This is a genomic window from Algibacter sp. Ld11, assembly GCF_045066735.1.
Taxonomy (GTDB): Bacteria; Bacteroidota; Bacteroidia; order Flavobacteriales; family Flavobacteriaceae; genus Algibacter.
Window position 1 is genome coordinate 1 of sequence record NZ_JBISHH010000002.1, and the last position, 115343, is coordinate 115343.

Genomic DNA, 115343 nt, shown 5'->3' on the forward strand with positions numbered 1-115343 from the left:
AAATGTAATGAATTCGTTTATATTAAGCATAAAAAAACGGTTTAGAGTGAACTAAACCGTTTGTTTTGAATCGATTAAATGTTGTAGCGAGAATGGGGCACGATCCCATGACCTCCGAGTTATGAATTTAGAGCAATACATATAATATTAATATTAATACCTTTAAAATCAATTATTTAATGCCTTTTTAAATTTATTTGATATCAAATGTATGCAATTGATATCAAGGAATGTTTTAGCTATGTTTTAGCAGCGTTTAATTATTTAAGAATTGTATTTTTATTTTATACCCAAATAGTTATGTCATCAATAACCCCATTTTTAGTTAAAAGACCAAATTCGAAAAATCTTCATCCTATAACTATAAGAATTATTAAGGATAGGAAACCTGTATATATTTATTTGGGACAAGCTATTAAATTGAATCAATGGGATTCTAAGAATTGTCGTGTAAAAAATTCACATCCCGATTATTTAGAAATTAATCAACTTATCATCACCAAATTATCCAAAGCTAATAAGAGTTTGCTTAATGCTGAAATTAAAGAAGATAATTTATCTTCTAAATACATAAAGAGAAAAATTATTTCGAAAGTAGAAGATGATTTCTTCATTGTTGCGCAGTATTATTTACAGCTTATAAAAGATAGAAAACAATTTCACCAATTTGACATAGAATTTAAGCGCATCGAAATTTTTAGGGAGTTTATAAAAAAGAAAAGTCTTAATTTTAATGAGTTAAATTTTGAACTTTTGAAGCAGTTCGAGAGTTATTTGTTAAACAATAGAAAACTAGTAGCAAGGACAGTTGCAAATTACATGATAACATTAAGAACTATTTTTAATTTAGGAATAACTAAATCTGCAATCAATATTCAGTTTTATCCCTTTGGAAAAGGGAAATATCAAATTAGATTTCCAGAAACTAGAAAGGTAGGGTTGAATATTGATGAAATCAGAATTCTTGAAAACATAATTGGGCTTTCAAATGCGCAACAGTATGCTTTAAATGTTTGGTTAATTAGTTTCTATTTTGCTGGTATAAGGGTTAGTGATGTGTTGAAATTGAAATGGAAGGATTTTTTAGATGATCGATTACATTATAGAATGGGGAAGAATAGTAAATTAGTCTCATTAAAGATACCCGATAAAGTATTGAATATTTTAAATAAACTTGATAGGGATACTAACTCAATATATTTATTTAAAGAATTTGAAGACGTTAATGTGGCAGACGAAAAATTAATAAGAACTAGGATAAAAACAGCAACAAGGAATTTTAATAGAAGATTAGAGATAGTTGCAGAAAAAGCTGGAATAGATAAAAAAATTAGTATGCATATTGCACGTCATAGTTTTGGAAACATTTCTGGAGATAAAATTCCTATTCAACTGTTACAAAAATTATATAGACATTCTTCCGTGACAACTACTATAATGTATCAGTCAAACTTTGTTCAAAAAGATACCGATGAGGCATTAGATAAGGTTATTAATTTTTAAAGTTCTACTAAAGCATTTTCTAAAAGACTCCAGAGAATGAAGAATAAACCAGTTTTTTTAAGGTTCCATACTGTTTATGGATTTTCATAAATTTTACTCACCAAATTACACTCCATTTCCTAATTTACAATTGATTAAATAAAAATATATAAATTTTATTTAATTTGGGCAATTGAAGTTTCAAAACCCATTTTTTCAAAAAGTACAGAAATTAGTCTTTTATTGCTTAAAAGGATAAGATAATTAATTACAATAAATTTATCTATGTCCTTTTAAAGAGGTTCTTTTTTTGTTGTTCCAGATGTTAGCTTGAACTTATACCTTCTGTTATATTAACTTTATTTAATGGTAATATAGTATTAAATGTCAAATTGATTGTAGTTGTGTATTTAAAAAAAACTATTCCACAGGATAGAGCAGGATACAGAATCATTACAATAATCGTAAAATTGTTATCATATTTGTAATGGCATAGCACTTCTACTATGCAATAGCCATATATACTAAAACAAAACTATAACATGTTAAAACTAAAACTCAAAATGAAACAAAAATTTAAAAGACAATGTCCTGTCTTTGGGTTTGTGCTAATGCTTGCTCTGGTGCTTTCCAGTTTAACGGGCTTTAAAGTTCAAGCTCAAGAAAGGATTTCTGGTGTCGTTAAGGATGGTAGTGGTATACCTTTACCAGGTGTAAGTGTCATTCAAAAAGGAGCCAGTCGTGGGGCTTCAACAGATTTTGACGGGGAGTACTCATTTGAATTAACAACAGGAGATAAAACCTTAGTGTTTTCTTACATAGGTTTTAAAACCATTGAAATTCCTGTAAATGGAAAAAAAATTATTGATGTAATTCTAGAAGAAGATATAGCAAGTCTAGATGAAGTAGTGGTAGTTGGGTACGGCACTCAAAAAAAAGAGAGTGTTGTAGGAGCTATTACTCAAGTAAAAGGAGCAGATTTAATGCAAAGGGCAGCAGGTATAACTAATGTTGAAGAGGCATTGCAAGGTAATTTACCAGGTGTAACTGCAATAGAAGGTAGTGGAGCTCCTGGCGAGGATAACGTACGAATATTTATTCGAGGACTAAGTTCATGGAATGGTGATGGAGGTCCTCTTATTTTGGTAGATGGTGTTAAGCGGTCAATGACAGATATCGATATGAATGATATTGAAAACTTATCTGTACTTAAAGATGCTTCTGCTACGGCTGTTTTTGGTGTAGAAGGTGCAAATGGTGTAATATTAATTACCACTAAGAGGGGGAAACCAGGAAAAGCAGAATTGTCTCTAAATTTTAATACAACCGTTAAAATGGTATCGCAATTACCAGAGAAATTAGATTCTTATAATGCGATAACACAAGCAAATAGCTCAATTCTTAGAGAATTATCTGTTGCACCAAACTCATGGGGAGATTATACGCCATTGGCTATTCTTGATAAATACCGTAACCCTGCTTCTCTTGAAGAAAGTTATATTTACCCTAATGTGAATTGGGAGGATGAGTTATTGAAAGATTTTGCCCAAGATTATCGAGTTAATTTATCTGTTCGTGGTGGTAATAAAACCGCTAAGTATTTCGGTAGTTTAGCTTATCAAACAGTAAGTGATATTTTTGATGGAGGAAAGTACGATAATGGACGAGGAAATTTAGGCGAGTTTAGATACGATAGATTTAACTTTAGAAGTAATATTGATTTTAATATTACAAGCACTACAGAGTTATCTGTTAATCTTTCTGGTTTTTTAGGGGTTAGAGAAAATCCAACTAGTGTGAGTAACGTTACAAATGGAATTTATCAAATAGCTCCAAACTTATATACACCTGTATATCCAGATGGTTTTTATGGGCAATCTATAAATTCAGCTTTTATCTTTAATAATCCTATTGTTGCTTTGTCGGCTTCGGGGTATGATACTTATAGAAACTTCCAAGTAAATACAGATTTTATACTAAAGCAAAAATTAGACTTTATAGCTGAAGGCCTGTCTTTCAAAGGGCGATTTTCTCTGGATAATAATATGAGAAGTAAGCAATCTTTAAATGATGGAGGTGTACAATATAGATTTTATGATGGTGATAGTGAGCAGTTTAATATTCCAGATGTTGATGGTAGTCGATTTGATTATGTTCAAGATCCTTGGACTTTAGGCACCTCAGGTGTTGAGAATAGTCAAAGAGAAAGAAGTTTAGTTTATGATTTTTCTTTAAATTATGATACCGTTTTTGGAGAGAAACATAATTTTACTGCGCTGTTTTTAATGAGAAGACAAGAAACTGCAAAAGGCAGTGTTTTTCCAAGATACCGAGAAGATTGGGTAGGAAGGGTAACTTATAATTACGATTCAAGGTACTTTATAGATATTAATGGAGCTTACAATGGGTCTGAAAAATTTGGTCCAGAATTTCGTTTTGACCTCTTTCCTTCTTTAGCTTTAGGTTGGACGCCTTCAAATGAAGCTTTTTTAGAGAATGCCGATTGGTTAAATAAACTTAAATTTAGAGGGTCTTACGGTCTTGTTGGAGATGATAATTCTTCAAATAGGTTTGGATATATTACCCAATGGGCAAATGGAGGCCCTGTATATGGTTCTGCATTTTTAGTGCCAAGTTCATATCAAGGTACAGCAGGACGATCGCCTTACACATTTTATAGAGAAGATTTAGTGGGTAATCCAAACCTTCAGTGGGAAACAGCGGTTAAATATAACATAGGAGCTGAGTTCTCTATATTTGATGGTTTGTTGACTGGTGAGTTTGATTATTTTGCGGAAAATCGTGATAATATTGTAGTTCTAGGGAGTGACCTTAGTGTACCAGATTTCTATGGTGCAACGCCTCCAGATCTTAATACCGGTGAAGTTGAGGTAAGAGGTTTTGAGCTTGTTCTTGGTGCCAATCATACCTTCGAAAGCGGGTTAAATCTATTTGGTAATTTTAATTATACCCAAGCGGTAGATAAAGTGATATCAAGAGACGACCCGTTGTTTAGACCTGATTATCAAAGGTTTGCTGGTTATCCTATTGGGCAATCAAGAACAGCCATTCCTGCAGGGATTTTAACCAACTGGGATGATGTATATATGTCAACACCAGTAATAAACAATCAGAACGTAACACGTGTAGGGTATTATGACGTTGTTGATTTTGATGGAGATGGTATTTATAATTCTAATTTTGATAATGCACCGTTTGGTTATCCATCACAACCGCAAAGAAACTGGAGTGCTACTCTAGGGGCTAGATATAAAGGGTGGAGTCTTTCGGCACAGTTGTATGGTACTCAAAATACTTCTAGACAATTTAGTAATAATACCTTTACGCAACAAACACCATTGATTTATACGCACGATTTAGATTATTGGACCGTAGATACGCCCAATAATACAGATACACAACCTGCATGGTCAGCAAATGGAGCTACCAATCCTAGAGATTCTTGGTTGGATGGTTCATTAACAAGGCTTAAAGCAGTTTCTTTAACTTATGATATACCTAGTGAGTTTTGTGAAAAAATTGGGCTGAAGAAACTTCAAGTTTTTGCGAACGGTAACGATCTGTACTTATGGTCTAATATGCCTGATGATAGAGAATTTAATACGTCTAGCGATGCACAGTCTAGAGGAGATTATCCTACCCTTAAAAGATTCAACTTTGGTTTTAATATGAATTTTTAAAAAAAAGAAATAATGAAAAACTATAAAATAAATTTATTAATAATCCTAGGATTCGCATTATCGTATTCATGTGAGGATTATTTAGATCAAGCACCAGAGTCAGTCATAGATGAAGAAGAAGTTTTTTCAAGCTTTAAAAATACTCAAGGTTTCGTTGAAGAAATGTATGCCTCAGTAGTATCTTATGAAACGCAAACACATACTTTTCAAGATTTTCTTTTGGGTGATGATGGGCATGTTAATCGAGAACAAAAAATAAGTGGTGATATTGATGCAGGAAACTTCAATGCTGTGATATCTGATAATTTTGCTTACTTTAATAATCACCAAGGAGCAGACTATGGTTCAACAGGAACCAATTCAGCCAATGTTGATAATATTAATGCTTTTAATAGACAAAGACCTGGATTATATGATGGTAGCTTACGCGGTATTCGTAAAGCTAATATTGTCATTGAGAGTATTGATTTAATGGTAAATGCAAGTCAAGAAGAAAAAGACGTAATTCTAGGACAGGCTTATTTTTTTAGAGCATTTTTCCATAATGAGATTATGAAATTCTGGGGACGTTATCCATACATTGATAGAGTTTTAATAGATGATTTTGAAATACCACGTCCAGAAACCTATAAAGAAGTAGCTTTACTTGCAAATGAAGATTATAAAAGAGCTATTGAGTTATTACCTGTAAATTGGGATAACGAGAATTATGGACAATTAACTTTAGGAGAAAATAAGGGTAGGCTAACCAAAGGAACAGCTTATGCTTTTCAAGGTAAAAACTTACTTTTAGCAGCAAGCCCTTTAATGTTTGGAAATAACGGAAGCGTTAATACGTATCAATATGACACAGAGTTATGTGATATGGCTGTTGATGCTTTTGCTGGGATTCTTAAATTAGCTGACCAAGGACGCTATGGATTAGCTTCTTGGGAAGATTATGATGAGGTGTTTTGGAAAACAGCAACACCTAACGCATGGCCAGGAGGTACAGAATATGTGTTTTCTGCAGGAGGAGGTAATCAACAACAAGTAGAAAGATTTATGACATCGGGAGTAAATAGAGACATACATGGTAGCGTTTCGGAAAGTATCTCACCTACTCATAATTATATTCATAACAATTTTGGAATGTCTAATGGACTTTCTATCGAGGATGATCTTAGTGGCGCATACGGAACCCCATTATTTGACCCTACTAAGCCTTTTGAAAATCGTGATCCACGTTTTTATAGATGGCATATTATCGATGGTGAGGAGGTAGCACCAAAAGCAACAGGGGCAAACGCACAACACAGATTTGCACAACTTTGGTATGAAAATACAGGTGATGCAGGTATACACCGTAGAACAATTTTTGATAATAAAAAATCTACAACAGGCTATATGTGGACCAAATTTTATCCTAAAGTAGATGGTGAGTATCATAGTAAATGGAATAATATTATAGGTCAATATTCTGGTATGCGTATGCACATGAGACTAACAGATGTTTATTTAATGTATGCAGAAGCATTACATGCATCTAAGGGAGCAACTACAGCACCGGCGTCTTATGGCTTAACTGCCGAGGCAGCTATTAATTTATTTCGTGATCGCGCCGGTATTCCTAATGTGCATCCTAGTATAGTTGCAGATAATAACAAGTTTATGGATGAACTTAGAAGAGAAAGAGCTGTAGAGTTAAGTTATGAAGCTCATAGGTGGGTAGATATTCGCCGATGGGGAATAGCACATTTAGATAAATACAAGAGAAAATTAGCATTAGATTTTCCAGAAGACAGATCTAGTTTTACAGAGAGACTTCTTGTCGAAAGAATTTGTGAGTTCCCACAACACTATTGGTTACCGTTTGAAGCTAAACAAACGCAAATTTATGAGGGCTTCCCTCAAAATCCAGGTTGGTAGTCATGTACAAATTCGTTTTAATTAATATAAAGAAAAAAATGAAGATAAATAAATTATATAGGTTGTTTACTCTAGCTTGCTTAATGTTATTTGGCTTAAGTAATGTTACAATGGCCCAAACAAAGAGTACCGATGTAAAAGCAACTGTGGTAGATGAGCAAGGTAGCCCTTTAAGCGGAGCTGCTGTTTTTAGCTCAAGTGGAGATAAAGCAACTTCGGATGCTAATGGACAGTTTCAAATTCCATTGCTTAGTGATGAATCTGTTGTAATTGAAAAAAAAGGATACGAGTCAGAACTTGTTGATATGTCTGATTTAGCAGGTACTATTACCTTGGTGAAATCTCCTTTTCTCGCTTCTGAAGATGACGAAATTAAGATGGGAGTAGCCACAAAAGTTCGTCGTGATATTGTAGGAGCAGTATCATCAATAAACACAAGAGATCGTTTAACTTACGACAACACGCAATGGGTAAGAGATTACATTAATGGTTTAACACCAGGAGTAAGAGGTTCTGATAATATTAGAGGTATTGGTAGTGCTATTTTTGTTATTGATGGTGTTATTGGGCGTGATCCTGATATTTTAAATATGGAGGAGGTTGAGCAGATAACGGTTCTTAAAGACGCTAATTCTGTGGCATTATATGGTAGTCAAGGAAGAAATGGAGTTATTGTTATCAATACCAAACGCGGTCAAGTTAATAAAAAAGAAATTAATGTGAATATAAGAACTGGAATAAAAGCACCTAGGGCTTTGCCAAACTATTTGAGTTCTGCTGCATATATGACACTTTTTAATGAAGCTCGGAATAATGATGGGTTAGATGATCTTTTTGATCCAGCAGAGATACTAGAATTTAGATCTGGATCTAATGCATACAAATATCCAGATGTAGACCTGTATTCAAATGAATTTGTGCAACCCTTTATAAATTCTACAAGTATTATTTCTGAGTTTTCCGGTGGAAATGAAAAAAATCAGTATTATGTTAATGTAGGATGGACTAGTGAAGATGCTTGGGTTGATATAAATGATGATATCAATGCAGGAACTAATAGGTTTAACGTAAGAGGTAATATCGATTTTAAAATAAATGATTGGATTACTAGTAGTCTAGATGGAATTGCTATTATTAGCACAACTAAATCTTCAAGAGCTGATTTATTGAGTGAGGGTACTACTTTTAAGCCTAATACCTATTCACCATTTATACCTGTTGATCTCGTAGATATTAGTGACTCAACGGTTGCTGGTCAGTTACAAGCGGCGCGTAAGTTTAATGGTTTTCTGTTAGGATCGACACAACAGTTTGGTACAGATGCACCTATAGCACTTGCTGTTGCCGGTGGTTATAGAAATACGGTGTTTCGTTCTACGCAGTTTAACAATACAATTAATTTTGACTTAAACAGAATAACGAAAGGTTTAACGGCTAAAACTTATTTGAGTTTTGATTTTTATGATTCTTATAATTTATCCATAAATAATCAATATAAAACATATGCACCAGGTTGGGAAGGCGATAGAGTCACTAATTTTGGTATTAATAATGATGATCCACTTAACCCTTTTGCAGATAATTCTGGTATTTTTGGTGAAGACCTAAAAGATCAAACTGAAAATGTTAGTACTAATGGTTTTGTATCTCGATTTGGTATTTATGGACTAGTTAATTATGAAACCAGTTTTGCAAAAGACCATGCTTTAAGTACTACTTTATTAGGATATTATAATTCACAAAAGACAAATGATGTAATTCAAACGGATGTTGATGCTCATTTAGGATTTCAAGTAGCTTATAATTTTAAAAAGAAACTGTTTTTTGATTTTAGTGGAACCTACGTTAATTCCCTAAAACTAGCGGAAGGTAATAGAGGTGGTTTATCACCAACTTCTGGTGTTGCTTATATTTTAAGTGAAGAACCGTTTTTAAAGGATAGTAAATTTTTTAACTACCTTAAATTAAAGGCTTCAGGAGGTATCATAAAGTCCGATCAAGGTATTGATGGTTATTACTTATATGATTCAAACTATTCTGAAGGAAACAATTTTACTTGGGCAGATACAAATGCTAACCGCAGACAAAATATTTCACAAGGACAAAATCTAAATTTAGGTTTTGAAGAACGTATAGACTTAAATATTGGTTTTGAAAGTTATGTAATGAATTCACTTTGGTTAGAATTTAATTATTTTAAAACCGAACTAGATAAACAAGTAGATTTTTTAGATGCCCAATACCCATCTTATTATGATACATTTAGGCCTTATAATAATTTTAATAAAAATGAATATACTGGTTTTGAAATTGGAATGAATTATAATAAAACCTATAATGATTTTTCTATGGGAATTGGTGCCAATGTTTTATACAGCCAAACTAAAGCCTTAAAACGTTCTGAATTAAATGAGTTTGACTATCAAAACAGAGTTGGGAGAGAACTATCTTCAATTTTTGGATTAGTAGATCAAGGTTTTTATGCGGAATCTGATTTTGATACAGATGGTAATTTAAATGCAGGTCAACCTGTTCCAAATTTCGGAAATGTACAACCTGGAGATATAAAATATCAGGATCAAAATGGAGATAATATTATTGACAATAATGACAGAATTGAAATCGGACAGTCTAGTAGCCCTTGGAGCTATGGTGTAAACCTAAACCTAAAGTATAAAGCATTTAATTTATACATACTAGGTACAGGGCAAACAGGAGCAGATGGTAATAAGTTAAGTAGTACTTATAATAATTACTATAGTGTTAATGGTGATGTTAAATATTCTGAAGTTACTTTAGGGCGTTGGACACCAGAAACGGCAGATACTGCAACGTTTCCAAGGTTGTCATCACAAAATAACTCTAATAACTTTCAAACATCTTCATTTTGGTTGTTCGACACGAGTTATTTTACTATCAACCGTGCGCAATTTACCTATGAATTCAATGATAATTTAACTAACAAACTTGGTATGGAAGATTTGAGTTTAAATTTACAAGGAACTAACCTCTTGGAAATAGCAAAAAACAAAGATATTCGCCAATTAAGAATTGGTTCTTCACCACTAACTAGGTCTTTTACTCTAGGTGTGAGAGCGTCATTTTAATATAATTAGAAAATTAAGATAAATAAAATGAAAAATTTAATAAAATATATATTAATTATGCTGGTATTTACTGGTATGATTGCCTGTGATACTCTGGAACCAATTGACGAAAACAGGTTAGATTTTGATTTTGTTAGCACGAATCCCGATGCAGCAGAAGGAATATTATTAAATGGATATTCTAACTTAGTTAATCAATATTCATTTTCTGAAGCAGCTACAGATGACGCTGTAAATAATATTTTGGATAATAACTACAAGAGAATGGCTCTTGGCGAGTTAAACGCACAATTTAATCCTGCATCCCGTTGGAATAATTTTGAGCGCGTATTCTGGGCAAACAGATTTCTAGAAATTGTTGACGCTCAAGAAATGCAATGGAGTATAGATACCTTAACTAACCAAATGTTTAATATGCGTTTGAAAGGAGAAGCACTTGCACTTAGAGCATTACACCATTTTTATGTACTACAAGCACATGCTGGAGTAGGCGAATCTGGTGAGTTACTAGGTATTCCATACTTTACTGAATTTGTTGAGTCTGACGGTGATTTTAATATACCGCGTTTATCATTTGAAGCTTCTGTACAGGCTATTATGAAAGATTTTGATGAAGCGTTAGGTTTATTGCCAACAGATTATGGATTAAGTGAAGGAAATGTAGACCCATGGTACTCAAATTTAGAAAATTTTGATTACAATAAGTATCAAGTAGTAAATGATAACTTTTTTGATTTACGAATTTCAGGAAGAATTGTAAAAGCACTAAAAGCTCGTTTGGCACTCTTTGCTGCTAGTCCATCATTTTTAAATGATCAAAGCTATTATAACATGGCGGCAAATAATGCCTCCGAAATTTTAAACACAATTGGTGGTGTTGCAGGTTTAGAGCCAACAGGTGTTGAGTTTTATGCATCAGATGATAATATCGTTAGTAGTGAAATGTTATGGCGTGGTTCAATAGGAGGTAATAGTACAACTTATGAGGAAAGAATGTTTCCACCTTCAGTTAATGGAAGGGGAGAGATTAATCCAACACATAACTTTGTTATGGCATTCCCTATGCAAGACGGATACCCTGCAACTGAGGCCAATGGTTTCGACCCGCAAAACCCTTATGCTAATAGAGACCCTAGACTAGAAAAGTATGTGGTTGTTAATGGCGCATCTTATGGTGGAGGAATAATTAATACCGGTGTTGGTGGCGGAAATGATAGATTAGATTCTATTCCTCAGCAATCAACAACTACGGGATATTACCTCAAAAAATTATTACATCCAGATGTTAGAATTAATAACGATGGAACAAAATCAGGGAAACGACATGCTGACGTGTATTTTAGGTACACTGAATTATTTTTAATATTAGCAGAGTCTGCTAATGAAATTGGTGGTCCAGATTATCAGGTTAATGGAATTACCGCTCGAGATGTAATTGCAGGAATACGTAATAGAGCCGGAATTGTTTCACCAGATAATTACTTGGCATCTATTACAAGTCAAGAGGATATGAGAGAACTTATTAGAAATGAACGTCGTATAGAACTTAGTTTTGAAGGACACAGGTTTTGGGATCTTAGAAGATGGGGATTACCCTTAAATGAAGCGGCCAAGGGGTACTTTTATAATGGCAGTAATTATGTAGAGTTACCGTCTGTTGAAATTAGAAATTATCAACCGTTTGCTACTTATATGCCAATTCCAAATGCTGAAACGATAAAATTTTCAGAACTTGAGCAGAACAATGGATGGTAGTATAATTGTTTACCATAAAAGAATTAAAAAATATTAGACATGAAAATAAAATTAGTAATAATACTGGCTATTGCATTTAGTTTAATGGCTTGTGAGAATCAAGAAAATGAATTTGACGATTTTGGTTCAACTTCAGTATATTTTCCATTTCAAACCCCTGTAAGAACACTAATTCAGGGTAAGTACGATTTAGGTTTTAATGATAACGATAATAATGGTCGATTCGAAATCGGAGTTATTATGTCGGGAGTTTATAATAATAATAAAAACCGTATAGTACATTTTGAGATGGCTCCCGAACTAATAGATGCAAGTCTATTGGCTGGGGTAGATTCAGTAAACGTCAAAGTATTACCGTCTTCTTATTATACAATTGAGCAAGAAAGTCCTGTAACAATTCCTTCAGGTTCTACAAAAGGGGTTATCCCGGTGCAACTTACAGATGCATTTTTTGATGACCCACAATCATTTGCAGAATTTGAGGAAGTGCATTATGTAATTCCATTAAGAATTACAGATTATGAGGAATTAGATTCGCTTCTAACAGGGGTGCCAGCTGTAGATAATCCTATTAAAATACGAGAAACAGATTGGGAAACACAACCTAAAGATTATACACTTTTTGGTATTAAGTTTATGAACAAATATCAAGGTGTCTATTTAAGACGCGGTGAGGATGCAGCTTCAGGGACTAACGAATCGGTAACAGTTTTTGAAAATGGTGATCCCACAGTAACAGCTTCAGAGGACATTGAAGGCTCTACAGTTTATAGAGCAGATAATGTTGTGCAAGATGAATTACTGCCAGTATCAACTGCAGGAAGGACAAGCGCAATTACTAATATTAGTGTTAGAAGGCCAGGTATTGCTACCAATAACAAGTTGTCTTTATTATTGACATTTAACGATAATGAAGAAATTATCATTACTAATGCTGATCCATCTAGTACTGTTACTGTATCAGGTACAGGGCAATTTGTAGAAAATGGCGATGAATGGGGCGGAGAAAGTCGAGACGTAATTTACTTAGATTATGAATACAGAGAAACAGAGGTTGAAGTTACAGAAAGCCGTTTTTTTGGTAGTTTAGTTTCAACAACAACATCAACATTTGATTTATTGCATACAGTTAAAGATACTTTGGTAATAAGAGACCGAGACGTAAAATTTGAAGAGTTTACTGTAGAATTAAAAGAAACGCCTTAATTAGTATAGCTTAAACTATATGAGTCAAAAAATAGCGGAGAGCATAATATGCCTTCGCTATTTTTTTTATTTAAAAAAAATTCCATCTACTTTAACGGCAATAAATAATTTTCAGGATACAGCAGGACGGTTTGTTATTTAAAACACCTTAAATTTATACTATTACAATACTATATTAATTTTGGGTAGATTTATTATATAAATAAGAAATTGACAGTCATAAATAAGATAAATATATAAAATATGAAATATATGTTTAAAAGATTTTGAGTTAGTTAGGTATGATCTCCATTTGGAATTAAGTTTTAAAGTGGAGTTTCTTTTTATTTATCCGTAATTTTATTATTTACCATCATAAATTTTTTGAATGAAACTATGAACACAATCACAACTAAACTGCTATTAGTTATTGCATGTTGTATTATAACTTCATGTATTAAGAAAGAAGAACAAACACCTTGGATAGATTTAATTCAAGGTAATTCATTAGAAGGCTGGACAATTTTGGGAGGTGAGGCGAGCTATAACGTTAATGATGGCGTTATTATTGGAACGACCAAGGCTAACACACCAAATACATTTTTAACTACAAATGAGAAATACGGGGATTTTATATTTGAAATTGAATATAAAGTAGATCCAACTATGAATTCTGGAATCCAAATAAGAAGTAATAGTTTACCTTATTATCGAGATGGTATGGTACATGGTTACCAAATAGAGATAGACCCATCGAAGAGAGCTTGGAGTGGTGGTATTTATGATGAAAAAAGACGTAAATGGTTAAACCCATTAGATAAAAATACTGAAGCACAAGCCGCATTTAAGCAAAATGAATGGAATCATTATCGTGTTGAGGCAATTGGTGATACTATTAAAACTTGGATTAATAAGGTGCCAGCAGCCTATTTAATAGATGATAAAACGGCCTCTGGTTTTATTGGATTACAAGTGCATTCAATAGGTAATAATAAGGAAAAACTTGGAAAACAAGTTATGTGGAAAAACGCTAAAATATTAACTGAAGATTTGGCAAAATACTCCAATAAATCACCTTTAGAACCTATAGAAACAAAAAACATGCTTACGTTTCAAGAAAAGAAAGATGGTTGGAAAATGCTATGGGATGGCAAAACCACAAAAGGCTGGAGAGGAGCCAAATTAGATAAATTTCCTGAGTCTGGTTGGGTTATTGAAAACGGAGAACTTATTGTTTTAGCTACAGGAGGAGAAGAGTCTACAGCTGGTGGAGACATAGTAACAACTCAGGATTATAGCAACTTTGAGTTACAAGCAGATTTTAAACTAACTCCTGGCTCCAACAGCGGTATCAAATATTATGTAGATACCGAGCTAAATAAAGGTCCTGGATCATCTATTGGCTTAGAGTATCAAATTCTAGATGATGCGCTTCATCCCGATGCTAAAAGAGGTTCGCATGAAGGTAGTAGAACGGTTTGCTCTTTATATGATTTAATTCAGGCAGACACCAAGAAGCCCTTAAAACCAATTGGAGAATGGAATACGGCATATATTAAATCGATAGATAATCATGTTGAACATTGGGTAAATGATGTTAAGGTTTTGGAGTATGAACGCGGAAGTAAAGCATTTTTAAAACTAGTTTCAGAAAGTAAATATGCCAAATGGCCAAATTTTGGTTTATTAGATAAGGGGCAAATTCTATTACAAGATCATGGCGATAGAGTAGCTTTTAGAAATATTAAAATTAAAGTGCCACAAAAAAAGAAAAATTAAAATGGGAAATAACCGAAGAGATTTTATAAAAAAAACAACCGTAGCGGCATTAGGAGCAAGTTTAACAGGTACAGCTAATGCTATGTCGGCAAGTAGCTATAAAAATATAATTGGTGCTAACGATCGTATTAATGTAGCAATAGCAGGATTAGGGCGTAGACTACAGGCCTTTAAGCAGCCTATTGCATTAAAAAAAAGTAATGCAAAATTATTATATCTATGCGATGTCATGGAAAGTCAACGCTTAAAAGCTTTAGACGGTTTTAAAGAGCATATAAACTACAATCCGAAGTTAGAAAATGATATTAGAAAAGTATTGGACGATAAAAATGTAGATGTACTTATAAACGCTACACCAGACCATTGGCATACTCCAGGTTCTATTTTGGCAATGAAAGCCGGTAAGCACGTCTATGTGGAGAAACCTTGTAGCCATAATATGTATGAAAACGAACAATTAGTTAAAGCGGCAAAGCACCATAACAAAATCGTTCAAATGGGGAATCAGCAACGTTCATCAGGGCATACTATTGAAATTATGAAAGAAATTCATAATGGCGTGATAGGAAAGCCTTATAAGGCAGTGGCCTTCTATAATAATGGGCGTGGTCAAGTACCATTACAGAAAAGTGCTCCAATACCTAATGGTTTAGATTGGGATTTGTGGCAAGGACCTGCACCAAGGAGAAAGTATACTTCTGAAACGTGGGATTATAACTGGCATTGGTATGGTTGGGAATATGGAACGGCCGAGGCAGGAAACAACGCAACACACGAATTAGATGTTGCGCGTTGGGCTTTACAAGTCGATTTTCCAAAACATGTATATGTTGAAGCAGAAAAGAGACACTTTGTAAACGATGGTTGGGAAATGTATGATGATATGGAGGCTACCTTTAAATTTGCCGATAATAAAGTCATTAAATGGGATGGTAAATCCAGAAATAGTTATAGCACCTATGGAGGTGGACGAGGAACTATTATCTATGGTACCGAAGGATCCGTATTCATTAATAGAGGTAAATATATGTTATACGATCGCAGAGGAAAACTAGTTAGAGAATACAGTTCGTCATCAAAAGAAGCTGGAACCGCACTTGGTGGTGGTGGAGACACATCAACAAAACATGTTCAAAACCTTTTTAATACTATAAGAGGAACATCAAAACTAACAGCACCTATTGATGATGCGAGTAAAAGTATGGCTATGGTACATTACGCAAATATTGCTTATAGAATTAATAAAGGTTATGATATAGACGATAAAACCGGAATGATGTACAATAGAGACGCCATGAAGCTGTGGTCTAGAACTTATGAACCCGGTTGGGAGCCAACCATTTAATAATAGCAATTTGTTTAAAACCTCAAATGCCAATTGGTGTACGAGGTTTTTTATTTTGAATCAGGATTATGTGAAAAATATTAACTAAATTTTCACATATTATCTCAGGACACAGCAGGATAGCTTCCTGTTATGAATCCTTTAATTTTAAAGACTCCAAGTTTGGTGTAAAAACCCACTCATTTAAGTTAAATAATTAAGTAATCCATATATGTTTAAAAGTAGTATTTTATTAGTCCTATTAAGTGTAATTGGTGGTTTAAAAATAACCAATGCACAACAAAAAAATAATAGTGAAAAGCCAAATATCATCTTCATTTTAACAGACGATCAGCGTTTTGATGCTATTGGTTATGTAGGAAATAAATATGTTCAAACACCACAAATGGACGATTTAGCAAAATCGGGAACCTACTTTAATACAGCAATAGTTACAACCCCTATTTGTGCAGCAAGTAGAGCTAGTATTTTAACAGGGCTTCAAGAACGTGCTCACAATTATAACTTTCAAACTGGTAATATCCGTGATGAGTATATGGCTAGTTCATACCCAACGGTTTTAAAAAATAATGGATACTATACAGGGTTTTATGGTAAATATGGTGTAAGATATAATGATCTTGACAAACAATTTGATGAATACGAATCATACGATAGAAATAATAGGTATAAAGACAGAAGAGGGTATTACTATAAAACCATAGATAATGATACCGTGCATTTAACACGTTATACAGGGCAACAAGCCATAGATTTTATAGACAAAAACGCCAAAAATGAAAAACCTTTTTGTTTATCATTAAGCTTTAGTGCACCACATGCGCACGATGGAGCGCCAGAACAATATTTCTGGCAAAACACTACAGATAATTTATTGACAGATACAACCATTCCTGAGCCAGAATTAGGAGACGATAAATATTTTAATGCTCAACCTAAAATTGTTAGAGATGGGTTTAATTGGTTACGTTGGACATGGCGTTATGATACTCCAGAAAAATACCAACATAGTTTAAAAGGTTATTACAGAATGATTTCTGGAATAGACTTAGAAATAGCTAAAATCCGTAAAAAATTACAAGAAAAAGGTCTAGAAAAGAATACAGTAATTATAGTCATGGGAGATAATGGGTATTTCTTAGGCGAACGTAAACTAGCTGGTAAATGGCTTATGTACGAGAACTCTATTCGGGTACCATTAATTGTTTTCGATCCAAGAGTTAATAAGCATCAAGATGTTGATGATATGGTGTTAAATATTGATGTACCCCAAACTATTGTTGATTTAGCTGGCGTAAAAGCCCCAGATACTTGGCAAGGAAAAAGTTTATTGCCAATTGTAAAGCAAGAGGCTACTACTATAGCAAGAGATACTATTTTAATAGAACATATTTGGAATTTTAGTGAAATACCTCCAAGTGAAGGCGTGCGAACGGAAGAATGGAAATATTTTAGATATGTAAACGATAAATCTATAGAAGAACTTTACAATTTAAAGAAGGACCCTAAAGAGGTTAAAAATTTAATTGGGAAGAAAAAATACAAAGAAGTAGCAGAAAAACTTCGTGCTAAGCTTGATGCTTTAATAAAAGAAAAAAGTAATGCCTACAGAGAAGCACCATCAGATTTAACAGTTGAATTAATTAGAGAACCAAGCGAAGATGTTAAAATTTTCGATTTAAAGCCAGAATTTGGTTGGACGGTACCATTAGGATCTAAATTTCAAAGCGCTTATCAAATTTTGGTAGCTTCAAATGAAAAAGATATCAATAATAATAACGGGAATATTTGGGATAGTGGAGAAGTACGTTCTTTAGAATCAACAAATGTAGAATATAAAGGAACGCCGCTTCAAGTAGCACAGACGTACTATTGGAAAGTAAGAATTTGGGATGAAGAAAATAGATTAGTCGATTATTCTGAATCGCAAAAGTTTACAACAGGAAAAAGCGATAGCTACATCATTTCAACCGAAAATAAATTTGTAACAACTAAAGTGAAGCCAACAATTTTTGAAAAAAGGGGTAGCTCTTACTTTATAGATTTTGGTAAAGCAGCCTTCGCAACCATGGACTTTACATACCATGCCAAAACATCACATACACTTACCGTTAGAGTAGGAGAAATGGTCGATGATAAAGGGAATGTTAACCGGACACCACCAAAGAAAAGTAATATTCGTTACCAAGAACTAAAAGTTAACGTAACGCCTGGGCAAACTAAATATCAAATAAAGGTTCAAACAGACGAAAGAAATACAAGACCAAATAAAGCAATACCATTACCAGATGGATTTCCTCCACTTGTACCGTTTAGATATGCAGAAATTGAGGGCGCTCAAGAATCTATATCCGCAGAAAATGTGGAACAATTGGCCTTTCATACCTATTGGGATGAGCAAGCTAGTAGTTTTAACAGTAATGATAATATCTTAAATCAAGTTTGGGATTTATGTAAATACTCAATAAAAGCCACAACCTTTAACGGTTTATATGTTGATGGTGATAGAGAGCGCATACCTTACGAGGCCGATGCGTATTTAAATCAATTAAGTCATTATACAACCGATAGAGAGTTTGCTATTGCAAGAAGAACTATTGAGTATTTTATGAAACAGCCTACGTGGCCTACAGAATGGCAACAGCACGTGCCTTTGTTAATACATGCCGATTTTATGTATACAGGCAATACAGAGTTAGTAGAACGTTATTATGAGGCGCTTAAACATAAATCGTTATATGAATTGTCTAACGACGATGGTTTAATTACATCTACTAAAGTTGATGCCGCCTTTATGAAAAAATTAGGTTTTCCTGATGGCTATAAAAAGCCATTAACAGATATTGTTGATTGGCCAGGAGCCAATTTTAACGGCAGTAAAACTAAAGGAGAACGCGATGGGTTTGTTTTTAAACCTTACAGCACGGTAATTAACGCGTTCTTTTATGAGAATATGAAAATAATGGCAGAGTTTGCTAAAATCTTAGGTAAAACTCAAGAAGCTTTAGATTTTGAGTACAGAGCAGCAAAAGCTAAAAAAGCAGTAAACGAACAAATGTTTGATGCTACACGTGGTGTATATGTAGATGGTATTGGAACGGATCATGCTTCGTTGCACGCTAATATGATGCCTCTAGCATTCGGATTAGTGCCAGAAGAACATTATGAATCTGTTGTTAACTATGTAAAATCAAGAGGATTGGCTTGTAGTGTTTATGGGGCACAATTTTTAATGGATGGTTTATACAATGCTGGCGAAGCAGATTATGCCTTAGATTTATTAACTGATACTTCCGATAGAAGTTGGTATAATATGATTAAAATAGGTTCAACTATTACTTTAGAAGCTTGGGATAACAAGTATAAAAATAATTTAGATTGGAATCACGCTTGGGGAGCAGTACCTGCAAATGTTATTCCACGTGGATTATGGGGTATTAAACCAAAAACACCAGGGTTTGGTATAGCTACCATAAAACCTCAAATGAGTAAATTAAAATCGAGCACCATAGAAGTTCCAACGGTTAGAGGTACTATAACAGGAAAATACAAGTACAATGGCGCAAGATTACAAACTTACGAAATTGAGATACCTGGAAACATGGTAGCCGAATTTTCTTTAAACGACTTAGATGGTAAAGATTTAATACATAATGGAAAAAAAGTGCCTTCTGCTTTCGAAAGCATTCGCTTGTCTCCTGGTAAACATACTATCCAACTTAAGATTAATTCATTTTAGGTTTAAAAAAAAAAGCAAACGTTTTGTGGATATCTAAAAAGAAGCAAAAAAGAATTGGATACGGTTCTGTAACATAATATGCTAATAGAAAATCTATTAAGTTTTCTTAAAAATGATAAACAAAAGTGTTAATTGGGGAATTATAGGCTGCGGCGATGTTGCAGAAGTTAAAAGTGGGCCTGCATTTTATAAAGTTGATAACTCTAATTTAGTTGGAGTTATGCGCAGAAATAAAGATAAAGTTCAAGATTTTGCTAAAAGACATGGAGTTAGTAACTGGACCACCAATGCCACTAGTTTAATAGAAAACCAAGACATAAATGCCGTATATATAGCTACACCACCTTCATCACATCTAGAATATGCGCTTCAATGCATAAAAGCAGGAAAAAATGTGTATCTAGAGAAACCCATGGTACTTAATAGCCACGAAGCTGATGTACTTTTAAGTGCAGTTAAAAGCAGTAATACTAAAGTAACAGTTGCACATTATCGAAGAGCATTACCAGTATTTTTAAAAGTAAAATACTTATTAGATTCTAATTTAATTGGTAAGATATCTTCTGCCAAAATTGTTATAAAACAAAAAGAAAATGCCAGTTTAATTGCTAAGTCTGATGAAAATTGGAGAACGAATCCAAAAATTTCAGGAGGTGGATATTTTCACGATATAGCGCCACATCAAATCGATTTAATGTGTTATTATTTTGGCGAAGTGAGCGAGATAACTAAAGATGACCTTAAAGATGATTTAGATTCTAATCAAGAAGTAAGTGGCAGTCTACTTTTTAAAAACGACGTAAGATTTACTGGTTCATGGAACTTTAATGCTTCCGAAGAAAAAGATAATTGTACTATTTATGGAGAAAAGGGAACTATTTCTTTTTCCTTTTATGGCGATGAAATTATTTTAACTAAGGATGGTAAAAAGGAGCAATTTCTTTTTACAAACCCAAAACATGTTCAGCAACCCATGATAAAAAAAACCGTCAGTTATTTTTTAGGCAAGAGCCAAAATCCATGTACTGTAAACGAAGCTGCAATTGTAACTCAAATTATGGATGTATTTTCTGAAAGTAAATTAAAAACTAAGCAATAGAAACAATAAGATAAATTTTAAACAAGAGGATGAAAAAATTAATATTTACATTTTTAATTACAGCAATAACGGTGCTTTTTCCTTATCAGGATATAAAAGCGCAGTCAAAAGACTATAAGGATGCTTCATTATCCATAGAAGAAAGAGTAGAAGCACTGTTACCCAAACTTTCATTAGAAGAAAAGGTAGCGCAAATGCGTATTTTTCATGCTAATATAGGTGTGAAACATGATGAAAAAGGAAAGCTACAACTTTCTAATAAGGTTATTAAAAAATTAAAACTTGGTATTGCGGGAATTAAAAACCCTGCCGAACATGTTGATGCAGTAACCGCTGCTAAATTAAATAACGAACTTCAAAAATATATTATAGAAAACAACCGTTGGGGAATTCCTGCGCTTTTTGTAACAGAGTCTTATAACGGTGTCGATGCAGAAGGCTGTACCAAATTTGGAAGACCTATCGCATCAGCAGCTTCATTTAACCCAGAATTGGTTCAAAAACAATGGGATATTGTAGGTAGAGAAGCTCGATTAAGAGGGATGCATATGTGCCATTCGCCGGAGGCCGATTTGGTTCGCGATCCACGTTTCGGGCGTATGTCTGAAGCTTTTGGTGAAGATACTTACCTTACCACTCAAATGGTAACCAGTGCTGTAAAAGGTGTTCAAGGTAATTACGAAGGTTTAGGAAATGGTACGCATATTGGAGCCGTTGCCAAACACTTTGCAGGTTATGGTCAAGTACTAGGTGGTTCAAATTTTGCAGCTATCGAAATTTCCCCGAGAACACTTATAGACGAGGTTTATCCTCCGTTTGAAGCAGCCGTAAAGGATGCTAAAACTTTGGGTATTATGGCCTCTCATGGCGATTTAAACGGTATTGCCAGTCATGGAAATCCGGAATTATTAACAGGTGTATTAAGAGACCAATGGGGCTTTAATGGTTATGTAGTTTCAGATTCTAATGATATTGCACGTTTGTTTTATTTTATGAATGTTGCCGAATCTCCTGAAGCGGCAGCTCAAATGGGGTTAGAGGCAGGAATAGATATCGATTTATATGCCGAAGATTCTTATGCTTACTTACCTGAAATGGTAAAGAAAAACCCAGAACTTGAAAAGTTAATCGACCGTTCCGTAAGACGTGTATTAAGAACCAAATTCATTTTAGGTTTATTTGATAATCCTTATATAGATCTTAAAGAAACTAAAAAAGGAGTACGTTCAAAATCGTCTTTAGAATTAGCTAGAACATCAGATTTAGAATCCATAATTCTTCTCAAAAATCAAAATAACACCTTACCTTTAAACAAAAGTAAGTCTACAAAAATAGCTTTGTTAGGGCCATTAGTAAAAGAAAACACAAAAGCATTGTTCGAGTCGGTTACAGGAAATAGTATAACGTATGTAGCAGAAAAGGGTTTTCATTTAACCGATGAAACAGGTGGAGCTCCTAAATTATTAGAAAGAGACAAAAATGCAATTGATAAATTGGTAAATACGGCAAAAAGTGCCGATTTAAGTATTTTATTTTTGGGAGGCGATGAGTTTACTTCAAAGGAAGCATTTTTTACGCATGCTTTGGGAGATAGAGCTACTATTGATCCTGTAGGTCCTCAGGACGAACTCATTGAAAAAATTAAAGCACTTGGTAAACCTGTAATTGTGGTTTTAAAACACCGTAGAACCTTATCTATAAATACAATAGCAGAACAAGCCGATGCTATTTTGGATACTTGGGATTTAAGTGAATTTGGAGACCAATCTACCGCTAAAATTATTTTTGGAGAAGTATCTCCTTCAGGAAAATTACCAGTTACCGTGCCAAGATCTATTGGGCAAATACCGTTTCATTACAGTATGAAAGAGATTAATTATAAAAAAGGATACTTGTTCTTAGAAGATGGTCCAATTTATCCTTTTGGTTACGGTTTAAGTTATGCTAATTTTAAATATTCAGATATTAAAATATCCAATACAGAACTAACACCAAATACTGAAATTGAGGTTAGTGTTAAGGTAACTAATACTGGGGCTGTTAAGGCTAAAGAAGTTGTTCAAATGTATATTAAGGATGAAATAGGTTCGGTAACCAGACCAGATAAAGAACTTAAAGGTTTTGAAAAGATAGAATTAAATCCAGGCGAAAACAAAACAGTTACTTTTAAAATCACCCCAAAAATGCTTGAATTTACAGGTCTTAAAATGAAAAAAGTATTAGAGCCAGGAGATTATACCGTGAAAGTAGGAACCTCTTCTCAAGAGTATTTGGAAACAACATTCAAACTAAAAAAATAGACAAATGAACAAACCCGTATTACACCTTTTAGTGTTTTTAACGCTTTTTAGCTGTTCTGTTTCTCAAAAAACAGTTGCTCAACAAGCTTTAGATAATTCAGAAATTAAAGTCTCTATGATAAAAGCTTTAGAGTGGCAAGAAGCGCACCCTATATTTGCCATTGCTCCTACCGATTGGACAGCTGGTGCCTATTATACAGGTGTTGCTAGAGCACATAAAGCTACAAAAGATATGATGTATATGGCAGCCTTAAAAAATCAAGGCTATTGGAATAATTGGCAAACCTATAAACGATTATATCATGCTGATGACGTGGCTATTTCGTATAGCTATCTTTATATTGATGGTAACGGAGGTCGTAAGAATTTTGTTGATCTGGAGCCTACAAAAAAGTTTTTAGATGCGCATTTATATGAGGACCATCGTTGGAAATCAGGAACAGATAAAAGTAAAGAAGGAAGAACTATTTTATGGTGGTGGTGCGATGCTTTATTTATGGCGCCTCCTGTACTTAATTTATATGCAAAACATACTAATCAACCTAAGTATTTAGACGATATGCATAAGTTTTATATGCAAACATATAACCAATTGTATGATGAAGAAGAGCGCTTATTTGCAAGAGATATGCGTTTTGTTTGGGAAGGAAACGATAAGGATACAAAAGAACCTAATGGAAAAAAAGTGTTCTGGTCTAGAGGTAACGGATGGGTAATTGCAGGTTTAGCATTAATTTTAGATGATTTACCAAAAGATTTTAAACATCGTCCTTTTTATGAAAACCTTTACAAAGATATGGCTTCTAGAATATTAGAGCTTCAACCAGAAGATGGCTTATGGAGAACAAGTTTATTATGCCCAGAAAGCTACAACCACGGTGAAGTTAGCGGAAGCGGCTTTTATACATTTGCTCTTGCTTGGGGTATTAATAACGGATTTATAGATAAGAAACATACTCCGGCAGTTAAAAAAGCTTGGAATGCCATTGCAAAATGTCAGCATGAAGATGGTCGTGTAGGATGGGTGCAAAACATTGGAGCTTTCCCAGAACCAGCATCTGCAGATTCTTGGCAAAATTTTGGGACAGGAGCCTTTTTAATGGCAGGTAGCGAGGTTTTAAAATTAAAGTAAAAAATAGATATTTTGGGCGTTACCCCGCTTTTTTGCGGGGTCGGGCTTTACGTTCCAAGTCCTCGCACTTCCTTCGTCAGGCTTTGGGCTTTCCTCTACAATCCCTAACGCAGGCTAGTTTGCTAACTTACTTTTAGTACTAAATATCAAGGTTTTTTTAAGGGCTTTCATTATATGTAAAATAAGCTGTTTTCTTTCAATTTAAACCGTAAACAAGTTAAAAAACACACAAATGAAATTATTTAAACTATTAGTACTAATTTGTTTAGGCATTACAAGTTGCCAAAATAAAAATAAGAAAACTAAAAAAGAAGTCGCAACTAATTTAGAGTTTTCAAATAGGCCAAATATACTTTGGCTAGTAACCGAAGATATGGGAGCCTATATTCCACCATTTGGTGATTCTACGGTGGTAACTCCTAACTTAAGTAAATTAGCAAGTCAAGGTGTAATATATCCAAATCTTTATTCAACTTCTGGAGTTTGTGCACCAAGTCGGGCTGCCATAGCAACAGGAATGTACCCTTCCAGTATTGGTGCGAACCATATGCGTACCAATTCTTATAATGACGAAATAGGCGTGCCAAAATATGAAGCCGTACCACCTGCAGAAGTTAAAATGATAAGTGAGTTACTACGTATGCAAGGTTACTATTGCTCTAATAATTATAAAGAAGATTATCAATTTAAAGCTCCCAAAACAGCATGGGATGAAAGTAGTCCTTACGCACATTGGAGAGATAGAGCGGCAAATCAGCCATTTTTTTCAGTATTTAATTTTACAGAAACCCATGAGTCGGGATTGTTTGAGCCTTACGGATTTAGAGAAATAGAAGCAAGACATTACCACTCGGGAGACCGAAACTATAAATGGAAAAATTTTGGAGCTTCGCATGCCAAAAATAGGATGGCAGAAGAAGATACGCCTGTGCACCTTTCAAAAGATACAGACTTTAATATTCCACCATATTTGCTAGACACCGAAGCAACACGTCGCGATATGTGGAAATTGTACAATAATATTGGAGAAATGGATCGTCAAGTGGGCGCTGTTTTAAAACAATTAGAAGATGATGGTTTATTAGAAAATACCATTATCTTTTTCTATGGAGACCACGGCGGGCCATTACCAAGAGAAAAACGATTAATTTACGATTCGGGTTTAAACACGCCTTTAATTATTCGTTTTCCAAAAAGCATGAAAGCAGGAACAAAAGACAATCAGTTAATTAGTTTTGTCGATTTTGCTCCAACTTTACTATCTCTAATTGGAGAAGCACCTCAGTCTTATATGCAAGGGCAGTCATTTTTAGGAGAATACAAAGCAGACAAGCGAGAATATATTTATGGAGCAGCCGACAGATTCGACGGGTTTACCGACGCTATTAGAGCTGTAAGAGATAAGCGATATAAGTATATTCGAAATTACAGGCCAAAGCAAGGCTATTATTTACCAGTCGCTTACCGAGAGAAGATACCAAGCATGCAAGAGTTATTAAGGCTAAAAGGAGAGGGAGAATTAAATGCTAATCAAATGCAATGGTTTCGAGAATCTAAACCAAAAGAAGAGCTTTTCGATTGTATAGCCGATCCTTTTGAGTTAAATAATCTTGCCTATACCCCTGAATATAAAGACAAACTAATTGAGTTAAGCTCAGAAATGGACAGATGGCTAACCGAAATTGGAGACACCCCAAACCTTAACGAAAGAAAACTAGTAGACCGTCTATGGGCAGGTAGCGATAGCCAGCCTAAAACAGCCATTCCAGATATCATTTCTGAAAATGGAAAAGTGAAAATAACTTGTGAAACAGAAGGTGCTTCAATAGCTTATAAGGTTGTCGCTAAGAGCGAAAAGACTCCATTGTCATGGAACATATATAAAAGCCCTATCGAGCTGCCAGAAGGAGCTAAACTAATGGTGCAATCACATCGTTTAGGGTTTTTGCCAAGTAAAACCGTTACGTTTAATTAGGGAGTGTTTGTTTTCTTTTTATTATAAGCTATATAATTTGAGTTTTTTTGTTTGAAAGCGAATAAACAAGCAACAAAAAATCTTATCAACATCTGTATTCTTACTAATTTACTTCAAAATATAGTGTCAATTAAATTATATTTCAATTTCAGTAATATAGGGTAAAATAACATTTATTTAGAAAAAAATAATTATAACAAAATTAGGGGTAAATAGATATGTAAAAAGAGCTAAATGAGTCGGTGTTTGAATTAATTAGGTTTAAAAGCTTAATGGAATAAATATAAAATGCTGTATAAAAATACACCTTGAAAAATTAAACTAATTTAGTTTTTCAAGGTGTTACTTATAAATTCTTTAATGAATCTATGTTTCTTTTAAAATGTAAATTACTTTATATAAAGAATATTAAGTGTTTTTAGGATAAGATAAAACTCAACTTATTTTTCAACTATTTCATGCGCAGTGTTAGCCCATCTAATTTGCGCTCTTCCACCTTTAACTCTGTAGGCACCATATCTAATTTTCGATTGCGTCCCTCTTTCAGGATCAGGAATATTCCAATTAAATGCTTCACCACCAATTATAGCATTACAATAGTGTATTTTTTTTGTGGAATCGGTAGGGTCTGCTTTAAAACCAACTTCTAGGTCAAAAGAAGTTATTTCATTTTTATTAACTCTTTTTAGTAACACGACTTCTCTACCACTTCCAGATCCACCACGTTCTAGTATACGTTCGGCATAAATATCGAAAGCAACTTGCTTGTCTGCATTTATACCTGTACCATATACTGGCTTAGCTAAATACAGACAAATTGCTGGGTCAGGAGAACCACCACCACCAGTATGTTGCCCTTTGGCTTGTGAAATGTATGTTCCACTTTGGCTATCAGAATCAGCATCGCCTACTTCAAGAATTCTAAATTCTCCTGTAAATTTAACAAGTGATCCTACGTTAGAATTAGCAATAGGTAATGAGCGTTCTATTCTAGGCTGTAAGGTACCTGCTGTATCCCAATGGTTAGACCCATCCGTTATATTATATACTCCCCAAGTAGTGCCATCAATAATGCTTTCTGAGTAATCGGAATAGCAACTTCTATCATCAACCTCACCTACATTATTAGGGTTTGGTATATCAACATTTCTGGTGCTGTTGTTTTCGAATTCACCAGAAGCTGGACAAGCTAAATCTGTACTTGTATCTTCATCAGCAGCTACAACAGTCGGGTCTGTATCTGGGGCAGTTTCAGGAACTGGGGTTTTATAAATCAATATATCTTCAGAGTATCCTAGTCCGTCTTTGGTGCATGAAAAGAATGTAACAAAAATAATTAATGCACTTAGTGATACTAATTTGTAAGTAAAGTTTGGTTTTTTCATAATGTATAATGGTATTTTATTGTAAAATTATTTTATGTTACTAATATTTTCATCCTGTACTGTCCTGTTTAAAAATATTCCTTTTTTTTAATTTTTGAGTGAATATCTAAAAATGCGTAAAATTGAATAGGTTTTTAAATATTATTAACATGATACAGCAGGATGGATTCTCAATGAAAATGTGGTTTTTTTAAGAAATTAAACCCTAATAATAATGCGTCAACTTTTAACCGTTTTTATCATATTTATAATTTTGAGTTGCCAATCAAAGACAAATGAAGGCATGCAGGATTCACCCAAATTAAGTCTGGATGAATTATCAGAAAACTTCAAATCTCCATCAATCGATTATTACCCAGAAACATGGTTTCACCTTAACGGAAATAATATTTCTAAAGTAGGTTTAACCCTAGATTTAGAGGCTATAAAATCTGCGGGTTTGCAAGGCATACATTTGTTTAATAAAGCTGGAAGATTATATCCTGATGTAAAACCAATTAAAATTCTATCGCCCGAATGGGAAGATATGATTCGTCATGCAGCAGATGAGTCGAAGCGCTTAGGTTTAAAATTCACCATGCAGAATTGCCCAGGTTGGTCTATGACAGGTGGGCCATGGGTACCAGCCGAAGAAGCACAACGCGAAGTTGTAGAGTCAGTTTACAGGGTTTCAGGTGGAAAAACTTTTAATGAAACTCTAAAATTAGATAGTCTTTACAAAACACCCGACTACAATTATAAAGATATTCAAGTATTGGCTTTTCCAACTCCAGAAGGGGATGATTTAGATCTCTTTAATCCTTCAAAAATTGAAACAAATAATAATATTGTTCCATGGAAAGATATCTTTAATCCTAATTCAAAAATTATAGTTACTCGGAAAACAACACGACTAAATAAGGCTTTAAAAGATTATAGAGCAACAGGTATTTCAAAAGTAAAAAATAAAAATACTTGGGTAAAAACGAACTTTGATAACCTAGTAACATTGCGCACAATTACCTTTCCGCAATCGCGCCACATGATTATGGGTACAGAATATCCAAAAATGGATATAAATATTAAGGTAGAAGCACTACTTGATAATCAATTAAAAGAAATTACAACAGTGCATTTACCAGATGCTAATTGGAATGATAGACGGAAACATGTAACGCTAGCTATTCCAGAAACAACATCAAATACCTTTGTTTTTACCTTTGGAGGTGAACATACCATGGCCCCAGAATTTATTCGTTTAAGTTCAAAACCCAAGCTACACAATCATGAGGCAAAAGCGGCTAAAGTATTAAGACGTCTTGAAAAAGAAGTACAATATGATTATGCTGAAAATACTATAATTCCATTCGATAAAATTATCAACCTTTCAGACAAAATGAATCTTGAAGGTAAATTAACTTGGGATGTACCTGAGGGCAATTGGACAGTTGTACGTTTTGGTCATATTAATATGCGATTAACCAATAAACCAGCAGTACCTGAAGCTACAGGTTGGGAATCGAGTAAATTAGATAAAGTGGCCATAGAAAACCATTTAAGAAATGGTATGATTGGAAATTTAATAAAACCTGGCGGTCCAATTGGCGACGGTAAGTTGCACGGTTTGTTAATTGATAGTTGGGAAAGTCACGTGCCTACATGGACAATGAATTCCGAAGATATGTTTACTGAATTTGAAACTCGAAGAGGCTATAGTATGAAAACCTATCTACCTGCTACTATGGGTTATATTGTTGAAAGCCCAGAAGTAACCACTAAATTTTTGAGAGATTTAAGGCATACCATGGATGAAGTATTTATTGATAATTTCTTCAAGCATTTTGCAACTGTAGCCCATGATATGGGGGCCGAAGTGTATACTGAAGGTGCAGGAGGTGAAGTATTACCAATAGACCCTATGCGCTATTATGGGGTTAGCGATATTCCAATGACAGAGTTTTGGTACCCTAGAGCACCATCAAATCAAAACGAATATGCAAAACCAATTTATAATGCAGCATCGACGGTGCATTTATATAATAAACCGGTATTAGCTGCAGAAGCTTGTACTCAGGTTGGTGTAAAATGGAACGAGCATCCATTTTCTGTTAAATATTTAATCGATTATAATTTTGCTAAAGGCGTGAATCATTTAGTGTTTCATACGTTTTCGCATACGCCTCAAACAAATGTTTATCCAGGCTCTAGCTTTGGTGGCAATATTGGTTTTCCGCTAGTGCGTCAGCAAACCTGGTGGAAATACATGAAAGATTGGACTGATTATTTGGCGAGAAACCAATACGTTTTGCAACAAGGCGAATATGTGGCAGATGTGCTAAGGTATTATGGAGATCATTATGAGCGCCCGCCGTTCGATTTAGATTATTTTCCAAAAGGATACAGATTCGATTATTTGAATGCTGAAATATTACAAGAAAAATTAAGTGTAAAAAATGGTAAACTTCATGTGCAAAATGGAGGCGACTATAGAATTATAACATTAAGAGATTCTGAAAGTATGTTATTATCCACAGCTAAAAAACTAAAAGAATTGGTCTTTAATGGCGCTGTGATTTTGGGAGATAAACCAATAGATTCACCAAGTTTAATGGATGATGAAAAGGATTTGGAAGCACTAAAAACTATTTCAGATGAATTGTGGGGCACTTCAAAAAGTGGTGTAAAACAAGTTGGTAAAGGGAAAGTATATTGGGGAAAAACATTAGATGCTGTTTTACAAGAAGAAAGAATTACCCAAGATGTAATCGTTCCTGAAGGATTAGAAATTAATTGGATTCATAGAAAAACAGATGATGCTGATATTTATTTTGTGGCTTCTAAAGAAGAAAACCCAGTTGATGTGTCTTTAAGTTTTAGAGTCAATAATGTTTCGCCTCAAATTTGGGATGCATTTACTGGAGAACAACAGGAGGTTAAGATTTGGAGTAGAGAACATAATAGAACAAATGTGGGGTTATCATTACCATCAAGCGGTAGTGCCATTATTGTGTTTTCAAAAAGCGATAAACAATCTTACGCTTCAAAAATAGTGCATAATAATGTCGTGATTTTGAATTCTGAAAGCGGTTGGTATAACATTTATAATTCTGAAAATTATCCAAAACTGTCTTGGAAAGGCAACAAATTTATTGCTTCTAGTTCTGGAGAATATAGTTTTTACAAGAATGGAAAAGTAATTACAAAAGTTATTTCTATTGAAGAAAAATCACTTCAAAATGATTGGAAATTATCTTTTGATGTAGGTTGGGACACACCAGAATCTATTACCATTTCAGAATTAAAATCATTAACTAAACTATCAAATGATGCTGTAAAGCATTATTCTGGAACAACTACTTATTCAAAAAAAATTAATATAGATGAGTTGGTAACTCAAACAGTTTTGAATTTGGGAGAAGTATCCAACATTGCAGAACTTTGGTGTAATGGAAAAAAAGTAGGCGTAAAATGGGCTCCTCCTTTTGAGTTTGATATTTCTGAATTTGCAATAAAAGGTGAAAATAATCTTGAAATTAAAGTCACTAACACTTGGCGAAATCAACTCATTTTTGATAATCAAAGATCAAAAAATCAAAAGAAAACATGGACTACAAGTCCGCCAAAAAAGGATGAAACTGAATTAGAAAATTCAGGTCTAATTGGACCGGTAGTTTTAAAAAACTATAAATAGTTTAAAAATTAACTATATTAAAAAACTATAGTATTTGACGTTAATTAACTATTCGCAGCTTTATCCTTGTGTTGCATTTAAGGTTTTAAGATTATGTTTAAAATCTTCAATAATAAGAGGTTTAGTAGTTAAAGTCCGGTTTCTTTTGGGCAACTCATTGAATTGATACCAAAAAATACTGTTAGTATTAAAATTTGTTGATTTAAACGAGATAACAGTTATTTTATACAAAAGACAGGATAGGTCAGGATACTTATAAAGTAAACTCATAGTATTTTTATTAAGTGATTTTTATAAAAAAATAAATTTTACTACGAAACTAAAAATAACTATGAAAAAAATTACTTATAAATCCTTATTATTTCTCGTCTTGATATTATGCTCACATGGCATAACAGCGCAAGACGCTCCACCTTCTGATGACATTTTTAGATTCAGAAATGTGGAAACAGGACAATTCTTAACAGATACAGGAACGAGTGCAACGGCAGTTACCATGACAGCTGGTGATTCGGAAAACTCACGTTTTACCTTTGTGGAAAGTGGTGCATTTTATAATATTGATAGTGAAGTTTTAGGAATACTACGTGCTCCTGGCAGTGGTGGTCCAGGAGGAGCTTATGTAGTTGTTAGTACAACAAAAGCCTCGCCAGCAACGGATGGTGATAAAGTATGGACAATACAGCATAACCTAACAGATGATACATACAGATTTCAATCAGGAACAAGTGGGCGATTTATGTATCATGATGCAAATGGAACTGTAACACATGTTGTAGTTTCAGATACAGATGATAGAAGTAATTGGGAACTTGTACCTTTTGTAGAAGTTCCGGTAGAGATAGCACCAGATGAAGATACAAGTTCAGATCTAACTTGTCCAGCTTCTGGTGAATTCGAAAACAATAGTACAAGAAATGTAGATATATCAAACCCTGTTAACGTTGGAACTGCTGATGACAGAAGTTGCTATTCAGATTATTCAGAAAGTACCGTTTATGGAAAAACTTGGGGCGTTTATAACATTACTGATGGTTCTAATCATTGGGATGGAGCAACGTTGCAACCAAGAATAGAGCGTTCTTTATCAAGATCAGGAGAAACTGGTGTTGGGAGTTTTGCAAGATTCACAGGGGTTGTTAGAATACTAGAAGTGGGCGATGGAGGTTCTTTTGGCCAAAATGGAACTTATTTAGCACAAGCTAAAGGGAAACATTCAGGAGGTGGAGGCTCTAATGATCCTGCTATTTGTCTATATAGAGCACATCCTGTTTATGGTGAAGGTATTAATGCAGACAAGCAAGTGGCGTTTGATATTTACGCCGAGCGTATCTTAGAACGTGGAGGAGAAGGCAGCGGAAGAGAAGTTGTTTTTCTAAAGCGAGTTAATAAAAATGAAGAAGTTGATTTTGAGTTAGAGGTAGGTTTTAGAGAAGATCCAAGTGATTCTACAAAAAAAATTCATTATTGCGATGCTGTAATTGGAGGAGAAGCTTTTAATTATAATATTCCTGATCCAGACAGAGGGCTTGAATCTGGTATTAGATATGGTGCCTATAGAGTTAGAGGAGGTAGAGCACAAATAAGATGGGCTAATACAACTTACCAGAAGGAAGAAGTTGCGGATTCAGGTGATGATATACCAGCAGGTTTTTATAAATTAAAAAATGTCGAAACAGGCAAGTATTTAATGTCATCAGGTTCTACAATTATAGCTAGTGATTCTAGAGATGGTTCAGATAAAGAATGGCAATTTGTAAGTGTTCCTGGAACTAGTTATTATAATATTGATAGCCAAGTTAGGGGTATTATAAGATTTACAGGCTCTTCAGATTTAGTTAGTACAAATTTTTCGCCACCAAGAGAGGATAATGATAAGATGTGGACTATTATTGATAATGGCGATGGGAGCTATAGTTTCGAGACCCGTAATCTAGGTAAATATTTATACCATGCTGTAGATGATAGTATGGTGCATTCTGCTAATACAGATGATAGAAGTAAATGGATTTTAGAATCTACAACTTTAAGTCTTTTAGAAGCTGAACTAAAAACTGCTTCAGTAAAAATATACCCAAATCCTGCTCACGACAGGTTTACAATTGCATTTAAAAATATAAGCAATTTAAAAGGTGTAGAAATTTACAACGTTTTAGGTAAACTCGTTTATCAAAGTGAGTTAAATGGAAGTAATTTGGAGGTTGAAAGTGTTAATTTTAAATCAGGTGTTTATTTGGTAAAAGCCATAGCAGGTAATAATAACGTTTATCATACAAAACTGGTTATCAAATAAAATATTTATATTCAATTATATAAAAGTCAGAGTAATGTGTCTCTGGCTTTTATATTTTATAAAAAACAGGATAAAACAGGATAAAACAGGATAAAACAGGATAGTTAATTAAGATGGTCTTCTTAATTTCAACGTGTATCAAAATATTAATATATAAATGAAACGTCGCAACTTTATACAATTATCGACTTTGGCTGGTGTTGGCTTGTCATTACCAATATCAGGATTTCTTAACTCCTGCGTAAGTCACCCAGAACATTCCATCGAATTTAAAAACTTAATTTCTGAATTATTAAAAGATTGGAGTGATGGTATGTTAAAAGTACAAATCAATAATCCTTCAAATTTAGACGAACATGGTGCATTAGGTTGTCCTTCTTGTTCTCATATTCACGGACGATGTATGGATGCCGTATATCCATTTTTATATATGGCAGACCTAACGGGCGATGATAAATATATAGATGGTGCTAAGTTAGTCATGACTTGGGCAGAGAATAATGTATCACAAGAAAATGGAGCTTGGACTGTTATAAAAAATCCAAAATCTTGGAAAGGAATTACCGTTTTTGGAGCGATTGCTTTAGCAGAAGCTTTGCATTATCACGGACATGTTTTAGATGAAGGAACTCGCAAAGCATGGACAGTTCGTTTGGAAAAAGCAGGACAGTATATTTACGATACATTTACCATAGACTTTACTAATATTAATTATCCAGGTACAGCTGTTTATGGGTTAAATTTAATTGGTAATGTTTTAAATAGAGACGATTTTAAAGCGAAGAGTAAAACATTAGCGTCTCAAGTAAAATCATATTTTACAGAAAATGAAGGGTTACTATTCGGAGAATGTAAAAAAAGCTCAAGTAAGTTAAGTGAAAAAGGCTTACACGGTGTCGATTTAGGATATAATGTAGAAGAAACTTTGAATAGTTTAGTCATGTATGCGCTCAAGGAAAAAGATGAAGAGCTGCTGCAAATCTTAACAAAATCATTAAATAGTCATTTAGAATTTATGTTGCCAGATGGTGCATGGGATAACAGTTGGGGTAACCGCATGTACAAATGGAGTTATTGGGGAAGTCGCACCTGTGATGGTAGCCAACCCGCATTCGGAATGATGGCACACATCAATCCTGCTTTTGGAACAGCAGCGGTAAAAAACACAGAATTGTTACAACGTTGTACTGCCGATGGATTAATTCATGGAGGTCCTGGGTTTATTGAGGCAGGAATTCCACCTTGTGTGCACCATACATTTACACACGCAAAACCTTTAGCAGCTTTGTTAGACCATTGGGAGCATTTACCAGAAATCAATAAAAAGGAAGCTTTACCAAGAACTATTGCAGACGGAGTAAAACACTTTAAAGATTTAGATGTGTATCTTTTTGCAAGAGGCGATTGGAGAGGCACAGTAAGTGCTTACGATGCTGAATATCACTATAAATACGATTTTCGTCAAGCCTCAGGTGGTGCTTTAGGCGTTTTATTTCATAATAAAGTAGGGCTTTTATGTGCAGCAAGTATGGCAGAGTATCATTTAGTTGAAAAGAATAATCAACAGCCTCAACCAGGTAAGGATATTTGTTTAACGCCACGAATAGAGACCTTTAAAGACGATGTTTGGTATACGAATTTATACGATTTACCAGCTACAGTAAAAAGCAAAGATGAAAATGAAACTATAGAGTTGTTGGCCGATGTAAAACTTAAAAATGTAGATAGAGAGGAAGTTACAGGAACCGCGTCTGCATTCAATATTGCTTACATCTGTTCTACCAATAAAACAGAAATTAAAGTAGCCACAAAACAAGATGTTAAAGCTCAAACAGCTTTTGTATTACCTATTATTTCGCCTTCCAGTGAAGTGGTTGCAAATCTTAGTGAAAACGAAATTACCATCCAAAAACCTGAAGGGTTAGTTGCTATAAAAGCTAGTGGGCCTATAAAGATTAAGGAGATTGAAGGAAAACGTACTTTTAATATGGTGCCAGGGGTTGAAGCCTTGCCTTTAGAAGTGTTTTTTGAAGAAGAGAGTAAAACGATAGAGTTATCTATAACAGTAAGTTAACAACTTGTTAGGTAGTGATATTTTAAATGATTCCCTACTTTTTTTTCAATTAAAATGTCAATAAATTACAAGAGGTCCTTACTTAAGTTCCTAAATTTACCGGGAGCCCATCCTGTTTTTATTTTAAACAATCTATTGAAATACACTTCAGACTCAAAACCCAATTCGAAAGCAATTTCTTTTTGAGATTTACTAGAGTTTAGTAGTAACTCTTTAGACTTTTCAATTTTTAAAAGTAAATAGTATTGTAACGGAGAAACTCCGGTTTGTTTCTTAAAATCTATTCGGAATTTAGAATAACTTACTCCCAAATCCGAAGCTATTTCAATAAGATTAATAGAACTGTTTATGTTCTTATACATTATGCTTTTTGCACGAGAAACCATGGAATTTAAATTGTCTAAATCACTTCCTCCACTTTTAATATTATGAAGTTCTGCCATGAGCTGAATGCAAACTCCAGAAGCAATGTGTTGATAGCCATAACTCGCTTCATCAAACAACTTAAAAAGTGTATTAAAATAATTTAAAACATCTGGTGTATTGCATTTAGAAATAATAGGTTCTTCAGAATTGAAAAAACCATTCGATAAAAATTGATTAGCAATTGGACCAGAAAAACCAATCCAACGTTCTGTCCAACCTGTACTTTTTTGGGGTTTGTAGCGATGCCAAACTCCCGGAAATAATAAAAAAATATCGCCATCAGACACTTTTATTTCTCCAGTGGCGTGGCTTTCAAAAACCCCCGTTCCCTTAGTTATAAAAACAATGTGGAATTCATTTAAAACACGTCCTTTTTCCCAAGTAAAAATATACTGGTCAGGGTGGTCCATGGATGGATATTTGGTATGTTTTTTAATAACATTTCGTCCTAAGTTATTTATGTGAAATCCCCAAGACTTATCTTTTTTAGAGGTAATTAGGTATTTTCGGTATTTATTTTTCATATCATTTTGTGCTACTAATATATCAAAATGTTAATAGATAAATGCATTAATAATTACGAAATTTATGAAGTGAAATTTTATGTCAAAAATTTACTTTATCCAATACATGATATTACAGGATGATAAATCAAGATCTTAGAAATATCTTTAAAACGATTAAAAAAAGTATATGGGGCACTTTTAAAAACTAACATGTATTTTTTGTTAGTAAAAAAACAACTTTTTCTATTTAAAAATGAAAATTCAACTAAACTACACCACATCACTAAAGTATCTTTTTGCTTTTTTTACAATGGCACTATGCACTAGCTTTTTAGCCTGTAAATCAGTTCCCTCTCTGGAATTAGTAGATTTAAAATTAGAATACCGAACAAACCCATTAGGAATAGATAACACTGCCCCAAGGTTTAGTTGGAATCTTGTTGATAAAAACCAAACCAGAGGACAAAAACAAACTGCTTATCAAATTTTGGTAGCCAGTAACTTAAAGCATTTAGATAATAATTTTGGAGATGTCTGGGATTCTGGAAAAATAAGCTCGAATCAATCTGTTAATGTGAAATTTAATGGTAGTAGTTTGGAGTCTGCAAAGCAATATTTCTGGAAAGTAAAAGTATGGGATGTTGCAAATAATGTTTCTACTTGGAGCAAAATGGCACGCTTTTCAATGGGTTTATTACAACAAGACGATTGGAAAGCCGAGTGGATTTACAAAAAAAATCAAAATAAAAAAGATCATAATTGGTATAGAAAAAACTTTAAGCTAGAAGAAAATCCGCAATCAGCATTTATTTATGTCGCATCTTTTGGGTATCACGAAGTATATGTCAATGGACAAAAAGTAAGTAACGCGGTTATGAATCCTGTGTATTCATTCGTAAAAAAGCGGTTACCTTATTTAACTTACGATATTAAAAAACATCTTAAAAAAGGGGATAATGTAATTGGTATTTGGCATGCGGCTGGATGGTCGCGTTGGGGAAGAGTAAAAGCTTATTACGATGCGCCTTTTGTATTTAAAGCCCAAGCCGATATTAACCTTGGGAATAAAAATGTAGTACTAAATACTGATGCATCTTGGAAATGTAAAAAGAGTTACAGTGCTTATGTTGGACGCTGGGATATTAAAGATTTTGGAGGCGAAATTATAGACGAACGTTTACGTGAAGACGATTGGAATACGGTTGGATATAATGACTCTAACTGGCAAAACCCAGTAGTTTTTAATAATAACAAAGCCGAAGAAGTTGGTATTGCCAACGTTGATTTAGGTCCTAAAGGTGCCATTGTGGTACCCAGTACAGATGCAAACCCACCAACAAGTAAAATTACGGCAACTTTAAGCGCTCAAATGGTTGAGCCACAAGTAAAGTATAAAGGAGTAAAACCCATAGGTGTTCAAAAAGATGAGGAAGGAAACTATGTGATTGATATGGGAGAAAACTACACGGGTTTTTTTGAAATGAATCTTTTTAATGGTAAAGCAGGCGATACCGTGACGTTTAAAATTGCAGATAGAAAAGTTGTAAAATCATCTTGGGATCAACGGAGTAAATATGTTTTTGATAAAACAGGAACAGGACATTTTACCAATCGTTTCAACTTGGCAGGAGGACGTTGGGTAACTATTGAAGGTATTAATTACAAACCAGATTTAAAAGATATTAAAGGTTATGTGATTACTAATAACCGAAAACAAATTAGTAAATTCAAAAGTTCAAGCGAACTACTAAATCAAATCTACCAAGTTAATTTAAATACGTACATCGCTAATACTATTGATGGTATTTTAGTAGATTGTCCGCACCGCGAACGCCGTGGTTGGGGAGAAGTTACTGTAGCTGCCATGTATGGAGATGCTTTACCAAATTTTGAAAGTGGAGCTTATATGGCGCAATACGCCCAATTTATGCAAGATGCCCAAGCTGATGATGGTAAAATGCGAGCTGTTATTAATGGCGATGATTTTGAGTTTTTAATGTGGATGGCAAACAGCCCAATTACCATTTGGGAAACTTACCGAATGCTAGGTGATAAAAAACTGCTAGAAAACCATTATCCAACACTGCAAAAATGGATGCAATGGCTCTATGAACACTCTGATTACGATACAGGAGGAGGACTTAAAATCGGCACACGAGGTTCCTTAGAATTTCCAGGTTTAGGCGATTGGTGTACACCAAGAGGAAATTTTTGGACCTCAAGTAATTCGCCAGAATCGGCACACTTTAACAATTGTGTGTATGCCTTTATGCTTGAAAATGCATTACACATAGCAGAAGCTTTAAATAAACAAGAAGATGCAGAAATTTATAAAAAACGATTAGAGGTACAACGTAAAGCAACCCATACAAATATCTATAATTCAGAAACCGGCAAATATGGTTTGGGGCATCAGGTAAATCAAGCGTTTGCCTTACTCTCTGGCGTTACTCCAAATTCCGAAAAAGAAAAAGTGTACAATAATTTGATAGACCAAGTGCTGTATAAATTTCCGTATTACGATACAGGGAGTTCTGGACAGGCATTATACACGCGATATTTTACAGAATCAGGCGAACGTATGGATTTGATTTATGAATTGTTGAAAGACAAACGCCACCCAAGTTATGGATATTTTATAGAGCAAGGTAAAACGGTGTGGCCTGAGCGTTGGTCTGCCATTGGGAATAGCCAAATACATACTTGCTATACGGGTATTGGTGGCTATTTTATAAAAGGATTTGCAGGTATTCGTCCAGATAATGATAAACAAGGCATGCAACACTTTATGGTTAAACCAGCACCTGTTGGAGATTTAACTTTTGTCAATACAGAGTATAAATCTATGTATGGCAAAATTATTTCTAATTGGGAAAAAATATCAGAAAGTGCCACATTTCATATTGAAGTTCCAGTTAATACATCAGCAAAAATATATATTCCTGCAACTAAAAAAGAAGCTGTTTTTGAAGGCGAAAGTGTAGCAGGAAACTCAGAAGGCATTACATATATTGGAACTGAAAAAAGTGATGCTGTTGGTAGTTATATTATATATGAAGTTGGCTCTGGGGTTTATGATTTTAAAGTATCTACATTACCAAAAGTAACTTATCCAGACCCAATTGTGGAATCTGATAATTTAGCGACTATAGGAAGAATGAATGCTTCTTCCATGACTATTCAATCTGAAAAATTACCTGTTTTTGAAGCTTTTCGTGCTAACGATGAAAATCAAGAAACACATTGGAAAGCAAGTTCTGCATCAAATGAATGGATAGAAATAGAGTGGTTTAAACCGCAAACCTTTAACAAAGTGATTGTTGATGAGGTTGGAAATAATATTTCAAATTATACCATTCAATATTTAGAAAATGGTAATTGGAAAACTATTGTAAATGATACAGCTTGTGGAGCTAATAAGAATCATAGTTTCAAGGTTGTGACTACATCAAAAATTAGATTTCAGATATTAAAATCAAAGACAAAACCAATGATTTCAGAAATTAAAATATATAATGTTGAATAAGAACCCTGTGCTTATGAAAGAAAATTTAAATATATACAGAAAGCTAATTCTTGTTTTAATGGCGTTTGTCGTTTTAAGTTGTTCTGAGGATACAACAATTGAAGTTATTGACCTAAGGTGTGAATATAAAATTAACCCTTTAGGAATAGACAATACAACGCCTCGATTAAGTTGGAAATTGAAACAAGAAAACCTGGTGCGAGGGCAAAAACAAACTGCGTATCAAATGCTAGTATCAAGTAATTTAGATAATTTAAAAAGAGATGTTGGAGATGTCTGGGATTCTGGAAAAGTAACCTCTAATCAATCTGTAAACAACACTTATCAGGGTAGTGCATTACAATCTGCAAAACAGTATTTCTGGAAAGTAAAAATTTGGGATAAAGATAGTAATGCTTCAAAATGGAGCGAATCTGCTAAGTTCTCAATGGGTTTACTCAATCCATCCGATTGGAAAGGCGATTGGATTCTTAAACCTGATCAGAAAAAAACAGACCACAATTGGTATAGAAAAAATTTCGAATTAAAAGAAGAAGCCGAATCTGCATTTGTATTTGTAGGGTCGTTTGGCTATCATGAGTTATATGTAAATGGTGAAAAAATCACAGAGAATGTTATGAATCCGGTATCGTCTTATATGAAAAAACGCATTCCGTATTTGAGTTACGATATTTCAGATAAATTAAAAAAAGGCGATAACGTTATTGCCATTTGGCATGCGGCGGGTTGGTCGCGTTGGAGACGAATTCGAGAGTATCGTCTAATTCCTTTTGTTTTTAAAGCGCAAGCTGAAATTGTAGCAGGAGGAGCGCAAATTACTTTGAAAACAGATACCACTTGGAAAACTAAAAAAAGCTACAGCGAATATTATGGCGATTGGGATATCCTGCGCTTTGGAGGCGAAACTATTGATGATAGCAAACGAGAAGATGATTGGAATACTCCAGAATATGATGATAGTAATTGGATGAATGCCAGTGTTTACAATCATAAAGAACTAAATGCTAAAATACCAGAAGGAAACAACATCAGTTTTGCGCTTAATAGTAATAAAAGTAGAGAGGTTCGGGCTTTATATACTCCAATAAATGCTAAACTAAGTGCTCAAATGGTTGAGCCTCAAGTAAAATTTAAGGAGGTAAAACCTAAAGGTATTAAGAAAAATGAAGATGGCACCTATCGTATTGATATGGGAGAGAATTATACGGGATTCTTTGAAATGAATTTATACAACGGTAAAGCAGGCGATTCTATTTTGTTTGAAATTAGCGACCAAACCGCCGTAGTCATGAACTGGAAACAAAAAAGTAAATACATCTACGGTAAGTCTGGTAAAGGCAAGTTTACTAACCGATTTAATGTTGCTGGTGGCCGTTGGATTACCGTTTACGGACTAAATTACCAACCAGAATTAAAAGATATTAAAGGTTATGTTATAACCAATAACCGTAAGCAAATTAGCAAATTCGAATCTTCAAGTAAGCAACTGAATCAAATTTATCAAGTTAATTTAAACACCTACTTAGCCAATACTATGGATGGTATTTTGGTCGATTGTCCGCACCGCGAACGCCGTGGTTGGGGCGAAGTTACTGTTGCCGCTATGTATGGAGATGCTTTACCAAATTTTGAAAGTGGTGCATATATGGATCAGTATTTACAATATACTAGAGATACACAATTTCCAGACGGAAAAATACGTGCGGTAGTTAATGAAGAAGACCGTCCGTTTTTAATGTGGAAAGCCAATAACCCATTAACGGTTTGGGAAACCTACCGCATGTTGGGAGATAAAAAGGTGTTGAAGGATAATTATGAATCTATGCAAAAATGGATGACTTGGATTTTCGAAAATTCTAATTACAAAACAGGTGGTGCTATTAATGCCGGAAAACAAGGTTTGAGAGAATTCCCAGGTTTGGGCGATTGGTGTACGCCACGAGGTAACTTTTGGACCAGTAGTAACTCTCCAGAAGCCGTACATTTTAATAACAGTTTGTATGCATTTATGTTAGAAAACGCGATGCAAATTGCCGAAGTTTTAGGTAACACCGAAGATGCTAAAATTTATAAAGACAGACTAAAAGTACAACGTGAAGCTACCCATAAATTATCGTATAATCCAGAAACGGGTAAATATATAAAAGGGTATCAGGTAGATCAAGCTTTTGCTTTATTGTCGGGTGTAACGCCAGCTTCAGAAAAAGAAAAAGTAGAAGCCGTTTTAGAAGATAATGTTTTGTATAAATTTCCATATTACGATACCGGTAGTTCTGGTCAGGCACTTTATACGCGTTATTTTATTGAGTCTGGAGAGCGTATGGATTTAATTTACGAACTGCTAAGAGACAAGCACCACCCTAGTTACGGATACTTTTTAGAACAAGGTAAAACAGTATGGCCAGAACGTTGGTCGGCTGTAGGAAACAGTCAAATTCATACCTGTTATACAGGAATTGGTGGTTATTTTATCAAAGGTTTTGGAGGTATTCGTTCAAATCCAGAACAACCAGGGATGCAAAACATGCTTATTAAGCCAGCACTAGTTGGCGATTTATCGTTTGCAAATACCGAATATCAATCCATGTATGGTAATGTAGTCGTTAACTGGAAAAAAGAAGGCAAAGGAGCAATATTGTATATTGAGGTACCTGTAAATACAATGGCTACAGTGTATTTACCCGCTAAAGCAAGAGATGGCATACAAGAAAGAGGTGCTTTAGCAGAAAATGCAGAAAATATATCTTTTGTGGGCACAGAAAAAAGTAAAACTGTTGGTAATTATGTGATTTATAATGTTACCTCAGGAGTGTATGATTTTAAAGTAGATGAATTGCCGAAAACTCAATTTCCAGAGCCGTTAAACAACATAGAAAATCTGGCAAAATTAGGTAGAATGAACGCATCATCAATATTTATTCAATCAGAAAAACTGCCCGTTTTTGAAGCCTTTAGAGTCAATGATGAAGATGATGAAACACGCTGGTTAGCTACCGAAACCAAAAATCAATATTTGGAGGTAGAATGGGTAAAACCACAAACGTTTAATCAGGTTGTTGTTGATGAATATGAGAATAATATCACTTCTTATAAACTACAATATTGGAAAAATGGCGTATGGAAGGATATTGTAAAAGGAACTGAATGTGGCGTAAATAAAACGCATCAATTTAATACTATTGAATCTACAAAATTTAGAGTTTTTATTGTTGATGCAAAACAAGTACCATCGATTTCAGAACTGAAAATTTTTATGGATAAGCAATGAAAACAAATCGGCGAAATTTTATAAAAAGTATGTCCGCATTCGGGATATTGGGTGCAACATATCCATTATTATTTGCTTGTTCTGGAAAAAATAGTTCAGAATATTTAAACGAAAAAATCACAAAAATTGAATTGTTTAGATATGATATTAATATACCTCGTTATTTTTCTTGGGGAACATGGTACAACCGTCAGCATCTATTCATAAAAATATCATCAGGAGATTTTTATGGTTGGACGGAAACGCCCGCATCAAAAAATAATCCCAATTATCAGCCTACAGAATGGGTTAAATATCTAGAACAATTTAAAGGATTAACGCTGGGAGAAGCACAACAATTATTAGCAGCAGGACAAGTGCTAGGAACCAAACGCTCTTTAAAAATGTTAGAATCTTTAGATATGGCACTTTTGGATCTTTCGGGACGACTTCAAAATAAATCTGCTTTAGAACTATTAGGATTAAAAGGAACGAATCCCGTTCCTGGTTTATACTGCATATTAGATAAAGACGAAAATAAGGTAAGAGAAGAAGCAGAAAAAAGCATCGAACAGAACCTTGGTCATCATATGAAATTTAAAATGTATGGTGATGAAGTTGTAGACATGAAATTACTCAATGTTATTAGAGATGTTTTGGGAGATGAAGCTGTGGTAATTTCAGATGTAAATAAAGGCTATAAAAAGTGGCAATCATTAGAGGAATTAAAATCCATATTAAATCGTTTTAAAGCTACTGGTTTAAATGCGATAGAAGATCCTGCACATTTAAAAACAACACAATGGATACAATTGCAACAGATGGTGGGAGATTTAACTCTAATTCCAGATGCGCCCATGCGTCCCGCTTGGAAAGGTATCAACACAATGGAAAAAGGCATGGGACGCATTTATAACTTGCACCCCTCTACGATGGGAAGTTTAACCCATACCGCGAAATTGGCACATAAAGTAAAAGAAATAGGAGCTAAAGTAATGATTGGTGATGATAGTTTAGTAGGGCCAGCTTGTTCTGCGTGGCAACAAATAGCGATTGGAGTAGGCTCCACTTGGGTAGAAGCGATTGAGAAAAAAGAAGACTCTAAAATCTATTTAGAATGCTTGCAAAGCGCGGCTACTAAAAAAGAAGCCAACGGATATTATTCCTTTAAACCAGTACCGGGTTTTGGTTTAGAAATAGATATCAACCGATTAAAAAAGGTAAGTAAATTATACGTTGAAATATAGAAATTGAAAGACAAATTAAAATGATAAAAGTAGGATTATTTGGTATTGGTTTAGATACCTATTGGCCTCAATTCGAGGGCTTGTTAGAACGTTTAGAAGGATATCAAGAACAAATCGCCACTAAAATGGAAAGCTTTGGGGCTGAAGTTGTAAATGTTGGATTGGTAGATTCTCCTGTGGTTGCTAGAGAAAAAGCGGAGGTGCTAAAAAAAGAAGCCGTAGATATATTGTTTTTATATATCTCAACGTATGCTTTGTCATCAACAGTATTGCCTGTGGTTCAAAAAGTAAAATGTCCCGTTGTTATTTTAAATATACAACCTGTTGCAGCTATAGATTATGAGAGTTTTAATGCTTTAGGAGATCGTGGGAAGATGACAGGGGAGTGGTTGGCACATTGTCAAGCATGTTCCGTACCAGAGTTTGCTAATGTATTTAACCGTGCAGGGATAGACTATGAATTTGTAACCGGATATTTAGGAGAGCAAGCTGTTTGGGATGATATTCAAGATTGGATTGATGCTACAAAAGTTGCTGTTGTAATGCGAAATAACAGATTAGGTGTTTTAGGGCATTATTATGCAGGTATGTTAGATGTATATTCTGATTTAACCAAACAATCTTCAGCCTTTGGGACACATATAGAAATTGTTGAAATGTGTGAAGTGAAAAAATACAGAGATGCCGTCACACAAGCTGAGGTTGATGATAAATTAAATGAATTCAAAACCACGTTTGAAGTGATTGATGCCTGTGAAGATGAAGAATTAATTCGCGCTGCAAAAACATCCATAGCTTTAGATAAACTTGTAGAAAATCACGATTTAGGATCTTTAGCTTATTATTATGAAGGTGAAACTGCTAATGAATACGAGAATATTGTAACCTCTGTCATTGCTGGAAATACCTTGTTAACGGGTAAAAATGTACCTGTGGCAGGCGAATATGAAGTGAAAAATGCCCAAGCCATGAAAATTATGGATGCCTTTGGTGTTGGTGGTTCGTTTTCTGAATTCTATGCCATGGATTTTAATGATGATATTGTGATGCTAGGACACGATGGGCCCGCACATTTTGCCATTGCCGAAGGAAATGTACAATTGGTACCTTTACCCGTATATCACGGAAAACCAGGAAAAGGCTTGTCTATTCAAATGACGGTAAAACATGGGCCAGTAACCTTATTATCGGTTGTAGAAGGAAAAGATGATGTGTTTTTATTAGTGGCAGAAGGCGAATCTGTAGAAGGCCCAATATTACAAATAGGGAATACCAATAGCCGTTACCGTTTTTCAATAGGAGCAAGAGCCTTTATGAACGAATGGTCTAAACAAGGACCATCACACCATTGTGCTATTGGTGTAGGACATATTGCCAATAAAATTGAAAAACTAGGAAACCTTTTAAATTTACGAGTCGTTCGTATTTGTTAAAAGTGTATTAAACAACATCAAAAAACAAAAAAAATCATGCAAGCAATTTTAGGTGTATTATTTCATTCATTGGGCGGGGTTGCCGCAGGTAGTTTCTACATGCCTTATAACAAAGTAAAAGGTTGGGCTTGGGAAACCTATTGGATGGTAGGCGGTGTTATGTCCTGGTTAATCGTGCCACCAATAGCAGCTTATTTAACTGTTCCTGGTTTTGTAGACATTATCGCATCGAGTTCAAGTACCATTCTAGGTTTTACCTTTTTAATGGGACTTCTTTGGGGTGTAGGAGGTTTATCTTATGGCTTAGGTGTTCGTTATTTAGGGATGTCTTTAGGGAATTCTGTAGTCTTAGGGTTTTGTGCCGCGTTTGGCGCAGTTGTGCCATCAATTTATTATAATTTTAATCCCCAAGATGGTAAAACGTCATTTACAGATATGATATCTACCACAGGAGGGCAGGTTGTTTTACTTGGTGTTTTAGTTTGTTTGGTGGGTATTGCGCTTTCAGGTAAAGCAGGCATGATGAAAGAAAACGAGCTGTCTGAAGAGCAAAAAAAAGAAAGCGTAAGTGAGTTTAATTTACTAAAAGGATTATCAGTCGCTATTTTATCTGGGATTTTAAGTTCCTTTTTTAGCTTTGGTATAGAGGCAGGCAAACCGCTGGCAGATGCTGCTGTAGAAGCCGGGTACGATCATTTATTTGCTAACAACGTCACTTTTATAGTTATTCTTTGGGGAGGTTTAGCGACCAATTTAATTTGGACTACTATTTTAAGTATTAAAAATAAGTCTTACAGAGATTTTACTAATAAAAGCACGCCAATTCGTAAAAATATATTGTTTTCGGCATTAGCCGGAACCATTTGGTTTTTACAGTTCTTTTTCTACGGTATGGGAGAAAGTAAATTAGGAAATGGTGCAAGTTCGTGGATTTTGCATATGTCTACTATTATTTTAACAGCTAATCTTTGGGGTGTTTACCGTAAAGAATGGAAAGGTGTCGCTGCTAAAACTAAATGGACCATAACTTCAGGTATTGTGGTTATTGTATTATCTGTTGTTTTGGTAGGTCTCGGGAATTCTATTTAGAGAAAAATAAAATATAATAAAAGGTTTACAGGACATTACAGGATGTTTATTCTATTCATAAAATTTAGTTTCGAAAAATTAAAACAATAATAAATTATAGGTAATGAGAAATCTTAACTTTTTAAATAAATATTTATTTATATTTTTAGGCTTAACTTTGGTTAATAGCACCCAAGGCCAAGTAAAACTATCTACCGATTTTACAAGTGAAAGTGATAAGAAACTACCTATTCATAATGTTTGGAACGCTGCAAATAGAATAAGCCCAAGAAATGGATCTAATATTCGTCCAGGACTCAAAATGAATATTGTTAGAATGGTTGGAGGTATTAATAAAGTTGTAAACGGTATTCCTCAAAAAGATTTAGATTTCGACCCATGCTTATATGATTCCATTAATAATAGATATGTTTATAGATGGGATCCACTTATCGAACGACTTAATAAAGTTGCTAATTCACAAACCGAAATTTTACAAATTGCTTTAGATCAACCACCATGGGCTTTTCAACATGGCTATACATTTATACCTGAAGGAACAAGAGATAATATTAATTTTCGTGAAAATGAAAGAATATCTATTTATGGAAACTCTTTACCTCCTGCAGATAAACAAGCTTACCATGATTTTATAAAAGCATTAATAACAAAATTGGTTGAAACTTATGGAGAAGAAAAGGTTTTATCATGGCGATTTAGGGTAGGGTCAGAAATAGAAACACCAGATCATTGGTTTGGTACTAAACAAGATTTTATAGAGCACTATGCTAATACCGAAAGTGCAGTAAGGTCGATTTTACCCAATGCTAAAGTTGGTTTGCATACCAGAAATCCAGGGTTCTTGTATAAGAATGGTACAGAGTTAAATTATAAAGGCGAGCCTTACGCATCTTTTATTGAAGAGCTTATTGATTACAATGATGACAACAATATAAAATGTGATTTTTGGGGATTATCAGATTATATTGTGATTGGTAGTAGTAGCCTTAGGGATATGAATGGAAAATACACCAAAAATTTTGCGCCTCTTATAAATAATCCTAAATGGAACCCTGAAACATCCATAGATATTATGGAGTATAATACCGTAACTACTATGAATGGAGCCGATGGTAAAGGTACAATCGGTTGTGAAACTTCACATAGAGATATTGTAGAACTGATTTTTTCTAATACGTTTTATAAGAATAAAGACAAAGGATTAGAATTTATTTACAGATGGGGAAATAGAGCGGGCAGTGAAAATCCAGATGGTATAAAAGAATTAGATGCAATGCAAGGCTTAGTTCGATATAATACTAGTATTACTGGAAGTCCAAATACATCAACAAACGAGTTAGATGCTATTTTTGCTAAAAATAATACCGAGCATGAATATGATGTACTAATTTATAATTATAACAGTAATTCCTTAGCTTATAGGGCTAATGAGACTGTTGAAGTTTCGTTCGCAACAGATTTACCTGTGGGTTCAACATTATATTACAGAAGTAAGTCTTATGGAAAAGAGCATAACAAACTTCAGAATTTTTTAATTAACAACTTACACTATGTAATGAGTGGCTTTGATGAAAAAGGGGCGCCAGATCGAACTTTAACGGAAGACGGGTATACGGCATTTCTAAACTATGAGAATCCAAACCCTCATGAATTTACAGAATGGAAAAGTATTACTACAAATGCTCAAACCGATGGAGGTTCAGGATCTATGGTTAGTTTAAGTACAGAAATTGGATCTTTTGCTTTCGAAAAATTCGAATTTAGACCAGAATCAAATTTTGTTGAAGCTATAAAACCAGCAACTGTTGTTTGGACCACTACAGAAGATTTTTCTGCTTGGTCTGCTGTTAAAAGTGGTATGACGATAGATACCGAAAATGATAAATTAAGTGTGCCTTTTACTCCCGATGTTACTTGGCCAATGATAGCTATAACAGATTTAAATATAAAAGCTAGTCTCTACGGCACTTTAAGAGTTGTGGTTAAAAATAGTACAGATAAACCAGATCTTCAAATGGCACCAAACGCGCCAGGTACAAGTTTTGTGTCTGGAAGAAAAAAAGAAACTGTACCTAATGATAATCAATGGCATACCTTAGATTTTGATTTAACAAATTGGGGACTTTGGACAGGTACGATTTCCGAATTTAAATTTTATAATAATTATAGTTCTGGAAGTCTAGTTTTTGATAGTATAGAATTTATTCCTGTAGATCCAACCATCTACACAATAACACTTAGTAAAGAAGGGCAAGGTCTTTTAAATTATAGTAGTGGTACTGCTTTAAATGGGCAAGAATTTAGTTTAAGCGCTATAGCCAACGATGGTTGGGAGTTTGAAGGTTGGGAAGGAGATATTACTAGTACAGATAACCCTTTAGAAATTACAGTAACATCAAACATGAACATAAAGGCTCAGTTTTCTAACAGTGGATTATCCGTTGAAAAACAAAGTTTAAATAAGATAAGTGTGTTTCCTAATCCTAGCAGTAGCGGTTTGTTCAATATAAAAACGCAAGCATCTCAAAATTGGGAAGTATATACTTTAGACGGAAGAAAAGTACTATCAGGAAAAGGCAGTAAAGTAAATATAGCATCATTTTCAAAAGGTATGTATATTTTGAGAACGGGGAATTCTTTTGCTAAATTATTGTATTGAGGTAGGTACTGAAAAAAATAATTTAAAAGGTGCAAAATTAGAAACATTTGATTGTTTTTTTTAATACCTATATTCCAAACCTATTATACCTAATTATAATCCTGTAGTATTTATATTTTATTTTGTAAAATAAACAGGCTGCATTAATTTATAGGCAGCCTGTTTACTTTTTGTTTATAGAACTTCATTATAAGTTTGTTTCATTGTGTCCCAGTAAATTTCTGCTTGACCTCCTTTACAACGGTAAGCTCCAAAACGAATTTTAGCTTGCTTTCCAACTTGGTACTTAGTTTCTCCATTAATAGTTACTTTGGTGTTTGGTATTCTAAAATCTTTAGTTTTATTATCTACTATAACTTTAACCCACTGTTGGTTATCTTCCTTAAAGTAATTTTTCATAACTACTTTTTTACGGGTATTTTTTGGAATGTTTTTAATAAATACTAATTCTCTTCCGTTATCACCAGAGCCTCCACGTTTAGTAATTACTTCAGCATATAAAGCGTAATCTTTAAAAGACCCATTTTCAAACCTTTTTTTTGCTATTAATAATAGTATAGCTGGGTCATTAGAGCCAATAGTTGCATTAAAATGCGTTCCTTTTGCCTGAACAATATAGGTTCCAGTATCATCTCGCATATCTCCATTAGAATAATTGTCGCTAACAAATCCTACATCATTTATTGTAACAAATCCTTCTATTTGTACAAAACTTCCTTTTTTTCTTGTATTTACTGTTTTAGAGGCACGTTCTATTCTTGGTTGAGTAGGATCTCCTGTTTGATTTTGAGTTCCTGCAGCAATTTTATAAACACCAACAAATTTTGTAGATCCATTAGCTAGTGTTATGGTCTTTTGATGGTAGTCTGCGTAACATGTCCTATCATCAATATCTCCAGTTTTAAACACAGTTGTTTTATTAATATCGGTAGCGTTTGCTTTACCTGGTAACTCTGTGAATCTGTAAATTTTTTTACCAACTGCATTTTGCACACAAGAAGTTAAGGCTGAACTTAAGGCTGAACTTAATGATGTATATAAGGCGGGCAAAGGTTTTGTGTCATCGGTAAGAACAACTTCCTCTGTTGAACACGCAAATATTAATGTAGTTAAGGAAATTAGTATATGCTTTTTTAGATTAAGTAATTTTAATTTTTTTCTCATCGGTTTAAAATATTTTAGTTTGATTTTTGTTAAAATTATATAGTTTTTTACCAAAAGGTGTCCTGTGGTATCTTATTTTTCAGTTAATATAGCATATCTGTATTGTGTTTAGTGTATGTACTATTGAAACAAGAAATGGAAATATTATACATGTTCTTGGTCTTTAAAAAGGTAAGCCTAGAATGATATAATTTTATTGTTACATGATAGTACAGGATAATGCTTTTAAGAGGTTCTAATATCTTTCATATTTAAAAGAGAAATAAAATTAATATCAATTAATCGTTTGGTAATGATAAAAAAACAAGTCTTATTTTCAATAATTTTTTTCGCCATTTTTTGTGTGTCATGTAAGGAGGTTTCCACCTCGAAAACATCTTTGGCTTTTGAGAAATTAACAGTTAACTCCAAGGAAAATCCGTTAACCATAGAAAGTGAAAAACCGCTTTTTTCGTGGATTTTGAATGTTGAAGGATTAAACAAATCGCAATCAGCATTCCATGTTTTGGTGGCATCTTCAGAAGATAAATTAAATGAAGAAAATGCCGATTTATGGAATTCAGGAAAGGTTGTTAGCAATAAATCAGCATTTGTGAAATACCAAGGAGCAGAGTTAGAGGCGATACAAACCTATTTTTGGAAAGTTAAAATTTGGGACGAAAATGGAAACCCTACAAATTGGTCTGAAGTCCAAAAGTTTCAAATGGGTTTGCTGAGCAATAAAAACTGGGGAGCTTCAAAATGGATTACCCTAAATAAAGACACTAGAACTTCGCCATACCAATTTAGAGATTATAAAACAGGTAAGATGGAGAGCCCGCAAAAAGTTAGTGGCTTTGCGGCTAGTTATTTTAGAAATGAATTGGAAATTGATAAAAAAATAAAAAATGCTCAAGTTTATATTTGTGGATTAGGGTATTATGAGTTGTATTTAAATGGGGATAAAGTGGGCGATCATGTGTTAGATCCTGCTCCTTCTAATTACAACAAGCAGGCTTATTATGTAAATTACAACGTTACGAAAGCATTGCAATCTGGTAAAAATGCAATGGGTATTATTTTGGGGAGTGGTTTTTACGGCCAAAACATTTCTTGGAAGCGCGATCCAGAATCTGAAAAAGATTTAGCTTATGGGCCACCAACAGTAAAACTTTTATTAAAGTTAACCTTTGCCGATGGATCTAAAAAAGACTTTTATACCGATGAAAATTGGAAAGAATCTACTGGCCCCATTGTATTCAATAATATCTATGGAGGCGATACTTATGATGCACGTTATGATATAGGAAAATGGAATACAGTTGGCTATAATGATGAATCTTGGGGTAATGCCAAAGTAACTTTACCCGAAGTTAAAAACATTAATGCGCAACAAATACCTCCTATTAAGAAATTACAGGAATTCGAGCCTCAAAACGTATTTAAGGGAGCAGATGGAGAATGGATTGTAGATTTTGGACAAAATATAGCGGGCTGGGTAAAACTTAACGTTAAGGAAAAAGAAGGGCAATTAATCGAGATTACAACTACCGAAGCCTTATTAACTAACGGCAAAGATATTTTTCAAGGCTCCACAGGAGGAGGTGCAAACGGGATGGCTCAAATTTATAAATACATTTGTAAAGGCGATAGTCAAGAATCTTGGGAACCAAAATTTAGTTACCATGGATTTCGTTACGCCAAAATAAAAGGGGTGTCTACTAAGCCAGATGCTAACATGATTAAAGCTGTTTTAGTGGCTACAGATATTCAGGAAACAGGGAGTTTCAAGTCTTCTGACGATTTACTAAATAAAATGCACAGCATTAGTAAATGGACGATTGTTGATAACGTTCATGGTATTCCTGAAGATTGTCCACATCGCGAAAAATGTGGCTGGTTAGGCGATGCTCATGCTTTTTGTGAATATGCTTTGTATAATTACGATATGTACGATTTCTATAAAAAGTACATGGAAGACATTCGCACACAAATGCGCCCAACAAAAGGGCATAATAATCCAGATATAAAATATCAAGTGCCAACCATGATAGCTCCAGGAAAGCGTACATCAACCTATGCAAAAATAGATTGGGGTGTTGCTACCATGTATTTGCCATGGTATAATTATTTATACTACGGCGATGAAACTATTGTTAAGGAGTATTATGAAGATATGAGAGGTTTAACCAATTTTTATTTAGATTATAAAGGCGAAAACGGAATCATGCAAGATGGTATGGGCGATTGGTGTCCACCACGTTGGGATAGAAGGAAAAACCCAAGTGCCATGGAATGCGATCCTATAATTTCAGCTAACGCCTATTTTTATGATGTTTTAGGAATTATGGAGCGTTTTGCAAGAATGAATAATGATTCCCCTTTTGAGACGAAAATGAAAAAGGAGCAAAGCGAATTAAAAGAGGCCTTTAATAAAGAATATTTAATAGAAATTCCAGAAACTAAGCATAAATGGTACGGCAGTCAAACCGCAACGGTACAAGCCTTACAGTTTGGTATGGTACCAGAAACGGAAATAGAAACTGTGGTTAATGGGTTAGCTCACGATATTGTTACCGTAAAAGGAGGTCATCACGCTACAGGAATCCATGGTAATCGATATATCTATACGGTATTAAGCAAGTATGGTAAAGCCGATTTAGCCCATCAAATATTAACAACACCAGACTTTCCAAGTCAGGCATATGTAATGAGCAAAGGGTTTACCACATGGCCAGAACGCCAGTTCGAATGGGAGAAAATGGAAGGACCTACAAACTCATTAAACCATCCAATGCATAGCGGTTTTGCAGCCTATTTTTATGAGTCGTTAGGGGGGATAAAATCGTCCAAATCAGATCCGGGATTCAAAATGTTTACCGTTAATCCAGAATTTCCAAGTAAAATAACTAGTACTTCGGTATCTGTGCCTACACCATATGGCGATATAATTAATGATTGGTCAATAAATAATGATGTTTTAACCATGACATTAAAAGTGCCATTTAATACTAAAGCAAAACTTATTTTAGATTCAGACGAGTTGGAGTCTTTTAAAATAAACAGAGAAACCCTAAAAGAATTTCAAAAAAATCAAAAAGTAGATCAAGAGGAAAACAATGTTATTTTAGGTTCTGGCGAATTTACTATTCAGTACGCAAAAACATCAAAATAGTAGTTAAATAAAAAATAGACTAGGATTTATTTGGAGGATTAACCAAAAAATGGAGGGCTTCATTCGGAGGGTTTTAAAATTATTGAGCCCATGAATATAAATTTTTATCTAGTCGCTTATCCAAAGGTTGGGAGCTCCAAAAAAAACGTTCAATCTCAATAAACTTTGGGCCATTTTAGCTTGAATTTTTTAGCTGTAATTTACCATAATACCACAGGATACTTTTTTGGAAGCATTCAAGTAACATTGTTATATAAAAAGCACTTATGAAAAATAAAATTACGCTTATAACAATTCTATTAAGCATTTCGGGTTTGTTAGCTCAAACAGCAACATGTAATGGAACGCTACCTTTTGAAGAACAAAACGGGCTATTAACCATCGAAATGGAATCTGGAATTATTAACGATAATCGTTGGCAAATAGGCTCTGAAAATGTTGATGGTGAAGATATCACATATTTACATTGGACGGGGCCACAATCTTTCAATGCCCTTTCTAACGCACAAATTGTTTATAATATTAAAATTAATAACCCAGGAACCTATCGGTTTGCATGGCGTATGCGAGTTGGTTTAGGTACAAGTAAAGGTGAACATAACGATGCATGGCTAATGATAAACGGTGAGGATTTTTACGGTATTAAAAGTGGTGCCAAAGTATATCCTAAACCAATGTGCCAAAATGATGCAAATTTAACCTGTGCAGAAGGTAGTTCTACTCAAAACTTTATAAAAGCTTTTGGTAACAGATTAGACTGGGGGTTTGTAACCAATACAAACGATGGCGATTCTCACAGAGTATGGGTGACTTTTAATGAGGCAAAAGAATACACAATTATCGTTGATGCGAGATCGTCATACTTATTTATAGATAAAATGGTATTACATCGTAATACAGTTTCAGGTACTACAGGATTCAATTTATCAAATCCCGAATCCACTTGTTACAATGCATTATCCACTGCTAAAAATAAGTTAGAGACTATAAAAGTATATCCAAATCCCACAAAGGGCCTGATAAATTTTAATGACTTACCTGTTAATACAAACCTAAGAATATCTAATATTTTGGGAGCAACCGTGAAAACCGTTTACACGACTTCAAGAAAACAAACTTTAGATATTAGCGAACTAAAAAAGGGCATATATTTTATAACAAATAATGACCCTAATTTTAGCTTTAAAAGAAAAATTGTAAAATTATAATCATAAATTTAATATGAAGGTATTACGAATAGCAACTATAAAAGCGTTTTTTTTAGGAACTCTTTTTACTATTTCAAGTTGTAAATCGAATTCAGAAAAGCAAGAAAACATAATAGGAATACCTAAAAACCTAGCACAAGCCCATACAGGCAGTTTTGGAGATCAAGGCGATGGTACATATATCAATCCGATATTAAATGCCGATTACCCAGATTCTGATATCGAGCAAGTTGGCGATACCTATTACATGATTACCTCCAAGCAACACATGTCACCAGGTATGCCTATTTTAGAATCTAAAGACATGGTAAACTGGACAAATGTAGGGCATGTTTTCGATAGCTTATCGTGGGCTCCAGAATACAATTGGGATAGAATGAATGGCTATTCTTTTGGAACTTGGGCAGGCGATTTGGCCTATCATGAAGGCACATGGTATTGCTACCAAATAGATTATCAACATGGTTTAATGGTGGCTACAGCAAAAGATATTAAAGGCCCATGGAGTAAACCTATTATGATGCTACCTAAAGCAAAAGTATTAGACGATCCAGGTGTGTTTTGGGACCACGAGTCACATAAAGCTTACGTTATAATCAACACCGGAGGAAAACAAAAAAGTGCTAATAATAAAATTGAAGGCAACGAAAACAGAATTTACGAAATGAGTTGGGATGGTACAAAAATCCTAGACGAGGGTAAATTAGCCTATACAGGTATGGGGGCCGAAGCCGCAAAAATTTATAAAATTGATGGTGTTTGGTATATCTTTTTAGCACAATGGACCATGGGAGATAAATCCACCAAGCCTGGAGTTAAAAACCCAAAAAACGACCGAAAACAAATCGTATTACGTTCTAAAAAAAGTATTTACGGACCTTACGAAGTTAAAACTGTTTTAGAAAAAGGAACTGCTTTTAATAATCGTAGTTGTAGTCAAGGGGGGGTAATGCAAGCACCCGATAAATCGTGGTGGTACATGCACCAACTCATTCAAAACGACGATATTCCTTTTCAAGGGCGCCCGCAATGTTTAGCTCCTGTTACATGGGTAGATGGTTGGCCAATAATTGGCATAGACGAAGATAACGATGGTATTGGCGAGCCTGTAAAACAGCACAAAAAACCTATTGACGGCTTTCCAATTTCAGCACCAAGTTCAGATGATGATTTTTCTTCAGCAGAATTAGGTTTCCAATGGGAGTGGAATCATAATCCAAGAAACACACATTGGTCTTTAACCGATCGCGAAGGCTGGTTGCGTTTAAAAGCCAGTAAAGTGTTACCCAATAAAAAAGGCTACGGACCAAAAATTAATGAGTGGACTAACAACGATGGCTCAGACTCCGATTTCTGGAGAGCCTGCAACACCATAAGTCAGCGTATTATGGGTATTACCACCGGAACTGCAGTCGCTAAATTCGATATTTCAGGAATGCAACCCCACCAAGTAGCAGGTTTTGTTCGTTATGGCGGCGTGTTTAATTTATTGGGCGTGGAGGTAAACGAGGCTGGTAAAAAACACTTGTTTTACATGAACCCAATGGCAGAAAAAATCATGGGGCCAGAACTAACAAGCAACGATCTATATGTACGAACATCAAACAAAATTAACCAAGCCACATACGAGTATAGTTTAGATGGGGAGAATTATAAAGCATTCGGACCAACCTTTACCATTGCTTTTGGCAAATGGACAGGAGACCGTCTAGGTTTCTTTTCATGGAACGAAAAACAGGACGCAGGCTACATAGATGTCGATTGGTTTACCTATGATTACGATGGGCCGAAAGCAGTAAAAGCATTATAGGTTTAAGTGTTAAATATTTGGGCGTTACCCACAAGGGGTCGGGCTTTCACTAGTCGCTCCTCCTAAGGTCGGGAGCTCCAACAGGCCGTTCAATCCCTAACGCGGGGGATGTCCGATAGGCTCCTATATTAAACTAAATTAGCGCTATCTTGCAAACTAAAAGCATGTCAATGTATAACTTAAAATTGATAAATTATTGTTTTATTATACTATCTGTTTTAGCATGTCAAAACAAGGAAAAAAAGCAGATAGAAAAAGCTAAGCCCAACATCTTATTCATTTTAGTAGACGATTTAGGTTACCACGATTTAGGTGTTACAGGAAGTACATTTTACCAAACCCCAAACGTAGATAAATTAGCAAACCAAGCCATGATGTTTACCCAAGGCTATGCAGCAAGTCGTGTTTGTAGTCCGTCCAGAGCTAGTATTATGACGGGTAAATTTACCGCACGCCACGGTATTACAGATTGGATAGGTGCAAAAACAGGAAAAGCGTGGCGCACTAGAAACCGCCACGATAAATTATTGCCAGCCGATTATATACATACCTTACCAAATGAAGAAGTCACTATAGCCGAAGCGTTTAAAACTAATGGTTACAAAACTTTTTTTGCAGGAAAATGGCATTTAGGAGGTAAAGGGTCGTACCCCGAAGATCATGGTTTCGACATTAATATCGCTGGTATAGATGCAGGCTCACCTCGAGGTGGTTTTTTTTCACCATGGAATAATCCTAAACTAGAAAATAAAAAAAAAGGCGAAAACCTTACCATGCGTTTAGCCCAAGAAACCGCAGATTTTATCAAACAAAATAAAGACTCTACATTCTTTGCATTTTTATCATTTTACGCTGTGCATGCTCCTATTCAAACCACAGAAGCCAAGTGGGCAAAATACAGAAATAAAGCAGACCGTATAGGGATTGCAGAATCTGGTTATAAAATGGAACGCGTGCTACCCATTCGTCAAGTGCAAGATAATCCCATTTATGGTGGTTTGGTTGAAACTATGGATGACGCCGTTGGTGTAGTTTTAAAAGCATTAAAAGATAATGGGATAGCTGAAAATACGATTGTAGTATTTACTTCAGATAATGGAGGAGTAGCCTCGGGAGATCATTATGCTACCAGTAATTTGCCATTACGAGGCGGTAAAGGCTACCAATGGGAAGGTGGTATTCGCGAACCGTATTTTATAAAAGTACCATGGTTAAAACATGCAGGTTCAAAAACTGAATTTCCAGTAATTAACACCGATTTTTACCCCACATTATTAGATTTAGCTAATGTGCCATTAAACCCAGAACAACATAAAGATGGTATAAGTTTAAAGCCGCTTTTAGAAGGAGAAAATCTAAAAATAAACAGACCGCTTTTTTGGCATTATCCACATTACGGAAACCAGGGCGGAGAACCGGCTTCAATCATTCAAAAAGACGGGTGGAAGTTAATTCATTATTGGGAAGATAACCATGAGGAATTGTTTAAGTTACCTTCAACTGAAAATGATGATTTAAACTTAATTTCTAAGCATACCAAACTCGCAAAAAATCTTTCAAATCAACTTAGGTCTTGGCTTAAAGAAGTAGGAGCAAAGTATCCCATAAAGGATCCTCAGTTTAATTCAGTTAAAGCCAATGAAAGATATTTAAATACCGTAAATAAAAAATGGCCATCACTAGAAAAACAACGTTTAGAAGAGTTATCAAAAGATTTTAAACCAAATGCTACTTGGTGGGGTAGTAAAGTTATTTTAGATTAAGACATTCATTAAAACTAGTAAAAATTATGCGTACAATATTTTGTATCTTCCTTGCAAGTTTGTGTTTTTCTTCATGTAAAAATAAAGAAACATACTTAGAAAATAAAAATGGATTTCAAACCATATTTAATGAAGAAAATTTAAATGGGTGGCGAGGAGACTCAACCTATTGGCGTGTTGAAAAAGGAATACTAATTGGAGAGGTAACTCCAGGAACCATTTTAAAGCAAAATTCTTTTATAATATATGAAAAAGAACAACCTGAAAATTTTGAATTAACACTAGAATATAAGGTTTCTGAATCTGGGAATAGTGGCATAAACTATAGAAGTGAAATTATTAATAACAAGCCTTTTGCTTTAAGAGGGTATCAATGCGATATTGACGGTAAAAATAAATATACAGGACAAAATTACGAAGAAAAAAAGCGCACTACATTGGCATATATGGGCGAAACTGTAACAATTCCACAAATGCCAACTAGAATACCTAGCGATAGTTTGCGTAAAAATGTAAAGCAAAATTGCTGGCAAACCCGAACTATTACCGAAACTAAATTAAAGCCTAAGCTAAAATCATTTGTTAAAACTAACGATTGGAATACGGTTCATCTTATTGTAAACGGTAACATAATGCAGCATTATATAAATGATGTGTTATTTAGTAAGGTAACAGATACAGATGAAATCAATAGGTCTAAAAAAGGCTATATTGGTGTTCAAGTTCATGTGGGACCTCCTATGAAAATAGAATATAGAAATATTAGATTAAAACACTTATAAATATCTAATTAATGGACAACTGTTTAAATTGTTTAAAGCTAAAAAATAGAACTATCTTTTTTTAGATTTGAAGGGTTTTTCAGGGTTATTCTCTACATATGTTTTTAAGAGTGACTTTACTATTTCAACAGAACCAGCTTCTAAACCACCATGTACTTTGGCTCCTGTAATCCAGTATAAAACCATTCCTGCGTCTGAACAATCCCATTTTCCTTTTTGAAATTTTACAATATTATCTATTTCCGCTATATTTCCTATGGTCCAAATTAGTCGTATTCTTGAGTCGGTATAATCTCTAGCCCAATCCCATTCGCCATGGTTAAGTTTTAAGTTGATATTTTGGTCTGGAATACGCACTTCTTCAATACCAAAATCAAGAATTTGTTGCCATGTGTAAAAGTCACCAGCGTTATCGTTAGCAGGATGATGTGTAATTACTTTAACAAATTTATGTTTTGCTTTAGGGGTTTTTTGTAAAGCCATGCCTATAATATCTGGTTCTCCCGCTTCAATTATCCATAAAGGGTCTTTAGCTGTAGAGGTATTTATTGCCCAACATAAATCATTTATTGTTTCTTCTTTTTGCCAAATGGCATCATAAAAAGTTAAATGGTCAAAACCACCCCAACGTCTCGCTGTCATATCGCATGTTACTTGCATTAAATGGTGGCGCTCTTTTTCGGCTTTTTCAGAAATTCTGTCATCTCTAACCAAATCGCAACTATGGGAATAATGTACAAGTCTGCCTTCTAACCCAGCGGCTCTTAGAAGGGCAATGGAAATAGCGGTGCCTCCAAGATCATCTGGGTCTGGAGAATTTCCGTCTGCTACAATAGCTATTCTGCCATTTGGTGGATTAATGTTTTGAGCCGTTGCAGCTATTGAAATACATATAAAAATAAATAGTAATTGTAAGGATTTATTAGGCATTGTTAAACTAGATTTTTGTTATTTTTAAATAAGAATTGTGGGTTTTATTAAATCAATACTAGTATTTAGTTTTGGTAATAAGTTGATGGCGCGCTTTGAATAGATTTTCCCATACCAACGGCCTCGAGTCCATTTTTCACCATCGCTACCAATTTTGGATGTAACTGTAATTTTGTCTCCTTTATTTAAGGCAGTATTTTCCCAAAGGGTATTAAACTTTTTGCCTTCTTCAAATAGTCTTTGTGTTAATTTTGGAGAATAACTACCAATTTCAATGTCATTTATAGAAATAGTAAAGGTAGATTTTCCATCATTTTCGGCTACACCAACAAAAATAATATCATAATGATCAGATTGAAAATTAAAAGTAGTCGTTGTTGTGGCTTGCTCATGTTTTTTAGGGTTAATAGCAAGCCAGTTTTTTCCATTTTTATAAAAATTTGTGTCTTTTACGGGGAATTCTTGAGCGGCAATAGATTTAATTTCTTCTGATGCTTTAGCTATAGTTGAGAAATAAGATGGCATTTTGACTTCCGGAAAACTTGCTGGCAATTCGCCTTGTGCCAAAGTAGTTTCTGGACCTTTTTCAACAGGTATATAGTTCGTATCGTTTGTTAAAATAAATTTATCAAACTCAAAACCGTCTTCGCGCATACTAAATTGAACCGTATGAATTCCCTTTTTGTGAATATCTAAATATATTTTATGCGGTACGCCGCAGTGAATTTCATTGGTTCGTTGCTTGCTTTCCCAGGTCCATTGGTTTTTTCCAGTACACCATTGCATCTGCCTTCCGTTTTCTAGCCAAATATTATTTAATCCAATATGTAAGCCATTATCCTCACCGCCTGTACTAAAGGCGCCTACCCAAACATAATAACGCCCAGGTGTGTTAAACTTTATTTTGTAGCTTAAAACTGCTATTTTTCCAGGCTCGTTGGTAAAGTTTTCTCCATGTATTAATTTATCATCATGTGTAACACGCTCATCAGGTAAGATTTCTAGATATGCGTTATTACTAGCATCATAAACATGTAGTTTGTCCTCGTCTCTTCCCATTTTAGGGAGTTCTTCTTTTGATGTTCTAAACCATTTTCTTTTTTGGGTTAGACTTTGTAGGTAAAAGTACTCTACCTCAATGGCAACACTGCCATTTTGTTCTTCAAAAGTTAATGCATTATTTATTAAAGGCAAACTTAAAGCATCATTTTGAGCCTCCAAAAATAGACATGTAAAGGTAAAAAGGATAGTAACGATATTTCCTAATTTTAATGGTCTCACTTCGTTAATTATTACCTTTTATTTCAAAAGGGTTTTAATTTAAATTTATACTAAATTTTTTAAAAATAGACACTAACTTTTATTAATGTGACCTGCTCTATCCTGTATTCCTATTTTTTAAAATAGAACATAAATAATAAAGAAATAAAAGTAAGAATTTTATCTCAGTGAAACAGATAGTACAGGATAGTTAATAATAAAACAGTGTATAAATTTGGATTAATACAATTAATTAACTAAATATTTATGAATTTAAAAACTAAACCAAAAGTTCATTCCGGTTTTCAGAAAAATTGGATGTGTGCAGCCTTGTTATTATTATGCATGGCGATGACAAATGCACAAACGGTGTCGGGTACCGTAACCGCAGATGGTCAACCATTACCTGGAGCTATTGTTATTGTTAAAGGAACAACCACAGGAACAACTACAGATTTTGATGGAGAGTTTACTATTAGCGCAGGAGCACAGAGTACACTTTCTATATCTTATGTGGGATATTCAACAAAAGAAGTTCTTGTTGGAAATCAAACACAAATTAATGTTGTACTTGAAGAAGACAACCTATTAGATGAGGTTGTTATTATTGGATACGGAACACAGCGAAAATCTGATTTAACAGGTTCTGTATCTTCTGTAAGTTCAGAAGATTTAACTGCAGTTCCTGTTTCCAGAGTAGACCAAGCGTTACAAGGTAGGGCTTCTGGTGTTCAAGTCACGCAAACTAGTGGTGCACCGGGTGCGGGTACCGTAATTAGAGTAAGGGGAGGGAATTCCATTACTGGAAGTAACGAACCGCTTTGGGTTATTGATGGTATTGTGGTTGGAACCAATTTTAATTTAAATAATATTAATAGTAGCGATATTAAATCTATCGAAATTTTAAAAGATGCTTCTTCTATTGCTATTTATGGTTCTAGAGGAGCTAATGGTGTTGTTTTGGTAACAACTAAAAACGGTAAAGGTGCTGCTTCAGGTAAACCAGAGGTAAGTGTAAATCTTTATACTAGTAGCCAAATGGTACCAGAACTTCCAGCTATGTTGTCTCAAGCAGAACAAATAGAATTTACCAATGAAAGTGCAAGGTTTAGATCGGCGGCAGAGCCTTTTCCAAACGATCCTTCAACATACCCAGATAACGACTGGTTTGATTTATTATTAGGAACAGCCCCTATATTTAATACCGATGTGTCCATATCTGGTGCAACAGATAATTTGAATTATTACACCTCTTTAAATTACTTTAATCAAGAAGGTATTGTTAAGAGTACAGGTATTGAAAAATATATTTTTAGGTCTAATTTAGACTATACATTAAGCGATAAAGTTAAAGCAGGATTTAGAATTAATTATTCTAGAATTGAACAAGATAATGGTAATGCCAGTTTTGGAAATGCTTTTGCTACACTTAGAACACAACCAATCTATAATGATGATGGTACGTTTAATGGTTTTGATGATGTTGTAGGTTCTCCTTGGTCTAACCCAATAGCTAATATAGCTCTAAATACTAACGAAACATTTTCAAATAATTTATTGGCTTCGCTTTATTTAGAATATAAGCCAGCTCCAAAATGGATAATTCGTTCAACATTTAGTCCAGAATTTAATAATACAAAACAAAATAGATTTACGTCTAGCCAAAGTCCAAACTTGCTTATTGTAAACGATTTAGGTAATGCAAGTGTTAGAACGGTAGCTAGTACTGGTTGGAATAATGAAAATACAGTGCAGTTTCAAACCGATTTAGGAGAAGATCACAGTTTAACAGCTCTTGCTGGTGCCTCTTTTCAAAAAGTATCAACAGAAATTACAGAAGCCCAAGCTTTTGGTATTACAAGTGATGCTACAGGATTTAATAATTTAGGATTTTCCGATCCAACTAGAAGTGTTGTAAGTAGTGATTTTACAGGATTTCAAATTGCCTCTTTCTTTGGAAGATTAAATTATTCGTATAAAGACAAATACCTTTTAACTCTTGTTGGAAGGTCCGATGGTAGTTCGGTATTTGCTGCTGGAAACCAATACGAATTTTACCCTTCTGTAGCAGGTGCTTGGAAAATAACAGAAGAACCATTTATGGAAAACCAAAATATTTTTCAAGACTTAAAATTAAGAGCTAGTTATGGTAAATCGGGAAATCAAGCTATTGACCCATATAGAACTAAAGGTATATTGGTGGAAGCTAACACAACACTTAATGGTGTTGAGCAACCTGGATTAACATTAGGAAGACCATCAAACCCTAACTTGCAATGGGAAACAACTAACTCGTTAGATATTGCTGTAGAGGCTTCACTTTTTGGAGGAAAAGTTTTTACCGAGTTAAATTACTACTATAAAAAAACTAACGATTTATTATTAGATGTAACTATACCACGTCAAACAGGATTTACAAGTCAATTGCAAAACGTGGGTGCGTTAGAAAATAAAGGATGGGAGTTTCTTGTAAATTCGACAAATATTAGTAATGCTAATTTTAACTGGAATTCAACCTTGTCGTTATCTTCAAATAAAAACAAAATATTAGATCTTGGAGGTGTCGATTTTATTGATGTTACTGTCGATGCTATTTTAGGTTCTGGAAATACACGTTTAATTGTTGGAGAATCTGTTCCTGTGTATACGGGAGTACCATTTTTAGGGACTTGGAAAAGTCAAGAAGAAATTGATGCATCTGGCTTAACAGACCCTCAAGTTGTAGGAGGTGCAAAATTTGAAGATGTAAATGGCGATAATATTATTTCTAATGAAGACGCTGTAGTTTTAGGGAGTCCATTACCAGATTTAATTTTTGGATTCGAAAACTCTTTTTCATACAAAAACTGGGATTTTTCATTCTACCTGCAAGGTACAGTGGGTAACGAAGTTTATAATTTAAGAACTCGAAATCACTATTTTAACAGAGGTGAAACTACTAAGTTTGCGGAGTTAGCAAATAGATGGACTGTAGATAATCCTACCTCCAATATACCTAGAGCTGGTGCAGATTCGGTAACATCAACGCCTCCAAATTCTGAATATGTTGAAGACGGATCGCATTTAAGATTAAAAACGGTAAGATTAGCCTATAATTTACCTGTTGACGATATGGGGTTAAAAGGTTTAAAAAATGCAACTATTTATTTTTCGGGAAGTAACTTATTGCTGTTGTCTGACTTTAGGTTGATTGATCCAGAATCTAGTCGTTTTGGAAGAAGTGGACTTGGGAACATAGCTCAAGGTTATAACGATGGGTCTTACCCTAATCCAAGAGTTTTAACATTAGGGTTAAACGTAACATTTTAAAAACAAACACAGATGAAAACAAAACATATATTTTTATACATCTTAATTTCTATTGCTATATTTAGTTGTGATAGCTTTTTGGAAGAAGATCCAAAAGCATTAATAGCGCCAGAAACTTTTTATGCTTCGGAAAACGATGCTAGACAAGCAATGAACGGCGTTTATGGTATTTTAAAAAACAATTCAATATACGGGCAGGTTGGTCTAGATGTTTTTTACGATAATGGAGCCGATATTATTGAGCCTAACCGTGCAGCTAATATTTTTGAGCCGATAGGGAATTATTCAATGAACGAGGCTATCGCTGATGTTTCTGTTCAAAAAATGAGTGTTTCAGATACTTGGAAAGATCTTTATAGAGTAATTAATAATGTTAATATAATTATTGATCGAGTTACTGGTAATCAAGCTATAACCGAAGCTTCGCAAGCAGATATTATTGCCGATGCTAGATTTGTAAGAGCACTAAGTTATTGGCATATTACAAACCTTTGGGGAGATGCTCCTTATTACACAGAGGCACTTGAAATAGACGAGGTAAAAGTGCTAGGAAGAACAGATGAAGCAACAATAATAAATGGTATTTTAGATGATTTGGAATTTGCTCAAGCAAATTTAAAAGACGCTTATACTGGCGACGATAGTGGTAGAGCATCAAAATGGGCAGCAGCAATTATCGAAGCTAAAATTTATATGCAACAAGAACAATGGCAAGACGGGTTGGATAAATGTCTTGAAATTATTAATCAATCGCCTCATGCTTTGATGCCTAATTATGCAGCTGTTTTTAGTGCTTCAAATGAATATAATTCAGAGATTATTTGGTCGTTAGATTTTGCTAAAGATATAAGAGGACAGTTTGAAGAAGGGACCGTAAGGGAAGATGGTACTTTACCTGCAGTTTTTGGTAACGGTAACTGGAGACCAAGTATGTTTAGCCCGCGTTTAAGGGATGAACCTAAAAATTCAGATGAAAGAACGGCATTACGTGATGCTTTAAACGCTAGGGATGAGGCGTTTAATGGGACCGGGCTACAAGTAGCTTCAAAAGATTTTGCCGAAAATTTCCCAATTAATGATTTAAGACGGCCATTAAATATTGCAGATACATATTTAGGATTCGAATTAAATTTCCCATACATGCCTAAATTTTGGAATTTAGATGTGAATGATTCTCCACGTTTTAACCATTCGGATAATAGATTGGTATTTCGTTTGGCAGATGTGCACTTAATGGCTGCTGAATGTGAAAATGAGCGCCCAGGAGGAGATCCATCGGTTGCGTATAATTATATTAAGGATATTAGGGAAAGGGCCTATTCTACTGTATTTGAAGCCGAAGCTCTAAAAGGGCTTAATAAAGAACAGTTTAGAGAAGCTATATATGATGAGCGTAAATGGGAGTTGGCAGGAGAATGTATGAGACGATACGATTTAATTAGATGGGGAATTCTGCAGGAGGTCGTTCAGGATTTAGAATATAGATTCTGGGATCCAGCTGCAAATATAAAAGCATGGCACGATAAACTACCCATACCATTGCAAGAGCTGCAAACAAACCCAGCTTTATTGGAATCGGACCCAACAAATAATGGATACAGATAATATTTTTTATTATAGTTAGTTTTTTTTAAGACTGGAAGTATATTATACTTCCGGTCTTTTTTTTGTGTTTAGGTTTCATGTTACTAAACTAACATAAGTTAAAAATTTTGTGTTGCAGTATGGTACAGGATACAAAATTTAGTTTTTGAAATTAAATTTGATTCATTCCTTTTAAAATCTTTTAATTTAACAATAACTATATTATGACAATTAAAATACGAATTCTTTTTCTTGTGTTTGTTTTAGGCTCTTTTCATGCTTTTACACAAATAAAACATGGACTAAGAGACCAGAATGGAAGGCATAGTATACCAAGAGGCTTTGTTGTAAATACCAATGACCATGCCGGAGAAGTTTTTTTTGATAGTGATGACTATGCACGAATGGTTAGAATGGGTGCGAACACTCAAGTTATTCGACTGGAATTGGGTAAGCTTAGTAAGTTTCCTGGTGGTAAACTAGAACCAAATTACCTTAAAAAATTAGATACTTTAGTAATGTTAGGAAGACATTCTGGAATTAAAACAGTATTTAAAATGACCGTTTATGGCGTAGATAAATTTGTTTGGGAAGAATTCTGGCAAAATAAAGAGAATGAATACGAAACTTATATTGATGCTTGGAAAGTAATCTGGGATAGATATGCCAAGGATTCGGCTGTTTTAGGATATGATGTTGTTAACGAACCTAGAAAATTAACTATGGAAATATCATATAAAGACCTAACTAACAAATACCTTATTCCGCTTTATCAAAAAATTATTGACGAAAGTCAAAAAATAAATGCAGATAAATTGATTTTGTTTCAGTCTATTTTTATGAATAAAGGAGAAAAAATAGATAATAACCAATACTCAGAAATTACAGCGCCAATTAACAGGAAAAATATTGTATTTGCACCGCATATTTACCAAAATGACATCGATTTTATAGAGCGAAATATGAATCGTTTTGATAAAGAATCAGATATGTTAAATGCACCAATCTTAATAGGAGAATGGGGGTTTCCAACCTTTGCAACCACAGATACTTTACTAACAGGTAAATTAGGACAACTAAAATATAGAGAACTTTACATACGCACAGCCGAGGTTTTCGATAAAATGGGCGTAGGCTCCATTAAAGCTTGGTTTTTAGGAAATAGAACGATGCAAAATTTTCTTCCAGGAGGCCCATCAACATGGTCTATTTTTAGCGATAAAACAGATGCTGGTACCGTAGAACGTAAATACATTACCGATGTCATATCACGACCTTTTCCGCAAACTATAGCTGGAGATATTCAATCCTTTTTGTTTAATCATGCCATCAGAACTTTAAATTTAAATATAAAATCAGATAATAGTAAAGGTGCTTCAACACTATTTATTGGAGCAAATAGGCATTACCCCGATGGGTTTTCCATTTTAATTGATGACTCTATTGTAATGTATCATAATCCATTAAAAAAAGTAAGATTGGAAACCTACAAGGCTCCTAAAGATTTTAATCCATCAGATTTTATTTGGGATGAATACACTCAAAAATTAACCATTTTAAAATGGCCTAAGGATAAGAGTAATTTAAATATAAAAATTGTTCCCGGAATCAGGAATTTCAACTAAATATACCAACCTATTATAAAGATAAAATAAATGAAAAAAATAGTGTTAACATGTTTTATTTCAGCTGTATTATTGGGCTGTGATTCAAAAAAGTCTACTTCAGAATCTGGAGTTTCAGACAAAGCACAAAAGGTAGAAACACTTGTAAACCAAATGACGTTAGATGAAAAAATAGCTGAAATGACTCAAGATGCACCAACTAACGATAGATTGGGAATTCCTGTTATGAAATATGGAGAAGCATTACATGGCTTATGGCTTGTTCTAGATTATTATGGTAATACAACGGTTTATCCACAAGCGGTGGCCTGTGCTTCAACCTGGGAACCAGAGTTAATAAAAAAAATGGCTACTCAAACAGCATTAGAAGCTCGTGCTTTGGGTGTTACCCATTGTTATTCTCCTAATTTAGATGTTTATGCCGGTGATGCGCGTTATGGTCGTGTTGAAGAGTCTTATGGTGAAGACCCCTATTTGGTTTCAAGAATGGGTGTTGCATTTATCGAGGGTCTACAAGGTACAGGAGATGAGCAATTTGATGAAAATCATGTTATTGCAACGGCTAAGCATTTTGTTGGATACCCTGAAAACCGCCGTGGTATAAATGGTGGATTTAGTGATATGTCCGAACGTCGTTTACGCGAGGTTTACCTGCCATCTTTCGAGGCGGCAGTTAAGGAAGCTAAAGTAGGTTCGGTTATGCCAGGGCATCAAGACTATAACGGAGTGCCGTGTCATATGAATACTTGGTTGTTGCAGGATATCTTGCGAGATGAATTAGGTTTTGATGGATTTATTGTTTCCGATAATAATGATGTAGGAAGGTTAGAAACCATGCATTACATTGCAGAAAACCGTACAGAAGCTGCAATTTTAGGACTAAAAGCGGGTGTTGATATGGACTTAGTAATAGGAAAGAATGTTGATTTAGCAACGTATCATACAAACATTTTGAAGGATACTGTAATGCAGAATCCTGAATTGATGAAGTATATTGACAAAGCCACATCACGTATTTTAACTGCAAAATATAAGTTAGGTTTATTTGATGCAGAACCAAAAGAGATTGATCCAGAAACTGCAGAAGCAGGTAGTGACGAGCACCGTGAGTTTGCATTGGAGTTAGCAGAAAAATCTATTATCATGCTAAAAAATGATAATAACCTATTACCGATTGATTTATCAAAAATTAAATCTTTAGCAGTTATTGGACCTAACGCCCACGAAGAAAGACCTAAAAAGAAAACCTATAAACTTTTGGGAGGATATTCTGGGTTGCCACCATATTATGTTTCGGTTTTAGACGGTTTAAAGAAAAAAGTAGGTGAAAACGTAAAAATAAACTACGCTAAAGGATGCGATATTGATAGTTTTTCAAAAGATGGATTTCCTGCTGCTGTTTCTGCTGCAGAAAAATCGGATGCTGTTGTATTAGTGGTGGGTAGTTCTTATAAAACATGTGGTGAAGGGGGCGATCGTTCAGACCTAGATTTGTATGGGGTTCAAAACGATTTAGTGGAGGCTATTTATAAAACAGGAAAACCGGTTATTGTTGTTTTAATTAATGGGCGTCCACTATCCATAAATTACATTGCAGAAAATATTCCTTCCGTTCTTGAAACTTGGTATGGTGGCATGCATGCTGGCGATGCTGTTGCTAATGTTATTTTTGGCGATGTTAACCCAGGTGGTAAACTAACCATGTCTTTTCCACGCTCTGTTGGTCAGGTACCAGTAACATATTTGGAACGCCCTGACTTTATTGGGTCTGGAAAAGGAAAGTATCGATTTACTGATAAGTCGCCATTATTTCCATTTGGTTATGGTTTAAGCTACACCACTTTTAGTTATAGCGAGCCTAAATTAGAACAAGCTACAATCAATGCCGATGGTACAACAACAGTATCGGTAGAAGTTACCAACACTGGAGATCGCGAAGGAGATGAAGTTGTGCAAATGTACGTGCGAGACGATTATGCTTCGGTAGGGAGATATATTAAACTGTTAAAAGGTTTCGAACGGATTACCTTAAAGCCAGGAGAAACCAAAACAGTAAATTTTGATTTAGGTTTTGATGAGCTTAATGTTTTAAATCAAAATATGAAAAAAGTTGTGGAGCCAGGAACTTTTACAATATCAGTAGGAGCATCTTCACTAGAAAAGGATTTAAAAAAAGTTGTACTTACGGTAAAATAGAATAATTTAAAGGTATTAGTTAATATAAAAAAAACAATAATGAGGTTGCAATATGTCAACCTTATTACTGTTTGAAATTGAATGCTATTAAGCTTATTTATAAATCCTATCATGACCTAAGCAGGATGGTACAGGATACATTTATGATGATTTACTATTATTTTTATGCAAACTAAAATGGTTAACCAATTGGTTAGCAAGACTAAAATTAATTAAGAACATCTAAAAATTATGAAAAAAATTACTTTAAAAATTAGTGCATTTTTATTACTTGCCATGTTTGCGCTACAAGTACAGGGGCAAGACGCGAATTATCCTAATGCATATGTTGGAGAGGGTAGTTATTTAATTTCAACATACAATGTGACTCCACAGCTTTATTTGACCATTAATGGAAGTTCAGGTGATTTAGAATGGAATACACTAGCAGCTGCACCTGCAGATGTAACACAAATATGGACTATACAGGAACATGTTAGTCCACATGATACTGGCTTTGTACAAATTACTGCAGACCTCTCTTCTCTAGGTTCTGGATCTTGGACTATGATTGTAGATCAATCAACTATAGCGGATGCAAATGATAAAGACTTTAAAATTACTGTTAGATCAGGTGATCCGCAAGATGATGTGACTGTTGTTCCACCTGCAGTAGATGCATACGGTTTTGACCAGTTTCAAAGAAGAAAAACAAGTGATTACACTGGTCCAACTGGAACTAACAATGCATTGTTTGTTAAGCCTTTAGGATTCTCTGGTGGTTCAAGATATGGTGTAATTCCAACTGCAGCTGGTGACCCTGTTGAATTTAATGGTGGAGGAATTGATGCAATTGAATATCATCTTGTTGCTCTATTAAGTACTGCAGACTTTGATACCAGTTCAATATTTATTTCTAATCCAGTTAATAACGAATTAACAATTAAAGGTCTTCCTGCTAATGTTAAACAAGTCGCTGTATATTCTTTACTTGGTAAAGAAGTATTAACTAGAAAAGTTGATGCTCAATCAACTCTTTCGATAAATATAAATACATTATCACGTGGTATGTATCTTGTAAAGATGCAAAGTGATGGAGGTGTTTTTACAAAGAAAATTGTAAAGCAATAAATTAAGCTTTTCTAAAAAATAATATTTACTGAAATCATTCTGTTTTTTTTAAGCAGGATGATTTTTTAATATAACACAAATATATTATGCAAAGACTAGCCTTTAAAATGAAGCTTAACAAAGGTCAAAAAGAAGCCTATAAAAAGCGACACGATCAGTTATGGCCTGAATTGAAACAGTTACTTAAAGATAATGGCGTAAGCGAGTATTCTATCTTTTTTGACGAGGAAACAAGTTTTTTATTCGCGTTTCAAAAAGTATCGGGAACCGGAGGCTCACAAGATTTGGCGAATAACGATATTGTGAAAAAATGGTGGAAATTCATGGCCGATATTATGGACGTAAATCCAGATAATTCCCCAGTTTCAATTCCTTTAGAAGAAGTTTTTTATATGAAATAATTTTTTTAAAGTAGAACAAGTATATCTAAAACAACAGTACAGTGCAGGATAGATGAACCCGCTAACTTCATTATTTTTAATAAAAAAAATATGAAGAATGATGACTTAGGTTTTAACGCTTGTAAAAATACACTATTGGTGTTTTTTATTGTCTTAAGTTCTTGCGTTTTAAGAGCACAAGTAACACTAATAAATGAAATAAAAATCTCTGATTTTGGATTACACTTTGATGGTAGTAAAGTAAACAGTAGCGCTTCTAATACAGGTGAAAATGCACCTTACGATTACTTTTTTGGAAAAAATATATCTGCGCATGGTGATTGTATAAAGTCTTATAACGAATATGTTTTTATGACATGGTATCGTGGAGGAAAAGAGAATCGTAACGTCATGTTAACTCGTTACAATACAATTACAGGTACTATGTCTACCATTGAGTTTCCGCATAGGCATACGGGATACCAAAATAAATGGTGGATTGGTGAATCGCACAACACGATTGCAGTAGGCATAAGTCCAATAAATGGAACAATTCATTTACTGTACGATATGCATTCTTATAGTAATACAAGGCCATCGGATGGTAGTTTAAATAATGACTATTTTAGGTATTCTTACTCAATTGCTAACGCCGCTTCATTGCCAGATGCAGATTTCACTTTAGATAAGTTTGTGAAAAACTCTAATAACGGATACAAACATTTAGGCCTTAATGGAGTCGAAGATTATAACAATTTTTCTGCACTAACTTACCCTAAATTTTTCTTAAATTCTTCTGGAGATTTATTTATGTACATGAGAGAAGGAGGCAATAATAATGGCGCTTATAAATTCTCTAAATACGAAGCTAGCACGTCCACATGGTCTGGCTTTACACACTTTAATGTATTAAATGCTAAGAATCAATCAGGGATAACTTATAACTGGGGATTATATGGGGATATTAAATATGTTAATGGCAAAATGCGTATAGGTTTTCAAAGGCGATCACAAAATAATAGTGATAAGTATCAATATCAAAACGGAGTTTATTATGCGTATTCCGACGATCAAAACGGATTTACAGGTTGGAAAAACCATCAAGGACAAAGTTTTAGTCTGCCTTTATATAATGCCGATGTTATAAAAGTAATGGAGCCTGGAGATTATGTTCAGGGTACAGATGTTGGTGCATTAAACATTGTTCAAGGTTTTGATTGGACTGTTACTGAAAATGAGGACGTTCATATTATTAGTAGAGTAAAAGACAATCAATTTAATGTTACTAAGTATTTACATACCTATAAGCCCGCTGGAGCAAACGATTTTATAACATCAGAAGAGTTTTCTGGAGCAGAAGCTATTTATACAGCGGGAGAAGATATATTTATAATAGGGCTGTCTGGAGGTCGAATTTTTGTTGAAAAGGCTAAGGGAGGAACAAATGATTTTACTAGAGTTTACCAAGTTACCTCTGGAAGAACATTCGATCATGGTCAGGTGTATATAGAAAATGGTATACTGTATTATTACTTAATGGAAAAGACCTCAGGAAATTCACAACCACTGTATCTTCAAGTTATAGATTTAGGTATAGTTGAAGAGCCTTTTAGAGTGTCTTTAACCTCCCCATCTGATGGACAAACTTTCAATGTAGATGATGCTGTACAAATTTCGGCAAATGCGGTTGATGAAAACGGTAGCATTTCTAAAGTAGAATTTAGAGTTAATGGGGTATATTTTGAGGATGATGCAACAAATCCATATGCTGTAAACTGGACACCTATTGCCGATGGCTCCTACACCATTCAAGCAGTGGCATACAATGCTAGTAACGAAACCGTATCATCTTCTGAAATAACGGTTAATGCGCAAACACTTGATCCTAACGATTTAACAGGAAAGGTGTACCGAATAAAAAATTTAGCAACTCAAAAGTATCTTAAATCATCAGGGGCAAACGTTGTCGAGAGCGATTACGTTCAAGCGGATAACGCTTTAAATTGGACCTTTGTAAAAGCTTCTATTAGTGTAGAAGAATATTATAACATAGATAGCGAAATTAATGGCGTTTTAAGAGGAGCTGGCTCTGGAGCGGGTAATGCCATAATAAATACAGGCAGAACCTCACCAAATACAGACGTTGATAAAGTATGGACAGCTTCTTATATTGAAGCCGATAAGGCCTTTAGGTTTTCGGTTAAAGACGGTAGCAACTACTTATATCAAGAAGGCATAAGTGAATATTATAATAAAAGTGCCGATGTAACAGATGCAAGAAGCAAATGGAAATTAGAGTTGGCTAGCAGCCCTCCGCTTAGTGTTAAAGAAAATATTTTGGAGTCAGCCGCAGTTAAAGTATTTCCAAATCCTGCAGATAATAAATTTACAATTATGTATTCTGGATTAAACAAAGCAACGGTTACAATTTATAATATAGTAGGTAAAATGGTTTATTCGAATTCAATAAATAAAAGTAGTGTTCAGATAGAAAATGATGGTAGGTTTAATTCTGGTATTTATTTAATTAAAGTTGTTGATGATAGGCAGCATGTTAGTTATAATAAGTTAGTTATTAGGTAAGTGTTTTATAGTAGCTCAAATATAGGTTTAAGTACCTTTTGTATAGTTTCATTGTTTCTGGAAATAGAAAATGATGTAGCTATAATCAAGGTTTAGTGTATTTAAATTACTAAATTTTAAAACACGAAAACGAGTAATAAGTCGATAAGTTTTTTGTAAAATTAAAACGCTATAACCTTCAAAAAAAACTATAATAAAAATGCAAATTAATTTAAAACAGAAATATTTTTTCCACCTAATGGTGGTTTTTGTTTTGTTTTGTCAAATATCATGTAAGGAATCATCAGGGATATTGGCACCTAGACATTTAACAATTTCAGAAGGTTTTAAAAATCCAATAGGGTTTTACAATTCAAATCCAACATTTTCGTGGGAATTACCTATTTTAGAAACTGTAAAATCACAGTCTGCTTATCAAATTGTAGTCGCATCGTCAAAAGCTTTATTACCGAATAATCCCGATATTTGGGATTCTAAAAAGCAAGAAAGTTCACAATCAAATTTTGTAGCGTATAAAGGCACTCCATTTCAATCGCGACAAAAAGTATATTGGCAAGTAAAATATTGGAATCAGGATAATGAGCCTTCAGAATGGAGTGAAATCAATCACTTTGAATTAGGCTTATTAAAAAATTTAGACTGGAAAGCAAATTGGGTAGGATTAGATACGGCAAAGGATAGCATTAAAGGCGTACGTAACTTTTTAATGCACAGACCCCAATATTTAAGAAAAGAGTTTGAATTGAATAATCAAGTTGAATCTGCAAGACTTTATATTACTGCCAAGGGTGTTTTCGATATACATTTAAACGGACAGGATGTAAGCGACGATGTATTGCCACCAGGCTGGACACCATATAGTCATCGTATAGAAACCTTAACTTATAATGTTACTAATTTAATTGAATCCGGACAAAATACCATAGCCGTAGAATTGGCATCTGGTTGGCATTCCGGTAGAATTAGTAGAGGCAAAGCCTTATATGAAAACTTTGCATCACCAAAAATTTTAAGCCAGTTAGAAGTCATTTTTAAAGATGGGACAAAAAGAATTATAGTTTCTGATGCATCTTGGAAAGGCACAACCAATGGCCCCATAAGATTGGCAGGCCTATATGATGGCGAAGTGTATGATGCCAATTTAGAAATGCCAAAATGGAAAACAAACGCTTTTGATGATTCAAAATGGAAATCTGTTGAAACTGAAAACATTGTTGATTCGGTAAAACTAGAACCAAAACGGCATGAAACGGTAAAGACAACCGCTGTTTTAGAAGATGCAGAAATTGTTTCGGCTACAGAATCTTCAGTAGTTTTCGATATGAAACAAAATATGGTTGGGGTACCAAAAGTACAGGTGCCCATGAAAAAAGGCGATACACTGAGCATTCGTTTTTCCGAAATGCTACTTTCAGATGGTACGTTTTATACCGAAAATTACCGTTCAGCAAAATCAACCGATTATTACATCGCTGCTCAAGATGGCATTATCGAATACATGCCAAAATTTACCTTCCATGGCTTTCAGTTTGTAGAAATATCAGGGTTTGATGCTTCGGCAACTCCAAATTCAAATTGGATAAAAGGATTGGTGCAGCATTCTGATTTTGAAAAAAATGGAACATTTACCTCTTCTCACGATAAATTAAACCAACTGCAAAGTAACATTACCTGGGGTTTACGTGATAATCTTTTGGATGTGCCTACCGATTGCCCGCAGCGAGATGAACGCTTAGGATGGACGGGAGATGCCCAAGTGATTTCGCCAACCGCCATGTTTAATTTTGATACACATGCCTTTTGGACAGCTTGGTTACAAAGTATGCGCGAAACACAAATGGAACACGATAATGGTTTAGTGCCTTTTATTATTCCAGATGTGCTTCAAAATAAAAGTGCCAGTTCTGGTTGGGGTGATGCTTGTGTTATTATTCCATGGGATATTTATAATATCACGGGAGATAAAACCGTATTGATAGAGAATTATGAAATGGCTAAAAAATGGGTGGATTATTACCAATCCAAAGCCAAAGATTATATTCCAAATATTCATTCTTTTGGAGATTGGTTACAGCCTTATTCCGATAAAAACCGAAAAATGGGCAATAAAGGGGATACTCCGAGACTGTTTGTGAATACGGCGTATTTTGCGCATTCTGCACATCTAGTATCAAAAATAGCAGGAGTTCTTGGTGACACTGAAGACGAAAAGAAGTATATCGCTTTATATGAAGATATTGCTGCTGCTTTTGAAAAAAAGTTTTTTGATGAAAACGGAAAGTTTAAAAATAAAAAGCAAACTCAAACCAGTTATTTACTGGCTATATATTTTGATTTATTAAAACCTGAAACCAAAGAAAAAGCACAAAAATATTTACTCGAAGAAATAAAGAAAGCCGATAACCACTTAGGAACAGGTTTTTTAGGAACTCCAATATTACCAAAGGTATTGGATGATATGGGAGAGATTGATTTAATGTATAAAATTTTATTTAAGGAAACCTACCCATCGTGGTTTTATTCAATCAACCAAGGCGCCACCACCATGTGGGAACGCTGGAACAGCTATAGTAAAGCAAAAGGGTACAATCGCCAAAGTATGAACAGTCTAAACCACTATGCTTACGGAGCTGTTGGCCAGTGGATGTATGAGCGCATTGCTGGTTTAGCAGCATTAGAACCTGGTTATAAAAAATTAAGAATAGCTCCAAAACCAAATACCAATTTTTTAACTGAAGCATCGGCAAGTGTTAATACACCTTATGGAGAAGCATCTTCCTCATGGAAAATTGAAAATGGCATATTTTATTTGGAAACAGTTATTCCTCCAAACACCGCAGCCGAAATCAATATTCCTTACGGCGATAAAGAAAAATTATCGGTTAATGGCAGTCCGTTTGAGGAAAGGACAAACTTAAAAATAGAAAATTCAGATGCTGAATTAGTTAAAATAATAGCTAATCCGGGTATTTATAAATTTCAACTAAACTTTAACTAAATGTTTTACAAATTCAATTTAAAGCACGTTTTTCAAATCCTAATCTGCACTGCGTTTTTCAGTTTAGCCTCATGTACTGAAAAAGAAAATATACAACCAGCAGAAAGTTTAACTGTTTCCGAAGGTTTTAAAAACCCTATAGGATATTATGATGCTAACCCAACGTTTTCATGGAAACTACCAGTTTTAGAACATATTAGAAGTCAGTCGGCATACCAAATTGTAGTAGCGAGTACACCCGATTTATTACCTAATAATGCAGATTTATGGAATTCTGAAAAACAAGAAACAAGTCAGTCTACTTGGGTGAAATATCATGGTGAAGCATTGCAATCGCGTCAAAAAGTATATTGGCAAGTTAAATACTGGAACCAAGACGAAAAGGAATCAGATTGGAGTGATATTAATCATTTTGAATTAGGATTACTAGAGAATGCCGATTGGAAAGCAAAATGGATAGGATTAGATACGGCAAAAGATAGTATAAGAGGGCGCGGTAAGGTATTAATACATAAGCCTCAATACCTAAGAAAAGGGTTTGAATTATCAAGCGATGTAGCAGCAGCAAGATTATATATAACCGCTAAAGGTGTGTTCGATGTTTCAATAAATGGACAAAATGTAAGCGATGATGCTATGTCTCCAGGGTTCACAACTTACGATAAGCGTATTGAAACTTTAACCTATAATGTTACCGATTTTATTGAGTCGGGAGAGAATACTATTGGGGTAGAATTAGCTTCTGGTTGGTATTCAGGAAGATTATTGTGGGGAACAACACCATGGGATAATACCATATCTCCAAAGGTTTTATGTCAGTTAGAATTGGTAATGAAAGATGGCGCTTTAGAAACTATAATTTCTGATGGTAGTTGGAAAGGAATGACAAATGGGCCTATTCAGTTTTCAGAAATTTATGATGGAGAGGTTTATAATGCCAATTTAGAAATGCCTAATTGGTCTAGCAATAATTTTAACGATAAAAATTGGAGAAATGTTGAAGTCGAAAATTTAGATAATAAGGTCAGTTTAGAACCAAAACGGCATACAACTGTAAAACCTAAAATTGAATTAGCCGCGAAAGAAATGGCAAAGGTAAATGGAAAGTTAATTTTTGATTTAAAGCAAAATATGGTTGGTGTGCCTTTGGTAAATGTTCCTGTTAAAAAGGGCGATACGTTAAAAATACGATTTGCAGAAATGTTATTACCAGATGGAACTTTTTATACTAAAAATTACAGAGGCGCACATTCTACAGATTATTTTATAGCATCTAAAAATGGTATAATAGAATATATGCCAAAATTTACGTTTCATGGATTTAGGTATGTGGAATTAAGTGGTTTTGATACCACAAAAGAACCTTCAAAAGACTGGGTAAAAGGTATTGTACAGTATTCCAATTTTGAAGATAATGGTACGTTTACTACCTCGCATGAAAAATTAAATCAATTACAAAGTAACATTGTTTGGGGCTTACGAGGTAACTTTCTTGATATTCCTACAGACTGTCCACAGCGCGACGAACGTTTAGGTTGGACAGGTGACGCGCAAGTATTTGGACCAACATCTATGTTTAATGCAGACGTTTATAAATTTTGGGCCAGTTGGTTGCAAAGTGTTAGAGAGGCGCAATTAGAGAACGGCGCTATACCATGGACTGTTCCAGACGCTAGAGGTAATAAAATTGCTAGTTCTGGCTGGGGCGATGTGGCAACAATTATTCCTTGGAAAATTTATATGCGTACTGGCGATATTGGCTTTTTACAGGATAATTTTGACATGATGAAATCTTGGGTGGCACACCATGAGATGAAATCTAAAAATTATATATCTAATATGATGTCTTTTTCTGATTGGTTACAACCCTTTCCAGAAGAAGGCGGAACACGAGGCGATACATCCAAAAATTTAATAGGCACAGCCTTTTTTGCACATTCAGCTAAATTAACAGCGAAAACAGCAGAAGTTCTTGGCAAAACAGAAGAGCAAGCAAAATATGAAGCGCTTTACAAGGAGGTTGCTAAAGCGTTTGACGAAAAGTATTTTGATGAAACAGGTAAAGTGAAAGGTGTTACTGAAACGCAAACCTCATACTTATTGGCTTTGGCATTCCATTTATTACCTGAATCTAAAATTAAAAATGCACAAACTAATTTACTTCGAAAGCTAAAAGATGCCGATAATCATTTAAGAACTGGGTTTTTGGGCACGCCATTATTATCTCAAGTTTTAGATGACATGGGCGAAATTGATTTGGTTTACAAATTACTCTTTAATGAAACCTATCCATCTTGGTTTTATTCCATAAATCAAGGAGCAACCACCATTTGGGAACGTTGGAATAGTTATAGTAAAACCGAAGGTTACAACCCTATGAGTATGAATAGTTTAAATCACTATGCTTATGGTGCAATAGGCGAGTGGATGTACGAACGCGTAGGAGCTATAGCTCCATTTGAACCCGGTTATAAAGCGATTAGAATAGCACCAGTTCCAGGCGGACCATTAACTTCTGCTTCCGCATCGTTAAATACACCTTACGGTAAAGTAGCATCGTCATGGGAAATAGAAAATAACGACTTTAAATTAGAAGTCGTTATTCCGCCAAATACAACAGCTAAAATTGTAATTCCAGCAAATACGCAAAAGGAATTATTAGTAAATGGATTGGCTTTTAAGGAGAATCTAAATCTAAAATTAATAAATACAAGTACCAATACTTTTCAAGTTATGGCGCAACCAGGAACGTATCAATTTAATTCAAAAATAAAATAACTCATCAATCATAAAAAAGAAATGAAAATCAAACTATTATCAAGATTATTACTTTTCACTTCACTAGCATTATGCAGTTGTAAAAAGGAAGTAAAATCAAATAATGAAACAGCTTCAGCAAAAAGCAAAACAAAGCAACCAAACATTGTTTATATTTTAACCGATCAATGGCGAGGTTCTGCACTGGGTTATTCCGGAAATCTAGATGTAAAAACACCCAATTTAGATGCCTTTGCCAAGGAGTCTGTAAATTTTACCAATGCCGTTTCGGTAACACCGGTTTGCACACCACATAGAGCCGCATTGTTTACAGGTAGATTTCCTACAACAACGGGCATGTTTTTAAACGATTTGTATTTCCCTGCCGAAGAACTTACTATGGCAGAAATTTTTAAAGAAGCAGGTTATAACACCGCCTATTGGGGAAAATGGCATTTAGATGGACACGGCAGAAGCACATATATTCCAAAAGAAAGACGCCAAGGATTCGATTTTTGGAAGGCCTTAGAGTGTTCGCATAATTACACCAAAATGCCGTATTACGATAACGATAACCAAGACATGAAAATTTGGGGCGAGTATTCCCCTTTTGCCATTTCAAAAGATGCTAATAATTATTTAGCAAAACATGCTAAGGACCAAAAGCCATTTTTAGCAGTAATATCTATAGCAACACCACATTACCCACATCATTCTGCTCCCAAAAAGTTCAAGGATATGTATCCACCAGAAACCTTAACATTAAATCCAAATGTAACTAAAGCCCAGGAAGCAAGAAGCCGTAAAGAATTACAAGGATATTACGCACATGCTACGGCCACAGACCAAGCTATTGGTTTGGTTTTTAATAAAATAAAAGAACTTGGCTTAGATAAAAATACCATAATTGTTTTTTCTGCAGATCATGGAGAAATGATGGGCGCACATGGTGTTAAAGCGTTCATTAAGCAATTAGCTTGGGACGAGTCTATTAGAGTTCCCTTTTTAATTAGCTACCCTTCCATAGGAAATCACAAAGGAAGCACAGTAAATGCTCCAATTACAACTCCCGATATTTTGCCATCCTTGTTAAGTTTGTCTCAAATAAATATTCCAGAAACTATCGAAGGCGAAGATTTGTCCAATTTAATTAAAAACCCAGATCCAAACGTAGATCGAGCAGCCTTGGTAATGAATGTTGCACCTTTTGGCGCTAATTATAACGATGCACCCTATCGTGCCATTAGAACCAAGCAATACACCTATGCCATTACACCAGATGGTCCAAGCATGTTCTACGATAATATTAAAGATCCTTTTCAGCAAGACAATTTATTAGGAAAGCAAGAGCTAGCAAGCATTCAACAGGATTTAGATACTAAGCTACATACCAAACTTAAAAAAATAGGTGACCAAATAAGACCAAGAGATTACTATTTAAAAAAATGGAATTATAAATTAAGCATGGATAAAAAAGCCATAGATTGGTGGAGTTTCGATAAAGGCGAAGGCCAAGTACAATCGCCCAAGCCAGTTATCAATTAGCCATAATTGGGGCGTTACCACAAGGGTCGGGCTTTCACTAGTCGCTCCTCCTAAGGTCGGGAGCTCCAACAGGCCGTTCAAACCCTAACGCAAAGTAGTCCGCCAAATCATTTTTAAACCCTAAAATAAAGTTTGTCAACAAACTAAAACCAAAATGAAAAAAATAATCTTATTAATTTGTATTATTGGCAGTATATTAAAAGGTGCCGCACAAAACAAAACACCAAATGTACTTATCTTTTATGTCGACGATTTAAGAGCAGAATTAGGCTGCTATGGTAGCCCCACGGCAATAACCCCAAACATAGATAAATTAGCAACCCAAGGTGTTAAGTTTAATAAGGCTTATGTACAACAAGCTATATGTGCACCATCAAGAATGAGTACCTTAACAGGTTTACGTCCGCAAACCTTAGGTATTTATAGTATTTTTACACCACTTCGTAAAGTGCATAAAGAGCTAGTAACCATGCCACAACTTTTCAAAAAAAATGGTTATAAAACAATAAGTATTGGTAAAGTATACCACCATAGTGTAGACGATAAAAGTAGTTGGACAACTCATTTTCCTAAAGAAAAAAACAGTTATGTAAAGCCAGAAAACATAGCACTTATGGAACGCTTAAAAGCAGAAGGAGTAAAACCTTTAAAAGGCCCAGCTTTTGAAGATGCCAACGTAGAAGATGAAGCTTATAAAGACGGGCGAGCTGCTAAATATGCGATAGAAACACTTCATAAACTTAAAAAGGATAAGTTTTTAATGTTTGTAGGGTTAAGTAAGCCACACTTACCGTTTAACGCACCCAAAAAATATTGGGATTTATATAATAAAGATAACTTTAAAATACCGTCTCGAGAAAAACCAGAAGGGATGTATAGGTTGGCACTAAGTAAGTGGGGCGAATTAAAAGGCTATCATGGTATTCCCAAAAGCGGCGATTTAAACGACGATTTAACACGTACCTTAATACATGGTTACCATGCATCTGTAAGTTATATTGATGCTCAAGTAGGGAAAGTGATGCAAACGCTAGAGGAATTGGATTTACGCAAAAACACCATGGTTATTTTTATGAGCGACCATGGCTATAAAATTGGCGAATATGGTGCTTGGTGTAAACACTCCAATGTAGAAATTGATGTAAGAGTCCCATTAATTGTTAGTAGAGAAACCAATTATAAGAAAAGAAAAGTTGGTAAAACATCAAATGCCTTAGTAGAAAACGTGGATATATTTCCAACGTTAGTTGATTTATGCGGATTAGAAGGACCAGAATCCGACGGTAAAAGTATCCTTCCTATTATTAATAAACCAAATACTAAAGGCGATAAAGTGGCTACAAGTGTTTATGCTAGAGGCGATAAAATAATGGGAGTAACTGCAACAGACGGTGTTTGGAGGTTTACCGAATGGAGAGATTCTAAAACACAAGAGGTTTTAAGTGCAGAACTCTACGAACATAAAAATAGTTCATTGTCTTTTGTTAATTTATCAGGGCAGGCTAAATACAGAAAGGTAGAAGATAAAATGAGACGTCTTTTAGAGTCCGAAATCCCAAAAGATCAAGGGGCATTTTTACAAAATGACAAACCAAGAAAATAAAAAAAGGAATACCAAAAAGTACAAACTAAATTAGAATTAAATTGTAATGAGTCTAAAGAGAAAAATCAAATTCCATCTATCGCTATTATTCGTGTTTTTTCTGTTTGCTTCGTGCGGGGAGTCCAAACAAGAGCAGCAAAATGTTGCAGAGAGTAATCGAACAAAATTCAATTTAAATGTCGGATGGAAGTTTATAAAGTCCAACCCTGAACAAGCCAATCAAGTCGGTTTTGATGATGCTAATTGGGAAGACATCAGTTGTCCGCACACCTTTAATGATGTCGATACCTTCGACGATTTAAGCCACGGTCATCACGATGGAGAGGATAACCAATGGCGTGGTACAGTATGGTATCGAAAGCATTTTCAATTACCTGATTCCAATAAGGGAAAAAAGGTATTCATTGAATTTGAATCAGTGCGCCAAATTGCCGATGTATATATCAATGGCGTACGCCTAGGACAAAACCAAACAGGGTTTATTCCTTTTGGTTACGATTTAACGCCGTATTTTAAATTTGGTGAAGACAATATTATTGCCGTTAAGGTGAATAATGATCGTGGAGACCATTTTAGAGATAACTTTCCTTTAGTATGGAATCACGAGCATTGGCACCCAACCCATGGTGGAATATACCGCAATGTGTTTTTGCACACCATGGATCCGCTGCATATAACTCTACCACTTTACGATAATTTGGAAACTTTAGGGAATTATGTGTATGCCGAAAATATTAGTGAAACCAGTGCCGATATTACAGTAGAAACCGAAATTCAGAATGATTATTCAGAAGATAAACGTGTTTCGGTTATTACGCAGGTAGTCGATAATTCAGGAAAAGTAGTAGCAACATCAACTACCGAAAAAAATATTTCTAGTGGGGATAAAGTTATTGTTAATGCAATTACACAAGTTAAAAATCCGAAATTATGGTACACCAGACACCCGTATATGTACTCGGTTATTACTGCCATAAAAGCAGATGGTAAAATTATAGACTCACATGAGTCGCCATTAGGAATTCGCAATTTTGAATTTAATAAAGACAGCGGATTCATTATTAATGGTGAAAATGTAAAATTACACGGTTGGGGCCAAAAGCCAACCAACTCTTGGGCCGGTTTAGGTGCTGCATTACCAGATTGGTTACGTGATTATACCTTTCAGTTAATGGACGAAGCAGGTGGGAATTTTATCCGTTGGGGACATTGTGCTAGTTCGCCTGCAGAAGTTGATATGGGAGATAAATACGGTTTTGTTACCCTAATGCCTGGAGTTAGTGGCGAATCGCAAGATGAAGGCGAAACTTGGGATATTCGTATTAAAGCCTTTAAAGATTTAATTGTGTACTACCGAAACCATCCGTCAATTTTCATTTGGGAAGGTGGTAACTGGGCAGAAACCGAAGCACATTACAAAGAGATTTTAGAGGTTATAGACACGTTTGATCCTAAAGGGAAACGCCTGATGGGTAATAGAAGAGCCGATGTTAAAAACGATTCAGAAGGTTATGTGTCTATTGAAATTGGTACAGAAGGTTGGGAACGAGAGTATCCCGATTTACCAATTGTTGAAAGCGAGTATAATCGAGAAGAAGCACCACGACGTATTTGGGATACTTACTCACCAGATGATTATTTTTATTCGCACCCAAATATTAAAAAGAACACCTATAAGTTAAGTTCAGAAGAATTTGCGGTACGTCAAGCCGATCATTGGTGGAACAAAATGGGAAAAAAGGCCTACCATGTAGGTGGTGCCAATTGGGTGTTTACCGATGGGCCTCACGGTGGGCGTTGCCCAACGGAGGTTACTCGTGCTAGTGGCGAAGTCGATGCGGTACGTCTACCCAAAGAAGCCTTTTATGCATTAAAAGCCATGTGGCGTCCAGAACCACAAGTACATATTGTAGGGCATTGGAATTACGAGCCAGGAACTAAAAAGCCCATGTATGTCATGTCTAATTGTGCAGCGGTAAAATTATATGTGAATGATAAATTAATTGGAACAAACAATACGCCGGAAAATGGCTATGTCTTTAAGTTTGATGATGTCGCCTGGGAAGCAGGTGAAATTAGAGCCGAAGCCTTTATAGACGATGCATTAAAAACAAGTCAAACTAAAGAAACGGCAGGAGAACCTGCTGCACTAAAACTAACATCAATCACCGGACCAGAAGGTTGGATGGCAGACGGGTCGGATATTGCTTTAGTAGATGTAGAAGTTGTTGATGCCAGCGGAAAGCGTTGTCCGTTAGCCAAAGGTCGTGTAAATTTCACCATTTCTGGACCAGCAATTTGGAGAGGTGGTTACAATAGCGGAAAACCAAATACTACAAATAATTTGTTCTTAGATATTGAAGCGGGAATCAATCGTGTGGCCGTGCGTTCGGTTTTAGAAGCTGGGTCGGTAACAATTACTGCCAAGCAAGAAGGCGTTAAAGATGCGAGTATTACCCTCGAATCTTTACCAATAGAGCTTGAAAACGGGTTGACAACAAGAATGCCTCAGGTGTTTATCGATGTATTAACCGAAGAACCTTTACCGGCTTATACTCCAGAGATTCCAGAGTATGTGCCTGGTGTAAAAAATAGAAGTGATTTATTTAAAAAGTTTAGTTATACCGGAGATGGTAAAGCCGTTTTAAGAACCAATATGCATTGGGGTAAAAAGGCTTATACCGATTTAGAATACAACTATACCCATTTACCAAGGTATTTAAATAAAGCCGAATATGTGCGTCCTTCAAATTTAGATAACCGCTATTGGGCACGTGACCAATTGCAATTCATAGCAGGTAAAAAAATGCACATTTATGTGTTGCATGATGATACCGTACCAAGACCAGATTTCTTGCTGCAAGACTATAAAGATAATGGAGATAATGTATTTGTTGGAGAGGTTGTAATGTCAGTATTTCACCGTGTTGCCGAAGCAGGAGAGAGTATTATTATGGCTGGAAATAGTGATGGTGATACACCAGTAAACTGTAGAATGTACACCGTAATGGCAAAGCAATTTTAAAATATAATTATATGAGGTTAAATACTTATAGTTTTTTACTAGTACTTTTTTGTTTATACTTAAACAACTTATCAGCTCAACGCATAGAAACCAATTTCAATAATAATTGGAATTTTATTCTACAAGATAACACTACTTTTTCTCAAGAAAATTTAGATATAGCTTCTTGGCAAAACTTAAACGTACCTCACGATTGGTCTTTTGAAAAAGGCGTTCGTAAAGGTGGCGATCAAGGTCAAGGTGGTGGGTATCACGATGGTGGTATTGGCTGGTATCGTAAGGGATTTAGTATAAAAAAAGAAAGTCTTTCAAATATAACATACATCAATTTTGATGGCGTGTACATGAATAGCGAAGTTTGGGTAAATGGAAATCATTTAGGCAAAAGACCTTATGGATACATCAGTTTTCGATACGATATTTCAAAGTATTTAAAAGAAGGAAAAAACACCATTGCAGTTAGAGTTGATAATAGTTTAGAACCATCTGCACGTTGGTATCATCCATGTGGCATTTATGCGCAAGTAAAATTGATTGAAGTAAATCCAACTCATTTTGAACCCAATTCTATTTTTATAAAAACACCTTCAATTTCAGATAAGAAAGCTACAGTTTCTATTGATGCTGAAATTTCAAGTATCAAAAAAGGATTGAAATACAATGTGCAATTATTCTCTCCTTCAGGAAAACAAATCAATAGAAATTCTGAAAAGTTAAAAATAACAACTCTTGTTGTTCAATTAGAAGTTGAAAATCCAAAATTATGGAGTCCAGAAACACCAAATGTCTACAAAGTAGTTACTCAAATTTTGGATGGTAAAAAGGTTATTGACGAAATTGAAACGACTTTCGGATTTAAAACGATAAAATGGGATACTAAAACTGGTTTTTGGCTGAATGGCAAAAACGTAAAACTTAAAGGTGTTTGTGAGCATTGGGAAGGTGGACCTGTTGGAGGCGCATGGACAAAACCTATGTTACGCTGGAAATTACAATCTTTAAAAGATATGGGCATCAATGCCATTCGCCCGTCACACAACCCAACACCGCCTATGTTTTATGATATCTGCGATGAAATCGGGTTATTAGTTATGGATGAAATTTTTGATGGATGGCACAAAAAAGCACCTCAAGATTATGGCAAACAAGCCTTTGATGAATGGTGGCAACGCGATGTAAAAGAATGGATTACAAGAGATAGAAACCACCCAAGTATTTTTGTGTGGAGTTTGGGGAATGAAACCCATAGTGATGTTGCCCCAGAATTGGTGAAATTCGGAAAAAGTTTAGACCCAACGCGCTTGTTTACTTCGGGTGCCGGAAATCCAGAAGACATGGATATTTTGGGTGTTAATGGAGGTTCCGAAACAAAGTCATTTATTGAAGGTAGTTCGTTTGATAAACCTTTTATTTCTACCGAAGCACCGCATACATGGCAAACTCGTGGTTATTATAGAACCCAAACTTGGTGGCGAGATAATGAGTTACCTGGTACTTACGAATTACCAAATTTAACCGAAAAAGAGATTTTCTTTTACGAAGGCATCAATCCTAAAAATTGGAGAAATAGAAAACAAAGTTTCAATTCTTCCTATGATAATGCTACCGTAAGGGTTTCGGCAAGAAAATATTGGGAAGTCATGCGAGACAATCCATGGCATAGTGGACATTTTCGTTGGACAGGTTTCGATTATTATGGAGAAGCAGGTTTAGTACACGGCGGTCTGCCTTTCAATTTATTTATGGGTGGGGCTTTAGATGTAGCTGGATTTAAAAAAGATTTATTTTATTTCTACCAAAGTCAATGGACAACAGAACCAATGATTCATATGTTACCATATTGGACGCATCCAAGAATGGAAAAAGGTACTGTAATTCCGGTTTGGGTATATTCTAATGCCGACGAAGTAGAGCTGTTTTTAAACGGAAAATCATTAGGGAAAGACAAACCAGGAACGGTTTGGAACGAAATGCAATGCGAATGGATGGTGCCTTATGAAGAGGGAACTATTGAAGCCGTTGCTTATAAAGATGGAAAGGAAGTAAAACGCACCTCTTTTTCAACCAGCAAGCAACCTTCAAAATTAAAGACAAGTATTCAAAAGTTAGCAGCTGAGGATTCTTTTACCACAAGTTATATCATTACTTCGGAAGGATTAGATGAAGAAAACAACCTATATCCTTATGCAGAAAATAAAGTCTATTATAATATTCTAGGGGATGTTAAAAAGATTTCTATGGAAAACGGAAACCCAATTGATCCAACAAGTAGAACAAAATCGAACTTTAGAGCCTTGTTTTTTGGGAAAACAAGATTGTTTTTACGGGAACTACCCAAAGCTAAAAAAGCATCTATTATTACTGGTGCTGTTTTAGGAGATAAAGCCTTATATACATCAAATAAAATTACTATTGATGTGCAACAAATTGAAGTTTTAGGGAAATCTAATGTTGAGAATTTTGATACATTTTACACCACAAATGGCGATAACCCTGCAACAAATGGCACAGTTTATAAAGGAGCTTTCGAAATTTCAGATAATACAACCGTAAAAGCCATTGTAAAACAAAATGGTAAAGTCGTTTTAAAAATGGAGGAAAAATTTGGTAAAAACGAAGGATTGTTTTGGGGTGATGAGCACTCTAAAGATATGTGGATTGGAAGAGGTGTTAATATTTCTGCTGAAGAAGGTCTTTTAGAGGGAGAAGCAAAAGTAAGTAAAGATGCACATCGTTTTAAAGGAAGTGGGTTTGTTCGATTTGATGGTAAAGAAGGTGCAATTACATTTTATCAAGAAAACGATGGGGAAGAGGGCGATTATAGTATGCGTTTTCGATACATGCACAATAATGAGGGCAAATTACATCCAATGAAATTATATTTAAATGATGAGTTTGTAAGAACCTTAGAATTCAAATCAACTGGAGGTTGGGAAAAAGAATGGAAGTTTGTTCCGGCTATTTTAAGACTGAAAGCAGGAGCAAATAATATAAGAATAGAAACTTCAGGGGAAAGTGGACCTTATATTGATGAATTGTTTATTGATTAACAAAACAAACTATGAAGATAATTTTATATGTGCTAGCAGTATTATTAGTGATAACTATTTTGATATTTAAGTTTAGCCGAAACAGAGACAGTAAATAACACCATGATATGACAAGAAAATTAGGGGTATACAAAAAAATAGTTGTTGCGCTTTTTATTAGCATATATGCTTGTACGGGCGCTCAAAAGCATCAAGAAAAAGTTCATATCATAGAATATGAAGCATTAGAAGCACAACAAAATCAAATCAAAAATGGCGATGCAAAAGCAGTTGAAAACTATAAAGCATTATTAAAACAAGCCGATAAATTATTAACTATTGAAGGGTTTTCTGTAGTAAATAAAGAGGGTGTTCCGCCTAGTGGAAACAAACATGATTATATGAGTATTGGTCCGTATTGGTGGCCAAATCCAGAAACCCAAAATGGTTTACCTTATATTAGAAAAGATGGTGAAATAAATCCCGAAACTCGAAATAATTTTACAGATTTTACGGCAAATGCAAATTTTCTTTCAACTGTAAATACCTTAACGAAGGCTTATTTTTATACCAATGAAAATAAATATGCCAATAAAAATTTAGAGTTGATACAAACATGGTTCTTAGATGAGGATACCAAAATGAACCCTAATGTTAATTATGGGCAGTACGTTCCTGGGAAATCAGACGGAAGGTGTTTTGGTATTATAGAATTTGAAAGTATTAACAATGTGCTAAAATTTTTAGAGCTAGCAAAAGATAGAAAAATACTAGATAAAAAGACAGAAGAAGGTATGATTAACTGGTTTACCGATTATAGTAATTGGTTAAAAAATAGCAATCTGGGTAAGGAAGAAGCCACCCGAAAGAACAACCATGGTACCAATTATGATGTGCAACTGCTAAGCATTTTATTGTATTTAAATAAGGTTGAAGAGGTCAAAGCATATTTGTCAACGATAACTAAATCTAGAATTTTTAGTCAGATTGAACCCGATGGAAGTCAACCCTTAGAATTAGCAAGAACCAAATCATTTTCTTATTCGGTTATGAATTTACATGCCTTTTTAGAATTGGCACGTTTAGGAGAAAAAGTAGGTGTGAATCTTTGGAATGCAACTTCAGAAGATGGTAGAAGTATCAAAAAAGGATATCAATATATGTTGCCTTATGTAACCAACGAAAAAAAATGGAAATATAAGCAGATTAAAGATATAAAGCATTCTAGAGAAAAGTTTACAGCTGATTTAAAAAAGGCTCGTAAACTATTTAAAGAAGATGCCTTTAACGAAGTATTAGAACAATTGAATCAAATATAAATGAAAAATATAACATGCCTCTTTTTAATAGCATTTTGTTTTTGTTTCAGTAATTGCACTGAAAAGAAAAAGGAGCGTCAACTTTTAACTTTAGAAGAAGGTTTTAAAAATCCGCCACAAGCATCAAAACCCAGAACGTGGTATCACATCAATAGCGGAAATGCTTCTAAAGAAGGCTTTACCAAAGATTTAAAAGCCATAAAAGAAGCTGGTATTGGTGGTGTTTTGGTATTTAATGTATCTATGGGATTACCAGAAGGCAATGTAAAATACAACTCACAAGAACATCGTGATATTTTAACCCACGCAGCCAAAGAATGTGAGAAATTTGGATTGAGTTTTGGTGTACATAACTGTGATGGCTGGACCTCTAGTGGTGGTCCTTGGGTAACCCCAGAAAACGCCATGAAAGTAGTTGTAAATAGTCAAGTGATTGCAGAAGGAGGTAAAGCAATTAACATAAAATTGCCACAACCACCAGCAAGACATAACTATTACAAAGATATTGCTGTGGTAGCGTATCCATCTTTGGAAACTGAACTGATTGACGACAGTGTAAACCCTGTAATAACATCTTCAGATAAAGGATTTAAAGTAGGGTTAGCAACTGACAAACAAACCAATACACATGCAGATTTAAAAGCAAAAGGTTGGGTGCAATACGACTACGGAAAAGCACACACCATTCAATCAATGAATGTATTTATCAATAAACGTAAAGGACGATTAACTTTATTAAAATCTGACGATGGTGTCAATTTTACAGTAGCTCACAAACCAAGAGAAGAACGTATTGGTAAAGATGAATGTTATTTCTACGAAAGTTTTAAACCAGTTACAGCCCGCTATTTTAGAATACAAACCGAAATGGATGCGGGTATTTATGAGATGCAACTTTCCGCAAGTCCTGTTTTAGGAAATATAATGGAGTACACGTCTTATAGAAAAAATAGACGCCCAATTGGAAATACCGATGCAAAAGCATTCATTAAAAAAGAGGACATCATTGTTTTAACAGATAAAATGGATGCCAATGGTGTTTTAAAAACAACATTATCAAAAGGAAATTGGACCATTATGCGTTTTGGTTTTACAGCTTCTGGCGCAACAAACGAACCGTCTTCAGATGAAGGGAAAGGATTAGAAGTCGATAAATTCAGTAAAAAAGCGTTGAAAGTACATTACGATGCCTTTGTAGGAAAATTGGTTGAACAAGCAAAAGTTGATGCGCCAAATGCCTTGCAATATGTAGAAATAGATAGTTATGAAGTTGGACCACAAAACTGGACTGACGATATGGAAAAGCTATTTGAAAAAAGGTTTGGTTATGATTTCACTCCTTTTTTATTGATGTATGCAGGTAAAAGTATTGAAAATAAAGAAACTGTTGAAGCTGTTTTTTGGGATATGAAACAATTGGTAAGCGATTTAATGGTTACCAATTATTTCGATTATTTCACAGAATTATGTCATCAAGACGGATTAATATCTTACATAGAGCCTTACGGTTTTGTGGGACCTTTTAATAGTTTAGATGCTGGGCGACATGCCGATATTCCTATGGGTGAGTTTTGGTTAGGAAAACCTAACAATCATAAACGAGCAGCTGTGTCTGCTGGTCATATTTATGGAAAAAACGTAATTTCTGCAGAAGCCTTTACAAGTACCAAATTAAACTGGGGTTTTCATCCGGCTTTAGCCAAACAAAAAGGGGATTACGAATGGACAAACGGAATCAATGAATATATGTTTCATCGTTTTGCGCATCAATCGAATACCCACGTAAAACCAGGAATGAGTATGAGTTTTGTGGGGTCTCATATTGATAGAACACAAACTTGGTGGGATAATGCAGGCCCAGAATGGTTTAATTATTTAGCAAGAGGTTCGTATATGCTGCGCCAAGGAAATCCGGTGTTAGATGTGTTGGTTTTTGTGGGTGATAGAGCACCAAATCACGTTATTCACGCCAACCAAATGCGGCCTAAACTTCCAGGAGCTTATAAATATGATTGTGTAAATTCTGATGTAATTGTAAATCGACTAACAGTAGAAAACGGAAAATTAAAATTACCTAATGGTATTAATTATAATGCATTGTCTTTGCAAAGAAACGATATCATCAACCTAGAAACTTTAAGAGGTATTCATAAACTATCACAACAAGGCGCGTTAATTATTGGTAAGAAACCCAAAAAATTGGGTGGGTATAATATTTCCAAAGAAATGGAAGCTGAATTTGATGCTTTAGTAAAAGATATTTGGTCTAGTAAAAAAACATACAGCACTGGCGAATGGGAAGAGATTTTAGAAGAAAATAAAGTTCAAAAAGATTTAATTGTAAAAGGGCAACCCGAATTTAATTTTTACCACAGACGTACAGAAAACGAAGATATCTATTTTGTATACAATCATAATTTAACAGAAGCTGATACACTAAATTGTAGTTTTTTGATTGAAGGAAAAATACCAGAATTATGGAATGCAAAAACAGGTGAAACTACAAGGTTAGTAGAGTACACCACCAAAAAAGGAAGAACCGATATTTCCATTCCAATGTATCCTCAAGAATCGGTTTTTGTTGTTTTTAAACCAGCAAAAGCAAATCAACCTAAAGTTACTTATACAGAATCTAATGATTTGCCAAAACCTACGTTCAGTTTAGACAGTGACAATAATTTACAGGCCGAAGTTTATGCAAATGGAAACTACACTGCAAAAGTAAATGATTTAGAAAATTGGACTATAGAGGTAAGTGATATTCCAAATCCTATCGAAATTAAAGGCAATTGGGAAATTAATTTTAGAGAACAAGATTTTTACAAAGCGACCCTGCAAACAGACGAATTGTTCGATTGGACCACCCACGCTAAAGAGGAAATAAAACATTATTCTGGAACAGCCATTTACAAAACAACCTTCAACATAGAAAAAGGAATGTTGCTATCCGATAGACAATTTCAACTCAATTTAGGGAAAGTAAATGTTATTGCAAAAGTTATTTTAAATGGAAAAGAAGTTGGTGTAAGTTGGATATCACCACATTCTTTAAATATTACGACAGCTCTAAAAGAGGGTAAAAATACTTTAGAAATTCAAGTCACCAATCAATGGACGAATCGTTTAATTGGCGATGAAAAGTTACCAAATCAAACAGAATATGATGTAAGAAGAAGTAAACAAGGTTTTGGATCTGAAGATTACAGAGGTAAATACAAAAAAATGCCAGATTGGTATAGGAATAATCAACCGCTTCCAGAAGGGCCAAGAAAAACTTTTAGTGTCTATTCGTTTCAAAAAGCAACGGATGAACTGTTACCCTCTGGATTACTAGGTCCTGTAACGATTTCTACATCAAAAATTATAAAAAAGTAATTACAGTGTCATGAAAAATATAACATTCCTCTTTTTAATAGCATTTTGTTTTTGCTTTACTAATTGCACTGAAAGCAAAGATGAAGGTGTAACATTAGAATCCGGATTCCAAAATCCACCAAACCAAGCTAAAGCAAGAACCTGGTGGCATTGGATAAGTGGTAACGTTTCTAAATCTGGCATAACCAAAGATTTAGAAGCCATGAAACAAGTGGGCATTCAGGAAGCGCAATTATTTAACGTGCATTTAGGATTTCCAAAAGGGCCAGTAAAATATTTAAGCGAGGAGTGGCTAGATTTATTCAAATTTTCGGCAGAAGAAGCCAAACGTTTAGGATTAGAATTGTCATTTCATAATAGTGCGGGTTGGTCGTCTAGTGGAGGGCCTTGGGTTACTCCCGAAAACGCAATGCAAACGGTGGTTTTTAGTAAAATTGAAGTTAAAGGCAATCAAAATTTTAAGGGTAAATTACCACAGCCAAAAACGAAATTCAACTATTATAAAGACATTGCTGTTTTGGCTTTTCCAAAACCAAAAGAAACTCAAAAAATTGATGGCTTAGATTATAAAATATTATCAGAACGTATTCGAAATCATTTATTACCAGACACTAAAAATATTTCCGAGAATGCTGTTATTTCAAAAGAAGCGGTAATCAATTTGTCAGAAAAAGTTTCTAATGATGGGGTTTTAGATTGGATTGTCCCAAAAGGAGATTGGATTGTTTTACGATTTGGACACACACCAATTGGAACAACAAACCGGCCTGCACCTGCGGAAGCCAAAGGATTGGAAGTTGATAAAATGAGTAAAACAGCCGTTGATGCCTATTGGAAAGGTGGTGTACAACCCATAATTGATAAGTTAGGCGATTTAGTAGGAACTACTGTAAATAATTGTTTAATTGATAGTTATGAAGTAGAAACAACTAACTGGACAGCTGGTTTTGAAAAACAATTCGAGAATTTAAGAGGCTACAATTTAACGTCATACTTACCAACCTTAGCGGGGTATTATGTGGAAAGTGGCGAAATATCAGAGCGTTTTTTGTGGGATTTTAGAAGAACTATTGGCGATTTAATCGCGGAGAATTATTACGCACATTTCGCAGAGTTATGTCATAAAAACAACTTGAAATTTTCTGTAGAACCGTATTGGGGCCCTTTTGATAATATGCAAGTCGGCGCCACTGGAGATATTGTTATGTGTGAGTTTTGGAGTGGGGGTTATCCGTTTTTTGATTCCTCTAAATTCGTATCTTCTATTGCGCATTTAAATGGTAGTGCTATTGTTGGTGCAGAATCTTTTACAGGAATTGGTGGTTGGGACGAGCATCCTGCACAGTTAAAATCGATAGGCGATAGAGCTTGGGCAGAAGGTATTACAAGATTTATTTTCCATACCTATGTACATCAACCTTGGGATGTGGCTCCCGGTTTGGAATTGAGTTATCACGGTACAGATTTTAACCGATTAAATACCTGGTGGTTGCAGGGAAAAGCCTATATGGATTATATAGCTCGCTCGCAATATTTGTTGCAACAGGGAAAAAATGTAGCTGATGTTTTAGTATTTACTGGAGAATCATCACCAAATACCGCATTTTTAAAGCCAGAAATTAAACAAATGGGTTTTGATTATGATTTGATCGGGGCTAATAAATTGAAAGATCTAACTGTTAAAGATGGAATAATTTACTCTTCAGTTGGAAATACTTATAAAGTGTTGGTATTGCCAGAATCCGATTTCATAAAACCTGAAACCTTAAAAAAAGCAAAGGAATTGGTTGCTGGTGGTGCAAAAGTAATTGGAAAGAAGCCTTCGCAATCGCCAAGTTTAACGAATTACCCCAATGCTGATGAAGTTGTTAAAACTTATGTTGATGAATTATGGGAATCTGGATTGGTAAAAGACATTTCTATTGAAGCTGTTTTAAGCGAGCAAACACCAGATTTCAAAATAGAAAGTAGCGATAAAACAGATTTGAGTTTCATCCATAGAAAAACAGATAATGCCGATATATATTTTATCGCCAATGCTAGAAAAGAAGCCAGAGAAATTATAGCACGTTTTCGAGTTTCAGGAAGACAACCAGAACTCTGGAATTCAGAAAGGGGAACCACAAAAGACTTGGTGGTATTTAATGAAAATGGAGATGGAACAACAACAGTTCCTTTGCAATTAGGCATGGAAGAATCGGTTTTCATTGTCTTTCAGAAGGATTCAAATTCTAATTATATCGTTTCGGCTTCAGCAGAATTAGAGCCTTTAGAACCAGAACCGCTTTCCAATTTAGAAATTGTAAAAGCCGAATACGGAACATTTCTGCAAGAAGGTTTAATCGATCTTACAGACCAAGTAAATAATGCCATAAAAGGTGGAAAACTAGACTTTAAAATGTCTCGTGCGTTTTGCGATTGCGATCCTGCCATGGGCTACAAAAAAGAGTTTAGAATGGAATATCAAATTGGTGATACCAAACATCAAATTTATGCTGAAGAGCGAGAACATATTGCTATTGATGCCGGAAATAAAACGCTAAAAGTGTTAAAGGCTGTCTTCGGAAAATTTAAAGAAGAAACCAAAGGCATTCCTCAAAATTATAAAACCTTTGAGGTTACTGATAAAATTAAAGATTTAGTTTCAAACAATACGTTTGATATTTTAGTTTCTAATGAATTGATAAATAATAAAATTCCGGAAGGTGATAAAACAGCCTTAAAAATTACATACAAAACAGATGGTGAAGAGCGCACAATGTTTATTCCTCGAGGTCAAATTTTAAAACTATCAAAAGACACACCAAAATCTAAGTTCATTTATAAAGGGAATGATATCAATTGGGTAACTCCATATCCAGGTAAAATAACTTTTGAAGATGCTTCTGGAGAAACAAAAAGAGCTAAAGTAACTTCATTACCAACTCCTATTGATTTATCAAATTTATGGGAAGTTGAATTTCCCGTAGCTTCAGATAAAAATATAAATGAAACGTTTAACGCGTTAATATCTTGGTCAAATCATAAAGATAAACGTATTCAACACTTTGCAGGAATAGCAACTTATATTAAAGAATTTGAACTTAAAGAAGACTTGTTAGAAGTAGATAAAAGTTTAGAATTAGATTTAGGAAGTGTTGCTGTTATTGCAGAAGTAATCATCAATGGAAAAAAAGTAAGTACTTTATGGAAATCACCTTTTAGAACCAATATTGATGGTTTTGTAAAAAAAGGCAAAAATATCTTAGAGGTTAAAGTGACCAATTTATGGCCAAACAAATTAATTGGCGATGAAAGTTTGCCTTTAGATTTTGAACGTAAAGGAGATAAAATAAAAAAATTACCAGACTGGTTACTAAATGATACCAAACGACCAAGTAAACGAACCACGTTTCCATCTTGGAAACATTGGAGTAAAGATGATGAGTTATTAACTTCTGGATTATTGGGGCCAGTTAAAATAAGAATTTTTAAAGAATTAAACCTTGAATTATAATGAGTAAAAAATTGATATTTAGTTTGGTATGCTTGTGTGTTTTAATATGCAGTTGTAATTCTAAAAAGAAAGCAGCGTTAACAGAAGTTAACAAAGGTACACAGGTAGACTATTTTGCAGATAATGGTTATGGAAATGCTGTTGCTATTGTGCAACATCCTTCTGGAGTCTATCACAAGGGAATCACATATGTGGCTTATCAAGGAACATTGGAAGACCCGTATGTAGTGTCTTATAATCACAAAACCAAAGAATGGAAAGGCCCTTTTAAAGCGGGAGTTAGTGAAATGGGTAAAGACCCGAATCGTAAAAAGAAAATAGACAATCATGGCAAACCAGCACTTCTAATTGATGATGCGGGTTATATTCATATTGCATTTGGTGGACATGGAGGAAGACCATCAGATGGGAAAAATCCTTTAGGGAACCATCACTATGGAAAAAACCAACATGCTGTTTCTAAAAACCCTTTGGATATTTCGTCATGGGAAACACGAGATAATATTTCATTATTTGGTACTTATAGCCAGTTTGTAAAAATGAATAATGGAGATATCTATTTATTTTATCGCCATGGAGCGCATAGAAGCGACTGGGTATATCAAAAATCAACCGACAATGGTGTAACTTTTGCCGAACCTGTTTCATTTTTAAAGCATAAACGGCTACAACATATTGAAGCAGAAGACTCTTGGTATCCTTGGGTTGGTAAAGGAAATGGAGATGATATTATTGTAGCATTTGATTATCATATTTGTAGAGATAACAAGAACGCTCAAGATATACGAGGGCATATTCCAGAAAGGCACAATTTGTATTACATGCTTTTTAATACTAAAACCGGACAATGGAAAAATGTTAAAAACGAACTTTTAGATATGCCCTTAACCAAAGAAGTAGCAGATGAAAAAACCTTGGTAACAAATACAGGAACAGATTGGACATTTCAGTCGATAGCCGACGTAGATCAAAGTGGAAATCCGCATGTTTGTATCCTAGTTGGCCCAGATATAGGTGAGAAACGTAGCGGTTCAAAGCGATTACAACATTTTAGATGGGATGGACAAGAGTGGTTACAAAGCAAGAATGTAAATCTTCCTAGAGGAAATGGAGATTTAGAAGTAAAATCTGCAACAGAAATAAGTATTTACTTAGAGAGTGAAGTCAATAATGATGTTGGAGAAATTGCTAGATGGGATAGTTTTGATGGTGGTGATACTTTTAAAAAGAAAAAGATTTTTTTACAAAGAAAAAATTCTGGTTTTGTTATTTCATCTCTTATAGAAAATCCACATCCAGACGCTAGAATTATTGTAGGGGAAAAAGTAAAAGGAACAGATTTTAGAAAAATGTATTTGTTGGGCGATAATGGACCTATTAAAAGGGATGATAAAGAAGCATCAGTTTTAAATGATAAAAATAATAAACCAAATTAACTAAAAATGAAAGTAATAAGAAAGGCTAGTTTTGTGTTTTTAGCACTTTGTTTGTTGGTTTCCTGTGGGAGTAAATCGAAGAGTGAAGCAACTAAAAACGACGAAAAGGAACAAAAAGAAAATACCCAAGCACCAAATGTGGTATTCATTCTTTCTGACGATCAATCTTGGACCGATTATGGTTTTATGGGCGATGAAAATATAGAAACCCCAAGAATAGATCAATTTGTAAAAGAGAGTTTAACTTTTACCCGTGGGTATGTGCCAACACCTTTATGTTCACCTTCTTTAGCTACAATTATTACAGGTTTGTATCCAAAAGATCATGGTGTTTTAGGAAATGATAAAGTTTATGAACGTGGTAATATCCGTGGAAAAGAAAGGGCAGAAGCCTATAAACCAATTATTACAGCTTTTGAAAAACAAACCACACTGCCAGATTTATTAAAAGAAAAGGGCTATCTATCGTTTCAAACTGGAAAATGGTGGCATGGTAACCATAAAGTAGGCGGTTTTGATTATGGTATGACACATGGCGACCCTAAACGTGGTGGTCGTCATGGCGATTACGGATTAGAAATTGGAAGAAAAGGCTTAGATACCCTAAATAGTTATGTGGATTTAGCTCTTAAACAAAAGAAGCCATTCTTTTTATGGTATGCACCATTTTTACCTCATAGACCGCACAATCCTCCAGCTAGATTATATGAAAAATATAAAAAGAAAACAGACTCAGAACACTTAGCAAAATATTGGGCCATGTGCGAGTGGTTTGATGAAACTTGTGGTGAATTGTTCGATTTGTTTGAAGATAAAGGATTAACAGAGAACACTTTATTTGTTTATGTATGCGATAATGGTTGGGCGCAAAACCCAGAAAAAAGCGGTTACCTTAAACACTCAAAACGAGCCCCTTTTGATATGGGAATCCGAACACCAATAATGTATAAATGGAAAGGTAAAATTACGCCTAAATTGGATACTAAAACAATTACAAGTAGTATCGATATGGTGCCTACAGTACTTGATATTTTAGGAATTGAAAAACCTCAAAACCTACCAGGACTTAGCGTTTTAGATACAAAAGCATTAAATGAACGAAAAGGTGTTTTCGGAGAAGTATATGCACATGATTTTGATACTATTGAAAATAGCATGTATTACAATATGGCCATTTTTCCTCCATATAAAATTATTGTTCCAGATCCCGTAAGAAAGAAAGATGAAGTGGTGCAATTATTTAATATAGATGAAGACCCATTTGAGAAACATAATTTGGCGACCTCACATCCTGAAATAGTAAAAGAATTAAAACAAAAAATTAATGCTTTTAGAGCTATATAGAAAATTATGAAATATAGAAAGTTATTATTTTTAGTTTCATTGGCTTTTTTTTCATGTAAAAATGAAAAAACTGAAGTCGTAAATGAAGAAGCTACTAAACCCAATGTGTTATTTATTGCTATTGATGATTTAAATAACATGATTGGACCTATCGATAATTTTATAAATGTAAAAACACCAAATTTTGATAGGCTTGCAGATATGGGAGTTACTTTTACAAATGCTCATGTACAAGCGCCCTTATGTGGGCCATCAAGAGCTTCGATAATGACGGGTTTACGACCATCGACCACAGGTATTTATGGCATGACACCCGATAATTCAATTCGCAGACCTGGTAATGATGCCACTAAGGATATTACCTTTTTGCCAGAGTATTTTGAGCAAAATGGCTATTATACCATGGGTATAGGGAAATTATTCCATATCCACGCACCAGATAGCGTGTTTAATGAATCTGGAGGTCGCGTAAAAGGTTTTGGTCCCTATCCAAAAGAACGAATTGTTTGGGATGGTTTTGGAACTTCAAAATCTAAAAAAGGAAAATACGGACGCACAAGTACCGACTGGGGAGCTTTTCCAGAAAATGATACGTTAATGCCAGATCATCATTCTGTAGATTGGACGATTGAGCGTTTAAATAGAAAATACGACAAACCTTTCTTTTTAGGCTTAGGTTTTTTACGTGTTCATGTACCGTTATATGTGCCACAAAAATGGTTTGACTTGCATCCTTTGGATAGTATTAAAACACCTCCTTATTTAGCCGATGATTTAAAAGATATTCCAAATGTAGGTTTACAAATAAATGATTTACCAATGATGCCATCTACAGAATGGGCTATTGAAAGTGGCGAATGGAAAAAAATTGTCCAAGCCTATTTAGCTTGTCTGAGTTATGTAGATTATGAATTGGGGCGCGTTCTTGACGCTCTAGAAAATAGTGAATATGCCGATAATACAATTGTTGTTTTATGGTCCGATCATGGCTACCGATTAGGAGAAAAAGGCACTTTTGCAAAACATGCACTTTGGGAAACCGCTACAAAAGCGCCACTAATATTTGCAGGACCTCAATTACCAAAAGGCAAGAAAATTGACGCGCCTGTTGAAATGTTAACAATGTACCCAACTTTATTAGAACTGGCTAATCTTCCTGCTTATAATAGAAATGAAGGAAAAAGTTTGGTGTCTATGATGACACAAGATAAGGGTATAAAAGAGGCCTATGCACTTACTACCTATGGTATGAACAACCATGCTGTTAGAACAAATGAATACAGATATATTCAGTATGAAGATGGAACAGAAGAATTCTATGACCATAATATAGACCCTAATGAGTGGCATAATGAAGCGGCTAACCCAAAGTATAAAGCTCAAATAGAGAACATGAAAAAGCTTTTACCGAAAGTAAATTCTAAATGGGATGAGAGTTCTAACTATACATTTCAACCTTATTTTGTAGAGCAAAAAGCAAGGGTAAACGGAGAAGAAAATAAGTAAAAGTTATTGGTTATGATAGGTGAGGATTTTAATATTACGAAAAGTAGAATATATTTAAAAATAGCAATAGGCTTAACTCTTATTGGGTTAACAAATTGTGGGAACAGTAATAAGACTTTAAATAAAGTACAAAAGGCTATTGATAAACCAAACATCATTTTCTATCTAGCCGACGATCAAGATGTTTATGACTACGGTTGTTACGGCAATAAAAAAGTAAATACTTCTGCCGTAGATAGGTTGGCCAAAGAAGGTATGCTATTTACTAATGCCTTTACTGCTCAAGCCATTTGTGCCCCAAGTAGGTCGCAGTTATTTACGGGTAAATATCCACTTAAAAATGGATGTTTTGCTAACCATACAGCTACAAAACCCAATATTAAAAGCGTTACTGCTAGAATGAAGCAATTAGGGTATGAGGTGGTTTTAGCAGGAAAAAGTCACGTAAAACCATCAAGTGTTTACCAGTGGGATAGAGAATGGCAACCGGTTCCTAAAAAGGGGGTGCCTAGAGACTATATTCCGTTAGATAGTATTGAAGCTTATTTTAAAACTTCAAATAAACCATTTTGTATGTTTATTACATCAAAATACCCACACGCTAAATATTTTGAAGTAGAACATGCCAATAAAGAGGATATTAAGTGGTATCCTTTTAACTCCGATAAAAAAGACAATAAAGATTTTGTAAATAAAAAAGCAGGTTATTATAAAAGTATAGAGGAAGATAACAACCAAATAGAGCATGTTTTGAAATATGTTGATGATTATTTAGGCGACAATACACTATTTATTTACAGTGCAGACCATGGAGTTTCAGGCAAATTTACAGTTAAAGATATTGGTTTAAAAGTACCCTTCGTAGCTCGTTGGCCAAAAGTAATTAAACCAGGAACAACCTCTAGCCAGCTCATACATTATACCGATGTGCTACCCACATTTATGGACATAGCAGGAGGAAAGGCTACGGATGATATGGATGGTAAAAGCTTTCTATCGCTTTTAAAAGGTGAAGATATACAAATTAATGAGTATGTCTATGGAGTAAGAACCAACCAGAATATTTTAAATTCCGAAGTATTTCCATCAAGAATGATTCGCAACAAACGTTACAAATACATCAGGAATTTTAATGCTTTAGAAGTTGTAAAACAAAACTTAACAGGAAAACCACAAGTCGATTATTTTATAAAAAGAGGTGCCACAGCATTTAAAAAAGAACCTTTTGAAGCATTATACGATTTACAAAACGACCCTTTTGAGCAACATAATTTAGCTAAAAACCCGGAGCTTAATTCTATGAAGGAAAACTTAAAAAAAGCCATGTTTAGCTGGATGAAATCTCAAGGCGATATTTTAAATAAAACTATAGGAAATATGCCTATCATAACACCTAAAGGCAATAAAGGATTTAAATTAGACCAAGATACACCAACCCGAACCATTCCAGATGCTGTTAAAAACACCTTGAAAAAAGGTGATTATATAGTTATTGAGCATTGGTAAAAATCATTTCAAAATGAATAAAATATTTTTATATCTGTTAAGTTTGGTACTGGTTTTTACGTCCTGTAAAGACAAGGATGAAACCTCTGAAAACAGCCCGTTTAAAACACCAAAAAACATTTTGTTTATAGCGGTTGACGATTTAAGACCCGAACTAAACTTTTACGGTGCAAACCATATTAAATCGCCAAATCTAGATCAATTATCTCAAGAGAGTTTAGTATTCAATAGAGCTTATTGCAATATACCTGTTTGCGGAGCTTCTAGGGCAAGTTTGCTTACAGGAACAAGACCCACAAGGCATCGGTTTATAGATTATAATACACGAGCAGATACCGATGTGCCTCATGCCATATCTTTACCAAAATTATTAAAGCAAAACGGTTATACAACTATTTCTAATGGAAAGATTTTTCATCATAATGACGACGATAGTTTGGCTTGGGATAAAAGGTGGTTTCCAAAGGGAAATATTCGAAACTATCAGTTGGAAAAAAACATTATAGAAAATGGTAATGCAAATTTGGCTATGGGAGGTGCTAGCGCTTTTGAAAAAGCCGATGTTGATGATAACTCATATTTTGATGGACAAATAGCCCAAAAAGGAATAGCCGATTTGCGTAAATTAAAGAACAAAAACAAACCTTTTTTTCTAGCTATGGGGTTTATGAAACCGCATTTGCCTTTTAACGCGCCCAAAAGGTATTGGGATTTATATAATAGAAATGAAATAGAACTTCCTGAATCTTATATGCAACCAGAATCCACACCAGCAGAGGCGTTTAATAATTTTGGCGAATTGCGTAATTATGGAAACATTCCTAGAAAAGGAAAAATTCCTGATAGTTTAGCCAAAGAACTTATTCATGGGTATTATGCTTGTGTAAGTTATGTGGATGCTCAAATTGGATTGGTGTTAGATGAATTAAAACGGTTAGAATTAGATGATGATACCATTGTAATTTTATGGGGAGACCACGGGTGGAATTTAGGCGACCATAAATTATGGTGTAAACACGTAAGCTTTGAAACCGCATTAAGAGCGCCTTTAATCATTAAGGTTCCCGGAAAACCAAGGGGAGAATCTACAAATGCCATTATAGAGTTTATAGATATTTACCCAACTTTAACAGAGTTAGTTGGTTTGGAAATGCCTGCTACGGTTGAAGGTACTAGTTTTGTGCCAATCATTAATGGAAAGACTTTTCAAAAAGACTGGGCTGTGAGTAAATTTAAAGACGCCGTAGCCTTAATAAAAGGCGATTTGTTTTACACAGAATGGACAGATGACCAAGGAGTTGCTTATGCTCGTATGTTATTCGACCATAAAATCGATCCTTTAGAACTAGATAATTTGGCTGAAAAACCAGAATATAAAGAATTAGTTAAATCGCTTGCTGTAGAATTAAGATTAAATTGGGGTAAGGATTTCTTAAATAATAATTCATATTAAAGTTGCCTTTTACAAACGTTTTCAATGAAAGATGATAAATAATTATTATAACGATTCTCTCTCAATTAAATTAAAAGGAACTTTTAGTTTTTCTTTCTTTTTATTTAAAATAATATGTGCTGCAGTTTCGCCCATTACTTTAAAATCTGTTGATATAACAGTAATGCCTAAAAGTTCTTTTAAGTCGGTATCGTTATAAGAAATAATTCCTATGTCCGAGCCTAATTTATATTCATCTTCTCTAACTTGTCTTACCAAATTAACCAAATCAGTTTCTTCAATAGTAATAAATAAATCGCCTTTTTTTAAGATCATATCATCATAAATCTTGTCTAAGATCTCAAAATCTAGTTTGTGCTCTACGCAAAATTTTCTAAAACCATGTAAAATTCTTCTTGGATAGGGGTAAACGGACTTGTCTGGGTATACCAAAACAACTTTTTTGTACTTTTTTATTTTAGCAAGCCCTTCAGTTAAAGCATTGTAAATGTCATTTTCAAAATCTTGATAGATTTCCCCTAAAACACCATCTAAAACAGGTTTAACATTATCTAAAATAATTAATTTTTCTCGCTGAATTTTTTTAATAGACTCTATTACTTTATCGGTAAAACTAACGTGCTTTAAATCTTCCGTTTTAAAATGTGGCATAATAACAAAGTAATCATAAGCCGATTTGTTTTTATCTAATAAGTTTAAAAACAAGGTTTCATCGCAATGGTAAATTTGTAAATCTACAAGCGAATTACCCCCAATATTGTTTAAAAAGTGATTGTAAGTTTTTAGTTTGTAGGAACTTAATTTATTTACCAGAAAAAGAATGTTAACTTTAGAAATAAGCGTGGTACGTGATATGTAATACCCTTTACCTCTAATAGGTGTAATAATATTTCGCTCTTTTAATATGCTGTATGCCTTTTCAATGGTATCTCTTGAAAGGTAAAACTCTTCACTAAACATGTTAATAGAAGGGATTTTTTGATCCATAGTGAAGTTTCCAACAGAAATATTATGAATTATAGAATCTATAATTTGTTGGTATTTTGGTACTCTTGAATTTTCATCAATTTTTATATGTTTAATTAAGTCCATTTTTTAAGTCAAAAATTAATTAGTACAAAATCTAATATATTAATTTTTATTAGAGTTCAACGTTAAAATAAATATAACTTAATTATTTGTTTTATATTTAGTCATGAACGATTCGGCTTTTTCTACCATTTTTGTGCTTCCGCAAAAAATAGGAACTCTCTCGTGAAGTGCTGAAGGTTCAATATCCATGATTCTATTGAAACCATCCGTGGCTTTTCCGCCGGCTTGCTCGGTTAAAAAAGCTATAGGATTACATTCGTAAAGTAAACGCAATTTCCCTTTTGGCGCCTTGTAACTTGCAGGGTAAATGTAAATACCTCCTTTAATCATATTTCTATGAAAATCTGAAACCATAGAACCTATGTATCTAAACGTGTAGGGGCGGTCTTCTTCTTCAGCTTGACAGTATTTTATATAATCTTTAACTCCCTGTGGAAAATGAGCATAATTCCCTTCGTTTATAGAAAATATAGATCCGTTTTTGGGAAATTTCATGTCAGGATGAGATAAATAGAAGCTTCCAATAGCAGGATTTAAAGTAAAGCCATTAACGCCATGTCCTGTAGTATAAACAAGCATTGTAGAGGTGCCGTAAACAATATATCCTGCGGCTACTTGCTCACTACCTTTTTGTAAAAAATCTTCTTTTTTAACGGGCATACCAAGTGGTGTTACCCTTCTGTAAACGGAAAAAATGGTTCCTACAGATACGTTAACATCAATGTTAGACGAACCATCTAAGGGGTCCATTAATACAACATATTTATTATTATGCGCATTATATTTACCTTCTACCGTTATGAAATCTTCTTCTTCTTCACTAGCAATACCACATACAATTTCTCTATTTATAAGCGCAGATTTAAATACGTCATTTGCATAAATATCCAGTTTTTGTTGATCTTCTCCTTGTATATTAGTTTCGCCAGCAGCTCCTAGAATATCTACTAGTCCTGCTTTATTAACTTCATGATTTACAATTTTAGCGGCTAATCTTATAGAGTTAATAATCCGAGAAAGCTCACCAGAAGAATATTTAAAATGCTTTTGGTTATCAATAATAAATTCGCCTAAAGTACTGTGGTTTTTATCCATGTTTAATTCTAAATTATTTTGTGCTTAAGATTATGAAATAACTATATTATATTAATCGGACCAAAATTATGTTTATAAGGAGCTAATAGAATCCTGCGGTATCCTGTCGGTTGGTTTGTACACAATATTACTTAAACTAGAATTCATCGGTTTATAATTATAATACGGCTGTTTTTATGGTATTAGTTGATTGTTTTTTAGTATTTTAAGTGTGTGTTAAATCCTTTTTTTAAGAATAAATATATCATTACATAACACTACAGGATACAAAAGTTTATTTTGAATTATATTTTTGGTTTATTATTTATTTTAACATCTATTATGAAGGAAATTACAAAAAGTTTTAAGTACGTAGATTATCTATGGGATAATGACAAAGCAGATAGCTTAGGCGATAATCAAGTTGAATTATTTTTATATCGCTCAAATATATTAGGTGCGGATTTAAGAATTACTAATTACGGTGGTGGAAATACCAGTTGTAAAACAATTGAAACAGACCCATTAACTAACGAAGAGGTTGAGGTTATGTGGGTAAAAGGTTCTGGTGGAGATATTGGAACACTTACTAGATCTGGTATTGCAGGTTTGTACACAAAACGATTAAGAGACTTAAAAAATGTTTACCAAGGTTTACACGATGAAGATAGAATGGTTGGCCTTTTTAACCATTGTATTTACGACTTAAATAGTAAAGCGCCTTCAATAGATACACCTTTGCATGGGTTATTACCTTTTGCTCATATAGATCATTTACATCCAGATGCATTAATAGCAGTTGCTGCGGCTAAGGATAGTGAGCAAGTTACTAAAGAAATCTGGGGAGATACCATGGGGTGGGTGCCTTGGCAAAAACCAGGATTCGATTTAGGCTTGCAATTAGAAAAATGTTTAGCAGATAATCCTGGCATTAGAGGTATAGTTTTAGGTAGTCATGGATTATTTACTTGGGGAGATACTTCATATGAATGTTATATGAATAGTTTAGAAGTCATTGAAATGGCTTCAGAATATATTGAGAAAAAATTAAAAGAGCAAGGTGAAGTTTTTGGAGGACAAAAAGTAGAGAGCTTACCAAAAGATGCGCGTTTAGAAAAAGCAGCTCAGCTTATGCCATTGTTAAGAGGTTTATGTTCTTCTGAAAATAGAATGATTGGGCATTTTTCGGACACCGATGTTGTTATGCAATATATAAACAGTAACGATTTAGAAAGATTAGCGCCTATGGGAACGTCTTGTCCAGATCACTTTTTAAGAACAAAAATTCAACCTTTAGTATTAGAGTTAGATAAAAATGAAGATTTATCGGATGCCGATACCATCTTAAAAAAGTTAGAACCAGCATTTGAAGCATATCGTCAAGAATATGTAGATTATTATAATACTTGTAAAAAAGATAACAGTCCTGCAATACGTGATTCAAATCCAGTAATTATTATTTACCCAGGAGTTGGTATGTTTAGTTTTGCAAAAAACAAACAAACTACCCGTGTTGCAAGTGAATTCTATATTAATGCGATTAACGTAATGCGCGGTGCAGAAGCTATTACGTCTTATACCTCTTTACCAAGACAAGAAGCTTTTGATATTGAATATTGGTTATTAGAAGAAGCTAAATTGCAGCGTATGCCAAAAGAATTGCCATTATCTAGAAAAGTAGCTCTAGTTACAGGTGCAGGTGGTGGTATTGGTAAAGCAATTGCCGATAAATTAGCTGCTCAAGGTGCCAATGTAGTTCTTACAGATATTAATGAAGAAGCACTTGTTGAGGCAAATGGAACTTATAAAAGAGATGTTTCTACCTACGCTGTTTGCGATGTAACAAATACCGAATCTATTGCAAGTGCATATAAAAACGCAGTTGTTGAGTTTGGAGGCGTAGATATTATTGTTCATAGTGCTGGATTAGCGATTTCAAAACCTTTGGAAGATACTACAGATAAAGATTGGAATATTTTACAAAACATTTTAGTTAAAGGTCAGTTTGATTTGGCTAAGCAATTTGCAGCTATTGTCCGTAAACAAGGACTTGGAGGCGATTATATTGCTATTGCAAGTAAAAATGGGTTAGTTGCAGGACCAAATAACGTGGCATATGGAACTGCTAAAGCAGCGCAACAACACATGGTACGTCTATTGGCAGCAGAATTAGCTAAAGATAAAGTAAGAGTAAATACAGTAAATCCAGATGGGGTAATTGTAGGAAGTAAAATATGGGAAGGTGCTTGGGCAGAAGGAAGAGCTAAGGCAAATGGAATTACTGTTGAAGAATTACCAGCATTTTATGCAAAAAGAAATTTATTACATGAAATAATAACACCTGATGATATAGCAAACGGTGTATTCTCTTTTGTGGGAATACTAGATAAATCAACTGGAAATATTATAAATGTTGACGGAGGTATGGCTAATGCCTTTGTAAGATAAAGTTGTTATCGAAGTTAGTTTAGTTTAGTAAAAGATGGCCTCCATAGATATTATGGTTTATGGAGGTTTCTTTTCTTTTTTTTAGAAATTTGAATCATGAAAATACAAAAAGAACACATATTAGATTATAATAAATCGGGATTAGAAAATCATAATGAAAATTTTGATTTCTTAGCTAATAAACTGAGTAAAAAAGGACATAATGTTCAAGATATTGTATCTAGATTAGCAGATTTTCAAGTAGCCATACCAAGTTGGGCATTGGGTGCAGGAGGAACACGTTTTGGACGATTTTCCTTTTTTGGAGAGCCATCTAGCTTGGAACAAAAAATAGAAGATGTCGGTGTTTTGCATAGCTTAACGCAAACCGCGGGTGCAGTATCGTTGCATATTCCTTGGGATATCCCCTCAGATTATAATGCCATTAAAGAAAAAGCAGATGCGCTAAATATAAAGTTTGATGCAGTAAACTCAAACACATTTCAAGATCAAAAAGACGCCGCAGAAACTTATAAATACGGTTCTTTAAGTAATACAAGTCAGGCAGTTAGGGAACAAGCTATTCAGCACAATTTAGATGTAATTAAAATTGGAGATAAATTAGGGTCTAAGGCTCTAACGGTTTGGTTAGCAGATGGATCTTGTTTTCCTGGTCAAAATAATTTTCAAACAGCTTTTCAAAATACGCAAGACAGCTTAATCGATATTTATAAAGGAATACCAGAAGATTGGAAATTGCTTATAGAGTATAAACCATACGAACCTAATTTTTACAGTACCGTTATTCAAGATTGGGGAGCGTCGTTAATGTTAGCAAATGGTTGTGGTGATAAGGCCTTTACTTTGGTCGATTTAGGACATCACTTACCAAATAGTAACATTGAGCAAATTGTTTCTATTTTACAATTAAAAGGAAAACTAGGAGGTTTTCATTTTAATGATAGTAAGTATGGAGATGACGATTTAACCGTAGGTAGCATTAAGCCATATGCGTTATTTTTAATATTTAACGAATTGGTTTATGGTATGGCAAACAATCCACAAAACCCAGATTTAGCGTGGATGATTGATGCTAGCCATAATGTAAAAGATCCTCTAGAAGATTTAATTCAATCGCTTGAAGCCATTCAAGAGGCTTATGCAAAAGCTTTATTAATAGATCAAGCAGCGTTAAAAGCAGCTCAATTAGATAACGATGTTGTAAAATGTCAAGAGATTTTACAAGGAGCGTATAGAACAGATGTAAGACCGCTTTTAGAAAAAGCACGATTAAGTAGAGGTGGTGTAATTAGTCCTATTGACGCTTACAGATCATTAGATGTTAGAGGGCAGCTAATTAAAGAAAGAGGTAAAAACACTGTAGCTACTGGTCTTTAAATTTTTAGCTATGAAACAAAAAGTAACTGCTGTTTTTGATATAGGGAAAACAAATAAAAAGTTTTTTCTTTTCGATAAAGATTTTAAAGAAGTTCATAAAGAATATATTTCTTTTGACGAAATTAAAGATGAAGATGGGCATCCAACAGAAAATCTCCCCGCTTTAAAAAAATGGTTAAAAGATGTTTTTAATCGTATTTTAGAAAAGAAAGAGTTTAATGTTAAAGCCATTAATTTTTCAACATACGGGGCTAGTTTTGTTCATATAGATCAAAATGGACAGCCCTTAACACCTCTTTATAATTACACAAAACCTTTACCGGCAGAAATAGTAACTTCTTTTTTTAAAGAGTATGGACCAAAAGAAGAGTTTCTTAAAACTACAGGCTGTTCAGATTTAAGTATGCTCAATTCTGGGTTGCAGTTATATTGGTTAAAAAAAGCAAAACCAGAAGTATTCAAAAACATTAAATATTCTTTACACTTACCACAATATTTAAGTCATGTTTTTACAGGAATTGCTTTAAGTGAATATACTAGTATAGGTTGTCATACAGCGCTTTGGGACTACAGTAAAAAAGATTATCATAACTGGGTCTACCAAGAGGGTATAGATAAAATATTACCACCTATAGTTTCTACAGAAACAAGTATTAATATGAATTATAATGGTAATCGTATTAAAATAGGGGTAGGTATTCACGACAGTTCAGCGGCTTTACTGCCTTACGTTCGTAGCATCAAGAAAAAGTTTGTTTTAATTTCTACAGGAACTTGGAGTATATCCTTTAATCCTTTTACAGAAAACCCTATTACAACCGAAATAAATGATAGCGATGTTATCAACTACATGCGTATTAATGGCAAACCAGTGAAGGCATCTCGGCTGTTTTTGGGAAACGAGTATAAGCTTCAAGTTGAAAAACTTAATAATAAGTTTGGAGTTAATGATGATTTTCACCGTAATGTAAAGTTTGATTATGATATTTATTTGGAAATCATGAAAGATTTTAAACATTGTTTTAAATGGGAAGGGTTGATCGATCCGGATATGCCTAGTAAAACAGACTTTCATTATACAAAATATGAGCATGCTTATCACCAATTAATGACTGAATTGGTTCTACTTCAAATAAAATGTATCAAAAAAGCTGTTGGAACTGATGAAATATACGGGTTATATGTTGATGGCGGCTTTAGTGATAATGATTTATTTATTAAACTTTTATCTCACAATTTTAGAGATAAAAAATTAAGAACTACAAATGCGTCTTTAGGTTCTGCATTAGGTGCGGCAATTTCCATTTCAGACACTCAACTTAACTCTAAGTTTCTTAAAAAAAATTATGCACTAAAAAAGCATGTACCATTTATTATTAATGGATAAAACTTATTTAAAAAATAAAAAAATAACAATATCCGGAATAGTTTGTTATGGTAAACTATTTCTCGAAAACCTAAGCAAATGTCAAAAAACAAAAATTTAGTTCACCCAAGAGATCAAATCACCAAAATAATAAGTAGAATATATAAAAGAGGGATGACCACAACATCTGGTGGGAATATTTCTATTATTGATGATGAAGGGAATATTTGGGTTACGCCATCTGCTATCGATAAAGGCTCTTTAAGAGCATCAGATATTATTTGCGTAAAAAAAGATGGAACTATTGTTGGTAAACATAAACCATCATCTGAGTTTCCGTTCCATAAAGCTATATATGAGGCAAGGCCAGATATTAAATCTGTAATTCATGCACACCCACCAGCACTAGTATCGTTTAGTATCGTGCGCCAAATTCCTAATACAAATATCATTTCTCAAGCTAAACATATTTGTGGGCCAATAGGTTACGCTAAATATAGATTGCCAGGAAGTGATGATTTAGGAGATGTTATAGCCGATGAGTTTAAAAAAGGATATAAGGCAATTATCATGGAAAACCATGGTACTGTATTGGGAGGTAGCGATTTAACCGATGCTTACGAGCGTTTTGAAGCTTTAGAGTTTTGTGCTAGCACCATACTTTATGGATCTCAAATTGGTACTCCAAAATATCTTACCGATGCTCAAATTGATGAGTTTGAAGCACAAGCAACAGGTGTTTTACCAGAAATGGAAGCAACAAGTTATTCAGCCGACGAACTTGAAAAGCGTTTAGAGATTTGTAAAATAGTACAACGTTCTTGCCAACAAGATTTAATGATAAGTTCTTACGGTACAGTATCTATGCGATGGAAAGATAACGACTTTCTTATTACACCTACCGGGAAAAATAGATGGGATATCGATTTAGATGACATTGTTCAAATAAAAGATGGTAAACGAGAAACAGGAAAAACTCCTAGTAGAGCAACATGGATTCATCAAGAAATTTATAATAGAAACCCAGATGTTAACTCTATTATTATGACGCAATCACCGTATTTAATGGCTTTTGGGGTTACAGGAGAATATCTTAACGTAAGAACAATACCTGAGAGTTGGATATTTTTACAAGACATAAACTTTGTTGAATACGGTAATCATTTTAGAAAAAATAATAATTCTGAAATCGTTGATAATTGCCCAACAGCATTAATTATAGAAAATGATTCAGTAATTATAACAGGCGATAAGTTATTACAAACGTTTGATTATTTAGAGGTAGCCGAGTTTAGTGCAAAATCAATTGTTTTAGGCCATTCACTTGATGAGATGGTACCAATAAATGATGAGCAAGTTGAAGATTTAAGGAAAAAGTTTTTAACATAAAAATATGGAAATAAGTTTCGATACGCGATATCCATCAATAGATGATTTAAGAGCTAAAGCTCAAAAAAAAATCCCAAAGTTTGCTTTTGAATATTTAGATGGAGGGTGTAATGAAGATGTAAATTTAATAAGAAATACATCTGAATTGCGAGAAGTACAACTTAAACCAAATTATTTAAGGAAGCATCATGGTTCATCATTAAAAACTAATCTTTTTGGTATTGAATATGATGCGCCTTTTGGTATTGCACCAGTAGGTTTACAAGGGCTAATGTGGCCAAACTCGCCTGAGATTTTAGCAAAGGCAGCTTTTAATCATAATATTCCTTTTATATTAAGTACTGTAACCACAACAAGTATAGAACGTGCGGCAGAATTAACAGAAGGTAAAGCCTGGTTTCAATTATATCATCCTACAGAAGACAAGTTAAGAGACGATATAATAAATAGAGCAGCTGCAGCAGAATGTCCAGTTTTAGTTATTTTATGTGATGTTCCAAGTTTTGGATTTAGGCCAAGAGATATTAGAAATGGTTTAGCTATGCCTCCAAAAATGAATTTAAGTAATATTTTACAAGCCTTTGGGAGGCCACATTGGAGCTTACAAACCTTAAAACATGGCATTCCTAATTTCGCCAATTTATTACCTTATATGCCTAAAAATTTAGATTTAAAGCAATTAGGGAAATTCATGGACCAAACATTCTCAGGAAGATTAAATGAGGAAAAAATTAAACCAATTCGAGACATGTGGAAGGGGAAGTTGGTTTTAAAAGGAGTCGCTTCGGAATATGATGCAGAACTAGCTATTAAGTTAGGGCTTGATGGTATTATAGTTTCCAATCATGGTGGGCGTCAATTAGATGCTGGACAATCTACGATTAAACCTTTATCTACAATTGCCAAAAAATATGGTAATCAAATTGAAGTTATGATGGATAGTGGTGTGCGATCAGGTCCAGATGTGGCAAGGGCTATGGCTAGCGGAGCTAAATTTACATTTATGGGGCGCTCTTTTATGTATGGAGTATCTGCACTTGGTAAAAAAGGAGGTAATCATACCATATCATTATTAAAAACAGAATTGCAACAAGTAATGGAGCAATTATGTTGTGAAAACACTAGTGATTTTCCTAATCATTTAGTTTAATATGTTAAGTATTATTAATTAAAAGAATTAAAAAAACTATTATGAAGCATTATAAACAATTTATTAATGGAGAATTTGTAGACTCTAAAGCCACATCGGTTATTGAGATATTGAACCCTTGTACAGAAGAAATTA

General features: G+C 34.4%; 61 protein-coding genes (1 of these 61 running past the window's edge). 54 read left to right on the top strand and 7 right to left on the bottom strand.

What is annotated here, in order from left to right:
* The first annotated feature begins 207 nt into the window (after nt 1-207).
* From ACJJV4_RS00010 to ACJJV4_RS00070, 13 genes are all read left to right on the top strand, one after another.
* Nucleotides 208-1503 (top strand): tyrosine-type recombinase/integrase, encoded by a 1296-nt coding sequence (locus ACJJV4_RS00010; RefSeq protein WP_405290838.1) that lies wholly within the window; start codon nt 208-210, stop codon nt 1501-1503.
* A 542-nt stretch (nt 1504-2045) separates the two neighbouring features.
* On the top strand, nt 2046-5183 hold the full coding sequence (locus ACJJV4_RS00015) for a SusC/RagA family TonB-linked outer membrane protein (protein ID WP_405290840.1): 3138 nt from the start codon (nt 2046-2048) through the stop codon (nt 5181-5183).
* Nucleotides 5184-5195: 12 nt separating this feature from the next.
* Nucleotides 5196-7091 (top strand): RagB/SusD family nutrient uptake outer membrane protein, encoded by a 1896-nt coding sequence (locus tag ACJJV4_RS00020; protein WP_405290842.1) that lies wholly within the window; start codon nt 5196-5198, stop codon nt 7089-7091.
* A gap of 110 nt (nt 7092-7201) precedes the next feature.
* A complete protein-coding gene (locus tag ACJJV4_RS00025; protein WP_405290844.1) occupies nt 7202-10198 on the top strand; it encodes a SusC/RagA family TonB-linked outer membrane protein in 2997 nt (998 codons plus the stop codon).
* A gap of 27 nt (nt 10199-10225) precedes the next feature.
* Nucleotides 10226-11953 carry a RagB/SusD family nutrient uptake outer membrane protein gene (locus ACJJV4_RS00030; protein WP_405290846.1) on the top strand — a complete coding sequence of 576 codons (1728 nt, stop codon included), beginning with the start codon at nt 10226-10228 and terminating at the stop codon, nt 11951-11953.
* A 39-nt stretch (nt 11954-11992) separates the two neighbouring features.
* A complete protein-coding gene (locus ACJJV4_RS00035) occupies nt 11993-13159 on the top strand; it encodes a DUF5627 domain-containing protein (protein ID WP_405290848.1) in 1167 nt (388 codons plus the stop codon).
* Between the two features lie 375 nt (nt 13160-13534).
* Nucleotides 13535-14917 carry a DUF1080 domain-containing protein gene (locus ACJJV4_RS00040; RefSeq protein WP_405290850.1) on the top strand — a complete coding sequence of 461 codons (1383 nt, stop codon included), beginning with the start codon at nt 13535-13537 and terminating at the stop codon, nt 14915-14917.
* Between the two features lies 1 nt (nt 14918).
* Nucleotides 14919-16262, top strand: a complete 1344-nt coding sequence (locus tag ACJJV4_RS00045; protein WP_405290852.1) for a Gfo/Idh/MocA family protein — start codon at nt 14919-14921, stop codon at nt 16260-16262.
* Between the two features lie 211 nt (nt 16263-16473).
* Nucleotides 16474-20001, top strand: coding sequence for a sulfatase-like hydrolase/transferase (locus ACJJV4_RS00050; protein ID WP_405290854.1), 3528 nt, complete (start codon nt 16474-16476; stop codon nt 19999-20001).
* 112 nt (nt 20002-20113) lie between these two features.
* Nucleotides 20114-21100, top strand: coding sequence for a Gfo/Idh/MocA family protein (locus ACJJV4_RS00055; RefSeq protein WP_405290856.1), 987 nt, complete (start codon nt 20114-20116; stop codon nt 21098-21100).
* Nucleotides 21101-21129: 29 nt separating this feature from the next.
* Nucleotides 21130-23400 (top strand): glycoside hydrolase family 3 N-terminal domain-containing protein, encoded by a 2271-nt coding sequence (locus ACJJV4_RS00060; protein ID WP_405290858.1) that lies wholly within the window; start codon nt 21130-21132, stop codon nt 23398-23400.
* 4 nt (nt 23401-23404) lie between these two features.
* Nucleotides 23405-24532 (top strand): glycoside hydrolase family 105 protein, encoded by a 1128-nt coding sequence (locus ACJJV4_RS00065; RefSeq protein WP_405290860.1) that lies wholly within the window; start codon nt 23405-23407, stop codon nt 24530-24532.
* A 232-nt stretch (nt 24533-24764) separates the two neighbouring features.
* On the top strand, nt 24765-26507 hold the full coding sequence (locus ACJJV4_RS00070; RefSeq protein WP_405290862.1) for a sulfatase: 1743 nt from the start codon (nt 24765-24767) through the stop codon (nt 26505-26507).
* Between the two features lie 440 nt (nt 26508-26947).
* On the opposite strand, the gene ACJJV4_RS00075 is transcribed toward ACJJV4_RS00070, so the two are convergent.
* Nucleotides 26948-27892, bottom strand: a complete 945-nt coding sequence (locus tag ACJJV4_RS00075; protein WP_405290864.1) for a hypothetical protein — start codon at nt 27890-27892, stop codon at nt 26948-26950.
* A gap of 214 nt (nt 27893-28106) precedes the next feature.
* Between ACJJV4_RS00075 and ACJJV4_RS00080 the strand changes: the two genes are divergently transcribed.
* From ACJJV4_RS00080 to ACJJV4_RS00090, 3 genes are all read left to right on the top strand, one after another.
* Nucleotides 28107-31562, top strand: a complete 3456-nt coding sequence (locus ACJJV4_RS00080) for a glycosyl hydrolase (RefSeq protein ID WP_405290866.1) — start codon at nt 28107-28109, stop codon at nt 31560-31562.
* 331 nt (nt 31563-31893) lie between these two features.
* On the top strand, nt 31894-33855 hold the full coding sequence (locus tag ACJJV4_RS00085) for a T9SS type A sorting domain-containing protein (protein WP_405290868.1): 1962 nt from the start codon (nt 31894-31896) through the stop codon (nt 33853-33855).
* A gap of 157 nt (nt 33856-34012) precedes the next feature.
* Nucleotides 34013-35929, top strand: coding sequence for a hypothetical protein (locus ACJJV4_RS00090; protein ID WP_405290870.1), 1917 nt, complete (start codon nt 34013-34015; stop codon nt 35927-35929).
* A gap of 65 nt (nt 35930-35994) precedes the next feature.
* On the opposite strand, the gene ACJJV4_RS00095 is transcribed toward ACJJV4_RS00090, so the two are convergent.
* Nucleotides 35995-36879 carry an AraC family transcriptional regulator gene (locus ACJJV4_RS00095; protein WP_405290872.1) on the bottom strand — a complete coding sequence of 295 codons (885 nt, stop codon included), beginning with the start codon at nt 36877-36879 and terminating at the stop codon, nt 35995-35997.
* 235 nt (nt 36880-37114) lie between these two features.
* Here ACJJV4_RS00095 and ACJJV4_RS00100 point away from each other — a divergent pair, with 235 nt between their 5' ends.
* The 6 genes from ACJJV4_RS00100 (at nt 37115) to ACJJV4_RS00125 (ending at nt 50062) form a co-directional block, all read left to right on the top strand.
* Nucleotides 37115-40387 carry a family 78 glycoside hydrolase catalytic domain gene (locus tag ACJJV4_RS00100; RefSeq protein WP_405290874.1) on the top strand — a complete coding sequence of 1091 codons (3273 nt, stop codon included), beginning with the start codon at nt 37115-37117 and terminating at the stop codon, nt 40385-40387.
* 13 nt (nt 40388-40400) lie between these two features.
* Entirely contained in the window at nt 40401-43655 is a 3255-nt protein-coding gene (locus ACJJV4_RS00105; RefSeq protein WP_405290876.1) for a family 78 glycoside hydrolase catalytic domain, read from the top strand.
* Nucleotides 43656-43684: 29 nt separating this feature from the next.
* On the top strand, nt 43685-44881 hold the full coding sequence (locus tag ACJJV4_RS00110) for an enolase C-terminal domain-like protein (protein WP_405290878.1): 1197 nt from the start codon (nt 43685-43687) through the stop codon (nt 44879-44881).
* Nucleotides 44882-44901: 20 nt separating this feature from the next.
* Entirely contained in the window at nt 44902-46314 is a 1413-nt protein-coding gene (locus ACJJV4_RS00115) for a hypothetical protein (RefSeq protein ID WP_405290880.1), read from the top strand.
* 36 nt (nt 46315-46350) lie between these two features.
* Nucleotides 46351-47403, top strand: a complete 1053-nt coding sequence (gene rhaT / locus ACJJV4_RS00120; RefSeq protein ID WP_405290882.1) for an L-rhamnose/proton symporter RhaT — start codon at nt 46351-46353, stop codon at nt 47401-47403.
* 103 nt (nt 47404-47506) lie between these two features.
* The gene (locus ACJJV4_RS00125) at nt 47507-50062 is read left to right on the top strand and encodes a GH39 family glycosyl hydrolase (protein ID WP_405290884.1); all 2556 of its coding nucleotides are present in this window, start codon (nt 47507-47509) and stop codon (nt 50060-50062) included.
* Between the two features lie 174 nt (nt 50063-50236).
* Here ACJJV4_RS00125 and ACJJV4_RS00130 read toward each other — a convergent pair whose 3' ends face one another.
* Nucleotides 50237-51226 (bottom strand): hypothetical protein, encoded by a 990-nt coding sequence (locus ACJJV4_RS00130; protein ID WP_405290886.1) that lies wholly within the window; start codon nt 51224-51226, stop codon nt 50237-50239.
* Nucleotides 51227-51518: 292 nt separating this feature from the next.
* Between ACJJV4_RS00130 and ACJJV4_RS00135 the strand changes: the two genes are divergently transcribed.
* The 5 genes from ACJJV4_RS00135 (at nt 51519) to ACJJV4_RS00155 (ending at nt 59943) form a co-directional block, all read left to right on the top strand.
* Nucleotides 51519-54380 carry an alpha-L-rhamnosidase gene (locus ACJJV4_RS00135; RefSeq protein ID WP_405290888.1) on the top strand — a complete coding sequence of 954 codons (2862 nt, stop codon included), beginning with the start codon at nt 51519-51521 and terminating at the stop codon, nt 54378-54380.
* 266 nt (nt 54381-54646) lie between these two features.
* On the top strand, nt 54647-55588 hold the full coding sequence (locus tag ACJJV4_RS00140; RefSeq protein WP_405290890.1) for a T9SS type A sorting domain-containing protein: 942 nt from the start codon (nt 54647-54649) through the stop codon (nt 55586-55588).
* 13 nt (nt 55589-55601) lie between these two features.
* Nucleotides 55602-57398 carry a glycoside hydrolase 43 family protein gene (locus tag ACJJV4_RS00145; protein WP_405290892.1) on the top strand — a complete coding sequence of 599 codons (1797 nt, stop codon included), beginning with the start codon at nt 55602-55604 and terminating at the stop codon, nt 57396-57398.
* A gap of 170 nt (nt 57399-57568) precedes the next feature.
* Nucleotides 57569-59161: a sulfatase gene (locus tag ACJJV4_RS00150; protein WP_405290894.1), complete on the top strand. Its 1593-nt coding sequence runs from the start codon at nt 57569-57571 to the stop codon at nt 59159-59161.
* Nucleotides 59162-59187: 26 nt separating this feature from the next.
* Entirely contained in the window at nt 59188-59943 is a 756-nt protein-coding gene (locus ACJJV4_RS00155; protein ID WP_405290896.1) for a DUF1080 domain-containing protein, read from the top strand.
* Between the two features lie 51 nt (nt 59944-59994).
* Here the strand turns inward: ACJJV4_RS00155 and ACJJV4_RS00160 are convergent, their stop codons facing one another.
* Nucleotides 59995-60873: a hypothetical protein gene (locus ACJJV4_RS00160; RefSeq protein ID WP_405290898.1), complete on the bottom strand. Its 879-nt coding sequence runs from the start codon at nt 60871-60873 to the stop codon at nt 59995-59997.
* Between the two features lie 24 nt (nt 60874-60897).
* Nucleotides 60898-62154 (bottom strand): hypothetical protein, encoded by a 1257-nt coding sequence (locus ACJJV4_RS00165; RefSeq protein WP_405290900.1) that lies wholly within the window; start codon nt 62152-62154, stop codon nt 60898-60900.
* 246 nt (nt 62155-62400) lie between these two features.
* Between ACJJV4_RS00165 and ACJJV4_RS00170 the strand changes: the two genes are divergently transcribed.
* The 21 genes from ACJJV4_RS00170 (at nt 62401) to ACJJV4_RS00270 (ending at nt 105312) form a co-directional block, all read left to right on the top strand.
* Nucleotides 62401-65442 (top strand): SusC/RagA family TonB-linked outer membrane protein, encoded by a 3042-nt coding sequence (locus tag ACJJV4_RS00170; RefSeq protein ID WP_405290902.1) that lies wholly within the window; start codon nt 62401-62403, stop codon nt 65440-65442.
* A 12-nt stretch (nt 65443-65454) separates the two neighbouring features.
* The gene (locus ACJJV4_RS00175) at nt 65455-67047 is read left to right on the top strand and encodes a RagB/SusD family nutrient uptake outer membrane protein (protein ID WP_405290903.1); all 1593 of its coding nucleotides are present in this window, start codon (nt 65455-65457) and stop codon (nt 67045-67047) included.
* 203 nt (nt 67048-67250) lie between these two features.
* A complete protein-coding gene (locus ACJJV4_RS00180) occupies nt 67251-68651 on the top strand; it encodes a cellulase family glycosylhydrolase (RefSeq protein ID WP_405290905.1) in 1401 nt (466 codons plus the stop codon).
* Between the two features lie 30 nt (nt 68652-68681).
* A complete protein-coding gene (locus ACJJV4_RS00185) occupies nt 68682-70847 on the top strand; it encodes a beta-xylosidase (RefSeq protein WP_405290907.1) in 2166 nt (721 codons plus the stop codon).
* A gap of 276 nt (nt 70848-71123) precedes the next feature.
* Nucleotides 71124-71957 (top strand): T9SS type A sorting domain-containing protein, encoded by an 834-nt coding sequence (locus ACJJV4_RS00190; RefSeq protein ID WP_405290909.1) that lies wholly within the window; start codon nt 71124-71126, stop codon nt 71955-71957.
* Nucleotides 71958-72043: 86 nt separating this feature from the next.
* Entirely contained in the window at nt 72044-72358 is a 315-nt protein-coding gene (rhaM, locus tag ACJJV4_RS00195) for an L-rhamnose mutarotase (RefSeq protein WP_405290911.1), read from the top strand.
* Between the two features lie 90 nt (nt 72359-72448).
* Nucleotides 72449-74920, top strand: coding sequence for a BNR-4 repeat-containing protein (locus tag ACJJV4_RS00200; protein WP_405290913.1), 2472 nt, complete (start codon nt 72449-72451; stop codon nt 74918-74920).
* Between the two features lie 199 nt (nt 74921-75119).
* On the top strand, nt 75120-77918 hold the full coding sequence (locus ACJJV4_RS00205; RefSeq protein WP_405290915.1) for a family 78 glycoside hydrolase catalytic domain: 2799 nt from the start codon (nt 75120-75122) through the stop codon (nt 77916-77918).
* Nucleotides 77919-80696 (top strand): family 78 glycoside hydrolase catalytic domain, encoded by a 2778-nt coding sequence (locus ACJJV4_RS00210; RefSeq protein ID WP_405290917.1) that lies wholly within the window; start codon nt 77919-77921, stop codon nt 80694-80696. It begins immediately after the preceding gene.
* A 21-nt stretch (nt 80697-80717) separates the two neighbouring features.
* The gene (locus ACJJV4_RS00215) at nt 80718-82220 is read left to right on the top strand and encodes a sulfatase (RefSeq protein WP_405290919.1); all 1503 of its coding nucleotides are present in this window, start codon (nt 80718-80720) and stop codon (nt 82218-82220) included.
* 154 nt (nt 82221-82374) lie between these two features.
* Complete coding sequence (locus ACJJV4_RS00220; protein WP_405290921.1) at nt 82375-83823, top strand: sulfatase; 1449 nt, start codon at nt 82375-82377, stop codon at nt 83821-83823.
* Nucleotides 83824-83869: 46 nt separating this feature from the next.
* Nucleotides 83870-86848 (top strand): glycoside hydrolase family 2 protein, encoded by a 2979-nt coding sequence (locus tag ACJJV4_RS00225; RefSeq protein ID WP_405290923.1) that lies wholly within the window; start codon nt 83870-83872, stop codon nt 86846-86848.
* A gap of 11 nt (nt 86849-86859) precedes the next feature.
* Nucleotides 86860-89898 (top strand): glycoside hydrolase family 2 TIM barrel-domain containing protein, encoded by a 3039-nt coding sequence (locus tag ACJJV4_RS00230; protein WP_405290925.1) that lies wholly within the window; start codon nt 86860-86862, stop codon nt 89896-89898.
* A gap of 107 nt (nt 89899-90005) precedes the next feature.
* A complete protein-coding gene (locus ACJJV4_RS00235) occupies nt 90006-91196 on the top strand; it encodes an alginate lyase family protein (RefSeq protein WP_405290927.1) in 1191 nt (396 codons plus the stop codon).
* Complete coding sequence (locus tag ACJJV4_RS00240) at nt 91197-94571, top strand: glycosyl hydrolase (protein ID WP_405290929.1); 3375 nt, start codon at nt 91197-91199, stop codon at nt 94569-94571. It begins immediately after the preceding gene.
* Nucleotides 94572-94581: 10 nt separating this feature from the next.
* Nucleotides 94582-98067 carry a glycosyl hydrolase gene (locus ACJJV4_RS00245; RefSeq protein WP_405290931.1) on the top strand — a complete coding sequence of 1162 codons (3486 nt, stop codon included), beginning with the start codon at nt 94582-94584 and terminating at the stop codon, nt 98065-98067.
* Complete coding sequence (locus ACJJV4_RS00250; protein WP_405290933.1) at nt 98067-99503, top strand: BNR-4 repeat-containing protein; 1437 nt, start codon at nt 98067-98069, stop codon at nt 99501-99503. The genes ACJJV4_RS00245 and ACJJV4_RS00250 overlap by 1 nt, the downstream gene beginning before the upstream one ends.
* A gap of 6 nt (nt 99504-99509) precedes the next feature.
* Entirely contained in the window at nt 99510-100847 is a 1338-nt protein-coding gene (locus tag ACJJV4_RS00255) for a sulfatase-like hydrolase/transferase (RefSeq protein ID WP_405290935.1), read from the top strand.
* A 6-nt stretch (nt 100848-100853) separates the two neighbouring features.
* Nucleotides 100854-102353, top strand: a complete 1500-nt coding sequence (locus tag ACJJV4_RS00260; RefSeq protein ID WP_405290937.1) for a sulfatase — start codon at nt 100854-100856, stop codon at nt 102351-102353.
* Nucleotides 102354-102365: 12 nt separating this feature from the next.
* A complete protein-coding gene (locus ACJJV4_RS00265; RefSeq protein WP_405290939.1) occupies nt 102366-103859 on the top strand; it encodes a sulfatase in 1494 nt (497 codons plus the stop codon).
* Between the two features lie 13 nt (nt 103860-103872).
* Nucleotides 103873-105312: a sulfatase gene (locus ACJJV4_RS00270; protein ID WP_405290941.1), complete on the top strand. Its 1440-nt coding sequence runs from the start codon at nt 103873-103875 to the stop codon at nt 105310-105312.
* 45 nt (nt 105313-105357) lie between these two features.
* On the opposite strand, the gene ACJJV4_RS00275 is transcribed toward ACJJV4_RS00270, so the two are convergent.
* Together ACJJV4_RS00275 and fbp are read right to left on the bottom strand one after the other, a co-directional pair.
* A complete protein-coding gene (locus ACJJV4_RS00275; protein WP_405290943.1) occupies nt 105358-106404 on the bottom strand; it encodes a GntR family transcriptional regulator in 1047 nt (348 codons plus the stop codon).
* Between the two features lie 78 nt (nt 106405-106482).
* Nucleotides 106483-107499, bottom strand: a complete 1017-nt coding sequence (gene fbp / locus ACJJV4_RS00280) for a class 1 fructose-bisphosphatase (RefSeq protein WP_405290945.1) — start codon at nt 107497-107499, stop codon at nt 106483-106485.
* 321 nt (nt 107500-107820) lie between these two features.
* On the opposite strand from fbp, the gene ACJJV4_RS00285 reads away from it, so the two are divergent.
* From ACJJV4_RS00285 to aldA, 6 genes are all read left to right on the top strand, one after another.
* Nucleotides 107821-109926, top strand: coding sequence for a bifunctional aldolase/short-chain dehydrogenase (locus ACJJV4_RS00285; RefSeq protein ID WP_405290947.1), 2106 nt, complete (start codon nt 107821-107823; stop codon nt 109924-109926).
* A 96-nt stretch (nt 109927-110022) separates the two neighbouring features.
* The gene (locus ACJJV4_RS00290; protein ID WP_405290949.1) at nt 110023-111303 is read left to right on the top strand and encodes a sugar isomerase; all 1281 of its coding nucleotides are present in this window, start codon (nt 110023-110025) and stop codon (nt 111301-111303) included.
* Between the two features lie 10 nt (nt 111304-111313).
* Nucleotides 111314-112690, top strand: a complete 1377-nt coding sequence (locus ACJJV4_RS00295; protein WP_405290951.1) for an FGGY-family carbohydrate kinase — start codon at nt 111314-111316, stop codon at nt 112688-112690.
* Nucleotides 112691-112768: 78 nt separating this feature from the next.
* A complete protein-coding gene (locus ACJJV4_RS00300; protein ID WP_405290953.1) occupies nt 112769-114058 on the top strand; it encodes a class II aldolase/adducin family protein in 1290 nt (429 codons plus the stop codon).
* A gap of 4 nt (nt 114059-114062) precedes the next feature.
* On the top strand, nt 114063-115208 hold the full coding sequence (locus ACJJV4_RS00305) for an alpha-hydroxy-acid oxidizing protein (protein WP_405290955.1): 1146 nt from the start codon (nt 114063-114065) through the stop codon (nt 115206-115208).
* A gap of 41 nt (nt 115209-115249) precedes the next feature.
* Nucleotides 115250-115343, top strand: the 5' portion of a protein-coding gene (gene aldA, locus ACJJV4_RS00310; protein WP_405290957.1) for an aldehyde dehydrogenase. It continues 1346 nt past the right edge of the window; only the first 94 of its 1440 coding nucleotides appear in the window; its start codon is at nt 115250-115252; its stop codon lies off the right edge, out of view.

Excerpts from the sequence above, each read along its gene's own strand:
- ACJJV4_RS00010 (WP_405290838.1), top strand. The coding sequence starts at position 208 with ATGTATGCAATTGATATCAAGGAATGTTTTAGCTATGTTTTAGCAGCG.
- ACJJV4_RS00015 (WP_405290840.1), top strand. The coding sequence starts at position 2,046 with ATGAAACAAAAATTTAAAAGACAATGTCCTGTCTTTGGGTTTGTGCTA.
- ACJJV4_RS00020 (WP_405290842.1), top strand. The coding sequence starts at position 5,196 with ATGAAAAACTATAAAATAAATTTATTAATAATCCTAGGATTCGCATTA.
- ACJJV4_RS00025 (WP_405290844.1), top strand. The coding sequence starts at position 7,202 with ATGGCCCAAACAAAGAGTACCGATGTAAAAGCAACTGTGGTAGATGAG.
- ACJJV4_RS00030 (WP_405290846.1), top strand. The coding sequence starts at position 10,226 with ATGAAAAATTTAATAAAATATATATTAATTATGCTGGTATTTACTGGT.
- ACJJV4_RS00035 (WP_405290848.1), top strand. The coding sequence starts at position 11,993 with ATGAAAATAAAATTAGTAATAATACTGGCTATTGCATTTAGTTTAATG.
- ACJJV4_RS00040 (WP_405290850.1), top strand. The coding sequence starts at position 13,535 with ATGAACACAATCACAACTAAACTGCTATTAGTTATTGCATGTTGTATT.
- ACJJV4_RS00045 (WP_405290852.1), top strand. The coding sequence starts at position 14,919 with ATGGGAAATAACCGAAGAGATTTTATAAAAAAAACAACCGTAGCGGCA.
- ACJJV4_RS00050 (WP_405290854.1), top strand. The coding sequence starts at position 16,474 with ATGTTTAAAAGTAGTATTTTATTAGTCCTATTAAGTGTAATTGGTGGT.
- ACJJV4_RS00055 (WP_405290856.1), top strand. The coding sequence starts at position 20,114 with ATGATAAACAAAAGTGTTAATTGGGGAATTATAGGCTGCGGCGATGTT.
- ACJJV4_RS00060 (WP_405290858.1), top strand. The coding sequence starts at position 21,130 with ATGAAAAAATTAATATTTACATTTTTAATTACAGCAATAACGGTGCTT.
- ACJJV4_RS00065 (WP_405290860.1), top strand. The coding sequence starts at position 23,405 with ATGAACAAACCCGTATTACACCTTTTAGTGTTTTTAACGCTTTTTAGC.
- ACJJV4_RS00070 (WP_405290862.1), top strand. The coding sequence starts at position 24,765 with ATGAAATTATTTAAACTATTAGTACTAATTTGTTTAGGCATTACAAGT.
- ACJJV4_RS00075 (WP_405290864.1), bottom strand. The coding sequence starts at position 27,892 with ATGAAAAAACCAAACTTTACTTACAAATTAGTATCACTAAGTGCATTA.
- ACJJV4_RS00080 (WP_405290866.1), top strand. The coding sequence starts at position 28,107 with ATGCGTCAACTTTTAACCGTTTTTATCATATTTATAATTTTGAGTTGC.
- ACJJV4_RS00085 (WP_405290868.1), top strand. The coding sequence starts at position 31,894 with ATGAAAAAAATTACTTATAAATCCTTATTATTTCTCGTCTTGATATTA.
- ACJJV4_RS00090 (WP_405290870.1), top strand. The coding sequence starts at position 34,013 with ATGAAACGTCGCAACTTTATACAATTATCGACTTTGGCTGGTGTTGGC.
- ACJJV4_RS00095 (WP_405290872.1), bottom strand. The coding sequence starts at position 36,879 with ATGAAAAATAAATACCGAAAATACCTAATTACCTCTAAAAAAGATAAG.
- ACJJV4_RS00100 (WP_405290874.1), top strand. The coding sequence starts at position 37,115 with ATGAAAATTCAACTAAACTACACCACATCACTAAAGTATCTTTTTGCT.
- ACJJV4_RS00105 (WP_405290876.1), top strand. The coding sequence starts at position 40,401 with ATGAAAGAAAATTTAAATATATACAGAAAGCTAATTCTTGTTTTAATG.
- ACJJV4_RS00110 (WP_405290878.1), top strand. The coding sequence starts at position 43,685 with ATGTCCGCATTCGGGATATTGGGTGCAACATATCCATTATTATTTGCT.
- ACJJV4_RS00115 (WP_405290880.1), top strand. The coding sequence starts at position 44,902 with ATGATAAAAGTAGGATTATTTGGTATTGGTTTAGATACCTATTGGCCT.
- rhaT (WP_405290882.1), top strand. The coding sequence starts at position 46,351 with ATGCAAGCAATTTTAGGTGTATTATTTCATTCATTGGGCGGGGTTGCC.
- ACJJV4_RS00125 (WP_405290884.1), top strand. The coding sequence starts at position 47,507 with ATGAGAAATCTTAACTTTTTAAATAAATATTTATTTATATTTTTAGGC.
- ACJJV4_RS00130 (WP_405290886.1), bottom strand. The coding sequence starts at position 51,226 with ATGAGAAAAAAATTAAAATTACTTAATCTAAAAAAGCATATACTAATT.
- ACJJV4_RS00135 (WP_405290888.1), top strand. The coding sequence starts at position 51,519 with ATGATAAAAAAACAAGTCTTATTTTCAATAATTTTTTTCGCCATTTTT.
- ACJJV4_RS00140 (WP_405290890.1), top strand. The coding sequence starts at position 54,647 with ATGAAAAATAAAATTACGCTTATAACAATTCTATTAAGCATTTCGGGT.
- ACJJV4_RS00145 (WP_405290892.1), top strand. The coding sequence starts at position 55,602 with ATGAAGGTATTACGAATAGCAACTATAAAAGCGTTTTTTTTAGGAACT.
- ACJJV4_RS00150 (WP_405290894.1), top strand. The coding sequence starts at position 57,569 with ATGTATAACTTAAAATTGATAAATTATTGTTTTATTATACTATCTGTT.
- ACJJV4_RS00155 (WP_405290896.1), top strand. The coding sequence starts at position 59,188 with ATGCGTACAATATTTTGTATCTTCCTTGCAAGTTTGTGTTTTTCTTCA.
- ACJJV4_RS00160 (WP_405290898.1), bottom strand. The coding sequence starts at position 60,873 with ATGCCTAATAAATCCTTACAATTACTATTTATTTTTATATGTATTTCA.
- ACJJV4_RS00170 (WP_405290902.1), top strand. The coding sequence starts at position 62,401 with ATGAATTTAAAAACTAAACCAAAAGTTCATTCCGGTTTTCAGAAAAAT.
- ACJJV4_RS00175 (WP_405290903.1), top strand. The coding sequence starts at position 65,455 with ATGAAAACAAAACATATATTTTTATACATCTTAATTTCTATTGCTATA.
- ACJJV4_RS00180 (WP_405290905.1), top strand. The coding sequence starts at position 67,251 with ATGACAATTAAAATACGAATTCTTTTTCTTGTGTTTGTTTTAGGCTCT.
- ACJJV4_RS00185 (WP_405290907.1), top strand. The coding sequence starts at position 68,682 with ATGAAAAAAATAGTGTTAACATGTTTTATTTCAGCTGTATTATTGGGC.
- ACJJV4_RS00190 (WP_405290909.1), top strand. The coding sequence starts at position 71,124 with ATGTTTGCGCTACAAGTACAGGGGCAAGACGCGAATTATCCTAATGCA.
- rhaM (WP_405290911.1), top strand. The coding sequence starts at position 72,044 with ATGCAAAGACTAGCCTTTAAAATGAAGCTTAACAAAGGTCAAAAAGAA.
- ACJJV4_RS00200 (WP_405290913.1), top strand. The coding sequence starts at position 72,449 with ATGAAGAATGATGACTTAGGTTTTAACGCTTGTAAAAATACACTATTG.
- ACJJV4_RS00205 (WP_405290915.1), top strand. The coding sequence starts at position 75,120 with ATGCAAATTAATTTAAAACAGAAATATTTTTTCCACCTAATGGTGGTT.
- ACJJV4_RS00210 (WP_405290917.1), top strand. The coding sequence starts at position 77,919 with ATGTTTTACAAATTCAATTTAAAGCACGTTTTTCAAATCCTAATCTGC.
- ACJJV4_RS00215 (WP_405290919.1), top strand. The coding sequence starts at position 80,718 with ATGAAAATCAAACTATTATCAAGATTATTACTTTTCACTTCACTAGCA.
- ACJJV4_RS00220 (WP_405290921.1), top strand. The coding sequence starts at position 82,375 with ATGAAAAAAATAATCTTATTAATTTGTATTATTGGCAGTATATTAAAA.
- ACJJV4_RS00225 (WP_405290923.1), top strand. The coding sequence starts at position 83,870 with ATGAGTCTAAAGAGAAAAATCAAATTCCATCTATCGCTATTATTCGTG.
- ACJJV4_RS00230 (WP_405290925.1), top strand. The coding sequence starts at position 86,860 with ATGAGGTTAAATACTTATAGTTTTTTACTAGTACTTTTTTGTTTATAC.
- ACJJV4_RS00235 (WP_405290927.1), top strand. The coding sequence starts at position 90,006 with ATGACAAGAAAATTAGGGGTATACAAAAAAATAGTTGTTGCGCTTTTT.
- ACJJV4_RS00240 (WP_405290929.1), top strand. The coding sequence starts at position 91,197 with ATGAAAAATATAACATGCCTCTTTTTAATAGCATTTTGTTTTTGTTTC.
- ACJJV4_RS00245 (WP_405290931.1), top strand. The coding sequence starts at position 94,582 with ATGAAAAATATAACATTCCTCTTTTTAATAGCATTTTGTTTTTGCTTT.
- ACJJV4_RS00250 (WP_405290933.1), top strand. The coding sequence starts at position 98,067 with ATGAGTAAAAAATTGATATTTAGTTTGGTATGCTTGTGTGTTTTAATA.
- ACJJV4_RS00255 (WP_405290935.1), top strand. The coding sequence starts at position 99,510 with ATGAAAGTAATAAGAAAGGCTAGTTTTGTGTTTTTAGCACTTTGTTTG.
- ACJJV4_RS00260 (WP_405290937.1), top strand. The coding sequence starts at position 100,854 with ATGAAATATAGAAAGTTATTATTTTTAGTTTCATTGGCTTTTTTTTCA.
- ACJJV4_RS00265 (WP_405290939.1), top strand. The coding sequence starts at position 102,366 with ATGATAGGTGAGGATTTTAATATTACGAAAAGTAGAATATATTTAAAA.
- ACJJV4_RS00270 (WP_405290941.1), top strand. The coding sequence starts at position 103,873 with ATGAATAAAATATTTTTATATCTGTTAAGTTTGGTACTGGTTTTTACG.
- ACJJV4_RS00275 (WP_405290943.1), bottom strand. The coding sequence starts at position 106,404 with ATGGACTTAATTAAACATATAAAAATTGATGAAAATTCAAGAGTACCA.
- fbp (WP_405290945.1), bottom strand. The coding sequence starts at position 107,499 with ATGGATAAAAACCACAGTACTTTAGGCGAATTTATTATTGATAACCAA.
- ACJJV4_RS00285 (WP_405290947.1), top strand. The coding sequence starts at position 107,821 with ATGAAGGAAATTACAAAAAGTTTTAAGTACGTAGATTATCTATGGGAT.
- ACJJV4_RS00290 (WP_405290949.1), top strand. The coding sequence starts at position 110,023 with ATGAAAATACAAAAAGAACACATATTAGATTATAATAAATCGGGATTA.
- ACJJV4_RS00295 (WP_405290951.1), top strand. The coding sequence starts at position 111,314 with ATGAAACAAAAAGTAACTGCTGTTTTTGATATAGGGAAAACAAATAAA.
- ACJJV4_RS00300 (WP_405290953.1), top strand. The coding sequence starts at position 112,769 with ATGTCAAAAAACAAAAATTTAGTTCACCCAAGAGATCAAATCACCAAA.
- ACJJV4_RS00305 (WP_405290955.1), top strand. The coding sequence starts at position 114,063 with ATGGAAATAAGTTTCGATACGCGATATCCATCAATAGATGATTTAAGA.